Origin of the sequence: Vallicoccus soli (assembly GCF_003594885.1) — a bacterium.
Classification (GTDB): Bacteria; Actinomycetota; Actinomycetes; order Motilibacterales; family Motilibacteraceae; genus Vallicoccus; species Vallicoccus soli.
The window spans coordinates 169,330-283,040 of sequence record NZ_QZEZ01000004.1; the positions used below are offsets into that span (position 1 = coordinate 169,330).

A 113,711-nucleotide genomic window follows, 5' to 3' on the forward strand; every position below is an offset into this window, starting at 1 on the left:
CCGGCGCGCCACCTCGCGCAGCACCGCGTCGCCCGCCGCGTGCCCGTGCAGGTCGTTGACCTGCTTGAAGCCGTCGAGGTCGCAGAAGAGGACCGCGCCGGGGCGGGTCGTCGCCGCGGCCTGGCGCGCCGCGGCCTCGAGCCGGCGCAGCAGCAGCGGGCGGTTCGGCAGCCCGGTGAGCGCGTCGTGGTCGGCGCGGTGCCGCAGCCGGGCCTCGCGCTCGCGCTCGCTCGTCACGTCCTCGGCCGTGATGAGGCCGAAGCGGCGGCCGTCGCCGCCGGGGCTCAGGGCCGAGCAGCGGAAGCGGACCCACGCCGTGCGCCCGTCCGGGTGGACGACCCGCAGGTCCTCGCGCGCGGCCTCGCGCCGCCCGGAGCTGACCGCCTGCAGGGCGGCGAGCGCCCGCGCGTGGTCCTCGGGGTGCAGCACGCGCTCCGCGGTGCGCCCCGGCAGGTCCTGCGGCGGGGCGCCGAGGATGCGGGCGTACTCCGCGTTGACCCGCACCAGCACCCCGAGGGCCGGCGCGTCGAGCCGGACGATGGCCATCCCGTTGGAGGCGCCCTCGAAGGCGAGGCGGAAGGCCGACTCGCTCTCGGCGAGGCGCACCCGCTCCAGCGCCAGCTCGGAGCGCTCGGCGAGCAGCCGCTCGCGCAGCCGGGCCCCCTCCACCGCGAGCCCCGCCTGCACGGCGAACAGCTCGAGCAGCTCGCGCTGGGTCGCGCCGGGGCGGCGCCCGTCGTGCGGCAGGTCGACCGAGAGGATGCCGAGCAGCTCGCCGTCGGCGCCCTGCAGCGGGGCGAAGAGCGCGTCGAGGGGGTGCCACGCGTCGGGCTCGTCGCTCACCTCGAGGTCGGGCACCCAGCCGGTCGCGCCCTCGGGCAGCGCGTCGTGCGGCACGAACCGCAGCAGCCCCCACTCCTCGGCCGCCGCGAACTCCTCCTCGAACGAGCCGGCGGTGCTCACGTGGCCCAGCAGCGTGTCGCGCACGTCGTCCGGGCCGGCGGCGGCGATGACGCGGAAGGAGCCGTCGGCCTGCCGGACGTTGGCCACCGCCACGCCGAACCCGAGCGCGTCGACCACCCCGTCGACCACCGCCTGCATGGTCTCGTCCAGCCCGGCGGGGGAGCGCAGCGCGGCGCCGACGCGGTGGAGCCGGCGCAGGGCCGCCAGCCCGCGCCGCTCGGCCTGCCCGTCGGGCATCGGCTCCTCCTCCTGCCGCGCCGTCCCGTCCCGCCCGGCCGGGGCGCGGGTCCGCCGGGCGCGACCACGGTACGGCCCCGGGGCCGCCGCGCACCCGTACGAGCCGGCAGCGCGACCCGTCCGGACCCGTCACCGCGCCGTCCGGCCCACCCCTTGCGGGCCGCTGCCGACCCGTACGGCTCCCGCGGCCCGGCCCCGTCAGGCGGCCCCGCGGCCCGCGGCCGCGCGGCCCCCGCCGAGCGCCCGCTGCAGCCCGTAGAGCGCGAGGCCGGCGAGCAGGAGCAGGCCGGCGCGCAGCCACACCCCGCCCTCCTGCTGGAAGAGCAGCAGCACGCACGAGGCGACGCCCAGCACCGGCAGCGCAGTGGGGGTGCGGAAGTGGTCGTGGTCCACCGGCTGGCGGCGCAGGACGAGCACCGCGACGTTCGTGCTGATGAAGACGACGAGCAGGAGCAGGACGACCGTCGCGGCGAGCTCGGCGAGGTCGCCGGTCAGCGCCAGGGCCATGGAGACGGCGAGCGTGGCCGCGATGGCGACGCCGGGGGTGCGCCGGCCCGGCAGCACCCGGGCCAGCGGGCGGGGGAGCAGGCCCTCGACGGCCATCCCGTACGCCAGCCGGCTCGCCATGATCGACGTGAGCAGCGCCCCGTTGGCCACGGCGACGAGCGCGACGGCGCTGAACACCTCCGGCGGCAGGCCGGTGCCCGCGGCCTCGACGACCTGCAGCAGCGGGCCGGTCGACCCCGCCAGCTCGTCGGTGGGCACGGCCGCGGACGCCGCGAGCCCGACGAGGACGTAGAGCAGGCCGGCCGTCCCCAGGCCGAGGAAGAGCGCGCGGGGGAACGCGCGCCGCGGGTCCTGCGTCTCCTCCGCGACGTTGGCCGAGGTCTCGAACCCGACGAAGGAGTAGAAGGCCAGCACCGCGCCGGCGAGGACCGCGCCGCCGGCGCTCGTGCCCTCGCGGAACTCCGTGACGCGCCCGACGTCGCCGTCGCCGCCCGCCACGACCATCGCGCCGAGCACCACCACGACGACCAGGCCGGTCACCTCGACGACCGTCATGACGGCGTTCGCGGCGAGGGAGTCCTTGATGCCGCGGGCGTTGAGCAGGCCGACGGCCAGCAGGAACACGAGCGCGACCGGCACCGGCGGCAGGTCGACGAAGGCGCCGAGGTAGTCGCCGCCGAAGGCCAGCGCGAGGCCGGCGACGCTCGTCACGCCGGCCGCCAGCATGCAGAAGCCGACGAGGAAGGAGACGAGCGGGCGGCCGTACGCGCGCTGGGCGAACACCGCCGCGCCGCCGGCGCGGGGGTACTTGGTGACCAGCTCGGCGTACGAGGCCGCGGTCAGCAGCGCGAGCAGCAGCGCGACGAGCAGCGGCACCCAGACCGCGCCGCCCGTCTCGGCCGCGACCTCGCCGGCGAGCGCGTACACGCCCGCGCCGAGCACGTCGCCGAGGATGAAGAGGTAGAGCAGCCGCCCCGAGATGGCGCGCCGCAGCGGCGTGCCGCCCTCGTCGGTGCCCCGCTGCCGCGCGCCCGCGCTCGTCGCTCCCACCGGCGCGGAGTGCCCGCTGGTGCACGACCGGAAACGGATCACGGCCGGGACGGGCGCTCCTCGCGCTCGAGCAGCGGCGGGCCGTCGACCGCGCAGTGCGAGCGCGGGGACGGCACCGGGGCCGACGGCACCGGGGCCGGCTGCTCCGCCGGCGCCGGGCCCGCGGGGGCCGGGAGCGGGGCGCCCGCCGCGCCCCCGCGCACGAAGGCCGCCGAGACCAGCGCGCCGAGGACCATGAGCCCGGCGCTGAGGACCATCGCGACGCGGAAGCCGGCGTCGAAGCGGGCCGGGTCGCCGTACGCGCCCTCGCCGAGCCCGGCCGCGAGCGGCACGACCGCGACGGCGAGCAGCTGCGCCGCCCGCGCCACCGCGTTGTTGACCCCCGAGGCGACGCCGGCGTGCTCGGCCGGCGCCGCGGCGAGGACCGCCGCCGTCAGCGGGGCGACGGTGAGCGTCAGGCCGAGGCCGAGCAGCAGCGCGGCGGGCAGCACGTCGCCCACCCAGCCGGCGCCCGGGCCCACCCTCAGCAGGAGCAGCAGCCCGCCGGCCGCCACCAGCGGGCCGGCGGTCATGGGCAGGCGCGGGCCGGTGCGCTGGGCGAGCGCGCCGGCGCGGGCCGACCCGACGAGCATCACGGCCGTCACCGGCAGCAGCGCGGTGCCCGCGGCGAGCGGGGAGAAGCCGCTCACCACCTGCAGCTGCAGGACGAGGAGGAAGAAGACGGCGCCGAGGGCGGCGTACACGGCCGCGGTGGCGGCGTTCGTCGCCGTGAACTGCCGGGAGGCGAAGAGGCCCGGCGGGACCATCGGCGAGCGGCCGCGCCGCTCGGCGACGACGAACGCCGCCAGGGCGAGGGCGCCCGCCGCCCCCGACGCCGCCACCGCCGGCGACCAGCCCTGCTCGCCGGCGGCGACGAGCGCGTACGTGACCCCGCCGAGGCCCAGCGCGCCGAGGACCGCGCCGGGGACGTCGAGGCGGCCGTCGGCCCCGGGGTCCCGCGTCTCGGGGACGTGCCGCAGCGCCACGGCGACGACCACGGCGACGAGGGGGACGTTGACGAGGAACACCCCGCGCCAGCCCACGGTGCCCACGAGCCAGCCGCCGAGGAACGGCCCGGCGGCGCCGGCGACCCCGCCGAGGCCCGACCAGGCGCCGACCGCGCGGGCGCGGTCGTCGGGGTGGAAGGACGCCGCGATGATCGCCAGGCTCCCCGGCGTGAGCAGCGCCCCGCCGACGCCCTGCAGGGCGCGGGCCACGACGAGCGCCTCGACGGTCGGGGCGAGCGCGCACAGCACCGAGGCGACGCCGAACCACACGGCGCCCGCGACGAGCACCCGGCGCCGGCCCAGCCGGTCGCCCAGCGAGCCGCCGAGCAGGATGAGGCTCGCGAGGGTCAGCGTGTAGCCGTTCACCGTCCACTGCAGGCCGGCCAGCCCGGCGTCCAGGTCCTCCGCGAGGGCGGGCAGCGCGACGTTGACGACGGTGGCGTCGAGCATGGCCACGCCCGAGGCGAGCACCGTCGCGAGCAGCACCCAGCGCCCCGCCGGGGTCCCCAGCCGGAGCCCGGCGCGCTCCTCGACGCCCGCCACGGGCGCCAGCCTGCCGCCGCACGGCCCGCGGCGCCAGGGGGACGGCTCCGCTAGCCTCGGCCCGGTGGCGGAGGCGGAGGGCACGAGCGGTCTGACCGGTCTCAGCGGGTTCGTGCTGGACGTCATCGACGCCGCCGGCGAGGTGGGCGTGGGCCTGCTGACCCTGGTCGAGACGGTCTTCCCGCCGATCCCCAGCGAGGTGGTGCTGCCGCTCGCCGGCTACCTGGCCGAGCGCGGCCGGCTCGAGCTGTGGGCCGTCCTGGTGCTCTCCACGCTGGGGAGCCTGCTGGGCGCGCTGCTGCTGTACGGCCTCGCCGCGCGCCTCGGCCAGGAGCGCTCGACCGCGCTGCTCGCCCGGCTGCCGCTCGTCGACGCCGAGGACGTGGAGCAGGCCACGGCGTGGTTCCACCGGCACGGCAGCGCCGCGGTGCTCCTCGGGCGGCTGGTGCCGGGCGTGCGCTCGCTCGTGTCGCTGCCGGCCGGGGCGACGCGCATGCCGCTCGTGCCGTTCTGCCTGCTCACGCTGCTCGGCAGCGCGGTGTGGAACGGGCTGCTCGTCGGCGGCGGGGTCGCCCTGGGCACGCAGTGGCGCACCGTCGAGCGGTACTCGGGGTGGCTGGACGTCGCCCTCGTCGTCGCCGTCGTCGTGGCCCTGCTGGCCCTCGTCCGGCACCGCCTGCGCAAGCGGCGGCGAGGAGCCGCGCCGAGGGCTTGACCCACCCTTGACCGCACGGGGTGGAACCTGTGGTGATGTGCTGACCGGTCCTTGATCGACGGGGTCTGGCGGGTCGCGCCCCGTCCTGCGTAGGTTGCTCAGCGCTCCCGGACGACCGGGGGCCGCCCGCCGGCACGCCGAGTCCTGCCGGTCGGTGGGCGACGCACCCCCACACGGCAGGAGCGGGGGACCCACCGGGCGCGCACCGCGCGCCCAGGGGTGGAGCCGCGCGACGCGCGGCCGGGCACCTCCTCGCCCGAACCCGACAGCTGACCTCGTAGGCGCCAGGAGGAAGCACACCCATGCGCCTGCGCACCCCCCGGACCGCCCGCCGCCGCGCCGCCGCGGCCGTCCTCGCCGCCCCGCTCGCCGCGGGCGCGCTCGTCGCCGGCGCCCTCGGCGCGGCGCCGGCCTCCGCCGCCTCCGACGCCACCTGGGACCGCCTCGCGATGTGCGAGAGCAGCGGCCGCTGGAACATCAACACCGGCAACGGCTACTACGGCGGCCTGCAGTTCTCCCAGGGCTCGTGGGAGTTCGTCGGCGGGCTGCGCTACGCCAAGCGCGCCGACCTCGCCACGCGCACCCAGCAGGTGGCCGCCGCCGAGCGGCTGCTCGACCTGCAGGGCTGGGGCGCTTGGCCCGCCTGCTCGCGCAAGCTCGGCCTGACCGCCGCGCACGCCGCCGGCACGCCCGCGAGCCTGGCCCGCCCGGCCGCGCCGAAGCCGGCCCCGGCCGGCGCGCGGGCGTACGTCGTCCGCGCCGGCGACACGCTGTCCAAGATCGCCCGGGCCCAGCGGGTCGCCGGCGGCTGGCAGGCGATCTGGGCCAAGAACCGCGCCGCGCTGCCCAACCCGAACGTGCTCAAGGTCGGCCAGCGCCTGCTCCTGCCCTGACGGGGCCGGGCCCCACGCACGAGGGCCCCCGCCACCGCCCCTGCCGGGGCGGTCGCGGGGGCCCTCGCGCGTCCGGCCCGCGCCCGGCCGGGGATGTGCACGGTCGCGGCCGGGGACCTGCACGGTCGCGGCCGGGGACCTGCGTGGTCGCGGCCGCGGTCAGTGCGGGGTGGAGCCGCCCTGCTCCTTCAGGCGGGCGACGGAGCGGTCGATCTCCGCCTCGGCCTCCTCGCGGCCCACCCAGGTCGCGCCCTCGACGGACTTGCCGGGCTCGAGGTCCTTGTAGACCTCGAAGAAGTGCTGGATCTCCAGGCGGTCGAACTCGGGGACGTCCCCGATGTCGCGCAGGTGCTCGCGCCGCGGGTCCGCGGAGGGCACGCACAGCACCTTGTCGTCGCCGCCGGCCTCGTCCGTCATGCGGAACATCCCGATGGCCCGGCAGCGGATGAGGCAGCCGGGGAACGTGGGCTCCTCGAGGATGACGAGCGCGTCGAGCGGGTCGCCGTCGTCGCCGAGCGTGTCCTCGATGAAGCCGTAGTCGTGCGGGTAGCGCGTCGAGGTGAAGAGCATGCGGTCGAGCCGGATGCGGCCCGTCTCGTGGTCGACCTCGTACTTGTTGCGCTGCCCCTTCGGGATCTCGATGAGGACGTCGAACTCCACGGTGCTCCTCCCGCCCGGGCCGCCCCCGCGGGCGCCGCCGGGCTAGTCTCGTCCAGGCTCGCGGTGCCCGGGGTGCGCTGCTGCCCAGGCACGGTACCCGTCCGCGCCGGGCCGCAGGACCCGGGCGCGGGACGGGCGCGGTACGGGCGCTCCCCGGCAGGACGGGCGGGGAGCCGGACGCGGGACGGGGGCCGGTGCGGGACGGGGGGCGGGTGCGCGTACGGCCGACCGCGCGCCGCGGCGCCCTGCCGGCGGCCCTCGCGGCGGTGCTGCTGGCGACCGGGGCGCCCGCCCCAGCGGCCACCACGGACCCCGGCGCCGCCCCTGCCGGCACCCCCCCTGCCGGCACCGCCCCTGCCGGCACCGCCCCTGCGGACGGCGGCCCCGGCACCGCCCCGCCGGTGCTCGGGGCCCTCGACGCCGCGGCGCCCGCCCCGGGGCCCGTCGGGCTCGCCCGGGCCCTCGACCCGCTCCTCGCCGACCCGGACCTGGGCCCCGCGGTCAGCGCGACCGTCGTCGACGCCGCCACCGGCCGCCCGCTGTTCCGCCGCTCCGGGGACGTGCCGCGCATCCCGGCGTCGGTGACCAAGGTCGTCACCGCGGCCGCCGTGCTGCGCGCCCTCGGCCCGGACGCGGTCCTGCGCACGAGCGTCGTCCCCGGTGCGCGGGACGGCTCGCTCGTGCTCGTCGGGGGCGGCGACCCGCTGCTCACGGCCCGCGAGCGCGAGCCCGGCGCGCTGCGGCCCGCCTCGCTCGTCGACCTCGCCGACGCGACCGCCGCGGTGCTGCGGGAGCGGCGGGGCGCGGCCGGTGGCCCGGCGCCCGTCGCGCTCGCCGTCGACGACCGCCTCTTCTCCGGGCCGGGCGCCGCGCCGAGCTGGAAGCCGAGCTACGTGGGCGACGGCGAGGTCGCGCCGGTCGCGGCCCTGGCCGCCGACCACGGCCTGGCCCGCCCCGGCACCGGCGACGACGCACGGGTGGGCGACCCGGCGCTGGCGGCCGGGGAGTCCTTCGCCGCGCTGTTGCGCGAGCGCGGGGTGCCGGTGCGCGGAGCGGTGCGCCGCGCCGCCGCGCCCGCGGGGGCGCAGCCGCTCGCCGAGGTCGCCTCCCCGCCGGTCTCCGCGCTCGTCGAGCGCATGCTGCAGGCGAGCGACAACGACGTGGCCGAGGCGCTCGCCCGGCACGCCGCCGTCGCCGAGGGGGCGGCCGCCGACTTCGCGGGAGCCGGGGCGACGACGACCGGGGCCCTGCGCGAGGAGGTCGCGGACCTCGGGCCCGCCGCGGGGCGCCTGCGCCTGCTCGACGGCAGCGGCCTGTCCCGGGGCAACCGGCTGACGAGCGACGCGGTGGCGCTGCTGCTCGCCGAGGCCGGCGACGCCGGCGACGGCCGCCCGCTCGAGGCGCTGCTGCCGGGCCTGCCGGTCGCCGGGTTCAGCGGCACGCTCGCCACCCGCTACCTCGAGGGACCGGCCCGCTCCGGTGCGGGGCTGGTGCGCGCGAAGACCGGCAGCCTGAGCGGCGTCACGACGCTGGCCGGGCAGGTCGTCGACGCCCGCGGGCGGCTGCTCACCTTCGCCGTCCTCGCCGACGACGTCACCGACGCCTACGGCGCCCGCGCCGCGCTCGACCGCGTCGTCGCCGCCGTCGCCGCCTGCGCCTGCGGCTGACCCCCCGCCCGGCCCGCGCCGGCCCGCACCGGCCGGGCCCGGACCCGTCGCCGCCGTCCCGCAGCGGTCCCGCAGCGGTCCCGCAGCGGTCCCGGGCCCGGCCCGCCTACCGTGGGGCGCATGAGCGACGCGGCGGGCGCCACCGGCCCGAGGACCCCGGGGCCCGGCGGGCCCGACACGGTCGACTGGGACCTCGCGGTCACGACGGCGGAGCGCCTCGTGCGCCCGGGCCCGGCGGTGACCCGCGACGAGGCGCGCGCCGTCGTCGCCGACCTGCACCGGCACGCGGTGGCGGCGCAGCGGCACGTGCGCGACGTGACGGGCCTGCACGCGCCGGCCGGGGGCGCCTCCGGCGTGGCGGTGATCGACCGGCCGGGGTGGGTGCGGGCCAACGCCGCCGGGTTCCGCACGCTGCTCGAGCCGCTCGCCGAGGTGCTCAAGGAGAAGCGCGGCGGACGCACCTCGGCGCTCGCGCAGGCCGTCGGCCCGCGGGTGACCGCCGTGGAGACGGGGGCGCTGCTCGCCTTCCTCTCCGGCAAGGTGCTCGGGCAGTACGAGCTCTTCCCCCCGTGGGGCGGGGACGCGGACCCCGGCGCGGCGCCGGCCGGGCGCCTGCTGCTCGTCGCGCCGAACGTCGTGCAGGCCGAGCGCGACATGGGCGTGGACCCCCGCGACTTCCGGCTGTGGGTCTGCGTGCACGAGGAGACCCACCGGGTGCAGTTCGGCGCGGTGCCGTGGCTGCGCACCCACCTCGTCGGCGAGGTGCGCGCCCTCGTCGAGGCGACGGACGTCGACCCCGCCGTGCTGCTGCGCCGCCTGCGGACGGCCGCGGGAGCGGTCGGCGACGCGCTGCGGGCCGGGCCGGAGGCGGCGCCCGACGGCGGCACCTCGCTGCTCGAGGCCGTGCAGTCCCCGCGCCAGCGCGAGGTCCTCGACCGGATCACTGCGCTCATGTCGCTGCTCGAGGGCCACGCCGACGTCGTCATGGACGCCGTCGGCCCCGCGGTCATCCCGTCGGTGGCGCAGATCCGCGAGCGCTTCCAGCGCCGGCGCGAGGGGTCCGGCCGCCTCGACGTGGCCCTGCGCCGGCTGCTGGGGCTCGACGCCAAGATGCGGCAGTACCGCGACGGGGCGCGCTTCGTCGAGGGGGTCGTGGCGCGGGTCGGGATGGACGGCTTCAACACGGTGTGGACCTCGCCCGAGACCCTGCCGACCCGGGCCGAGCTCGCCGACCCGGCGGCGTGGGTCGCGCGCACCGGCCCGCGCCGGATCGGCGCCTAGCGCCCGTGGCCGGCCCGGCCCCCGCCGTCGCCGACGTGCGCCGCGCCGTCCGGGCCGGCTTGGCCGGGCTCGCCGGGCTGGAGCCCGGCGCCCTCGTCCTCGTCGCCTGCAGCGGCGGGGCCGACTCGCTCGCGCTCGCTGCCGCCACCGCCTCCGTGGCACCGCGGGCCGGGCTGCGCGCCGGGGCGGTCACCGTCGACCACGGGCTGCAGGAGGGCTCCGCGGCGCGGGCGGGCGCCGTCGCCGGGGTGCTGCGGCGGCTCGGGCTCGACCCGGTCGAGGTCGCGGCCGTACGGGTCGGGGGGCGCGGCGGCCCCGAGGCGGCGGCCCGCGACGCCCGGTACGCCGCCCTGCGCTCCGCCGCCGCCGCGCACGGCGCCGCGGCGGTCCTGCTCGGGCACACCCGCGACGACCAGGCCGAGACCGTCCTGCTCGGGCTCGCCCGCGGGTCGGGCGCGCGCTCGCTGGCCGGGATGGCGGCGGTGGGGGTGCTGCCGGGCGGGCCGGCCGGGCCGGGCGGGCCGGGCGGCGCGCAGGGGCCGGCGCTGCTGCGCCCCCTGCTCGGGCTCGACCGCGGCACGACCCGGGCCGCGTGCGCGGCGCTCGGCCTCGCCCCGTGGGACGACCCGCACAACGCCGACCCGGCGTACGCCCGGGCCCGCGCGCGCCACCGGGCCCTGCCCGCGCTCGAGGCGGCGCTGGGGCCGGGGGTCGCCGCGGCGCTGGCCCGCACGGCGGACCTGCTGCGCGACGACGCGGACGCGCTCGACGCCTGGGCCTCGCGCGCCGCGGCCGCCTGCACCGGCCCCGACGGCACGCTCGACGCGGCGGGCCTGGCCGCGGAGCCGGCGGCCGTGCGGCGCCGGGTGCTGCGCCGGGCGGCGCTCGCGGCGGGCTGCCCGGCCGGCGCCCTGACGGCCGGCCACCTGGCCGCGCTCGACGGCCTGCTCACCCGGTGGCGGGGCCAGGGGCCGCTCGACCTGCCCGGCGGTGTCGGCGCCGCGCGGCGCTGTGGCAGGCTCTCCCTGGCCCGCCGGGCGGCGGGCGGCGGCAGTGGTGCCTGAGGAGGCGACGCGGGTGGACCAGCGGGACATGGGCGCCGACCTCGAGTCGGTGCTCGTGAGCGAGGAGCAGATCCGCACCCGCCTCGGCGAGCTCGCCGCGCAGATCGACGCGGACTACGCGGGCCGCGACCTGCTGCTCGTGGGCGTGCTCAAGGGCGCGGTCATGGTCATGGCCGACCTGGCCCGCGCGCTGCACGCGCCCGCCGAGATGGACTGGATGGCCGTGTCGTCGTACGGCTCGGGGACGAAGTCCTCGGGGGTCGTGCGGATCCTCAAGGACCTCGACAAGGACATCGGCGGGCGGCACGTCCTCGTCGTCGAGGACATCATCGACTCCGGGCTCACCCTGTCGTGGCTGCTCGCCAACCTCGGCTCGCGCGGGCCCGCCTCGCTCGAGGTCGCCACCCTGCTGCGCAAGCCGGAGGCGGCGAAGGTGGAGATCGACGTGCGCTACGTCGGGTTCGAGATCCCCAACGAGTTCGTCGTCGGCTACGGCCTGGACTACGCCGAGCGCTACCGCAACCTGCCCTTCGTGGGCACCCTCGCCCCGCACGTCTACTCCTCCTGAGCCGACGCGCGACGCCCCGTCGCGACGCCCCGCGGGAGCGGGGAGGAACACCGGCCGCGCGCGGCGCGTTCTGACCGACGTCGGTGACGCCCGCCCCGCCCCGTTCGCCGAGCGGCGGGCACGGTGCGTGCGTGTACCTTCGACAGACACCATCCGTCGGGCAGGAGGGACGGGGCGCCCCCGCCCCGGTTGATGAACGTGAAGCGCTACTTCCGCGGTCCGGTCTTCTGGATCGTCCTCGCCGTCCTCGCCGTGCTCGCGATGACCTCCGTGTTCGGGGGGTCGGGGAGCTACCAGCAGGTGGACACCTCGCGCGTCGTCACGGCGATCTCCCAGGGCCAGGCCCAGAAGGTGACGATCGTCGACCGCGACCAGCGGATCGAGGTCGACCTGCAGCCGGGCGCGGAGATCGAGGGCGCCGACCAGGTCCAGGCGGACTACGTCGACGGCCTGCAGACCCGCGTCATCGACCTGCTCGAGCAGAACCCGCCGCCGGACGGCTGGACCAACGACGTGCCGCAGCAGAGCTGGTTCGTCAGCCTGCTCGTCACGCTCCTGCCGATCCTGCTCATCCTGGGCATCTTCCTGTTCTTCATGAGCCAGATGCAGGGCGGCGGCGGCCGCGTCATGCAGTTCGGCAAGTCCAAGGCCAAGCTCATCAGCAAGGACACCCCGAAGACGACGTTCGCCGACGTCGCCGGGGCGCAGGAGGCCGTCGAGGAGCTCCACGAGATCAAGGAGTTCCTCCAGGACCCGGGCAAGTTCCAGGCCGTGGGCGCCAAGATCCCCAAGGGCGTGCTGCTCTACGGCCCGCCCGGCACCGGCAAGACGCTGCTCGCCCGGGCCGTCGCCGGCGAGGCCGGGGTGCCGTTCTACTCGATCTCCGGCTCCGACTTCGTCGAGATGTTCGTCGGCGTCGGCGCGAGCCGCGTGCGCGACCTGTTCGAGCAGGCCAAGGCCAACGCGCCGGCCATCGTCTTCGTCGACGAGATCGACGCGGTCGGCCGGCACCGCGGCGCGGGCCTCGGCGGCGGTCACGACGAGCGCGAGCAGACCCTGAACCAGCTCCTCGTCGAGATGGACGGCTTCGACGTGCGCGGCGGGGTCATCCTCATCGCCGCGACGAACCGCCCCGACATCCTCGACCCGGCGCTGCTGCGCCCGGGCCGCTTCGACCGGCAGATCGGCGTCGGCAGCCCCGACCTCGAGGGCCGGTTCAAGATCCTGCAGGTCCACGCCAAGGGCAAGCCGATCGCGCCCGAGGTCGACCTCATGGCGGTGGCCCGGCGCACGCCCGGCATGACCGGCGCCGACCTGGCCAACGTGCTCAACGAGGCCGCGCTGCTCACCGCGCGCTCGGACAAGCAGCTCATCGACGCCGCGATCATGGAAGAGGCGATCGACCGGGTCATGGCCGGCCCGCAGAAGCGCAGCCGGATCATGAACGAGAAGGAGCGCAAGATCACGGCGTACCACGAGGGCGGGCACGCCCTGGTCGCCGCGGCGCTGCAGAACACCGACCCGGTGCACAAGATCACGATCCTGCCGCGCGGGCGCGCCCTCGGCTACACGATGGTCCTGCCCGACGAGGACAAGTACTCCACGACGCGCAACGAGATGCTCGACCAGCTGGCGTACATGCTGGGCGGGCGCGTGGCCGAGGAGATCGTCTTCCGCGACCCGACGACCGGCGCCGCCAACGACATCGAGAAGGCCACCTCGGTCGCCCGCGCGATGGTGATGCAGTACGGCATGAGCGAGCGGATCGGCGCGATCAAGCTCGGCTCCGGCGGCGGCGAGGTCTTCCTCGGCCGCGACATGGGCCACGAGCGCGACTTCTCCGAGGAGGTCGCCTCGATCGTCGACGAGGAGGTCCGCCGCCTCGTGGAGAACGCCCACGACGAGGCCTGGGAGATCCTGCAGCAGAACCGCGACGTGCTCGACGCCCTCGTCGTCGAGCTCCTCGAGAAGGAGACGCTCGACAAGGACCAGGTCGCGGCGGTCTTCACCGCGGTGCGCCGCCGCGGGGAGCGCCCGGTCTGGCTGTCCTCGGCGACCCGCCACCCGTCCGAGCGCGGGCCGGTGCTGTCGAGGAAGGAGCTCGAGGCGGCCGCGGCCGGCACGGGCAACGGGCACCGCAACGGCAGCGGCGACGACCGCAGCATGGGCCTCACCGGCCCGACCGACGTCCCCGACGGCCCGCTGCCGGGCGAGGGCTGAGCCGGTGGTCGACCCGGTCACCCTGCCGCCCGCCGAGGGCACCCCCGCACCCCGCCCGTTCGACGCCGCGCGCGTCGAGCGGGCGGTGCGCGAGATCCTCCTGGGCATCGGGGAGGACCCCGACCGCGACGGCCTGCGCGACACCCCGGCGCGGGTGGCGCGGGCGTACCGCGAGGTCTTCGCCGGCCTGGCGATGGAGCCCGAGTCGGTGCTCGCCACGACGTTCGACCTCGGGCACGACGAGATGGTGCTCGTCAAGGACATCGAGCTCTACAGCACGTGCGAGCACCACCTGGTCCCGTTCCACGGGGTGGCGCACGTGGGCTACGTCCCGAGCGCGGACGGGCGCATCACCGGGCTGTCCAAGCTCGCCCGGCTCGTCGACCTCTACGCCCGCCGCCCGCAGGTGCAGGAGCGGCTCACCACGCAGGTCGCCGACGCCATGGTGCGGGTGCTGCAGCCGCGCGGGGTCATCGTCGTCCTGGAGTGCGAGCACCTGTGCATGTCGATGCGCGGGATCCGCAAGCCGGGCTCGCGCACCGTCACCTCCGCCGTGCGCGGGGGGCTGCGCGACCCCGCCACGCGCGCCGAGGCGATGAGCCTCATCATGGGCCGCTGAGCGGGGGAGCCGGAGCCCGCGGGGTGTGGCGCACCCCTCGTCCACAGCCCGGCACGGGCGCCGCGGCGGCGCCCCTAGGCTGGGCGCGATGACCCAGCCGGCCGCCCCCGTCGCGCCACCGCCCACCACGGGCGGGCGGTGCCTCGTCATGGGCGTGCTCAACGTGACGGCCGACTCGTTCTCCGACGGCGGGCGCTGGCTCGACCACGGCGCCGCGGTGGAGCACGGCCTGGCGCTGGCCGCGCAGGGCGCGGACCTCGTCGACGTCGGCGGCGAGTCCACCCGCCCCGGGGCCGCGCGGGTCCCGGCCGAGGACGAGCGGGCCCGGGTGCTCCCGGTCGTGCGCGCGCTGGCCGCGGCGGGCGTCGCGGTCAGCATCGACACGATGCGCGCCTCCACGGCCGAGGCCGCGCTCGCGGCGGGCGCGGTGCTCGTCAACGACGTCAGCGGCGGGCTCGCCGACCCCGACGTGCCGCGGGTCGTCGCCGCCGCGGGGGTGCCCTACGTGCTCATGCACTGGCGCGGGCACTCCGAGCGCATGCAGGAGCTCGCGGCGTACGGCGACGTGGTCGCCGACGTGCGCGACGAGCTCGCCGCGCGGCTCGTGGCCGTCGTCGCCGCCGGCGTCGAGCCCGCGCGCGTGGTGCTCGACCCCGGCCTCGGCTTCGCCAAGACCGCGGCGCACAACTGGGCGCTGCTGGCCCGCCTCGGCGAGCTCGCCGCGCTGGGCCGGCCGCTGCTCGTCGGCGCCTCCCGCAAGGCGTTCCTCGGGGCGCTGCTCGCCGACCCGGACGGGACCCCGCGCCCGGCCGCCCGCCGCGACGCTGCGACGGCGGCGGTGAGCGCCCTCGCCGCGGCGGCGGGCGCGTGGTGCGTGCGGGTGCACGACGTGCCGGGCACCCTCGACGCGGTGCGCGTCGCGGCCGCGCTGCGCGGCGCCGGGGCGGGGGCGGCGTGAGCGACCCCGACGTCCGCGCGGTCACGGCGGCGCACACCGGGCTCTACCGGGCCGTCGAGACCGGCGACCTCGACCTCATGGGGGCGGTGTGGGTGGACGGCCCCGACGCCGCCACGGCGGTGTGCGTGCACCCCGGCGGCACGCCCGTCACCGGGCGGCCGGGCGTCCTGCGCTCCTGGGCCGCGCTCATGGCGGCGACCCCCTACATCCAGTACGTCCTCACCGACCTCGAGGTGGGCCTGCGCGGGGACACCGCCGTCGTGAGCTGCGTGGAGAACGTCCTCACCGCCGCGGACCCGCCGGCACCGGGGAGCGGCGGGCCCGAGCACGCCTTCGTCGGCGGGCGGGCCGTGGCCACCACCGTCTTCCGGCGCACCGCCGGCGGCTGGCGCGCCTGGGTGCACCACGCCTCGCCCGTCGTCGACGCGCCCGACCCCTTCGCCCGCGGGCGGGGCGAGGGTCGGGCCGGGGAGCAGGACGAGCACGACGACGAGCACGACGAGGGGGGCGCATGAGCACCGGCCGGACGGCGGGGGCGGGGTCCCCGGCGGGCGGCGGCGGGCCGGGCGCCCCGCGCCGCGGCCTCGACCGCATCGCGCTGCGCGGGGTGCGCGCCCGCGGGCGCCACGGCGTCCTGGCCCACGAGCGCGAGGGCGGGCAGTGGTTCGTCGTCGACGTCGTCCTCGAGCTCGACACGGCCCCCGCGGCGGCCACCGACGACCTCGCGCTCACCGCCGACTACGGTGCAGTGGCACGGGCCGTCGTGGGACTCGTCGAGGGCGAGCCCGTGGCGCTCGTCGAGACCCTCGCCGAGCGGGTGGCGGCCCTCTGCCTCGCGCAGGGGCCGGTGCAGGCCGTCGAGGTGACGGTGCACAAGCCGCAGGCCCCCGTGGACGTGCCCTTCGAGGACGTGGCGGTGACGGTGCGCCGCACCCGCGGCTGACCCGTGCCGCCGGCGGCCGTGCGACCTCCGACCGGATGCCCCCGACCGGCCCTCGACCGGCCCCCCCGACGACGACCCGACCCCCCGCACGCCCCCCGAGACCGACGACAGGAGCCAGCATGGCCGACGCGCCCCGCAGCGCGACCCCCTCGGCGCACGACGCCGTCGAGCTCGTCGACACCATCACCGGGTCCCTGCGGCCCATCCGCCGCGCCGCGTTCGGGCTCGGCAGCAACCTCGGCGAGCGCGAGGAGGCCCTGCAGGGCGCCGTCGACGCGCTCCTGGAGTCGCCGGAGATCCACGCCGCGGGCGTCTCGCCGGTCTACGAGACCGCCCCGGTCGGCGGCCCCGACCAGGCGGACTACCTCAACGCCGTGCTCGTCGTCGACACCACCCTGCCGCCGCGGGCGCTGCTCGAGCGGGCGCACGCGGTCGAGGAGGCGTACGGCCGCGACCGGGCCCGCGAGGAGCGCTGGGGCCCGCGCCCGCTCGACATCGACGTGCTCGCCGTCGGCGACCAGGTGGTGACCGGCGGGGGCGACGGCGCCGGCGGGCTCGTGCTGCCGCACCCGCGCGCGGCCGAGCGCGGGTTCGTCCTCGCGCCCTGGGCGGACGTCGACCCGGGGTTCCGGCTGCCGGGCAGCCGTACCGTGCGCGAGCTGCTCGACGAGGTCGCCGGCCGCGGCGGGCTCCAGGGCGTGCGGCGCCGCCCGGACCTGGCGCTCGTCCTGCCGTGACGCCGACCCGGCCGGCGGTCCTCGTCGCGCTGGTCCTCGGCGCGCTCGCGGTCGCCGCGGGCGTGCTCCTGCTGGCCCGACCCAGCCTGCCCGCCGTGCCCTGGACGCTGCCCGTCGCCCTCGGCACGGTCGCGGCCGGGCTGCTCGCGGCGTCCCTGTCGTTCCGCCGCCGGCTGCGCGGGGCGCCGGGGGCGCGCCCGTACGACCCCCTGCAGGCGGCCCGGATGGTCGTGCTCGCCAAGGCGTGCTCGCACGCCGGAGCGGTGCTGGCCGGCGCCTACGGCGGGGTGGCGCTCGCGCTCGTGCTGACCTCGAGCAGCCCGGCCCGCCGGGCCGACGCCGGGCTGTCCGCGCTCGCCGCGCTCGCCGCGCTGGGGGTGCTCGCGGTGGGCCTGCTCCTCGAGCGGTTCTGCCGCGTGCCGCCGAGCGGGCCGGGCGAACCGGGCGCACCGGGCGGCCCGGGTGGGGGCGGCCCGGGCGCTCCCGACGTCCCGGCCCCGCGGGGGCCCGCCGCCCGCTAGCCTGCGCGTCACGACGCGTCGGGGGGCCGTCCCGGCGGCGTCGCGCCGTCCCCGGGGGGTGCCCGCTGGCCGTCGTGCTGCGCCGAGCGCGCGCGTCCTGGCACGTCCTCGCCGCGCCCCTCGTCGCGGTCCTGCTCGCCGCGACCGCCCTGACGACCACCGCCCTGCTGCTCGGGGCCGTCGCGGACGCCGGGCTGCAGCGGGCGCTGGAGCGGGCCGAGCGCGGTCACCGTCACGCAGCCGGTCGACCCCGGCGAGGCGCCGGGGGTCGACGACCGGGTCCGCGGGGCCCTCGCCGACGCGCTCCCCGGCCTGCCGCTGGTCGTCGGGGCCTCGCTCACCGGCGCCAGCCAGGACCTCCCGCCGGCGCTGCGCCCCGAGCGGGGCGCCCTCACGCAGCTCGCGGCGGTGCCCGGCCTCGAGGGCGCGGCCCGGGTGAGCGGGTCGTGGCCCGGGCCCCCGGCCGCGGACGGGGCGGTCCCCGCCGCGCTGCCCGCGGCGGCCGCCCGGGCCCTCGGCGTGCGCCCCGGCGACGCGCTCGCCGTGACCGACCGGCTCACCGGGACCACGCGACGGGTCGTGCTGACCGGGACCTTCGAGGTGGCGCCGCGCGACGCCCGCCGCTGGCCCGACGGGGACCTGCTCGCCGCCGGGCGCCGGGCGGGCGGGGAGACGGTCGCGTACGGCCCCCTGGTCGTCGACCCGGCCGCCCTGGCCGGGGAGCGCGTCGAGGGGCGGTGGCGGGCCGAGCCGGGCACGGCGGGCCTGCGCGCCGGGGACGCCGACGCGGTGGCGGCGGCGCTGCGCGCCCTGCCCGCGGCGCTGCCCGGGGCCCAGGTCGACGCGCCGCTGCTCGACGCCCTCGACGGGGTGCGCCGCCCGCTGCTGGCGGGGCGGGCGAGCACCCTGGTGCCGGCCGTCCAGGTCGCGCTGCTGGCGCTGCTCGCCCTCGCCCACAGCGCCCGGCTCGTCGCCGAGCACCGGGCGGGCGAGGCCGGCCTGCTGCGGGCGCGCGGGCTGTCCCGGGCCGGGTGGCTCGGCCTGGCCGCGCGCGAGGCGCTGCTCGTCGCGGCCCCCGGCGCGCTGCTCGCGCCGCCGCTGGCGGCGCTGCTCCTGCGGGCCCTCGGCCTGCGCGAGGGCGCGGCGCCGCCCGCCGCCTGGGCCGTCTCCCTCGCGGTGGCCGTCGCCGGGGCGCTGGTGCTCGTGCTGCCGAGCGCGGCCCAGGGCGCCGCGGCCGCGCCGGCCCGGGTGCGCCCCCTGCTGCGCCCGGGCGGCGACGCAGCGCTGCTCGCCGTCGTCGCGCTGGCGGGCCTCGCGCTGTGGCAGCTCGAGCGCTACGGCTCCCCGCTCGCGAGCGACGGCGACGGGGTGCGCGTCGACCCGCTGCTCGTCGTGGCGCCCGCGCTGGGGCTGCTCGCCGCCGCCCTGCTCGCGCTGCGGGCGGTGCCGTGGGCGGCGGGGGCGTGGGCGCGCCGGGCCGCGCGCGGTCCCGGGCTGCTCCCCGCGCTCGCCGGGTGGCAGGTCAGCCGTCGGCCCGCCCGCTACACCGGCCCTGCCCTCGTCCTCGTGCTCGCCCTGTCCGTCGGCGCCCTCGCGGTGGTGCTCTCCAGCTCCTGGCGGGCCGCCGAGCGCGACCAGGCGGACTTCGCCGCCGGCGCCGACGTGCGGGCGGTGGCGGGGACGGGGCAGGGCGACCTGCGCGCCACGGCCCGCGGAGCGGGGGCCAGCGCGGTACTGCCGGTCCTGCGCCGGCAGGAGCGCCGGGCCGGCGGGGACCGGACCCTGCTCGCCGTCGACGCCGCGGCCGCGCCGGCCGTGGTGCGCCTGCGCGAGGACCTCGCCGGCGCGCCTCTCGCCGACCTGCTGGCGCCGCTCGTCGCCGGGCGCCCCCAGCCGCCCGCGCTGGCGCTCGGCGGGGGCGGGCGGCTCTCGGCGGAGGTCGCGCTGCGCCGCAGCCGCACGGCAGCGCCCCCGCGCAGCAGCCTCCCCCCGGCGCTCGCCGGGCCCGCTGGCCGCACCGCCGCCGTCGAGGACGCCGCGGTCGTGTCGGCGGTGCTGCGCGACGCCGACGGCCTGCTCGCCCGCCGACCGCTGGGCACCGTGCCGGTCGACGGGCGGGCCCGCACCGTCGCCGCGGAGCTGCCCGGCGGGCACGACCTCCTGGCGCTCGAGGCCTCGTACGCCGTCCCCCAGCTCGTCGACGCCGCCGCGCCCCCCGCCCGCCTGCACCTCGACCTCGCGGGCGCCGCGCTGGGCGGCGCGCCGCTCGACCTCGGCGGCTGGACGGCCCGGGTCGTCCCGGCCCCCGGGCTCTCCGCCGCGCCGGAGGTCCTCGCGGCACGGGCGTCGGGGGCCGCGGCGCGGGTGACCGCGCTGTCGGGCGCCGACGACGGGCGCGGCCGGGCGGTGGTGCTCGGCCTCGCGCCGGGGCCGGTCGCCGCGCCCGCCCCGCTGCCCGCGGTCGTCACCCGTGCCCTCGCCGACGGCGCGGGCGCGGGCCCGGGCGACCTGCTCGACCTCGGCGTGCCGGGCGCGCGCGTGCAGGCACGGGTCGAGCACGTCGTCGAGGCGCTGCCGACGGTCGACCCGGGGGCGTACGGCGGGGTGCTCGTCGACCTCCCGTCGTACGCCGTGGCGGTGCACGCGGCGCTGGCCGAGGTGCCCGGCCCCACCGAGACGTGGGCCTCGGCCCCGGCCGGCGGCGGGGCGGCGCTCGCCGCGGCCCTGCGCGCGGACCCGCAGCTCGCGGGCGGCGAGGTGGTCGAGCGGGCGGCGCTGCGGGCGGCGTACGCCGACGACCCGGTCGCCGTCGGCGTCTCCGGGGCCCTGCTCATCGCCTTCGCCTGCGGCCTGGCCTTCGCGCTCGTCGGGCTCGCCGTCGACGCGGCCGTCGCGGTGCGCGAGCGGCGGGCCGAGCTGGCCGTGCTGCGGGCGCTCGGCACGCCGCCGTCGGCGCTCGCCCGCCTGCTCGCCGGGGAGCAGGTCGCCCTGGTCGTCGTCGGCACCCTGCTCGGGGTGCTGCTCGGGACCGCCGTCGCGGCGCTCGTCGTGCCGGCGGTCACCGTCGCGGCCGGCGGCACCCGGCCCGTGCCCCCGGTGCTCGTCGTCGCGCCCTGGGGCCCGCTCGCGCTGCTCGCGGCCGGCGTCGGCGGCGCGCTCGTGCTGCTCGTCCTGGCCGCCGCCGCGCTGGCGCGGCGCTCCGGCGCGGGCGGGCTGCGGTGAGCGGCGCGCGGCTGGCGCTGCGCCAGGCCCGGGCCGACCGCGGCCCCCTCGCGGTGCTGGCGCTCGTGGTGCTGCTCGCCGCCCTGCTCGGCGCCGCGGTGCCCCGCCACGTCGCCCGGGTGCTCGACGACGGCCTCGCCGCCGCGGTCGCCGCGGCGCCGACCGGGGCGCGGGAGGTGCGCGGCTCCGTCGACCCCGCCGCGCTGCCCGTGGACCGGCTGCAGGAGACCGCCGACGCGGTGCGCGACCTCGCGCCCCCTGCCCTGCGGTCCGCCCTCGGGGCCGCGGTCGGCGGCGCCACCACCGGGCTCGGCGCGACGACCGACCCGGCGACGGGCGGGCCGGCGTACCGGCCCCTCGACGCCTGGTGGCAGGTGCGCCACGAGACCGGGCTCGACGCCCGCCTGCGCTGGGTCGAGGGCGCGGCGCCCGGCGGCCCGGAGCCCGACGGCACGGTGCCGGTCGGGCTGGGGCGGGCCGCGGCCGCGACGATGGCCGCGACGGTGGGGGACCGGGTGGTCCTGCAGCCCGTGCCGGGCCGCTCCCGCAGCACCGGCCCCGTGACCGTGCGCGTCACCGGGCTCTTCGAGCCCCTCGACCCGGGCGACGACGCCTGGTCGCGCACCCCCCGGCTGCTCGCCCCCGGCGAGGAGCGCGCGCCGGACGGGGAGTTCGTCGCCTGGCTCGGCATCGCGGTCGCCACCGAGGAGGGCATGGCCGCGGTGCTCGCGGCGAGCGGGTCCCTCGCCTACGACACGAGCGCCCCGCTGCTGCCGGGGGCGGCGGCAGCGGTGCCCGTGGACGCGCTCGTGGCGGGGCTGCGCGCGACGGCCACCCGCACCGTGCCGGTGCCGGCGGCGATCCAGGGGCTGTCGGCGTCCGTGCGGGTCACGCCCGGCCCGCTGCCGCTCCTCGAGGAGCACCGCGAGCGCGCGGCGACCGCGACGGCGGCGACCGCCTCCGTGGCCGCGGCGCTCGTGCTCGTGGTCCTCGCGGTGCTCGTCCTGGCCGCGCGCCTGCTCGCGGTCCGGCGTGCGGGCGCGCTGGCCCTGGCCGCCGCGCGCGGCGCGTCGCGCGGTCAGGCCCTCGTCGTGCTCGCCGTGCCGGCGGCGCTCGTCGCGGGGCTCGCGGCCGCCGCGGGGGCGCTGCTCGCGGCCGCCCTCGTGCCGGCGGGCGGGGGACCGGTGGCCCGCGGTCTGCCCGCGCTCGCCGCGCTGGCCGCCACGGGCGCCGTGGCCGCGGGGGTCCTCCTGCCGCCGCGCGGGGGGCTGCCCGGCCCGGGCGCGCGCCGGGCGAGGGCCGCGCTCGAGGTGCTGCTCCTCGGGGCCGCGGCCGGGGGGCTCGCGCTGCTCCGGCTCCGGGCGCCGTCCGGCGGCCCCGGCGGCCCCGGCGGCCCCGGCGGCCCCGGCGGCCCCGGCGGCCCCGGCGGCGTCGACCCGTGGCTCGCCGCCGTGCCGGTGCTGCTCGCGGCCGCCGGCGTGGCCGTCGTCGCCCGGCTGCTGCCGCTCGCCGTGCGGCCCCTGGCGCGGCTGGCGGCGCGCGGTCGGGGGTACGTGGCGCTGCTCGGCCTCGCGCAGGCGGCGCGCGCCCCGGCCGGCACCGTGCTGCCGCTCGCCGTGCTCCTGCTCTCGCTGGCCGTCGGGGTGTTCGGCTCGGTGGTGACGGCGACGGTGGCCGCGGGGCAGCGCACCGCGGCGTGGCAGGAGGTCGGCGGCGACCTCCGGGTCGACGCGCCGGTCCTCGGGCCCGCGGCCCTGGAGCGCCTGCGCGGCGTCGCCGGCGTGCGCGAGGTCGTGCCCGCCGTGGTGCGCGACGACCTGGTGCTGCCCGGCGGGCTCGGCGCCGGGCGGGTGCCGCTCACCCTGGTCGTGGTCGACCCGGCCCGCTGGGCGGGCCTGCTCGAGGACGCCGGCGCCCCCGGGGCGGGGGCGGCGGCCCTGCGCGGGCTCGCCGCGGCCGCGCGGTCCACCGGACCCGGCGACCCGCTGCCGGTGCTCGGCCCGCCCGAGCTCGCGCCGGCCCTCGCCGAGGGGCGACGGGTGTCCGGCGGCCCCGTCCCCGAGGCCCTCGCCGAGCTCGTGGCCGTCGGCGACCCGGGTGCGCTGCCGGGGCTGCCCGGCACGCGCCTGCTCGTCGTGCCCGCGGCCCCGCTCGCGGAGCGCACCCCGGTGCCGCCGGCGGCCACCACCGCGTACCTCGCCGGCGCCCCGGACCGCGCGCTCGTCGCCGCCGCGGCGCGCGAGCCGGGGCCCGCGGCGGTCGCGCCCGCGGTGCTCGAGCGCGCCGGCGTCGAGCGGGCGCTCGCCGACGACCCGCTGGTCGAGGGCGTCACCGGCGCCTTCCGGCTCGCCCTGGCCGCCGCGCTCGTCGCGAGCCTGCTCGCCGTCACCCTCGGCACCGCCCTCACCGGGGTCGAGCGCCGCGAGCGGGTGGCGGTGCTGACCGCCCTCGGCGCCCCCGCCGCCGCGGTGCGGGCGCTGCGCGTCGCCGAGCTGCTGCCGGCGGTGCTCGTCGCCCTCGTGGCGGGGACCGCGCTCGGCGTCGCGCTGCCCGCGGCGCTGGGCCCGGCGCTGGACCTCGCGCCCTTCACGGGCGGCGCCGCGCCGCCGCTCGCCGTCGACCCCGTCGCCACGGCGCTCGTCGCCACGGCGCTGCTCGCCGCCGTCCTGCCGGCCGCGCTGGCACCGGCGCCCCGTACGAGAGGAGCCGCCCGCCCATGAGCACCGCGGTCACCGCGCTGGAGGAGATGGAGCGCCGCGCCGCGCGCCCGGGGGAGGCGTACGGCGCCGACGCGCACGTCGTGTGCGACGGGCTGGTGCGGATCTACCGCACCGAGGGCGTCGAGGTGCTCGCCCTGCAGGGCCTGGACCTGCTCGTGCGCCGCGGGGAGGTCGTCGCCGTCGTCGGCGCGTCCGGCAGCGGCAAGTCGACCCTGCTCGGCATCCTCTCCGGGCTCGACCGGCCGACCGCCGGCTCGGCGCGGGTCGGCGGGCAGGACCTCGGGACGATGACGCGCGCGCAGCGCCTGCGCTTCCGCCGGCACGTCGTCGGGTTCGTCTGGCAGCAGACGTCGCGCAACCTCCTGCCGTACCTCACCGCCGCGGAGAACGTCGCCGTCCCCCTCGCGGCGGCGGGCGTGCGGCGGCGCGCGCGCGAGCGGCGCGTGGCGGAGTCGCTGGAGGTGCTGGGGGTGGGCGACTGCCGCGACCGCCGGCCCGGCGAGCTCTCGGGCGGGCAGCAGCAGCGGGTGGCGATCGCCGTCGCGTGCGCCAACCGGCCCGAGGTGCTCCTCGCCGACGAGCCCACCGGCGAGCTCGACGAGGCGACGAGCGCCGAGGTGCTCGGCGCGCTGCGGGGGGTCAACCGCGAGCTCGGCACGACGGTGCTCGTCGTGACGCACGACGAGGCGGTGGCCGGGCAGGTGGAGCGCACCGTCGCCATCCGCGACGGGCGCACCGCCAGCGAGGTCGTGCGTCGGGTCGAGCGGCGCGACGGCCAGGAGCGGCTCGTCGCCACCGAGTACGCCGTCCTCGACCGCGCCGGCCGCCTGCAGCTGCCGCGCGAGTTCACCGAGGCGCTGGGGCTGCGCGAGCGGGTCCGGCTCGAGCTCGGGCCGGACCACATCGTCGTACGGCCCGACGAGCGCGGCGGCGACCGTGGCTGACGCGCCGGCCGTCCTCGTCGAGGACGTCCACCTGACCCACGGCACCGGCCCGCGGGCGGTCCACGCGCTGCGCGGCGCCTCGCTGTCGGTGGCGCCGGGCGAGCTGCTCGCGGTCAAGGGCCGCTCCGGCGCGGGCAAGACGACGCTGCTCGACGTCGTGGCGGGCCTGCGCCGCCCCGACCGCGGCCGGGTCGTCGTCGACGGTCACGAGGTGACCGCGCTCGGGGAGGCCGAGCTCGGGCGGCTGCGCCGCGAGGTCGTGGGCTCGGTGTTCCAGACCTTCGGGCTCGTCCCGGTGCTCACCGCGCGGGAGAACGTCGGGGTGCCCCTGCGCCTCGCCGGGGTCGACCCGGCCGAGCGCGAGGCGCGGGTGGACGTCGTGCTGCGCCTCGTCGGGCTGCAGGACCACGCCGAGCAGCGCCCCGGCGAGCTCTCCGGAGGGCAGCAGCAGCGGGTCGCGGTGGCGCGGGCGCTCGCGGCCCGCCCGCGGGTGCTGCTCGCCGACGAGCCCACCGGCCAGCTCGACTCGCAGACCGGCCGGGCCGTCATGGACCTGCTCGTCGCCGTCGTCCGTTCCACCGGGGTCGCCGCGCTCGTGGCGACGCACGACGCCTCGCTCGTGGAGCGGGCCGACCGCGTCGTCGAGCTGCACGACGGCGTGGTGCGCCCGGCGAGCGCGCCCCCCGGCGCGGCCTGAGGCCGCCGCCTCAGGCGCAGCCGAGGCCCTGCTGCAGGGCGGCGAGGTTGTCGCGCATCGTGGAGAGGTAGTCCCCGCCGCCGTCGGGGCGGCGCTCCACCGGGTCGAGGACGCCGGTGCGCAGCCCCAGGTCGCCCGCGAGGGCGCGGGTCAGGCCCGGCCCGGTCGACACCTCGAAGAAGACGGTGCGCACGTCGCGGCCCTCGACGACCTCGACGACGTCGCGCAGCCGCGACGGCGGCGGCTCCACCTCCGGGTCGAGGCCGGCGATGCCGACCTGGACGAGCCCGTACCGCTCGGCCAGGTAGCCGAACGCCTCGTGGCTGGTGACGAGGGTGCGCCCGCGGCAGGCGGCGAGCCCGTCCTCGTACGCCGCGTCGAGCGCTGCGAGCTCCTCCTCGACGCGGTGGGCGCCCTCGGCGTACGACGCCGCGCCCGCCGGGTCGACCTCGCCGAGGCGGTCGGCGACGGCCCCCGCGACGGCGGCGAGGCGGGTCGGGTCCAGCCAGAAGTGCGGGTCGCGCACGCCGGCACCCCCGTCCCCGTCCTCGCCGCCTGCCTCGCCGTCCCCCGCCCGGCCGGGGGAGGCGAGGAGCTCCGCGCCGTCGGAGACCTCGAGCACGTGGTCGCCGCCGTGGGTGGCCACCGCCTCGTCCGCCGCCGGGCTCAGCGCGTCCTGGTGCACCACGAGGTCGACCTCGGCGAGCCGGCCCACCTGCTGCGGGGTCAGCTCGACGGCGTGGCTGTCCGCGCCGGGGCTGCCGAGCGCCTGCACCGCCACGCGCTCCCCGCCGACCTCGCCGACCAGCCAGCCGAGCACGTAGCTCGACGCCACCACCTCGACGTCCCCGTCCGCGGCCGCGCCCCCGCCGCCCGGGCCGGCGCACCCGGCGACGGCGAGGGCGGCGCAGCAGGCGGCGGCGCAGCAGCGGGCGGTGGTGGCGGCGGTCGGCACGGGTCTCCTCGGCGGTCGACTGGTCGGGCGGGGCGGGGCGGGGCGGCTGAGCGGGGCGGGCGGGTCAGCGGGTCGTGGCCGGCCCGTCCTCGTCGGCGTGCTCGTCGGCGTGCTCGCCCTCCTCGTGGGCGTGGGCGTGCTCCTCCTCGGCGTCGCCGCTCACCGCGGCGAGCTCGTTGGGCACCACACCGACGTCGGCGCTCTTCCAGACCTCGCCGGTCGCGACGTCGACCGCGTGCACCTGCCGGGTGGCCGGCTCCGTGACGTACGCGGTGCCGTCGAGCACGCGCAGCGCAGGGCGCGGCTCCTGCCACTCCACCGGCTCCTCCCACGGCGCGACGACCGGCACGGAGCGCTCGACCCGCCCGCTCGCCGGGTCGATGACGTGCAGCGCTCCGTCGGTCCCGAGCACCAGCGCCTCGCCGTCCTCGCCGCGGCCGAGGGAGCGGAAGGTGTACGACGCGGGCAGGTCGACGAGCCGCAGCGAGGCGTCGCGCGTGTCGATGAGGGAGACGCGGGTGGGCCGCTCGAGCTCGGCGTCCGGGTCGGTCTTGTAGTCGCCCAGCACGATCGGGGAGTCCTCGGTGCCCGCCTGGTTCCCGATGCGCCCGTAGGCGTCGGGGGCCTGCACCTTGCGGATCTCCCGGCCGTCGACGACGAGGGCCCCGTCCTCGCAGCCGATGACGACGACCTCGTCCGCGGCGACGGCCTCGCCGTGCACGCCCGGGCACTGCGCGTTCGCGGCCACCTCCTGCCCGGAGGCGTCGAGCACCCGGACGCCCGTGCGCTCGTCCTCGGTGCCCTCGGACAGCACCAGCGACCCGTCGGACAGCTCGACGGCGACGCCGTGGTGCGCGCTGGGGGTGCGCAGGCTGCGCGCGCCGTCGGCGCCCTCGGCGACCTCGTCGCTGTCGAGCACCGTCACCGCGCCGGTGCCGTCGTCGAACAGGGCGGTGCGCCCCTCGTGGACGACGACGTGCCCGGGCTCCTCGGCCGCGTGCAGCACGTCGGTGAGCTCGGGGGCGGAGGTGTAGTAGTGGTCGTGGTCGCCGTGCGGCTCGGCCCAGGTGCCGGCGTCGAGCACGCGGAAGCCGCCCGCGGTGCTGACGAGCAGGTGGCGCCCGTCGCCGGCGCCGTTGAGCCGGTTGAAGCCCTCGAGGGGCAGGTCGGCGACCGTCTCGAGGGTGGTGGCGTCGAGGACCCGGATGCCGCCGTCGTAGGTCACGGCGAGCCGCGGGGTGGTGGCCGCGGCCTCCTGGACGTCCGAGGGGGGCGTCGGCTCCCCGGCGGGGGTGGACGCCCCGGCCGACGGGGCGCCGGACGCCTCGCCGGAGCCGTCCTGGCCGCCGCACGCGGCGAGCAGGAGGGGCAGGGCGAGGCCGGCGGCGAGCGCGGCGCGGGCGGGTGACGCGGTGGTGCGGAGCATCGGGCGGTGCGGGCGGGGCACGGCGGCGCCCGCCCTCTCCTTCCGTCGGAGCGGCAGTGGGCGGCGCCGACGCTAGCAGCAAGTGACAACCATTGTCAGGTGGGCCGGTACGGAGCGACTCGCCCGGGAGCGCCGTCCGGGCCCTGCCGGTCCTCGGACCGGCAGGGCCTGGTCGGCCCCCGCCATGGGGCGCAGCCTCGGGAGCAGGCGCCGCTCCGGCGCCGGGGCGACGTCGAGCCCGACGCGCCCCACCCATCAGCAGGAGGAGCCTCGTGCCCGCACAGCGCACCGCACTCGTCACCGGAGCCAACCAGGGCATGGGCCACCAGGTCGCCCGCGAGCTCGTCGCCGACGGCGCCACCGTGTACGTCGGCTCGCGCGACCACGCCCGGGGTGCGGCCGCCGCCCGCGCGATCGGCGAGGGGGCCGTCGCGCTGCAGCTCGACGTGACCGACGCGGCGTCCGTCGCCGCGGCCGCGGAGCGCATCGGGCGCGAGGCGGGGTGCCTGGACCTGCTCGTCAACAACGCGGCCGTGGCCACCACCCGGACCGGCGTGCGCGACGTCGCCGAGCTGCGCGCGTCGGCGGCGCCGACCAGGGTCCCGCTCGAGGAGGTGCGGGCGGTGTGGGAGGTCAACGCGTTCGGGCCGTTGGCGGTCACCCAGGCGGTCCTGCCCCTGCTGCGCCGGTCGCCGGACGCGCGGATCGTCAACGTGACGAGCGCCCTGGGGTCCCTGGGCCTCGCCGCTGACCCGTCCTCACCGCAGCGGCCGCTCTTCGACCCGGTCTACGCCGCCTCGAAGGCTGCGCTCGACGCGCTCACGCTGTCGCTCATGGTCGAGCTCGAGGGCAGCGGCATCAAGGTGAACCTCGTCTCGCCGGGCTTCGCGCGCACCGCCCTCGTGGGCTTCCAGGGCACGGAGACCGTCGAGAGCGCTGCCCGCGAGGTGGTGCGCGTGGCCCGGCTCGGACCGGACGGGCCGACGGGGACCTTCACGACGTGGCAGGGCGTGGACGTCCCCTGGTGACCCCGCCGTGCGCCCCCGGGCCTCCTGGCCCGCCCACCGCACGGTCGCGGCGACCTCAGCGGGCGCTGGGGCGCAGCGACCAGGGGCCCAGGTCCTCGCCGGCGGCGTCACGGGCCAGGGTGACGGCCGCCTCGATCAGCCCGAGGTGCGTGAAGGCCTGGGGGTAGTTGCCCAGCGCCGTCCCGTCGGGGTCCATCTGCTCGGCGTAGAGGCCGAGCGGGCCTGCGTGCTCGAGGAGCCAGGCGAAGCGCTCTTCGGCAAGCGCTCTCCTGCCGGTGACCACGAGGGCCGAGACCATCTCGAACGAGGACAGCAGGAAAGCGCCCTCCGGGCCGTCGACCCCGTCGTCGACCACGTCCGTGTCGTAGCGACGGACGAGCGCGGGCCCTTCGCCGAGGCCCTCGGCGATGCGGTCCACCGTCGACACCACGCGCGGGTCGGTCCCCGGCAGGAAGCCGACGAGGGGGATGCGCAGGAGGGAGGCGTCGAGGGCCGGCTCGTCGTAGGCCATCGTGAACGCGCCCTGGTCCTCGTCCCAGCCGCGCTCGAGGACCTCCGCGTGCACCGCGTCGCGCGCCTCGCGCCAGGCGTCGAGGGGCGCGGAGGCGTCGTGCAGCGCCTCGGCCATGCGGATCCCGCGGTCCAGGCAGACCCAGGTCATGACCTTGCTGTTGACGAAGTGCCGCGCGGCGCCGCGCATCTCCCACAGGCCGTGGTCGGGTCGGGACCAGTCCCGGCAGGCGACGTCGACCACCTCGCGCAGCGCCTCCCAGCCACCGGGCTCCAGGCCGCCGGTCAGCCGCAGGTGGGCGTGCGCGGCGTCGAGGACGTGCCCGTAGGTGTCGTGCTGGACCTGGTCGAACGCCTCGTTGCCGCACCTGACCGGCCTCGACCCGGCGTAGCCGGCCAGGTGCTCCAGCTCGTGCTCCTCGCCGGACTGCTCGCCGCGCAGGCCCGCCATCGGGCGCAGCCGCTCGCCGGGCCGCACGCACCGCTCGATGAGGAACCGACCGTAGCGCCGCCCCATCCGCTCGTGGCCGAGCATCCCGAGCGCGAGCACGTGGAGGCTCGCGTCGCGGTGCCAGGTGTAGCGGTAGTCCCAGTTGCGCGGCCCGCCGAGGTGCTCGGGCAGGGACGTCGTGGGGGCCGCGAGCAGGGCCCCGGTCTCGTCGAAGGACAGCGCGCGCAGCACCAGGGCGCTGCGCGCCACGGCCTCGCGGCCCGGGCCGTCGTACGCGACCCCGCCGGCGCCCCACGCGCGCCACGCCCGGCACGTGAGCCCGAGCAGCTCCCGCGCCCGCGCGAGGGACCCGCAGGGGGGCGCGTCGTCGTCGTAGCCCAGGGACCAGGTCGCCCCCTCGCCCTCGCCGAGCTCGACCTCGGCCCGCAGCACGCCGTCCTCGAGCCGGTGCTCGACGTCGCTGTGCAGCCGCACGCCGGACACCCCCTCGACCCAGGCGCCCCCGTCGGCCCGCCAGTCCGGCGCGGACCGCGCGTAGTCCGGCCGGGCGTCGACCTCGGTCACCATGCGCACCCGGCCCTGCACGACGCGGACCAGGCGCAGCAGCAGGTGCTGGGCGTCGAGCTCGTCGGGGGCGTCGTCCTCGCGCAGGCGGCCGCCGTCGTGCGCGCCACCGTCGGCACCGCCGTCGTCACCGGCGTCGACCGGGCTGTCGACGGCGAGCAGGTCGACGACCTCGGCGGCGCCCTCGGGGCCCTCCCACGCGGTGACGAGCACGAGGGTGCCCTCCTCGTAGCGCTGCCCGGTCACGCGCCCGCCCTCGACCCGCAGGCGCCAGGAGCCGCCCCGGTCGCCGTCGAGGACCCGCGCGAAGAGGCTGGGGCCGTCGGCGCAGGGCGTGCAGAACCAGTCCAGGCCGCCGTCGGGGGCGACGAGCGCGGTGGTGTGGGTGTCGGAGAGGAAGCCGTGCCCGTCGATCGGGTGGCGGGTCACGCGCCCGCCAGGGCGGGCAGCAGCCGGGTCGCGGCCAGGTCGAGGAAGGCCTCCTGCTCCTGGCCGACGTGGTGGACGTACACCTCGTCGAAGCCCAGCGACGCGAGGGCGGCGAGCTCGTCGGCGAGGCGGTGGTGGTCGCTCGTGGCGACGACGCCGGACGCCACGTCGTCCGGGCGGACGAAGGAGGCGACCGACTCGAAGTCGCTCGGCAGCGCGAGGTCCCACGCCACCGGGCTCCCGACGACGACCGGCGCCCACTGCTCGTGCGCGAGGCGCAGGGCCTCCTCGTCGGTCGGCGCCCAGGCCACGTGCACCTGCAGGTTCGCCGGCCCGCGCCCGCCGGCCCCGCGGTACGCCTCGATGACCTCGCGCACGACCTCCGGCGGCTGGTTGACCGTGATGAGCCCGTCGGCCCAGGAGGCGGCCCAGGCCGCCGTACGGGGCGTCACGGCCGCCGCGAGCAGCGGCGGCGGCTCGGCGGGCAGCGTCCAGAGCCGGGCGCGGTCCACGCGCACCGGCCCGTCGACGGAGACCTCCTCGCCGGCGAAGAGGGCGCGGAAGACCTCGACGCAGGCGAGCAGGCGCTCCTCGCGCTGCTGCTTGGTCGGCCAGGGGCCGCCGGTGACGTGCTCGTTGAGGTTCTGGCCGCTGCCGAGGGCGGCCCAGAACCGGCCCGGGAACATGGACGCCAGCGTCGCCATCTTCTGCGCGTGCACCGCGGGGTGGTAGCGCTGGCCCGGGGCGGTGACGACCCCGAAGCGCAGGTCGGTCGTGGCCAGCGCGGCGCCGAGCCACGACCAGGCGTACCCGGACTCGCCCTGCACGGAGGACCACGGCGCGAAGTGGTCCGAGCACATCGCCGCGCCGAAGCCGGCGCGCTCGGCGGCCTGCACGGCCTCGAGCAGCCGGCCCGGCGGGATCTGCTCGTGGGAGCTGTGGAAGCCGAAGCGGGTCACGCAGGGCCCTCCGGGGGGCGTCGGGCGGCCTCGTGGGCCGCGAGGTCGTCGCGGACGAGGAGCGGGCGCACGTCGTGCCCGCTCCGGCGGGCCGCGCGCCCGATGGTGTGGGCCCCCACCGGGGACGTGAGCACCTGGAACGCGGCGACGAGCAGCAGCGTCCCCGCGAGGCCGCTGCTGCGAACCTCGAGCGCGGTGCCGGCCAGGACCAGGAGCAGCCCGAGGACCGCCGGCTTGGTCTGCGCGTGCATCCGGGTGAGGACGTCGGGGAAGCGCAGCAGCCCGACCGCGCCGAGCAGGGTCAGCGCCACGCCCCCCAGCAGCAGGACGGCGGCGACGACGTCGAGGACGAGGGTCACGGCTCCTCCCGCCGCTCGAGGAAGCGCGCGACCGCCACGGTCCCGGTGAAGGCCAGCAGGGACACCACGATGAGGATGCCCGCGTTCTCCGGCCCGGCCGACTGCGCCACCACCACCGCGACGCCGCCGACGAGGACGAGCAGCAGCGTGTCGAGGGCGACGATGCGGTCGCTGGTGGTCGGCCCGCGGAGCAGGCGCGCCAGGACGAGCGCCCCGGCCAGCGCGAGCCCGGCCAGCGCGACGGTGTAGACGGTCTCCACGGCTCCTCCTCAGCCCGCAGGGGCCCGGTCGAGGTCGAGGCCCAGCACCCGCGCGCCGTGCTCCTCGCGGCCCTGGACCGTGCGCAGCTCGTCCTCGGCCGCCCCGGGGCGGTCGGGCAGGTGCAGCACGTGGATCCACAGCCGCGCGTGGGCGGGGTCGGCCTCGACGGTCAGCGTGCCCGGGGTGAGGCTCGTGGTGTTGGCCACGAGCGAGACGAGCGCGCGGTCGGTGGTGCGCAGCGGCACCTCGAGGACGGCCGGGCGCAGCTCGGTGCGCGGCTGCAGCACCCGCCGGGCCACGTCGAGGGTGGCGACGACGAGGTCGCGCAGGAACGCGAGCAGGTAGGTCAGCGCCGGCCAGGGCCGCACCCGGTACCGCCGCGCCGTCCCGCCGGGCAGCGGCACGAGGACGAGGACCGCGGCCGCGGCGGCCAGGCCGCCGAGCAGGTTCGCCCACGACAGGTCGCCCCACAGGGCGAACCAGACGAGGAGCAGCCAGGCGACGGTGGGCAGGTGGCGCACGGGTCAGCCCCCCAGGACCGCGGTGACGTACGGCGTCGCGGCCAGCAGGTCGGTCGCGGCGCGCTCGGAGAGGGCGTACAGCGGGCCGCCCAGGACGGGGATCGCGAGGCCCACGAGGACCACCGCGACCGTCGCACCGGTCATGGCCCGCGGCACGGCCCGCACGCCGACCGTGACGGCGTCGGACGGGTCGGCGTCGGCCACCGGGTCCGACGGCACGCCCCAGAAGGCCGAGCCCCAGATGACCGCCATCGCGTAGAGGGTCAGCAGGCTCACGAGCACGGCGATGCCGACGATCCACCACGAGCCCGCGGCGCTGCCGGCCTGCAGCAGCGCCAGCTTGGCGACGAAGCCGCTGAACGGCGGCACGCCGGCCAGCGACAGCGCGGGGAGCGCGAAGAGCACGCCCAGCAGGGCCGAGCGGTGCGCCAGCCCCGAGATGCGGTCGAGCTGGCCGGTGCCGGCCCGGCGCTCGACGAGCCCCTCCACGCAGAACAGCGTGGTCTGGATGACGATGTGGTGCACGACGTAGAGCACCGCCCCCGCCAGGCCCGCCACGGTGAACAGGCCCAGGCCCATCATGATGTAGCCGATGTGGCTCACGATCGTGAACGAGAGCACGCGCTTGACCTCGTTCTGGGCGATCGCGCCGAGGATGCCGACGAGCAGCGTCGCGCCGGCGACGGTGAGCACCACCGGGCCGATGACGTCGACGTCGTCCGGGAAGAGCAGCGTCTGCGTGCGGATGATCGCGTAGGCGCCCACCTTCGTGAGCAGACCGGCGAACACGGCGGTCACCGGCGCCGGGGCCACCGGGTACGAGTCGGGCAGCCAGAAGTAGAGCGGGAACAGCGCCGCCTTGACGCCGAACACCACGAGCAGCAGCAGCGCGAGCGCGAGGCGCACGCCGTCGGGCAGCTCGGCCACGGCGCCGCGCAGGTCGGCCATGTTGACGGTGCCCGTGGCGGCGTACACGAGGCCGACGGCGGTGACGAACAGCGCCGAGGCGAGCAGCGACACCACGATGTACGTCATCGCGCTGCGCACCGCCTCGGGCCCGGCCTGCAGCGTGATGAGGACGTACGACGCCGTGAGCATGACCTCGAAGGCGACGAACAGGTTGAACAGGTCGCCGGTCAGGAAGGCGAAGCAGACGCCCGCGGCGAGCACGAGGTACGTCGGGTGGAAGACGAACCGGACCCGCGCCGACCGCTCGTCGGCGGGGTCGGCGACGCCCTGGCCGACGGCGTAGGCCAGGACGACGAGCAGCACGACGACGGACACCACGACGAGCAGCGCGGCGAGCCGGTCCGCCACGAGCGTGATGCCGAAGGGCGCCGCCCAGCCGCCGGCCTGCACGGCGAGCGGACCGTCGGCGTCGACCCGCAGGAGCAGCAGCAGCGCGTCGGTGCCGACGACCGCGAGGACGCCGGCGGCCAGGGCGCGCTGCACGGGGGCGGCGCGCACGAGCAGCGCGACGGCGGCGCCGAGCAGCGGCAGCAGGACGGGCAGCGCGACGGCGACGCCGGGCGGCACCTGGCGCGCGAGGTCGAGGAGGGCGTCGGTCACCGCGGGACCTCCCGGGCGTCGGCGTCGGCAGGGGCGGCGGCGTCGGCACGGGCGTCGGCGACGGCGAGACGGGCGATGCGCGCGTCCTCCACGTCGTCCTGCACCGCGTCGTCCCGGTTGAGCCGGTAGCTGCGGTAGGCCAGGGCCAGCAGCAGCGCGGTCACCGCGAAGGAGATGACGATGGCGGTGAGCGCCATCGCCTGGGGGAGCGGGTCGGCGACGTCGGCGGGCAGGGAGCCGTCCTCGCGGACGAGGGGCGGTGCGCCGGCGCGCCCGCCCGCGACGAGCAGCAGAAGGTTCGCCCCGTGCGTCAGCAGGGTCAGCCCGATGAGCAGGCGGGTCAGCGCCCGCTGCAGCAGCAGGTACGTCCCCGTGGCGAACAGGACGCCGATGACCACGGCGAGCACGACGCTCGCGCCGGTCGGGGCCAGGTCCACCTCGGGCGGCGGCTCGACCGCAAGGACGGCGGGGTGCAGGGCCACGCCGGCCAGGTCGAACGGGCTCGTGCCGACGGCGCTCACACGGCCTCCCCGGGGTCGTCGTCCTCGGCCAGGGGGGCGAGCGAGGTCCCCTCCTGTGCGCCGAGCGTGGACAGGACGGCGAGCACCATGCCGACGACGACGAGGTACACCCCGGTGTCGAAGGCCAGCGCGGACGCCAGCGGGACCTCGCCCAGGACCGGGACGACCGGGTGGGCGTACCCGCTCTCGAGCAGCTGCCCGCCGCCGAGCAGCGGCGCCGCCGCGGTGACCGCGGCGACGAGCAGCCCGGCGCCGAGCACGAGGCCCGGCCGTGGCGCCCCCGGCACGGGGCGGCCCGGGCGGGCGTCCTCGCCGGCGAGGTAGCGCAGCAGGAACGCCGTGCCGGCCACGAGGCCCGCGATGAAGCCGCCGCCGGGCGCGTTGTGCCCGCGCACGAGGAAGAACAGCGAGGTCAGCAGGACCGCGTGGAAGACCGCCCGGACCGCGGTCTGGACGATGGGGGACCGGTGGTCGAAGGCCCTCACCCGGACACCTCCTCGCGGTCGCTGCGCCCGCGCTGGCGCGAGGCCCCGCGCAGGGTGAGGACGAGGCTGGAGAGCCCGAGGGCGGCGACGAGCACCACCGTCGCCTCACCGAGGGTGTCGAGCCCGCGGAAGTCCACGAGGATGACGTTGACGACGTTGGAGCCGCCGGCCTCCGGCGCCGAGCGCGCCAGGAACTCCTCGGAGACGCTGGGCCGGGACCGGGCGCTCGTCGTCGCGAGCGTCAGCGCGGTCACCGAGGCGCCCACCACGAGGGCCGCGCCGCCGCGCAGCAGCCGGGTCCGCCCGACCGTCGGTCCGAAGCGGCGGGGGAGCAGGCGCAGGACGAGCAGGAAGATCACCAGGCTCAGGGTCTCGACGAGGAACTGGGTCAGGGCGAGGTCGGGGCCGCCGTGCAGCACGTAGAGGATCGCCACGCCGTAGCCGGTCGCCCCGAGGAACAGCACGGCGGACAGGCGCGCCGAGGAGCGCGCGGCGGCCAGCGCGGCGAGCACCACGAGCAGGCCCACCGCCGCCTGGGGCCAGCCGTCGGCCCAGCGCGCCGCCTCCAGGTCCGCGCCGCGCAGCAGCGCCACCCCCGGCGCGACGGCCGCGCAGAGCGACACGACGGCGAGGTAGAACGGCAGCGAGCCGCGCTGGGTGCGGCCCGTGACCTCGTCCGCGCCCTGCTCGAGCGCGCGCACCGACGCGTCGTAGCCCAGGTCGGCGTCGAGGGCCCGCGGCAGGCGGTCGCCGACGGCGCGCAGGGCGCGGGCGTACGACCCCCGGGCCAGGGCGAGGGCGGCGCCGAGCGCCAGGGTGAGCAGCGACAGCAGGAGGTACGGCGTCACGCCGTGCCAGAGCGCGAGGTGCGGCCCCTCGCCCTCGTACGGCGCGGCGACCGCCCCCGCGAGCCCGTCGAGCAGCGACGGCACGAGCCCCAGCGCGAGGCTCACGACCGAGAGCAGCACGACCGGGGCGACGAGGCCGGGGCCCGGCGGGTGCACGTGGGCGGGGTCGACGCGCTGCGCGCCCGCCGGGGTGCCGTCCGGGTCGTGCGGGGGCAGCGGCTCCGCGCGGTCGGCGAAGGCGCCCCAGACGTAGCGCAGCGCGTAGGCGAGGGTGAGGACGCTGCCGAGGACGAGGCCGGCGAGCGCCGCGGCGGCGAGCGGCCCCTCCTCGGCGAGGAGCGCGGCGTACACCTCCTCCTTGGCGATGAAGCCCAGGAAGAGCGGCACGCCGCCCATCGAGAGCGCGCCGACCGCCGCCGCGACCGCGAGGACCGGCATGCGCCGCCCGAGGCCGTGCAGCAGGCGCAGGTCGCGGGTGTGCGCGGCGTGGTCGACCGCGCCGACGCTGAGGAACAGCGCGGCCTTGGCGAAGCCGTGCGCGAGGAGCAGCACGCCCGCCGCGACGGCCGCCTCGTGGGTCCCCCAGGACGCCACGGCGACGAGGAAGCCGAGCTGGCTCACCGTGGAGAAGGCGAGGAGGCGCTTCAGGTCGTGCTGGCGCAGCGCGCGCCAGCCCCCCAGCACCATCGTCGCCACGCCGAGGGTCACGAGCAGCGGGCGCCACCAGGGCAGCTCGGCGAAGCCGGGCGCCAGGCGGGCCACGAGGTAGACGCCGGCCTTCACCATCGCCGCGGCGTGCAGGTACGCGCTCACCGGCGTCGGCGCGGCCATGGCCGCCGGCAGCCACGGGTGGAACGGCACCTGCGCGGACTTCGTCACGGCGCCGAGCAGGACCAGCAGGAGCGCCGCGGTGACGAGCCCGCCGCCGGGCGGGTCCGCGACGATGCCGGAGAGGCTCGTCGTCCCCGCCTGCTGCGCGAGCACGATGAGCCCGACGAGCATGGCCAGGCCGCCGAGCGTCGTGACGAGCAGCGCCTGCGTCGCCGCGCGGCGCGCAGCCGCGTCCTCGTCGCTCAGCCCCACGAGCAGGTACGACGTGACGGTCGTGAGCTCCCAGAAGACGTACAGCAGCACGACGTCGTCGGCGACGACGAGCCCGAGCATCGCCCCGGCGAAGGCGGTCAGCGTCGTGACGAAGCGCACCAGCGCGCCGTCGCGCTCCGCGTACGCGGCGCAGTAGGCGAAGATCACCGTGCCTACGCCGCTGACGAGCACGAGCAGCAGCAGCGACAGCGCGTCCAGGCGCAGGGCGACGGACAGGTCGAGCCCCGGCACCCACGGGACGTCCTGCACCCAGGGCCGCCCGTCGAGGACGTCGGGCGCGGCCGCGGCGGCGAGCACCGCGCCGGACAGGGGCGCCAGCGCCGCCACCCAGAACGCGCGGGGGCCCAGCCGCGGGGCGAGCGCCCCGGCGAGCGCGGCGAGGCCCGCGTGCAGGGCCAGGACGAGCAGCAAGCGGGTCCTCCTCGGTCGGTCGGCGGTGGGCATGCGCCACCGCGTCGCCGACCAGGCTTCCCGGCACTCCGGGTCCGACCCTACCGGCTACTTGTCGATGTCCCCGACCACGAAGAACAGCGAACCGAGGATCGCGACCATGTCGGCGACGAGGTTGCCCGGCAGGACCTCGGCCAACGCCTGGACGTTCCCGAAGCTCGCGGTGCGCATCTTCAGCCGCCACGGCGTCTTCTCGCCGCGCGAGACGAGCCAGTAGCCGTTCACGCCGAGCGGGTTCTCCGTCGGCACGTAGAGGTGGCCCTCGGGGGCCTTGAGGACCTTCGGCAGGCGCAGCTGCACCGGGCCCGGCGCGGCGGCGGCGAGCCGGTCGACCGCCGCCTCGGCGAGGTCGAGCGAGACGTGCACCTGCTCCAGCAGGCACTCGAAGCGGGCGAGGCAGTCGCCCTCGGCGCGGGTGACGACCCGGCCGGGCCCGCCGGGGGCGAAGAGCTCGCCGTAGGAGAGGTACGGCTCGTCGCGGCGCAGGTCGACGTCGACGCCCGACGCCCGCGCGACCGGGCCGCTGACGCCGTACTGGTGGACCTGCTCGGGGGTGATGACGCCGACGCCGCGGGTGCGCGCGCGGAAGATCGCGTTGCCCAGGACGAGGTCGTCGAGCTCGTGCATCCGCGAGCGGACCCCGCGCACCGCCTCGAGCGCGCGCCCGGTCCAGCCGGCCGGCAGGTCGTCGCGGAGCCCGCCGACCCGGTTGAACATGTAGTGGATGCGCCCCCCGGACACCTCCTCCATGACGCCCTGCAGGACCTCGCGCTCGCGGAAGGCGTAGAAGATCGGGGTGATCGCGCCGATCTCCAGCGGGTAGGCGCCGAGGAACATGAGGTGGTTCAGCACCCGGTTGAGCTCGGCGAGCGCCACCCGCGCCCACACCGCCCGCTCGGGGACCTCCATGCCCAGCATCCGCTCGACCGCCAGCACGACGCCGAGCTCGTTCGAGAACGCCGACAGCCAGTCGTGGCGGTTCGCCAGCACGAGGATCTGCCGGTAGTCGCGGACCTCGAAGAGCTTCTCGGCCCCCCGGTGCATGTAGCCGATCACCGGCTCGGCGCTCACGATGCGCTCGCCGTCCAGGACCAGGCGCAGCCGCAGGACCCCGTGGGTGGACGGGTGCTGGGGGCCGATGTTGAGCACCATCTCCGCGGTCTCGAGCGTGCCCGACCCGAGGGCGACCGTCCGCTGCTCGCTCACGCGGGCGATCCTCGCAGAGCGCGCGTGGGCGCGCGCCGCGCCGGGCAGGGAGGAGGGGCAGCAGCCCCCCACGGACGGAGGAGCCCGTGCCCCGCAGCGTCCCCTCGACCGTCGTGCGCCGCACCTGGCGGCCCGCCGGCGACCACCCGCGCGGGCGCACCGTCCGCCGCGGCCTCGCCGCCGGCGCGCTCGGCACCGCCGTCCTCGACCTCGTCACCTGGAGCGACGTCGCGCTGCGCGGCCGCCCGACGAGCGAGGTGCCCGGGCGGACCGTCGAGACGCTGCTCGACGCCGTCGGGGTCTCGCTGGGCTCCACGGGCGCCGAGCGCGACGCGCGGCGCGGCGCGGCCGGTGCCGCGGGCGGCTGGGCCGCCGGGCTCGGCGTCGCGGTCGCGGCGAGCGCCGCGCGCCGGGCCGGGCTCCGGCTGCCGGCGCCGGTCGCGGCGGTGGTGACCGGCGCCGCCGCCATGGCCGCGGCCGACGTCCCGGCCGCCGCGCTCGGGGTGACCGACCCGCGCTCCTGGTCCGCGACCGACTGGGTGGCCGACGCGGTGCCCCACCTCGCGTACGGGGTCGCCGTCACCTCCGCCCTGCGCTCGGCCGAGCGCGAGGACGCCGCCGAGCGCGGTACGACGGACCGGCGCGCCCCGGGGTCGGGCCTCGTCCTGCGCTCGCTGCTCCTCGGCGTGGCGGCGGGCGGGCGCAGCACGCTCGGCGTCGCCGCCCCGCTGCTCCTCACGCCCCGCCGGGTGGGCGGCCGGGGGCACGGCCCGCTCGGCGGCGCCCTCGCGCTGCTCGCGCTGGCCGGCGAGCTCACCGCCGACAAGCTGCCCGGCACCCCGAGCCGGCTCATGGGCCCGGCGCTCGCCGGGCGGGTGGGCGCCGGGGCGCTCGGCGGGGTGCTGCTCGCCCGCCGCGAGGGTGCCGTCGCGGTGCTGCCGGCCCTCGCCGGGGCGGCCGGCGCGCTCGCCGGGTCGTACGCCGGCGCCAGCTGGCGCGAGGCCGCCGCGCGCCGCGTCCCCGACCTGCAGGCGGCGCTGGCCGAGGACGCGGCGGCGCTGGGCCTCGCCGCGCTGGCCGCCGGTCCCGGCCGCCGGGGGCGCTGAGCGCCGCCGGCTGGCCTAGCCTCGGGCGGGTGGACGAGCTGTTCGAGCCCGGCGGGGGCGAGTGGACCGGCGTCTCCGAGCGCCTCGCCGCGCTGGAGCGCCTCGTGGACGCGCTCTGGGTCCTCGGGGTCGGCGCGGTGGTCGGCGTCGTGCTCGTCCTCACCGACCAGCGCGCGTGGCTCCCCGCCGTGGGCGCCGTCGCCGCCGTCCTGCTGGCCTGGGGCTGGTGGTACGCCGGGCGCAGCCGCCGGGCCTGGGGCTACACCGAGCGCGAGCAGGACCTGCTCGTGCGCCGGGGCGTCGCGTGGCGCTCGCTGGTCGTCGTGCCCTACGGGCGCATGCAGTTCGTCGACGTCACCCGCGGACCGCTCGAGCGCGCCTTCGGCATCGCCACGGTGCAGCTGCACACCGCCGCGGCGGCCACCGACGCGCGCATCCCCGGCCTGCTGCCCGAGGAGGCGTCGCGCCTGCGCGACCGGCTCGCGCACCTCGGCGAGACCCGCACGGCCGGCCTGTGACGGACGCGGCGGGGGCAGCGGGGGGAGGGGACGGCGGGGACCCCGGGGCGCCGTACCGCGGGCCGGGCGCCGTCGTGCTCGGCCGGCTCCACCCGCTCACCCCGGTGCTGCGCGGCTGGCGCTTCGTCGTCGCCGCGCTCGCGGTGCTCGTGCCCCAGAACGCCGACCTGCTCGGCGGCGGGCAGCGGGGCCTGCTCCGGCTCGGGACCGGCGTCGCGGTGCTGCTCCTCGTCGGCGGCGTCGCCGGGGTGCTCGCGTGGCGGTTCACCCGGTACGGCATCGACGGCGGCGACCTGCGCGTCGACTCCGGGGTGCTCTTCCGGCGCTCGCGCCGCGTGCGGCTCGACCGGCTGCAGGCGGTCGACGTCGTGCAGCCGCTGCTGGCCAGGCTGCTCGGCATGGCCGAGCTGCGGCTCGAGGTGGCGGGCGGGTCGAGCACCGAGGCGCCCCTCGCGTACCTCTCCCTCGACGACGCCCACCGCCTGCGCAACGAGCTGCTCGCCCGCGCCGCCGGCATCGAGGAGGACGCGCCCGAGGCGCCCGAGCGGCTGCTGCACGAGGTCCCCGGCGGGCGCCTGCTCGCCTCCTCGCTGCTCACCACCCCGGTGGTCGTCGGCGTCGTGCTCGTGCCGGTGGCCCTCGGCGTCGCCGCGGTCGTCGAGGGCGTGGGGTCGCTGCTGTTCCTCGCCCCCGCGCTGCTGTCCATCGCGCAGCCGCTCCTGCAGCAGTTCCTCGCGAACTTCGGCTTCACCCTCGCCGAGTCGCCCGACGGGCTGCGCCTGCGCCGCGGCCTGCTCGAGAAGCGCGCGCAGACCGTGCCCCCCGGGCGCATCCAGGCGGTGCGGGTCGTCGAGCCGTGGCTGTGGCGCCGGTTCACCGACTGGGTGCGGCTCGACGTCGACATCGCGGGGTACGGCGCCGGCCAGCAGGCCTCGTCCGCGCAGCTGCTGCCCGTCGCCCCGCGCCACGAGGTGCTCGCCCTGCTCGAGCGGGTGCTGCCGGGCGCCTCGCTGCCCGCGGTGCGGCTCGAGGGCGTCCCGCGCCGCGCGGCCTGGCTGGCGCCCCTGACCCGCCGGGTGCTCGGGGCGGGGTACGACGACCGCTACTTCGTCGCCCGCCGCGGCCTGCTCGAGCGCGAGACCGACGTCATGCCGCACGAGCGCGCCCAGAGCGTGCGGGTCACGCAGGGCCCGCTGCAGCGCCGCCTCGGCCTCGCCTCGCTCACCCTGGACACCACCCCCGGCCCCGTCACGGTCCGCGCCGAGCACCGCGACGCCCGCGAGGCCGTCGCCCTCGCCCTGCACGAGGCCGAGCTCGCCCGCCGCGCCCGCGCCGCCGCCCCGCCCGAGCGCTGGATGGCCGCCCACCCCGCCGCCCCCGTCGTCCCCCCGGCCCTCCCGGACCCGCCGGGGGACGGGCCGGGCGCGGGGCCGTCGGGTGCGGGGCAGCCGCGCGCCCCGTACCCGCCCCCTGCCTAGCCGCCGCACCCCGGCCGCGATCATGCAGCTCCCTGGCCGCGACCATGCAGCCCGCCGGCCGCGATCATGCAGCCCCAGGCCGGGGTCGTGCAGCGGCCCGGCGCCGACGACGCAGGTCCACGGCGCGCGCTGCGTCAGCCGGCGAGCCAGGTCCGCAGCCGGTCGGCCAGCTCGACGGCGGCCGCGGGCGGGTCTCCGCGCAGCAGCGGCGCGGAGAACGTCCCGCGCCGGGTGCGCAGCCGTACGCGCAGCCGCGGCTCCTCCTCGGGCCCCAGGCCGGGTCCCGGCTCGCCGCCCGGCTCGAGGTCGACCTCCAGCACGTCCACGGGGTCGACGAGTCCGGTGAGCGCGGCGTCGACGACCCGCCAGCGGACCTCCGGCACGGGGTCGGGGTCGGCGTCGGGCACGACCTCGTGCGCCAGGAGCCACGTGGCGCGGGACACCGCTTCCTCGCGCCCCGACGGCAGCTCGGCGCCGAGCTCGGCGAGCGCGCCGGGCAGCCGTCGTCGCAGGCGGGTACGCGCCTCGGCGCGGGTCAGCGCCGCCAGGGCCGCGACCGCCTCGCCGTCCCAGCCGGCGAGCAGCGCCTCCACCGCGGCGTCCACGACCTGCGGCGCGCGACGCTGGTCGAGCACCCACAGCGCCGCGAGCAGCACGACCCGGTCGCGCGCGGCGGCGCGGCGGGTCGGCGACGGCTCGGGCACGCACCCGATCCTGCCGCACCGCCGAGAGCCGCATGATCGCGGCCGGAGGGCTGCATGATCAGCGCCGGGGAGGCGCATGATCGGCGCCGGGGAGGCGCGTGGTCGCGGCCGGGGAGCCGCATGATCGGCGGCGGGGGCGTGGCAGGGTCGCGGCGTGAGCGACCTCGACGCCCTGCGCACGCCCTGCCCGCTGCTCGACGTCGACGTCCTCGACGCCAACCTGCGCCGCGCGGCCGACCTCGCCGCGCGCCTCGGCGTGGTGCTGCGCCCGCACGCCAAGACGCACAAGTGCGTGCAGGTCGCGCGGCGCCAGCTCGCGGCCGGCGCCGTGGGCCTCACGGTCGCGACGACCGCGGAGGCGGAGGCCTTCGCCGCGGGCGGCGCGACGGACCTCTTCGTCGCGTACCCGCTGTGGGTCGACGCGGACCGGGGCCGGCGCCTGCGCGCCCTCGCCGAGCGGACGGCGCTGCGCGTCGGCGTCGACTCGGCCGAGGGCGCCGCGGCGCTGGCGCGCCACGCGGGCGGTGCGGCCGAGGTGCTCGTCGAGGTCGACAGCGGGCACCACCGCACGGGCGTACGGCCCGAGGAGGCCGGCGCCGTCGCCACGGCGGCGGCCCGCGCCGGGCTCCGGGTGCGCGGCGTGTTCACGTTCCCGGGGCACGCGTACGGCCCGGGCCTGGCGTCGCCCGTCGCCGGTCAGGAGGCCGCGGCGCTCGCCGCGGCGGCGGCGGCCGTGCGCGCGGCGGGTCACGAGGTCGACGTGGTGAGCGGCGGCTCGACCCCGACGCTCGGGTCGACGCAGGGGGGACCGGCGACGGAGCTGCGCCCGGGGGTGTACGCGCTCAACGACGCCCAGCAGCTCGAGCTGGGCACCTGCGGGGCCGGCGACCTCGCGCTGACCGTGCTCGCGATGGTGGTGAGCCGGCGCCCGGGCACCGTGGTCCTCGACGCCGGCAGCAAGGTCCTCGGCGCCGACCGGCCGGCCTGGACCACCGGCTGGGGGCGCCTGCCCGCGGTGCCGGGCGCGCGGGTGACCGCCCTGTCCGAGCACCACGCGACCGTCGCCCTGCCGGAGGGCGCCGCGGTGCCCGCCCTCGGCGCGCGGCTGCGGGTGGCGCCGAACCACGTCTGCACCGCGGTGAACCTCGCGGACGAGCTCGTCGCGGTGCGCGGGGACGCGGTCGTGGACCGCTGGCGGGTCGACGCCCGGGGTGCGAACACCTGACCTCCGCCACCCGCGCACGATCGCCGCAGGGGGTGGGGGGTCAGCGGGCCTGCTCGAGCCAGCCGAAGCCGCCGAGGCCGGCGGGGTCGGTGAGCTCGGCCGCCTCGGAGGCGGCGGCGAGGGCGCGGACGTACGCGAGGGGGTCGGTGCGGGCGAGCCCCGGTTCGGGCCGGTCCCCGCGCACGCCGAGCCCCCGCAGCGCCTCGCGCTGGGTCACGCGCCGCAGCGTCCGCGCCCCGGCCGCCTCGCCGGCGGCGGCGACGGCGTCGAGGGCGACGTGCGCGGTGACGTCGCAGCTGCCGTCCGGCACGGGCGGCACCTGGCGCCCGCCGCGCCAGCCGGCGAGGGTGCCGCGGGGGAGCGCGGCGCGCTCCGCCGGCCCGTGGGCGTAGTCGACCGCGACGGCGACCGAGCCGTCGAGCCTGCGGACGAGGTCCGCCCAGGCCTCGTCGCGGGTGCGGCCGACCTCCGCGCGCCCGCCGTCGGGCCCGGGCGGCCACCAGCGCGCGAGCCACGCGGCGTCCGCCCCGCCGACCGGCCCCGCGAGCTCCTCCGTGCCGTCCTCGCCGACGAGCACGAGGTGCCAGCGCCCGCCGCGGGCCTCGACGACCTCGCACGGGACGTCGTCGAGCCACTCGTTGGCGACGACGAGGACCCCGGCGAGCCGCTCGGGCAGCGCGTCCGACCAGGCGCCGGGCACGCCGGCCGGCCGGGGGACGACGTCCACGCCGAGCAGGTGGAGCCCGGGGTCCGCGGCCGCGAGCACGCGCAGCAGCTCCCCGCGGCCGGCTCCGACGTCGACGACGCCGCGCAGGCCGTGCGCGCGGGCGAGCCCGGCGAGGGCCCGCCCGAAGAGCGGGGAGGCGTGCACGGAGGTGCGGAAGTGCGCGGCCGGGCCCTCGGGGGAGCGGTAGAAGCCGCCCGGGCCGTACAGCGCGCGGGCGGTCGCCTCCCGCCAGCCGGTGCGCCGCACCGGGGCGACGCTAGTCCCGCGCGTCAGTCCCGCGCGTCGGTGGCCGTCGGGGACCCGCCCGCCTGGACCTCCGCGTCGACCCGCTCCGGGTCGTCGACGCCGAACGAGGGCGTGCCGGTGTAGTGGTCCGGCCGGTCCGGGTCGCGCGGGCCGTCCTCCTGCTCCGGCTGGTAGCCCGGCGTCGTCGCGCCCACCGGCTGCTGGGCCCGGCGGAGGTCCTCGGGGGTCTGCTCGCTCACGCGCCCCCGCCTACCCCCGCGGCGCGGTCCCCACCCCCGGGCGCGAGGTGCGGGCGGCGGCCCCGCCGCCCCGGTCGTACGCTGACCGCCGGTCGCCCGCCTCCCGCGGGCGCGGTCGCGGAGCTCGGGGGCGGACGGTGGACACGACGCAGCGGCCCGGCCGCCTCGCCGTCGGCGTCGTCGGCGCGGGCCGGGTCGGCACGGCCCTCGGGGCGGCCCTGACCACGGCCGGGCACCGGGTGGTCGCGGCGAGCGGGGTGTCCGACGCCTCGCGCCGGCGGGCCGAGCGGCTGCTGCCGGACGTGCCGCTGCTCCCGGTCGACGAGGTCGTCGCCGCGGCCGAGCTGGTGCTGCTGGCCGTGCCGGAGGAGGCGCTGCCCGGGCTCGTCGCGGGCCTCGCCGCGACCGGGGCGGTGCGCCGCGGCCAGCTCGTCGCGCACACCAGCGGGCGCTACGGCGCCGCCGTCCTCGACCCGGCGACCGCCGCGGGCGCGCTGCCCCTCGCCCTGCACCCCGTCATGGCCTTCACGGGCACGCCGACCGACGTCGCGCGCCTGGCCGGCTGCTCGTTCGGCATCACCGCGCCCGAGCCGCTGCGCCCCGTCGCCGAGGCGCTCGTCGTGGAGATGGGCGGCGAGCCGCAGTGGGTCGAGGAGGAGCAGCGCCCGCTCTACCACGCCGCCCTGTCGCACGGCGCCGACCACCTGGTGGCCCTCGTCGCCGAGAGCATGGACCTGCTGCGCCGCTCCGGCGTCACCGAGCCGGGTCGCATGCTCGGCCCGCTCCTCGGCGCCGCGCTCGACGGCGCGCTGCGCTCGGGCGACGCCGCGCTCGGCGGCCCGGCCGCCCGCGGCGACGCCGGCACGGTGGCCGCGCACGTCGAGCGGCTGGCCCGCGTCTCGCCGCAGAGCGTCGCCTCGTACGCCGCCATGGCGCGCCTCACCGCGGTCCGGGCGCTGGGCGCGGGCCGCCTGCGCCCCGGCGACGCGGAGGCCCTGCTCGACGTGCTCGCCGGCGGGGGCCGGGCGTGAGCGGTGCGCTCCCGGGGCGCCTGCGCGCCCCGGACGCGGGCTGGCGCGCGGCGTACGACGTCGTCGTGGTCGGCTCCGGGATCGCCGGCCTGACGGCGGCGCTGCGGGCCCGCGCGGCGGGGCTGACCGTCGCGCTGGTGACCAAGACCTACCTCGACGCGGGCTCGACGCGGTGGGCGCAGGGCGGGATCGCCGCGGCGCTCGACCCCGAGGACAGCCCCGAGGAGCACCTGCGCGACACGCTCGTGGCCGGCGTCGGGGTCTGCGACGAGGCGGCCGTGCGCGCGCTCGTGACCGAGGGCCCGGGCCGGGTGCGCGACCTCGTGGCGCTGGGGGCCCGCTTCGACCGGGCGCCCGGCGGCGGCATCGCCCTGACCCGCGAGGGCGGGCACCACCGCGACCGCATCGCCCACGCCGGGGGCGACGCCACCGGGCTGGAGATCGAGCGCGCGCTCATCGCGGCCGTGCGGCGCGACCCGGGCGTGGAGGTCATGGAGCACGCGCTCGTGCTCGACCTGCTCCTCGACGCGGCCGGGCGGGTCTGCGGGACGACGCTGCACGTCATCGGCGAGGGCCGCCGCGACGGGGTCGGCGCGATCCTCGCCCGCGCCGTGGTGCTCTCCACCGGGGGCCTCGGCCAGGTGTACGCCTCCACCACCAACCCGTCGGTCTCGACCGGCGACGGGGTCGCCGTCGCCCTGCGCGCCGGCGCCGCCGTCGCCGACCTGGAGTTCGTGCAGTTCCACCCGACGGTCCTGTGGCTGGGCGGGACGTCCCGCGGCCAGCAGCCGCTGGTGTCCGAGGCCGTACGGGGGGAGGGCGCCGTCCTGCTCGACCCCGCCGGCCGCCGGCTCATGGCGGGCGTGCACCCGCTCGAGGACCTCGCGCCGCGCGACGTGGTCGCGAAGGCGATCGTGCGGGCGATGCGCGAGCACGGCACCGACCACGTCTGGCTCGACGGGCGGGCGTTCGGCGAGGACACCTGGCGCAAGCGCTTCCCGACGATCCTCGCGTCCTGCCGCGAGCACGGGGTCGACCCGGTGCACGACCTCGTCCCGGTGTCGCCCGCCTGCCACTACGCGAGCGGCGGGGTGCGCACCGACCTGCGGGGCCGCACCGACGTGCCGGGGCTGTGGGCCTGCGGCGAGGTGGCGTGCACGGGCGTGCACGGGGCGAACCGGCTCGCGTCCAACAGCCTGCTCGAGGGCCTCGTGTTCGCGCACCGCATCGGCGACGACCTCGCCGCCGGCCTGCCGCCGCAGGGCGAGCCGGTCGAGGACCGGCGCCCGTCCGGGCTGGTCCAGCCGGGTGCACGGGCAGCGCTGCAGCAGGCGATGACCGCCGGGGCGGGCGTGCTGCGCTCGGCGGAGGGCCTGGCCCGGGCCCGTACCGCCCTCGACGCCCTCGCGCTCCTGCCGGCCGCCGGGCCCTGCACCGAGGCGTGGGAGGCGACCAACCTCCTCACGGTGTCGACCGCCCTCGTCTCCGCCGCCGCGCAGCGCGAGGAGACCCGTGGCGCGCACTGGCGCGAGGACCACCCCGCCCGCGACGACGAGCGGTGGGCGGGGCACCTCGTGACCCGCCTCGTCGACGGCGAGGCCGTCACCGCCTTCGCACCGGCCCCCGTCACCGACGGGCCCGGCCTCACCGGCTCCACGCACCGCCCCGGGGGACCCGCATGACCGACGCCCGCACGCTCCTCGCGACCGCCGGGCTGGACCCGGACCGGGTCCTCGACCTGGTGCGGCGCGCGGTGGAGGAGGACCTCGACGGTGGTGTCGACGTGACGAGCACCGCGACGGTGCCGGAGGACCTGCGGGCCCACGGGGAGTTCACGGCGCGCGCGGCGGGCGTCGTCGCCGGCGTCCCGGTGGCGGCGGCGGTCCTCGAGCACGTCGCGGGCGGCGCGCTGGCGCTGGAGGTGCGGCGGCCCGACGGCGCGCGGGTCGGCCCGGGCGACGTCGTCCTCGTGGCCGACGGCCCGGCCCGCGCCCTGCTCACCGCCGAGCGCACGGCGCTCAACCTGCTCGGCCGGCTCAGCGGCGTCGCGACCCTGACCCGCGCCTGGGTCGACGCGGTGGAGGGCACTGGCGCCACTGTCCGCGACACCCGCAAGACCACGCCGGGGCTGCGCGCCCTGGAGAAGTACGCCGTGCGCTGCGGCGGCGGCACCAACCACCGGATGTCGCTGTCCGACGCGGCGATGGTCAAGGACAACCACGTCGTGGCCGCCGGCGGCGTCGCGCGCGCCTTCCGCCTCGTGCGCGAGGCCTTCCCCGACGTGCCGGTCGAGGTCGAGGCGGACACCGTGCAGGACGCGGTCGCTGCGGTCGAGGCGGGCGCGGACCTCGTGCTGCTGGACAACATGCCGGTGCCTGAGCTGCGTCGCGCCGTCGCCGCGGTGGCGGGGCGCGCGCGCCTGGAGGCCAGCGGCGGGCTCACCCTCGCGACCGCGCGCGAGGTGGCCGCGACGGGCGTGGACCACCTCGCGGTGGGGGCGCTGACGCACTCGGCGCCGGTTCTCGACATCGGCCTCGACCTGCGCGAGGGTTCCTGACGATGCTGCTGACGATCGACGTGGGCAACACCCACACGGTGCTCGGGCTGTTCGAGGGCGAGGAGGTCGTCGAGCACTGGCGGGTGGCCACCGACGCGCGGCGCACCGCCGACGAGCTCGCGGTCGTGCTGCGCAGCCTCCTCGCGCAGTACCCCGCCCGCGGCGGCGCCGACGTCTCGGGCATCAGCCTGTGCTCCACGGTCCCGGCCGTCCTGCACGAGCTGCGCACGATGTGCCGGCGCTACTACGGCGACGTCCCGGCGGTCGTCGTCGAGCCGGGCCTGCCGGTGGGGGTGCCGGTCCTCACCGACAACCCGTACGAGGTCGGCACCGACCGCGTGGTCAACGCGCTCGCCGCGGTCGAGCTGTACGGCGGCCCGGCCCTCGTCGTCGACTTCGGCACGGCGACGACCTTCGACGCGGTGTCGGCCCGGGGGGAGTACCTCGGCGGGGCGATCGCGCCGGGCATCGAGGTGTCGGTCGAGGCGCTCGGCCTGCGGGGCGCGCAGCTGCGCACGGTCGAGATCGCGCGGCCCCGCTCGGTCATCGGCAAGAACACCGTCGAGGCGCTGCAGTCCGGCATCCTCTACGGCTTCGCCGGGCAGGTCGACGGGGTCGTGTCGCGGATGGTGGCCGAGCTCGCCGCCGACCCGGCCGACGTCACGGTCGTCGCGACGGGCGGGCTCGCGCCGCTGGTCGTCGAGGAGGTCTCGGTCTTCGACGTGCACGACCCGTGGCTCACGCTGCGGGGCCTGCGCCTGGTCTTCGAGCGCAGCGCGGCCGGCGGGGGGTCCGCCGCGCTCCCGTAGCCTGCTCCGCGTGAGCGACGCGCAGCCCCGCCCCGGCACGGACGACCCGCACGACGACCTCCCGGAGCAGGTCCGGGTCCGCCGGGACAAGCTCGAGCGGCTGCGCGCCGAGGGCGTCGACCCCTACCCGCTGGGCTACCCGCGCACGACGACCGTCGCCGACCTGCGCGCCGCGCACCCCGACCTCGCGCCCGACACCGCCACCGGCGGGGTCGCCGGCGTCACGGGGCGCGTCGTGCTCAACCGCATCGGCGGCAAGCTCTGCTTCGCCACCCTGCGCGACGGCACCGGGGACCTGCAGGTGATGCTCAGCCTCGACCGGCTCGGGGAGGAGCGGCTGGCGGCCTGGAAGCGCGACGTCGACCTCGGCGACCAGGTCGGCGTGACCGGCGAGGTCGTCACCTCGCGCCGCGGCGAGCTTTCGGTCATGGCCGACTCCTTCGCCATCACCGCGAAGTGCCTGCGCCCCCTGCCGGAGAAGTCCAAGGGGCTGCGCGACCCGGAGGCGCGCGTGCGCCAGCGCTACGTCGACCTCATCGTCCGGCCCGAGGCGCGCTCGATGCTGCACGCGCGCTCGGCGGCGGTGCGCAGCGTCCGGGAGTCGCTGCAGCGGCGGGGCTTCGTCGAGGTCGAGACGCCGATGCTGCAGGCGGTGCACGGCGGCGCCAACGCGCGCCCGTTCCGGACCCACATCAACGCCTACGACATGGACCTCTACCTGCGCATCGCGCCGGAGCTCTACCTCAAGCGGCTGCTCGTCGGCGGGGTGGAGAAGGTCTTCGAGATCAACCGGAACTTCCGCAACGAGGGCGCGGACTCGACGCACAACCCCGAGTTCACGATGCTCGAGATGTACGAGTCCTACGGCGACTACGACACGATGCGCCGCCTGACCCAGGAGCTCGTGCAGGAGGCGTGCGTCGCGGTGCACGGCGACACGGTGGTGCGCCACACCGCGGAGGACGGGACGACGACCGAGCTCGACATCGGCGGGGACTGGCCCGTCGTCGGGGTCGACGAGGGCCTGTCGCGGGCCCTGGGCGAGGAGGTCGGCCCGGGCACCCCGGTCGAGGAGCTGCGCCGGCACGCCGAGCGACTCGGGATCGGGCTCGACCCGGGCTGGGGGCGCGGGCAGGTCGTGCTCGAGCTCTACGAGCACCTGCTCGAGGACACCACCCGCGAGCCGACGTTCTACCGCGACTTCCCGACCGAGGTGTCGCCGCTCACCCGGCAGCACCGCAGCGAGCCGCGCCTGGCCGAGCGGTGGGACCTCGTCGCCTTCGGCACCGAGATCGGCACGGCGTACTCCGAGCTCACCGACCCGGTCGAGCAGCGCGCCCGGCTCACCGCGCAGTCGCTGCTGGCCGCCGGCGGCGACCCCGAGGCGATGCAGCTCGACGAGGACTTCCTGCGCGCCCTGGAGTACGGCATGCCGCCGGCCGGCGGGCAGGGCATGGGCATCGACCGGCTGCTCATGCTCCTCACCGGCCGGAACATCCGCGACACCGTCCTGTTCCCCCTGGTGCGCCCGGAATGACCGGCGCCATTCGTGACGAGGAGATGACCTGACGTGTGGGAAGCCGTCGAGGCGCTCATTCCGACGGTGGTGCTCACCGCCATCTTCATCGCCATCGCCGTGACCGCCTTCCGGGCCACCGACGGGAACCGCCGGAAGGGCCGGCGCGACGACGAGGACCGTTAGCGCCGCAACCGCCTTCGCGCTTTTCCCGTGAATGCGTTACCTTCCTGCGTGCAACGGGGCACCGCATTTCCACGACGCACAGGGACGGGAAGGTCACCCATGGCGCAGAAGGTGCAGGTCATCCTCGAGGACGACCTGGACGGCGGCGACGCCGACGAGACCGTGAGCTTCGCGCTCGACGGGGTCTCGTACGAGATCGACCTGTCGACCGCCAACGCCGAGAAGCTGCGCGAGGCCCTCTCGCTCTACGTCGGCTCGGCCCGGCGCATCGGCGGGCGCACCGGCGGCGGGGCGCGCCAGCGGCGCTCCTCCTCCGGCGGCGGCGCTCCCTCCTCGGGCGGCGGCGCCGCCCGCTCCGGCGACACCGCGGCCATCCGCGAGTGGGCGCGCGAGAACGGCCACGAGGTCAGCGAGCGCGGGCGCATCCCGAGCGCGGTGCGCGAGGCGTACGAGGCGGCCCACGCGGGCTGAGCCCGCCGCGAGCCCCGGCCGTCCCCACCACCGACGGCCCCGACGGGCCCGTCCCCCTGACGGGGGCGGGTCCGTCGACGTACCGTGACCAGATCGTGACGCGAGCGCCGCCTGCGGGCCGCCGCGCCGGGGACCCGCAGCGCAGGGGCCCGTAGGGGGCCGGCGGCGGCCCCCGGGGGCCGGCGCGGGGCCGGCGGGGGGAGGCCGCGCGCCGTCCCGCCCGGACCGGGTTCGCCCAGGGCGTACGGTCCCGGCCCCGATCTGCCGAGGGACGTGGAACAAGGGGGGAGGAGGATCCGGTTCCACCAGGTGCCACCTCGTGCCAGGTGCCCCGCCGGGGCGCGGGAGGTGGGTCCCAGGAGGCCCGGCCCGTCCGGCCGCCGACGTGAGACGGCCCCGCCAGCGGGGCTAGCATGCGGAAGGACCGGGGGAGACGCCCGTCCCCCCTGCCCGACCGCTCTGTGAGGAGCGAAGCTGATGTTCGAGAGGTTCACCGACCGCGCCCGCCGCGTTGTCGTCCTGGCCCAGGAGGAGGCCAGGATGCTCAACCACAACTACATCGGGACCGAGCACATCCTGCTCGGCCTCATCCACGAGGGCGAGGGCGTCGCCGCGAAGGCGCTCGAGAGCCTCGGCATCTCCCTGGAGGCGGTCCGCTCCCAGGTCGAGGAGATCATCGGCCAGGGCCAGCAGGCGCCCAGCGGCCACATCCCCTTCACCCCGCGCGCCAAGAAGGTCCTCGAGCTCTCCCTGCGCGAGGCCCTGCAGCTCGGGCACAACTACATCGGGACCGAGCACATCCTGCTCGGGCTCATCCGCGAGGGCGAGGGCGTCGCGGCCCAGGTCCTCGTCAAGCTCGGCGCCGACCTCAACCGGGTGCGCCAGCAGGTCATCCAGCTGCTCTCCGGCTACCAGGGCAAGGAGACGGCGACCGCCGGCGGCCCCGCCGAGGGCACGCCGTCGACCTCCCTCGTCCTCGACCAGTTCGGGCGCAACCTCACGCAGGCCGCCCGCGAGGGCAAGCTCGACCCGGTCATCGGGCGCGAGAAGGAGATCGAGCGGGTCATGCAGGTGCTGTCCCGCCGCACCAAGAACAACCCGGTCCTCATCGGCGAGCCCGGCGTCGGCAAGACCGCCGTCGTCGAGGGCCTGTCGCAGGCCATCGTCAAGGGCGAGGTGCCCGAGACCCTCAAGGACAAGCAGCTCTACACGCTCGACCTCGGCGCGCTCGTCGCCGGCAGCCGCTACCGCGGCGACTTCGAGGAGCGGCTGAAGAAGGTCCTCAAGGAGATCCGCACCCGCGGCGACATCATCCTGTTCATCGACGAGCTCCACACGCTCGTCGGCGCGGGCGCCGCCGAGGGCGCGATCGACGCCGCCTCGATCCTCAAGCCGATGCTCGCCCGCGGCGAGCTGCAGACCATCGGCGCGACGACGCTCGACGAGTACCGCAAGCACCTGGAGAAGGACGCCGCGCTCGAGCGCCGCTTCCAGCCGATCCAGGTCCAGGAGCCCTCGCTGGCGCACACCATCGAGATCCTCAAGGGCCTGCGCGACCGCTACGAGGCGCACCACCGCGTCTCGATCACGGACTCCGCGCTGGTGCAGGCGGCCACCCTCGCCGACCGCTACATCAGCGACCGGTTCCTGCCGGACAAGGCGATCGACCTCATCGACGAGGCCGGCTCGCGCATGCGCATCCGCCGCATGACCGCGCCGCCGGACCTGCGCGAGTTCGACGAGCGCATCGCCGGCGTCCGCCGCGAGAAGGAGTCGGCCATCGACTCCCAGGACTTCGAGAAGGCCGCGTCGCTGCGCGACCGCGAGAAGACCCTGCTCGCGGAGAAGGCGCAGCGCGAGAAGGAGTGGAAGGCCGGCGACATGGACGTCGTGGCCGAGGTCGACGACGAGCTCATCGCCGAGGTCCTCGCCACCGCCACCGGCATCCCGGTCTTCAAGCTGACCGAGGAGGAGTCGCAGCGCCTGCTCAAGATGGAGGGCGAGCTCCACAAGCGGGTCATCGGCCAGGAGCAGGCCATCACGGCGCTGTCCCAGGCGATCCGGCGCACCCGCGCCGGGCTGAAGGACCCCAAGCGCCCCGGCGGCTCGTTCATCTTCGCCGGCCCCTCCGGCGTCGGGAAGACCGAGCTGTCCAAGACGCTGGCGGAGTTCCTCTTCGGCGACGAGGACGCGCTCATCGCGCTCGACATGTCGGAGTTCAGCGAGAAGCACACCGTCTCGCGGCTCTTCGGCTCGCCCCCCGGCTACGTCGGCTACGAGGAGGGCGGCCAGCTCACCGAGAAGGTGCGCCGCAAGCCGTTCTCCGTGGTCCTCTTCGACGAGGTCGAGAAGGCCCACCCGGACATCTTCAACTCGCTGCTGCAGATCCTCGAGGACGGTCGCCTGACCGACTCCCAGGGCCGCGTCGTCGACTTCAAGAACACCGTCATCATCATGACGACGAACCTCGGCACCCGGGACATCTCCAAGGGCTTCAACCTCGGCTTCGCCGCGGCGGACGACACGAAGACCGGCTACGAGCGGATGAAGGCCAAGGTCCAGGACGAGCTCAAGCAGCACTTCCGGCCCGAGTTCCTCAACCGCATCGACGACATCGTGGTCTTCCACCAGCTCACGCCGGCGGAGATCATCCGGATCGTCGACCTCATGACCGCGTCGCTGGACAAGCGCCTGCGCGACAAGGACATGGGGATGGAGCTCACGACGGCGGCCAAGGAGCTGCTGGCGAAGAAGGGCTACGACCCCGTGCTGGGCGCCCGGCCGCTGCGCCGGACCATTCAGCGCGAGATCGAGGACACGCTCTCCGAGCGCATCCTCTTCGGCGAGCTGAAGCCGGGCGAGATCGTCCTGGTCGACGCCGAGGGCGAGGGCGACGAGGCGAAGTTCACCTTCACCGGCCAGTTCCGCTCCCAGCTCCCCGACGCCCCCCCGGTGGAGACCGCCGCAGGCGGGCAGGAGTGAGCTAGCACCACCCGCACGACCCGTCAGGGCCCGGCCGCACGCGCGGCCGGGCCCTGCGGCGTCCGTGGGGCGGCCGCGGTCCCGCGTTGACCACCTGGGGCACCCGTACGGGTGCCTCGCGAGGCCTGCACGCCTCGTGGGGCACCCGTACGCCTTGTCCGGCGGCCTGGGGGTGCCCCTCAGCGGGCGCGCCTGGGGGTGCCCCTCGAGCGCGCGCCTCGGGGTGCCCCTCAGGTGGTACGGGCGGTGGCAGGGTGGGCGCGTGACGGGCGACGACGGCGGCGGGGACGCGCACGGGGGCCTGCAGGACGACGGGCGGGGCGACCTGCTGGCGTACCTGCGCGACGGGCGCGCGGCGCTGGTGTGGAAGCTCGAGGGGCTCGCGGAGCTCGACGTGCGCCGGCCGCTGACCCCGACGGGCACGAACCTGCTGGGCCTGGTCAAGCACCTCGCGCACGTCGAGGCGGGGTACCTCGGCGGTGCGCTCGGGCGCCCGTTCCCGGACCTGCCCTGGCCGCCGCGGGCCGACGACGCCGACCTGTGGGCGCGGGCGGACGAGCCGCGCGAGGCGGTGCTCGACCTCTACCGGCGGGCGCAGGAGCACGCGGAGGCGACGGTCGCGGCGCTGCCGCCGGGCGCGGTGGGCGAGGTGCCGTGGTGGCCGCCGGGTCGGCGCCGGGCGACGGTGCACCACCTGCTCGTGCGCGTGCTCACCGACACCCAGCGCCACGCGGGGCAGGCCGACGTGCTCCGCGAGGGGCTCGACGGCGCGGCGGGGCTGCTGCCCGGCACGTCGAGCCTGGCCGAGGAGGACCCGGGGCGGCGGGCGGCGTACCGGGACCGGCTGGAGGCCGTCGCCCGCGACGCCGCGCGCCGAGCGGGCGGGCGGGTCTGAGCGGAGCCCGTCAACCGGTGGCGTGCTCCTCGCGGCGGAGCCGGTAGAGCACGTGCGGGCGCAGCGGGTGCCCCACGGGAAGCCCGGGGTGCTCGAAGTCGTCGCCCGGGTCGCGGTGCATGCCGAGGCGCTCCATCACCGCCCGCGAGCGGGTGTTCGCCGGGACGGTCATCGACACCACCTCCTCGAGGCCCAGCGCGCCGAAGCCGTGGGCGAGCGCGGCCCGGGCGCCCTCGGTCGCGTAGCCGCGGCCCCAGTGCTCGCGGGCCAGGCGCCAGCCGACCTCGACGGCGGGTGCGGGGGGCTCGTCGAAGGGCAGCGGCTTGAGCCCCACGAAGCCGATGCAGCCGGCGACCCCGGGCACCTCGACGGCCCAGAGGCCGTACCCGAGCCGGCGGCGCTGCGCCTCGAGCCGGTCGAGCAGGGCGTCGCTGGCGGCGCGGTCGAGCGCGCCGGGGAGGTGCCGCACGACCTCCGCGTCGGCGTTGAGCGCGGCGAACGGGGCCCGGTCCTCCTCGCGCCAGGGTCGCAGGAGAAGCCGGGCGGTCCGCAGCGCGTCGTCCACGTGCCGTGATGCTGCCAGCGGCGCACCGGGGCGTGCCAGCCGACGGGCCCGGCCGGTGCGACGCAGGTGCCCGTGGGGCAGGCTGGGCCAGGGCGAGCGAGGAGGCGCGGATGGGCGCGACGCGGGACCGGGCCGACCGGGCCGACCGGGCCGACCGGGACGACCGGGACGGCGCTGCCCCGGCCGCGTCGCGCGCTGCGCAGCGCGCCGACGAGGGCGCGGTGGACCCCGACAGTCCCGAGGGGCGCGGCGGCGCGGCCGCCGTCCTGCCCGCCGGGCCCCCCGGCACCGGCCGGCCGGGGCTGGACCAGCGGCGGATCCTCGGCGCCGCCGTGGAGCTCATCGACCAGGGGGGGCTGCGCGAGCTGACGATGCGCAGCCTCGGCGCGCACCTCGGCGTCGAGGCGATGGCGCTCTACCGGTACGTCCCCGGGCGCGAGAGCCTGCTCGACGGCGTCGTCGAGGTGGTCGTCGACGAGCTGTACGGCGACCCGGACGTCTACCTGGAGCCGCGCGACGGCTGGCAGGACTACCTGGCGCGCCTCGCGCACGGGCTGCGCCGCATCGCGCTCGCCCACCCGGAGGTCTTCCCGCTGGTCGCGACCCGCCCCCCGGCGGCGCCGTGGGTGCGCCCGCCCCTGCGCAGCCTGCGGTGGGTCGAGTCGTTCCTGCAGGCGATGACGCGCAGCGGGTTCGACGACGAGGCGGCGGTGGGGGCGTACCGCGCCTTCTCGAGCTTCCTGCTGGGGCACCTGCTCCTGGAGGTCTCCCAGCGCGGCGTGCCGACGGGGCCGCTGGAGGACCAGCAGGGCCCGCCCGCGTCGACCGACCTCTCGGCGTACCCCGAGCTCCGGCGGCTGCGCCCGCAGCTGTCCGAGGACGCCTCGGCGGTGGAGTTCGAGGAGTCCCTGGAGAACCTGCTGGAGCGCCTCGAGCGGCTGCTGCCGCCCGAGCACGGACGGTGACGGGCCCCCGCCCGGTTTACGCCGTAAACCCGGCGGGGACCCGGTGGTCGCCCGATCCGGGCGCCCCGTCCCGTGACCCGCCGCGACCGCGGCACCAGGAGGTCCCCGTGCCCGCCCCGACCCCGGCTCCCCGTCGGTGCCCCGCGTGAGCAGCACCGCGGTCCCCCCTGCACCCGGCAGGGGCCTCTACGGCAGTGACCTTTCCGCGTCCGCCGCCCGCACCGGCACCGCGGAGCTCGTGGGCACGGCCGTGCTCGTCTTCGTCGGCACCGCCACCGCGTGCCACGGGCGCCTCGGCGTCGCCGTGGGCGGCGGGTACGAGGTCCTCACGGTCGCCCTGGCGTTCGGCCTGGTGCTGGTGGCGCTGGTCGCCGCGCTCGGGCACGTCTCCGGCTGCCACCTCAACCCGGCGATCACCCTCGGGCTCGCCGCGACCGGCCGCTTCCCGTGGCGCCAGGTGCCGGTGTACCTCGCGGCCCAGGTCCTCGGCGCCGTGCTCGGTGCCCTGGCCACCTGGGCGACGCTCGGCGGGGCCGCCCGCGAGGAGGCCCAGCTCGCCGTGACCACCGTCGGCGACACCGTCCCCGGCGGGCGCGCGGTCCTCGTCGAGGCGCTCGTCACCTTCGTGCTGGTCCTCGTCGTCGTGTCCGTCGCCACGGACGAGCGCGTGCACAGCGCCGCGGCGCCGGCCGCCGTGGGGTTCGCCCTCGCCGCCGCGATCCTCGTCGCCGCACCGCTGACCGGCGGCGCGGTCAACCCGGCGCGCTCGCTCGGGCCCGCCCTGGTGGCCGGCGAGCTGGCCCACCTGTGGGTGTACGTCCTGGGCCCCGTCGCCGGCGGGGTGCTCGCCGCCCTGCTGTACGACCGCGTGCTCGCCCGCGCCGAGCCGCCGGCCTGAGCCGGGGTTTACGCCGTAAACGACCCGGGGAGGCTGGGGTCAGGCGCGGAGGGGCCCCCGGCACCCGCGCAGCCCACCCCCCACGACACGCAGCGCGCCACCGTGCGCGCCCACCAGGAGGCAGCATGCTCAGCATCGACCAGGTCAAGACCCTCATCGGCGGCCAGGCCCACGGCCAGGACGGCAAGATCGGCAAGGTCGGGCAGGTCTTCCTCGACGACCAGACCGGCCAGCCGGAGTGGGCCACCGTCAACACCGGGCTCTTCGGCACCAAGGAGAGCTTCGTCCCGCTGGCCGAGGCCACCGTCGACGGCGACGCGCTGCGCCTGCCGTACGACAAGGACACCGTCAAGGGCGCCCCGCAGGTCGACGCCGAGGCGGGGCACCTGTCCGAGGCCGAGGAGGCCGAGCTCTACCGCTACTACGGCCTGTCGTACAGCGAGAGCACCAGCGACAGCGGCCTGGCCGCCGGCACGACCACCGGCACGACCACCGGCACGACGACCGGCACGACGGGCACCGTCGGGCACGACACGTCCGGCCCGACGACGGACGACGCGATGACGCGCTCGGAGGAGCGGGTCCACGTCGGCACCGAGCGGGTGCAGACCGGTACGGCGCGCCTGCGCAAGTACATCGTGTCCGAGGACGTCACCCGCACGGTGCCGGTGCGCACCGAGACGGTGCACGTGGAGCGCGAGCCGATCACCGACGCCAACCGCAGCGCGGCGTACTCCGGCCCGGAGCTGTCCGAGGAGGAGCACGAGGTCACGCTCACCAGCGAGCGCCCGGTGGTCGCCAAGGAGACCGTCCCGGTCGAGCGCGTGCGCCTGGACAAGGACGTCGTCACCGAGCAGGAGACGGTCGAGGCGACCGCCCGCAAGGAGCAGGTCGAGCTCGTCGACGAGACGGGCACCACGAGCGACCGCACCGGCCGCTGAGCGGCCGGCCGGTCGTCGACCGGCCCCGCGCGCACCGGCAGGACCTGCGCCGGGCCGCCGCACCGCGGCGGCCCGGCGCCACCCCACAGACCAGCGAAGGACCCACCATGGCCAGCAACGACGGCGCCCACGCGCTCGGGCGCACCGGCGCCCCCGGCACCACCGGCACCGGCGCGGCGCCGGACCGCCTCGAGGTGCACCACGACGACCGCGACGCGCGGCGCAGCGGCGGCGTCGAGCACCGGGAGTCGCACAAGCCGGCCAAGACGAGCGCGGCGGCGGTCTTCGCCCTCGTGTTCGGCCTCGCGGCGCTGCTGTCGGTGCTCACCGTCATCCTCAGTCCGCTCGGCCTCGTGCTCGGCATCATCGGCATCGTGCTCGGCATCGTCGGCATGAAGATGGCCGGGCGGGTCGGCGTCACCGGCAAGGGCGTGGCCATCGGCGGTCTCGTGCTGAGCATCCTCGCGGTGCTCCTGGCCGCCGTGCTCGCCGCCGGCGTCACCACGTTCCTCAACGACGAGGGCGCCGTGGACCGCCTCGAGCAGCGCATCGAGGACCTGCGCGACGACCTGCCGCAGGACGTCGAGGTGCCGGAGTCCGTCACCCCCTGACCGGACCCGCCCCCGAGGGCCCCCACCCGCGCGCCGGGTGGGGGCCCTCGTCCGCGCACGGGGCACCGCCCGCGCGCCGGACGGAACCTGTCGGTGCCGGCGCCTACGGTCCTGACCCATGGCGACGAGGACCTCGAGGACCGGCCCCCGCGCGGCGCCCCCGGGCTACCGCTGCGGCGAGTGCGGGTGGACGACCCAGAAGTGGGTCGGCCGGTGCGGGGAGTGCCAGGCGTGGGGCACGGTCGAGGAGGTCGGCGCCGTGCGGGTGCGCACCACCGCGCCCGCCACGGTCTCCACGCCGGCCCGGCCCATCCCGGAGATCGACGTCGAGGCGGCGCGAGCCCGCCCCACGGGGGTGGGCGAGCTCGACCGCGTCCTCGGCGGCGGGCTCGTCCCCGGCGCCGTCGTGCTCATCGCGGGCGAGCCCGGCGTCGGCAAGTCGACGCTGCTGCTCGACGTCGCGGCGCGCACGGCGGCCCGGGGCGAGGACGTCCTCTACGTGACGGGCGAGGAGTCCGCGTCGCAGGTGCGCCTGCGCGCCGGGCGCATCGGCGCCCTGGAGCAGCGCCTGCTCCTCGCCGCCGAGACCGACCTCGGCGCCGTCCTCGGGCACGTCGCGCAGGTCCGCCCGTCGCTGCTCGTGGCGGACTCGGTGCAGACCCTGGCCTCGGCCGAGGTCGACGGCGCGGCCGGCGGCGTGACGCAGGTCCGCGAGGTGGCCGCCGCGCTCATCCGGGTCGCCAAGGAGTCGGGCACCGCGGTCCTGCTGGTGGGGCACGTGACGAAGGACGGGTCCATCGCCGGGCCGCGCGTGCTCGAGCACCTCGTCGACGTCGTGCTGCACGTCGAGGGCGACCGGCACTCCCGGCTGCGGCTCGTGCGCGGGGTCAAGAACCGGTACGGCCCGAGCGACGAGGTCGGCTGCTTCGACCTGTCCGACGAGGGGATCGTCGAGCTGCCCGACCCCAGCGGGCTGTTCACCTCCCGCCACGCGGACCCCGCGGCGGGCACCTGCGTCACCGTGACGGTCGAGGGCAAGCGGCCCATGCTCGCCGAGGTGCAGGCGCTCGTCTCGCCGGCGCCACCGGGGAGCCCGCGCCGCGCGGTCTCCGGGCTCGACGCGCAGCGGGTCGCGATGGTGCTCGCCGTGCTGCAGAAGCGCGGGCGGGTACCGGTGCTGCAGAGCGACGTGTACGCCGCGACCGTGGGCGGCGTGCGCCTGTCCGAGCCGTCGGTGGACCTCGCGGTGGCGCTCGCCGTGGCCTCCTCGGTGAGCGAGCGCCCGGTGCCCGGCGACCTCGTCGCGATCGGCGAGGTCGGCCTCGCCGGCGAGGTGCGCCGGGTGACGGCCGTCGGGCGCCGGCTGCTCGAGGCGCAGCGGCTGGGCTACGCGCGCGCCCTCGTGCCCCCCGGCAGCGGCGCGCCGCCCGCGGGCATGCAGGTCGTCGAGGTGCCCGACCTCGCCGAGGCCCTGGCCCGGGCGCAGGACCTCGGGCCGAACGTCACGCGGCTGCGCACCGACCGGCGGGCCCGCGGGCCGGCGTGATCGGGCCCCGGGTGCCCCGTCCGGGCCGCCGGGCGGGCGCCGGCGCCCCGGGCGCCGTCTAGGATCGCCGCGAGACGCGACGAGACCGCGCCGAGCACAGCAGGGAGCAGGGCACTGCCGATGTCAGCCGTCGACCGCACGTCCGCGTCGGCCGAGGAGCTGCTGCGCCAGACCCTGGCCCGCGTCGCCCCCGGCACGCCGCTGCGCGACGCGCTCGAGCGCATCCTGCGCGGGCGCACCGGGGCCCTCGTGGTGCTCGGCTCCGACCGCACCGTCGAGTCCCTGTGCACCGGGGGCTTCGTCCTCGACGTCGAGTTCTCGGCGACCCGCCTGCGCGAGCTCGCGAAGATGGACGGCGCGATCGTCTGCGACGCCGAGGTCACCAAGATCCTGCGCGCCGCCGTGCAGATGGTGCCCGACCCCTCGATCCCCACCGACGAGTCCGGCACCCGGCACCGCACCGCCGAGCGGGTCGCCCGACAGACGGGCTACCCGGTGATCTCGGTGAGCCAGTCGATGCAGATCGTCGCGCTCTACGTGGGCGGGCGGCGCTACGTCCTCGAGCAGTCCACCCAGATCCTGTCCCGCGCCAACCAGGCGCTCGCGACGCTCGAGCGCTACAAGCTGCGCCTCGACGAGGTCGCCGGCACGCTCAGCGCGCTGGAGATCGAGGACCTCGTGACGGTGCGCGACGTCGCCGTGGTCGCCCAGCGGCTGGAGATGGTGCGCCGGATCGCCGACGAGATCGAGGGCTACGTCGTCGAGCTCGGCACCGACGGGCGCCTGCTCGCGCTGCAGCTCGACGAGCTCATCGCCGGGGTCGGGCCCGACCGCGAGCTGGTGGCGCGCGACTACCTGCCGAGCGGGGGCCGCCGCCAGCGCGACGTCCCCGAGGTCCTCGGCGAGCTCGACGCCCTCTCCGCGGGCGACCTCATCGACCTGTCGGCGGTGGCCCGGGCCCTGGGCTGGACGACGGCGGGCGACGGCCTGGACGCCGCGGTGAGCCCGCGCGGCTACCGGCTGCTCGCGAAGGTGCCGCGCCTGCCGGCGAGCGTCGTGGACGGCCTCGTCGAGCACTTCGGCAGCCTGCAGAAGCTGCTCGCCGCCGGCATCGACGACCTGCAGGCCGTCGACGGCGTCGGCGAGTCCCGGGCGCGCACGGTGCGCGAGGGCCTGTCCCGCCTCGCGGAGTCCTCGATCCTCGAGCGCTACGTCTGAGCGTGCCCGCCTCGCCGCTGCACGCGCCGGTCCTGGCCTGGTACGACCGCTGCGCCCGCGACCTGCCCTGGCGCGCCCCCGACCGCACCCCCTGGGGCGTGCTCGTCAGCGAGGCGATGCTCCAGCAGACGCCCGTCGCGCGGGTCCTGCCCGTGTGGCGGGAGTGGGCGGCGCGCTGGCCGACGCCCGCGGCCCTCGCGGCCGAGGCGCCCGGCGAGGCGGTGCGCGCCTGGGGTCGGCTGGGCTACCCGCGCCGCGCGCTGCGCCTGCACGCCGCGGCCGTGGCGGTCGTCGAGCGGCACGGCGGGGAGGTCCCGGCGGCGTACGACGACCTGCGGGCCCTGCCGGGCGTCGGCGCGTACACCGCGGCGGCGGTCGCCTCCTTCGCCTTCAGCGGGCGCCACGCGGTCGTCGACACCAACGTGCGCCGGGTCCAGGCCCGGGCCGTCACCGGGGCGGAGCACCCGGCGCCGGCGCAGACCGCCGCCGAGCTGCGCGTCGCCGAGGCGCTGGTGCCCGACGACGCCGGGCAGGCGGCCCGCTGGGCGGTCGCGGTCATGGAGCTGGGCGCGCTGGTCTGCACGGCGCGCGCGCCGCGCTGCGCCGACTGCCCCGTCCGCGCGCTCTGCGCCTGGCAGCTCGCGGGGCGCCCCGCCTACGACGGCCCGCCGCGCCGGGGGCAGGCGTACGCCGGCACCGACCGCCAGGTCCGCGGCCTGCTGCTCGGCGTGCTCCGCGAGGCCGAGGGGCCGGTGCCCCGGGCCGCCCTCGACGCGGTGTGGCCGCGCGACCCGCTGCAGCGCGCCCGGGCCCTCGACGGCCTCGTCGCGGACGGGCTGGTCGAGCCGCTGGAGGGCGGGGCGTACGCCCTGCCCGGCGCGCCGCGACGCTGAGCGCGCCGCTCAGCCGTCGGCCGGGTGCGGCGCCACCGGCACCGGGGCGGCGAGCCGGGCCTCGCAGAGGGCGGCGAGCGCCTCGTACGCGGGGTCGCCCATGAGGGCGCGCAGCTCGGCGGCGTTGGCGACGTAGACCGGCTCGAGCCCGACGTGCGCCTCGGTGTTCGACGAGCAGTACCAGTCGAGGTCGTGCCCGCCCGGTCCCCAGCCGCGGCGGTCGTACTCGCCGATGGTGACCTCGAGGTACGACGTGTCGTCGGGCCGCTCGACGGTCCGGTACGCGCGGCGCAGCGGCAGCTGCCAGCAGACGTCGGGCTTGGTCTCGAGGTAGTGCCGCCCCTGGCGCAGGGCGAGGGCGTGCAGCGCGCAGCCCTCGCCGCCGGCGAACCCCGGCCGGTTGAGGAAGACGCAGGCGCCGTCGACGACCGCCGTCTTGCGCGCGCCGTCGGGCTCGCGGGCGACCCACCGCCTGCGGTGGTGCTGCCACGTCGCGGGGGTCAGGTCGGCGGCGGCGGCGCGCACCCGCGCCTCGTCGTCGGCGTCGGCGAAGTGCGCGCCGAGCGTGCAGCACCCCGCGTCGGGCGCGTCGGCGTAGATCCCGCGGCAGCCGCGGCCGAAGACGCACGTCCAGCGCGAGGTCAGCCAGGTGAGGTCGCAGCGGAAGACCTGGTCGGGGTCCGCCGGGTCGACGAGCTCGACCCAGGCGCGGGGGAAGTCGAGCAGGACCTCGGGCACCGCACCACCCTACGTACCGGCCGTGGCGCTCGCCGCGGTCGCGCCACCTACGCTGGGCACCATGGCGTCGACCGCGGACCCGCGCCCGAGCGTCGCGCTGTCCACGGCGAGCTGCTACCCCGAGTCGTGCACGGCCGCGTTCGAGCTCGCGGCGCGGCTCGGGTACGACGGCGTCGAGGTCATGGTCTGGACGGACCCGGTGAGCCAGGACGTGGACGCGCTGCGCGCCCTGTCCGACCACTACCAGCTCCCGGTGCTGGCCATCCACAGCCCGTGCCTGCTCATCACCCAGCGGGTCTGGACCGCCGACCCCTGGACCAAGCTGCAGCGCTCGCGCGAGGCGGCCGAGGCGCTCGGGGCGCGCACGGTGGTGGTGCACCCGCCGTTCCGCTGGCAGCGCGAGTACGCCCGGGAGTTCATAGCCGGCATCCACCGCATGCGCGACGAGACCGACGTGCTCTTCGCGGTGGAGAACATGTTCCCCTGGCGCGCCGGGCAGCGGGAGGTGCGCGCGTACCTGCCGGGGTGGGACCCCACGGACGACGACTACGCGAGCTTCACCCTCGACCTGTCCCACACGAGCGTCAGCGGCAGCGACGCGCTCGACATGCTCGACCGGATGGGCGACCGGCTCGGGCACGTGCACATGGCCGACGGGTCGGGGTCGAACCGCGACGAGCACCTCGTGCCCGGGCGCGGCACGCAGCCCTGCGCGGAGGTGCTGGAGCAGCTCGCCCTGCGCGGGTTCACCGGTTCGGTGGTCATGGAGGTGTCGACCCGGCGCGCGGCGCGCGAGCAGCGCGAGGTGGACCTGGCCGAGGCGCTGGCGTACGCGCGGCTGCACCTGGCGGCCGCGGGCACCCCGTGACGGGGGTGCGCCGGGGCCGGCGCGCGGGCGGGGTCGACACCCGCGGCGCGATCCTCGCCGCCGCGCGCCAGGAGTTCGCCGCCCACGGCTACGACCGCGCCTCGGTGCGCGGCATCGCCCGCGCGGCCGGGGTGGACCCGTCGCTGGTGCACCACTACTTCGACGGCGGCAAGGAGCAGGTGTTCCTCGCCGCGATGGAGCTGCCCGTCGACCCCGCCACGGCCGTGCCGGCGCTGGTCGCGGGACCGCACGACGGGCTCGGGGAGCGGCTCGTGCGCTTCATGCTCTCCGTCTGGGGCGACCCCCGCTCGCGCACGCCGTTCCTCGCGCTGCTGCGCTCGGCGACGACCTCCGAGGCGGGCGCCCTGCTGCTGCGCCAGTTCGTCACCCGCGCGCTGCTGGCGCGCATCGCGGCCACCCTCGACCTGCCGGACCGCGAGCTGCGCGTCGAGGCGGCGGCGGCCCAGCTCGTCGGGCTCGCCCTCCTGCGGTACGTCGTCCGGGTCGAGCCGCTCGCCTCCGCCTCCGACGACGAGGTGGTCGCGCTCGTCGCGCCGACGGTGCAGCGCTACCTGTCGCCCTGAGCCGGCCCTGACGTCGCCGGCCGGCGCGGCTCGCCCGCGTACGTCCCGAACGACCACAGCCCGCCCTCCGGGTCGCGGACCGCGACCTCACGGCTGCCGTAGTCCTGCTCCACGGGCCCGCGGACCGCCGCGCCGAGCCCGCGGGCGCGCTCGGCGACGGCGTCGGGGTCGGCGGTGACGACGTACACGGCCGCCGACCCGGGCGGCGCGGGCCACGCGTCGTCGGGGTCCTCGCGCACCGAGCCGAGCATCACCCCGCCACCCTCGGGCCAGTCGAGCTGCGCGTGGTCGACGCGCCCGCCCTCGCCGTGGCGCGCGGTCTCCTCGAAGCCGAGGCCGACGAGGAAGCGGATCATGCCGGGGGCGTCCTGGGCGCGCAGGGCGGGCCAGACGCCGGGGGACGGGTGCGCATCGCTCATGCCGTCGAGCCTGGCGCACCGGCACCGGCCGCGTCTTGGACGGACCGGAGCGCGCCGCCGGCGCGCTCGTCGGCGAGCCAGCGGGTGGGCGGGGCGCCGGCGAGCTCGCGGAAGTCGCGGGCGAGGTGGGCCTGGTCGGCGTACCCGCACCGCGCGGCGACCTCCGCCACGCTGCCCGCCCCGGGGCGCTGGAGCAGCCGGCGGGCCCGGTCGAACCGGACGACGCGGCCCGCCTGCTTGGGGGACAGCCCGACCTCGGCGCGGAAGCGCGCGCGCAGGTGCCGCTCGCCCCAGCCGACGTCCGCGCACAGCGCCGCCACGCTCGTGCGGCCGCCGCTGCGGCGCAGCAGCGCCCAGGCGCGGCGCACCTCCGGGGACGGCTCCGCGGGCGGCGCCGCGGCGAGCCACCGCTGGAGCACGGCGAACCGCGCCGGCCAGTCGGGCGCCTCGCCCAGCCGCTCGCGCAGCCGGCGGGCGCGCGGGCCGAGGACGTCCTCGGCGTGCACGTCGCGCCCGGCCAGCGCGCCCGCCGGCAGCCCGAGCACCGCCCGGGCGCCCAGCGGGTCGAGCTCGAGCTGCACGCCGGACTGGCGCCCGTCGTGCACGACCAGCGCGGGCCTCGTGTGCAGGCCGCCGAGGAGCCCCTCGTACGCCCCCGGCGGGTCGCGCGGGTCGGGGTGCTCGGCGAGGTGCAGCGGCTCGTCGAGGGTGAGGATCACCGTGAGGGCGGGGCTCGGCAGCCCGCGGTGGCGCCCGGGCCCGCCGCCCGCCTCCCGCCACCCGCTCGCCGCACCTGCCAGGTGCCGCAGCGGCGCCGGCGGGCGCCAGCGCACCAGCTCGCTCACCGGCTCCACGGGCCCATCGTGCTGCGGCGGCGGCGCGGGCGTAACCCCTCGCCGGGGGTTGACGCCGGGCGGGTGAGGGCGCACATTCACCACATGATGAATTACGAGCGGGGACCGGCCGTCCGGGTGCGCGGCCTGCGGGTGGTGCGCGGCGGGCGGGAGGTGCTGCCCGGGCTCGACCTCGAGGTCCCGCGGGGCAGCGTCACCGGCCTGCTGGGGCCCAGCGGGTGCGGCAAGTCGACGCTGCTGCGGGCGGTCGTGGGGGTGCAGCTCGTCGCCGGCGGGACGGTCCAGGTCCTGGGCCGGCCGGCGGGCGACCCCGACCTGCGCCGGCGCGTCGCGTACGTGACCCAGGCGCCGTCGGTCTACCCGGACCTCACGGTCGGGGAGAACCTGCGCTACGTCGCGGCGCTGCTCGGCGCGCCCGCGGGGGACGTCGAGCGGGTCGCGGGGGAGGTCGGGCTCGACGCGCGCCTGGACGACCGCGTCCAGCGGCTCTCCGGCGGGCAGCGCAGCCGCGTCTCGCTCGCCGCCGCGCTGCTCGGCGCGCCGGAGCTGCTCGTGCTCGACGAGCCGACGGTGGGGCTGGACCCGGTGCTGCGCCGCGAGCTCTGGTCGCTGTTCCACCGCCTGGCCGGGCAGGGCCGCACCCTGCTGGTGTCCAGCCACGTCATGGACGAGGCCGAGCGCTGCGACCGGCTGCTGCTCATGCGCGACGGGCGGTTGCTCGCCGAGGACGCACCCGGCGCGCTGCGCCGTCGCACGGGCACCGCGACCGTGGAGGACGCGTTCCTCGCCCTGCTCGAGCGGGACCTCGCGGGGGCCGGGCGATGAGCGCGACCACCGCGACCGCCGGGCGGGTGCTCACCCAGGTCCGCCACGACCACCGCACGCTCGCGCTGCTGCTCGTCGTGCCGGCCGTCCTCATGGGGCTGCTCGCCTGGGTCTACGCGGACACCCCCGAGGTCTTCGACCGGGTCGGGCCCGGGCTGCTCGGCGTCTTCCCGCTCGTCGTCATGTTCCTCGTGACGTCCGTGGCGACGCTGCGCGAGCGCACCGGCGGCACCCTGGAGCGCCTCATGACCCTGCCGCTCGGCAAGGGCGCCTTCGTCGGCGGGTACGCCCTCGCCTTCGGCCTGCTCGCCGCCGCGCAGGCCCTCGTGGTGAGCGCGCTGGCCCTGACGGTGTACGGCCTCGACGTCGCCGGTCCGGTGTGGGCGGTGGTCGGCGTCGCCGTGCTCGACGCGCTGCTCGGGACGGCGCTCGGCCTGCTCGTCAGCGCGTTCGCCGCCTCGGAGTTCCAGGCCGTGCAGTTCATGCCGGCGGTCGTGCTGCCGCAGCTGCTGCTGAGCGGGCTGCTGCAGCCCGTCGACCGGCTCCCCGGCGCCCTCGAGGCCGTCGCGCACCTGCTGCCCATGACGTACGCCGTCGAGGCGATGGGCGCCATCGCCCGCTCGGGCGTCGACGGGGAGGTCCTGCTCGACGCGGCCGTCGTCGGCGGCGCGGCGCTGCTCGCGCTCGTCGCGGGCGCGGCGACGCTGCGGCGCCGGACCGCCTGAGGGTGCCCCTCAGCCGGCACCGGACCGCCTGGGGGTGCCCCTCAGCCGGCGCCGGACCGCCTGGGGGTGCCCCTCGTGCCGCCCGCCCGGCCCGGCCGGCTCAGCCGCCGGAGCGCCGGACGTCCGCGTCGTGGTCCGCCTCGCCGACCGCCGCGCCGTCCCCGTCCGTCGCGCCGGCGGCGGTGCCGCCGTCCGGGTCCAGCAGCCCGCCGAGGTCGGGGGCGCCGCCGCCGGACGCCCCGCTCGCGCGCGCGTCCTCCTGCGCGTCGGCCGCGCCGACCGGCACGCCTGGGCCCTCGTCGTCCTCGCGCAGGCCCATGACCCGCTGCACGACGTCGTCGCCGCCGTCGCCGCCGTCGCCGCCGTCGCCCCCGTCGCCCCGGTCCGTCGGGTCCGTCACGTCCACCACAGCCCTCACCGCCCTCAGCTCGCCCGTGGGGGAGGCGTACCCGCGGCTCAGGCGGCCGATGCCGCGAAGAGGTCGGCGGTGCGCCCCACGAGCGCGGTCAGCTCGTCCGGCCCCTCGACGGTGAAGGGAGCGCCGACCCCGGCGAGGAGCATGAGCGGCCACTGCAGGTCGTCCACGCCCATGCGCACCCGGCACGACCCGGCGTCGACGTCCTCCACCTGGCCCCAGCGCGACACCGCCCGGCGCACCTCGTCGCCGGGGGCGCGCACGAGCACCCGGACGTCGTACCGGGTGGGCAGGGCGTCGAACGAGGCCCGGACGAACGCGGCCGGGTCGCCCCCGGGCACCTCGCGCGGGCGGAACCGCGCGCCCGTGGGCAGGGGGTCGCGCAGGCGGTCGACGCGGAAGCTGCGCCAGTCGTGCCGCTCCACGTCCCAGGCGAGGAGGTACCACCGCCGGCCGAGGGCGACGAGGCGGTGCGGCTCGACGTGCCGGGCGGCGGCGGGGCGGCCGCGGGGCTCGTACGCGAACCGGACGCGCTCGGCGTCGCGGCACGCCTGGGCGAGGGCGGTCAGCGCGGCGGCGTCGACGGTGGGCCCGGACGGGACGAGCGTCGACGTCGCCGAGCGCAGCGCGTCGGCCCGGCGCCGCAGCCGGGGCGGCATGACCTGCACGACCTTGGCGAGGGCGCGCACGGCGCTCTCCTCGATCCCCGCGACCGACCCGCCGGCCGCCGTGGCGAGGCCCACGGCGATGGCGACCGCCTCCTCGTCGTCGAGCAGGAGCGGGGGCAGCGCCGCGCCGGCCTGCAGCTGGTAGCCGCCGCCGCTGCCCCGCTCGGAGCGCACCGGGTAGCCGAGCCCGCGCAGGCGGTCCACGTCGCGGCGCAGCGTCCGCGGGCTCACCTCGAGCCGGTCGGCCAGCTCGGTGCCCGGCCAGTAGCGGTGGGTCTGCAGCAGGGACAGCAGCTGGAGCATCCGCGCGCTCGTCGACATGGCCCCGAGCCTAGGTCGAGCAGCGGACAGGACCTGACCGCAAGCCGGCCTAGCGTCCACGCCATGGACGACACGATGATCCGCACCGAGGCGCTGGCCCGGACCTTCACCCGCGGCGGGACGACCGTCGAGGCCGTGCGCGGGCTCGACCTGCAGGTGGCGCGCGGCGAGCTCGTCGCGCTCCTCGGCCCCAACGGCGCCGGCAAGTCCACGACGCTGCGCATGCTCACGACGCTCCTCGCCCCGACCTCCGGGCGGGCCAGCGTCGCGGGGCACGACGTCGTCGCCGACCCGCGGGCCGTGCGGCGCCGCACCGGCTACGTCGGGCAGGGCAACGGCGCCGGCCACCACCAGCGCGGGCGCGACGAGCTCGTGGGGCAGGCCCGCGTCCACGGGCTCGGCCGGGCCGAGGCGCGCCGGCGCGCCGACGAGCTCGTCGCCGCGCTCGACCTGGGCGCCGTCGTCGACCGGCGGGTGGGCACGCTCTCCGGCGGCCAGCGGCGCCGGCTCGACGTCGCCCTGGGCCTCGTCGGGGCGCCGGACGTGCTCTTCCTCGACGAGCCGAGCACGGGGCTCGACCCCCACAACCGGGCCGCGCTGCAGGAGCACGTACGGGCCCTGCGCTCGCGCCGCGACACGACCGTCGTCCTCACGACGCACTACCTCGACGAGGCCGACGCCCTCGCCGAGCGGGTGGTCGTCGTGGACCACGGCCGGGTCATCGCCGACGACACCCCCGCCCGGCTCAAGGCCGAGCTGGCCGGCGACCGCCTCGTCCTCCGGCTCGGCGACGCCGACGCCGCCGCGCGCGCGGCGGGGCGCCTGCGGGCCGCGGGGGCCGGGGAGGTCGAGGCGGACGGCGCGCAGGTGCGGGCCCGCCTGGCGGACGCGCCGGCGCTCGTCCCCCGCCTCCTGCACGACCTCGAGGCCGCGGGGGCGCCCGTCGCCTCGGTCGAGGTCTCCCGGCCGACCCTCGACGACGTCTTCCTCCGCCTCACCGGCCGCAGCCTCCGCGAGGGCGGCGCCGGCACCCCCACCAGCCACGAGGAGGCTGCGGCATGACCACCCTCGCCACCCCGCTCCCCGCCGCGACAGCGGCGGCGCACCCCGGCTCCTTCGCGCGGGACACCTGGCTCGTGCTCGTCCGCGAGCTGCGCCCGGTGCTGCGCGACCCCTTCTCGCTCGTCGTCAGCATGGCCCAGCCCCTGGTCTTCCTCGCCCTCTTCGCCCCGCTGCTCGGCGACGTCCCGGGGCTGGGGGACGGCCCGGCGCTGCAGTGGTTCGTCCCCGGGACCATCGCGATGACGTGCCTCTTCGGCGCGTCCATGACCGGCTCGAACCTGCTGCTCGAGATGCAGACCGGCTCGCACGAACGGCTGCTCGTCGCGCCGCTGCGCCGCTCCGCGCTGCTCGTGGGCCGCGCCCTGAAGGAGGTCGTCCCCGCCGTCGCGCAGGGCGTCATCGTCCTCGCCGTCGTCACGCCGACCTCCTTCGACCTGCACGTGACCGGCGCGGTCGTGGCCCTGCTGCTGCTGGCGGCGTTCAGCGTCGGGGTGGGCGCGCTGTCGTACGCCCTCGCGCTGGCCAGCCGCGAGCAGGACTGGATGTTCTGGGCCGTGCAGCAGACGCTCGTCTTCCCCGTGCTGCTGCTCGCCGGGATGCTCCTGCCGGTCGACGACGGGCCGGCCTGGCTGCGCGCGGCGTCGTCGCTGGACCCGCTGACCTACGTCGTCGAGGCCGCCCGCGACCTGCTCTCCGGCGAGCTCGCGACCGCCGCGGTCGGGTACGGCTGGCTCGCCGCGCTCCTCGTCGTCGCCGTCGGGCTGGCCGTCGGCACCCGGGCGGTCCGCCGCGCGGGCTGACGCGGCGGGCGCCCCGTGCCGGCCCTCGCCGGACGGGGCGCCCCGCGGGGGCGGTCAGCCCCGGAAGCGCCCCAGCGCCCCGTCGAGCTCGCCCGCGGTGCGCAGCAGGTCGGCGGCGGCGCCCCGCAGCTCGCCGAGCCCCTCGGCGGTGCGCTCCGAGGCGCGGGCGACGGCCTCGACGCTGGCGGAGACGCCGCGCCCGCCCTCGGCGGTGCTGGCGACCGAGCGGCTCATCTCGCTCGTGGTGGCGGTCTGCTCCTCGACCGCCGAGGCGATGGTGACCTGGTGGGCGTTGATCTGGTCGATGATCCGCCCGATCTCGGCGATGGCGTCGACGGCGCCGCCGGTGTCGCCCTGGATCGCGTCGACCCGCCGCGCGATGTCCTCGGTGGCGCGGGCCGTCTCCTGGGCGAGCTCCTTGACCTCGTTGGCGACGACGGCGAAGCCCTTGCCGGCCTCGCCGGCGCGAGCCGCCTCGATCGTGGCGTTGAGCGCGAGCAGGTTGGTCTGCTCGGCGATGGAGGTGATGGTCCGGATGACCGTGCCGATCTGCGCGGAGGACTCGCCGAGCTGGGCCACGGTGGCGTTCGTGCGCTCGGCGACGGACACCGCCTCGCCGGCGACGCGGGCGGCCTCGTTGGCGCTGTGCGAGATCTCCCGGATGGAGGCGCCCATCTCCTCGGCGCCGGCGGCGACCGTCTCGATGCCCCCGCTGATCGCCCCGGCCGCGCTCGCGGCCTCGGCGGCCTCGGCGCCGGTCTCCCCGGCCGTGCGGGCGATGTCCTCGGTCCCCTGGCTGACCCGCTGGGCGGCGGCGACCAGCTGCCCGGACGCCGCGCGCACCTGCGCCACGACGTCGCCCACGCCCGCGAGGGTGGCGTTGAGCGCGCCCCCGAGCTGGTCGAGCTCGTTGCGCGAGCCCTCCGGCAGGCGCCGCGACAGGTCGCCCGAGCGCAGCACCTCGACGGCCCGGGCCAGCGGAGCGGTGATGCTCCGCGAGACCAGGAGCGAGAGCAGGGCCACGGCGAGCACCAGCGGCAGCGCCTTGAGCGCCAGGGACGCGACCTCGGCGCGCACGGCCGCGTGGACGTCGTCGACGTAGGTGCCCGAGCCGACGACCCAGCCCCACGGCTCGTAGCCGGCGACGTAGGAGACCTTCGGCTGCGGCTGCTCCTCGCCCGGCTTCGGCCACTGGTACTCCACGAAGCCGGCGCCGTCGGCCTGCACCGTGCGCACGAACTCGACGAAGACGGCGACGCCGTCGGGGTCCTCGAGCCCCGAGACGTCGGTCCCGTCGAGCTCGGGCTTGACGGGGTGCATGAGCATCGTCGGGCCGTCGTCGTTGACCCAGAAGTACTCCTCGCCGGCGTAGCGCAGCGTGCGGAGCGTGTCGAGCGCGCCGGCCTGCGCCTGCTCGCGGGTCAGCTCGCCGGCCTGCTCGCGCGCCGCGTAGGACTCCACCACCCCGAGCGCGGTCTCCACGACCGAGCGCGTCGCGGCCTTGCGCCCCTCCATGGTGCTGCCGGACAGCTGGAGCGCGGCCAGGCCGGTGAGGGCGAGCAGGCCGAGGGCGGCGACGACGACGAGCGCGGTCAGCCGGGTCCGGATGCGGACGCTGTGCAGGCGGTTCACGGGGTCACCTCGGGTCGGGGGGGCGTACGGGGACGAGATCGGCACCCCGCGCCCCGGCTTGAGGGCCGCCGCGCGTCGGTAGGGTCGTGCGCCATGGGTGAGCGGATCGCGGTGCTCGGCGCCGGGAAGATGGGCGAGGCGCTGCTGTCCGGCATGCTGCGCGCCGGGCGCCCGGCGACCGACCTCGTCGTGAGCGTGCGGCGGGCCGAGCGCGGCGAGGAGCTGCGCGAGCGGTACGGCGTCGACGTCCTGCCGCTCGCGGACGCCGCTCGCGCCGCCACCACGCTCATCCTCGCGGTGAAGCCGCAGGACATGGGCGCGCTGCTCGACGAGCTCGCCCCGCACGTCGGGGCCGACCGCCTGGTCGTGTCCGCCGCCGCGGGCATCCCCGCCGCCGCCATCGAGCGCCGGCTCGCCCCCGGCGTCGCCGTGGTGCGGGTCATGTCCAACACGCCCGTCCTCGTCGACGAGGCGATGAGCGTGCTCTCGGCCGGCACCTCCGCCACCGCCGAGCACCTCGACCGGGCCGAGGAGCTCTTCGCGCCGGTCGGGCGGACCCTGCGGGTGCCCGAGGCCCAGCAGGACGCGGTGACGGCGCTGTCCGGCAGCGGCCCGGCGTACTTCTTCTACCTCGTCGAGGCCATGACCGACGCGGGCATCCTGCTCGGCCTGCCGCGCGCGGTCGCGCACGACCTCATCGTGCAGACGGCGGTCGGCGCGGCGACGATGCTGCGCGACTCGGGCGAGCACCCCGTGAAGCTGCGCGAGGCCGTCATGTCGCCGGCCGGCACGACGATCAGCGCGATCCGCGCCATGGAGGACCACGGGGTGCGCGCCGCCCTGCTCGCCGCCCTGGAGGCGGCCCGCGACCGCTCCCGCGAGCTCGCCTCAGGCCAGGGCTGAGCGCCCTCAGCCCGCCCCGGCGCCCGTACGGGGCCGCAGTCCCGCCCCGCGGCGGGCCCAGGCCCTGCGCTGCACGAGCAGGGTGAGCAGGCAGGCCAGCACGATCCCGGCCAGGTTGAGCACGAGCTGGACCGCCGAGCCCACGGCCTCGTCCGCGACCCCGTAGGCCACCGCCACCGCCGCGTTCGCCGCCGCCGGCACGGTGGTGACGGAGATGACGACGCCCACGAGCGCCCCGGACTTGGCCGAGGTGAGCGAGAGCGTGCCCGCCACCCCGGCGAGCAGGGCGACGACGAAGGACAGCGCGTCCGGGCGCCAGATGAAGTCGGTGAGGGGGCGGGGCGCCTCGAGGAGCGAGCGGTCGACCAGCCCCCACCAGGTCAGCAGCCAGGTCGAGAGGACCGTGGCGAGGGCGCCGACGGGGAAGCCGACGAGCAGCGCGGTCGCGGAGCGCGCCGCGGGGCGCCAGCGCCGCTGGACGAGGGCGACGCACGTGCCGGCGGTCGGGCCGAACTCCGGGCCGACGACCATCGCGCCGATGACGAGGATCGGCGAGTCCAGCAGCACCCCGATGCCGGCCAGCACGGTGGCGATCGCCATGAGGGCGAGGAAAGTGACCGACAGGGTCGACTCCTCCTGCGTCCCGGCCGCGACCTGCTCCCAGACGATGGCGTCGCTGCCGTGCCCCGGCGCCTCCTCCTCCGCCTCGCGGGCGCCGCGGGAGACCGACAGGTCGACCGCGTCGAGGGTGAGCGCGCCGCGCTCCGCGACCCCGAGCGCCGTGAGGTCCTCGACCAGGCTGTCCGCCGCCTCGCGCGCCACGTCGGCGGTCACCACGTCCCCGGGCGGCTGCACGGCGGCGCCCGGCAGGTGCACCACGTGGGTCACCCCCTCGTGGCGGGCGAGGAGCTCGTGCACCGCGGGGGTGCGGTCCGGCGGGACGATGAGGCGCAGGTGCAGCACCCGGGCACTCTGGCAGGAGCCGCTCGCCGGGCGCGTCCCGCGGTCCGCTCCCTAGGATGAGGCGGTGAGGGGACCCCGTACGACGCGCGTCGTCGCGCCCGCCGTGCTCGCCGCGCTCCTGGCGCTGACCGGCTGCAGCGGCGAGGAGGCCCCCGACGTCGAGGTGGCCGAGGTCGGCCTCGCCACGGTCTCCGAGGTCGTCGAGGCGCCCGGCACCGTCACGGCCCGCGCCACCGGCAGCGTGTCGGCGCCCGCCGCGGGCACCGTGGCGGTCCTGCGCGTCGAGGACGGGCAGCGGGTGCGCGCCGGGGCCGAGCTGCTGCGCATCGACTCGCCCGACGCGGAGGCGGCGCTGCGCGAGGCGCGGGCCGCCGACGAGGACGCGGCCTCCGCCGGGCAGGTCGACCTGCCCGGCACCGACCTCGGCGCCGAGCAGGACGCCGCCGACGCCGCCGCCGAGACCGCGTTCGCGCGGGCGCGCCGCACCGCCGCCCTCGTCCCCGACGGGCCGGCCCGGGCGCAGGCGCTCGCCGCCGTCGACGCCGCCCGCGCCCAGTACGACGCCGCCCGCGCCCAGGCCCGCGACGCCGCGCGCCGCTTCGACGCCGGCCTCGCCTCGCTGGGGGAAGCGCTGTCCTCGCTCGGGCAGGCGCAGCGGGTGCAGACCCGCGCCGCCCTCGCCGCCGCCGAGCGCACCGTCGACGCGCTCGTCGTGCGCGCCCCCGTGGGCGGGGTGGTCAGCCTCGGCGCCCGCGCCGGCGGCGACGCGCCCGCCGGGGACCTCGGGGACGTCGCGGCGGACCTCCCCGCGGACCTGCAGGGCGCGGCGGGCGCCCTCCTGGGCGGCGGGGGCGGCGGCGGCGACGCCGTCGAGGGGCAGGTCGCCGTCGGGTCGCCGGTCACCGCGGGGCAGGAGCTCCTCACCGTCACCGACGTCTCCGCCCTGTCCCTCACCGCGCAGGTCGACGAGACCGACGTCCTGCTCGTGCGCCCGGGCGTGCGGGCGAGCGTCGAGCTCGACGCGGTGCCCGGGGCGTCGTACGGCGCCGTCGTGCAGTCCGTCGACGTGCAGCCCACGACGTCGGCCGTCGGCGGCGTCACGTACGCGGTCCGCCTCGCCCTCGGACCCGGCGAGGACGGCGACGGGGCGCGCGCGCCGCGGCCCCGGCCCGGGATGAGCGCCGTCGTGGGCCTCGAGGTGCGCCGGGCCGAGGACGCCGTCGCGGTGCCGGCGTCCGCCGTGTTCCAGGACGGCGCCGACCGGGCGGTGTGGGTCGCCGACGGCGGGGCGGCCGAGCGGCGCGTGGTCCGGGTCGGCGCCGAGGGCGAGGAGGCCGTGCAGGTCGTCGAGGGCCTGCGGGCGGGGGAGCGCGTCGTGGTCTCGGGGGCCGACCGGGTGCAGGAGGGCCAGGAGCTGCCGTGACCGGTCCGGCCCCCGCCGTCGAGGCCGTCGACGTCACCCGCTCGTACGCCCTCGAGGGCGTCACCGTCGAGGCGCTGCGCGGGGTGTCCCTGCGCGTGGACCAGGGCGAGTACGCCGCCGTGGTCGGCCCCTCCGGCTCCGGCAAGTCCACCCTCATGCACCTGCTCGGCTGCCTGGACCGCCCGACGAGCGGCGTGCTGCGCATCGGCGGGCGCGACGTCGCCGAGCTCGGCGACACCGAGCTGGCGCGGCTGCGCAACGAGACCATCGGGTTCGTGTTCCAGGCGTTCCAGCTGCTCTCGCGCACCAGCGCCCTGGAGAACGTCGGCCTGCCCCTCGTCTACCGCGGGGTCGGGCGGGCCGAGCGGCGCGAGCGGGCGCGCGCGGCGCTCGAGGCCGTGGGCCTGGGGCACCGCACCGGGCACCGGCCGGCGCAGATGTCCGGCGGCGAGCAGCAGCGGGTCGCCATCGCCCGGGCCCTCGTCGGCGAGCCGCAGCTGCTCCTCGCGGACGAGCCCACGGGCAACCTCGACACCCGCAACGGCGCGGAGGTCATGGCGATCCTCGAGCGGCTCAACGCCGAGCGCGGCGTCGCCGTCGTGCTCGTCACGCACGACCTCGAGGTCGCCGCCCGCGCCCGCCGCCAGGTGCGGGTGCGCGACGGCCTCGTCGAGAGCGACAGCGCGGCGGCCGGCGCGTGAGGGTCGCCGAGGGCCTGCGGGTCGCGCTCGACGCGCTGCGCGCCAACCGGCTGCGGAGCCTGCTCACCATGCTCGGCGTCGTCATCGGCGTCTCCGCCGTCGTCGTCCTCGTGGCGATCGGCGCCGGGGCCCAGCGCGAGGTCGAGTCCCAGGTCGAGGGGCTCGGGTCCAACCTCATCGTCGTCCTGCCCGGGCGCATCGACCTCAGCGGCGGCGGCGGCGCCCCCAGCGTCAGCCGGCTCCAGCTCGACGACGTCGAGGCGCTGGAGCGGGTCGTCGGCCGCGAGGACTCGGTGACGACGACCATCGCGTCCGGGGAGAGCGTGCGCGTCGGCGCCCGCGAGGCCTTCGCCTCGGTCAACGGCACGACCGAGTCGACGCCGGAGGTGTTCAACCGCCCGCTCGCCCGCGGCAGCTACTTCCGCGAGGCCGACGTCGACACCCGCCGCCGGGTCGTGGTCCTCGGCTCGGCCATCGCCGAGCGCCTCTTCCCGGGCGCCGACCCGCTCGGCCGGCAGGTCACCATCGCCGGGGTGCGCTTCCGCGTCGTCGGGGTGTTCGCCGAGACCGGCGAGGCGTTCGGCGTCAGCCGCGACACCGAGGTGCACATCCCCGTCACCGCGGCCCAGCGCCTGCTCGGCGTGCAGAACGTCGACGGCCTCGTCGTCAAGGCGCCCACGGCGGACGACGTCGAGCCCCTGCAGCGCGCCCTGCTCGCCGCGCTCGACGACCGCTACCCCGACGAGGAGTTCTCCGCGGTCACGCAGACCCAGATCCTCGGCACCATCGGGCGCATCCTCGGCCTGCTCACCGCCGTCCTGGCGGCCATCGCCGGCATCAGCCTGCTCGTGGGCGGCGTCGGCGTCAGCAACATCATGCTCGTCTCCGTGCGCGAGCGGACCCGCGAGATCGGCCTGCGCAAGGCCCTCGGTGCGCGCCAGCGCGACATCCTCCTGCAGTTCCTCGCCGAGGCCGTCCTGCTCTGCGTCGTCGGCGGCCTGCTCGGCATCGGCCTCGGCGTCGGGGTCTCCCTGCTCGTCGACGCCGTGTCGCCCCTCCCCGCCGTCATCGCCTGGTGGTCTCCGGTCCTGGCCTTCGCGGTGTCGGTGGGCGTCGGCGTCTTCTTCGGCGTCGTCCCCGCCCGCCGCGCCGGCCGCCTCGACCCCGTCGTCGCGCTCCGCGCGGAGTAGCCGCCGCCTGCGCCCGTCCGCGGGCCGGGACCGCCGCGGGTGCGCACCCCGGGGTGTCCGCTTCGCGCACACGACGGGCCTCCCGGGGCGGCGCGCCCTGCGCGCGGCGCCGGGACACGCCGGGCGCCGGGTGCGCGGACGGGGACAGGGCGTGGGCGTCCGCGGCGGTCGGGGTGCGCGCGCTGCGGGGCGGGGCGACCCGGGCCGTCGTACGGCCCCCGCCCGCCGGCCGCGCCCCCGGGCTGTCCGCTCCGCGCACACCACGGGCCTCCCGGGGCGGCGCGTCCTGCGCTCGGCGCCGGGACACGCCGTGCGCTGGGTGCGCGGAGCGGGCAGGGGGTGGGCGTACCCCGCAGCCCCCGCAGCCCCCGCCGCCCCGAGCCCCCGGGGGTAGCGTGCGCGGCATGAGCGTGTCGCTGCACGTGGTCTGGGACGACGCGTTCCTCGCGTACGACTTCGGCCCCTTCCACCCCATGGCGCCGGTGCGGGTGGACCTCACGGTGCGCCTGGCCCGCGAGCTCGGCGTCCTCGCCCGGCCCGGGGTCGAGGTGTCCGACGCGCCGCTCGCGGACGACGCGCTGCTGGAGCGGGTGCACGACCCGGCGTACGTCGCCGCGGTGCGCGCCGCCGGGGCGGACCCGCGGGGGTGCGACGGCTCCTGGGGGCTCGGCACCGACGACAACCCGGCCTTCGCGGGCATGCACGAGGCGAGCGCGCACGTCGCCGGGGCCACCGCGCAGTGCGCCGAGCGGGTGTGGCGCGGCGAGGCCCGGCACGCGGTGAACGTGGCGGGCGGGCTGCACCACGCGGGGCGGGCGGCCGCGTCCGGGTTCTGCGTCTACAACGACCCCGCCGTCGGCATCGCCCGGCTGCTCGAGCTCGGCGCCGAGCGGGTCGCGTACGTCGACGTCGACGTCCACCACGGCGACGGGGTGCAGGACATCTTCTGGGACGACCCGCGGGTGCTCACCGTGTCCGTCCACGAGTCGGGGCGGGCGCTCTTCCCCGGCACCGGGTGGCCGTACGAGACGGGCGGGCCGGGCGCGGAGGGGAGCGCGGCCAACCTCGCGCTGCCGGCCGGGACCGGGGACGGCGCGTGGCTGCGCGCCTTCCACGCGGTGGTGCCGCACCTGCTGCGCGCCTTCGCCCCGCAGGTGCTCGTCACCCAGCACGGCTGCGACAGCCACTTCCTCGACCCGCTCGCGCACCTCGCGCTGAGCGTGGACGCGCAGCGCGCCTCGTACGCCGCCCTGCACGACCTGGCGCACGAGCTGTGCGGCGGGCGCTGGGTCGCCCTGGGGGGCGGCGGGTACGAGGTCGTCGACGTCGTGCCGCGCGCCTGGACGCACCTGCTCGCCGAGGCCGCCGGCCACCCGCTCGACCCGGCGACGCCGGTGCCCGCGGGCTGGCGCGAGCACGTCGTCGCGTCGCTGGGGCGCCAGCCGCCGGCGCGGATGACCGACGGCAACGACGGCGCGTACGTCCCCTGGTCGCGCGGCTACGACCCGGCGGACCCCGTCGACCAGGCGGTGCTCGCGACCCGCTCGGCCGTCTTCCCGCTGCACGGGCTGGACCCCCTGCTCGAGGAGTAGCGGCGGCAGCACCCGTGGGCGCGTACCACAGCGGACCCCCTAGGCTGTGCAGCGACGCGCGGGACGCCCGGCGGTGGGGAAGCCGCCGGGCGCCGCGCGGACAGGGAGCGCGCCATGCCGTCTGCACCGACGCCGTCGCCCCGGGGGAGCACCCCCCGCGGCGACCGTCCGCTGTCCGAGGTCGTCTTCCTCACCGTCGCCGAGGTGGCCGCCGTGATGCGCGTGTCGAAGATGACCGTCTACCGCCTCGTGCACGCGGGCGAGCTGCCGGCGGTCAAGGTGGGGCGCTCCTACCGGGTCCCGGAGCAGGCGGTCCACGACTACCTGCGCGGCGCGTACGTCGAGACCGCCTGAGCCCTCCCGGCCGCGCCGCCCACCGCCCCCTCGGGTGCGGGTAGGCTGGCGCGGATCGTCGGGGTGCGCCGTGCGCGCCCCGCTCCGCCGTCCGTACCACCTCGAGGGGCTCGTCCACGTGGGTTCTGTCATCAAGAAGCGCCGCAAGCGCATGGCGAAGAAGAAGCACCGCAAGCTGCTGAAGCGCACCCGCGTGCAGCGCCGCCAGGGCAAGAAGTAGGCAGCACCGCAGCGGCGCGGCCCCGCCCGCCGGTCCCCGCGACCGGCGGGCGGCTGCGCCCTGCGGTCGGGGAGCGGGTCGAGGGGGTGCGGTGGGCCGGGTCGTGATGGTGACCGGGGTGTCCCGCCAGCTCGGCGGGCGCTTCGCCCGCGCCCTGCAGGACCGCCGGGCGCTGCCCGGCGGCGAGCGGGTGGACCGGGTCATCGGCGTCGACGTCGTCCCGCCGCAGCGCGACCTCGGCGCGACCGAGTTCGTCCGCGCCGACATCCGCAACCCGATCATCGCCCGGGTCATCGCCCGGGCCGAGGTCGACACGGTGGTCCACCTCGGGGTCATCGCCACGCCCCGCAGCGCGGGCGGGCGCTCCTCGATGAAGGAGATCAACGTCATCGGCACGATGCAGCTGCTCGCCGCGTGCCAGGGCGCGCCGTCGGTGCGCCGCCTCGTGGTCAAGAGCTCGGCGAGCGTCTACGGCTCCTCCGCCAAGGACCCCGCGCTCTTCACCGAGGACATGGAGCCGCGCGAGCTGCCGCGCTCGGGGTTCGCGAAGGACTCCACGGAGGTCGAGGGGTACGTCCGCGGCTTCGCCCGCCGCCGCGCCGACGTCGCGGTGAGCGTCCTGCGGCTGGCCAACGTGTGCGGCCCGGGCGTCGACACGGCCCTCACCGACTACCTCTCGATGCCGGTCGTGCCCATGCCGCTCGGCTTCGACGGCCGGCTGCAGCTGCTGCACGAGGACGACGCCCTCGAGGTGCTGCGCCGCTGCGCGCTCGGCCAGCACGCGGGCACCTTCAACGTCGCGGGGGAGGGCGTGCTGCTCATGTCGCAGGCGGTCCGCCGGGCCGGGCGCACCCCCGTGCACGTGCCGGCCGGGCTCGGAGGCAGCGTCGGCCAGCTCGCCCGCCGCGCCGGGTTCGCCGACGTCTCGCACGAGCAGATGGCCTTCCTCAGCCACGGCCGGGTGCTCGACTGCACCCGGGCCCGCGAGGAGCTCGGGTTCGTCCCGGCGCGCTCCACCGCGGCGACCTGGGACGACTTCTGCTCGGCCCGCGGGCTCGGCTCCTCGCCGCTGCTGGCGGCCGCCGGCCGCGCGGGCTCGGCGCTGGCCCGCGCCGCCGGGCTCGAGGGCGTCCTGCCCGGCCCCGCCCGGCAGGGGGGTGCCCGTGCCTGACGCCGAGGTCATCCCGCTCGACGACGGCGAGCGCCGCCGGCGGCGCAGCGCCGCGCGCGCGGCCGACGGCACCGTCCCGCCGCCGCACGCCCCCCAGCAGCCCCAGCAGCCCCAGCAGCCCCAGCAGCCGCAGGGGCTGCAGGAGCCGCTGGCCGACCTCGCAGCGCTCGTCGAGGGCGACCCCGCGGCGCCCGGCTGGGAGCGGCGGGTCGCCGCCGCGCTCGACTTCCTGCGCCGCCGGCTCGAGGGCGCGTACGAGGTCGACGACCTCGGCCACGACCCGGAGCTCACCGACGCGGTGCTGCTGGCCGCCCTGCGCCCGCTCTACGAGACGTGGTTCCGCGTCGACGTCGCGGGGCTCGAGCACGTCCCCGACGAGGGCGCCGCGCTCGTGGTCGCCAACCACAGCGGCACGATCGCGCTCGACGCCCTCATGACGCAGATCGCGCTGCTCGACCACCACCCGGCCCACCGCGCGCTGCGCATGCTCGCGGCCGACCTCGTGTTCACCACGCCGGTGCTCGGCGAGCTCGCCCGGCGCACCGGCGCGACGCTGGCGTGCATGGAGGACGCCGAGCGGCTGCTGCGCGGCGGCGAGCTGGTCGGGGTCTGGCCGGAGGGCTTCAAGGGGATCGGCAAGCCCTTCAGCGAGCGCTACAAGCTGCAGCGGTTCGGCCGCGGCGGCTTCGTGGCGGCGGCGCTGCGCACCCGCGCGCCGATCGTCCCGTGCTCGATCGTCGGGGCCGAGGAGACGTACCCGATCATCGGCAACCTGCGGACCCTCGCCCGACTGGCCGGGCTGCCGTACCTCCCGGTCACCCCGACCTTCCCCTGGCTCGGCCCGCTCGGCCTCGTCCCGCTGCCGTCGAAGTGGAAGATCGAGTTCGGCGCGCCGATCGCGACCGACGGCTACGCCGAGGGCGCCGCAGAGGACCCGATGCTCGTCTTCAACCTCACCGACCAGGTCCGCGAGACCATCCAGCACACCCTCTACACGCTGCTCATGCAGCGGCGCTCGGTGTTCTTCTGACGTGACGCACCCGCTCCTCGCGCTGTGGCGGTACGCCCGGCGCTACCGCCCCCGCATCCTGCTCGCTGCCCTGCTGACGACCCTCAACAAGGCCGCCGACGTCGCGCCGGAGCTGCTCATCGGCGTCGCCGTCGACGTCGTCGTGCGCGGCGGCGACTCGTTCGTGTCGAGCCTGCTCGGCGTCGAGTCGCGCTACGGCCAGCTCGTCGTCGTCGCGGCGGCCAACGCCCTGGCCTGGGTCGTGGAGTCGGTGACCGACTACGGCGCGAGCCTGCTCTGGCGCGGGCTCGCCCAGAGCGTCGAGCACGACGCGCGCCTCGACACGTACCGGCACGTCCAGGGCCTGGAGGTGTCCTGGTTCGAGGACACCTCCAGCGGCAGCGTCGTGTCGGTGCTCAACGACGACGTCAACCAGCTCGAGCGGTTCCTCGACGTCGGCGCCTCGGCGATCCTGCAGGTGTTCTGGAACATCGTGCTCGTGGGCGCGGTGTTCGCCGCGACCTCGCTGCAGCTGACGCTGCTCGCCTTCCTGCCGATCCCCGTCATCGTGCTGGGGTCGCTGGCCTACCAGCGGCGGCTCGAGCCGTACTACGCCCGCGTGCGCGCGGCCGCCGGCGAGCTCGCCGGCACGCTGACCGCCAACCTCGGCGGCATCACGACCATCAAGGCGTTCTCCTCCGAGGAGCGCGAGGCGGCGCGGGTCCACGCCGCCTCGGAGGAGTACCGGCTCGCCAACCGCGACGCCATCCGCTTCTCCTCGGCGTTCGTCCCCCTCATCCGCATGGCGATCCTCGTGGGGTTCACCGCCACGCTGCTGCTCGGCGGGAAGCTCGTGCTCGACGGCGACCTCGAGGTCGGCCTCTACTCCGTGCTCGTCTACATGACCCAGCGCCTGCTGTGGCCGCTCACCGAGCTCGGCGCGACGCTCGACCTCTACCAGCGCGCGATGGCCTCGACGCGGCGCATCTTCGGCCTGCTCGCGGTGGAGCCGGCGATCCGCCCCGGCACCCGCGAGCTGGCGGCCCCGGTCCGCGGGGAGCTGCGGATGCAGGGGGTGCGCTTCGGCTACGGCGACGGGCCCGACGTGCTGCGCGGGCTCGACCTGCACGTGCCGGCCGGGGAGACGCACGCCGTCGTGGGCGCGACCGGCGCGGGCAAGTCGACCCTCGTGCGCCTGCTGCTGCGCTTCCACGACGTGCGCGCCGGCACCGTCTCGGTCGACGGGCAGGACGTGCGCAGCCTGACCTACGGCTCCCTGCGCGGGGCGGTCGGCTACGTCGCGCAGGACGTGTTCCTCTTCCACGGCACGGTGCGGGACAACGTCGCGTACGGCCGCCCCGACGCGAGCGACGCCGAGGTGCGCCGCGCCGCGGAGCTGGCCGAGGCGGCCCCCTTCGTCGAGGCCCTGCCCGAGGGGTACGGCACCGTCGTCGGCGAGCGCGGCGTGAAGCTCTCCGGCGGTCAGCGCCAGCGGCTGTCGATCGCGCGCGCCGTCCTGCGCGACCCGGCGGTCCTCGTGCTCGACGAGGCGACCTCCGCGGTGGACAACGAGACCGAGGCGGCGATCCAGCGCTCGCTCGCGCACGTCGGCGAGGGCCGCACGGTGCTCGTCATCGCGCACCGGCTGTCCACGGTCCGCGACGCGGACCGCATCTGGGTGCTGGAGCACGGGCGGGTGGCCGAGTCCGGCACCCACGACGAGCTCGTGGGCGCCGGCGGGCTCTACGCGGCGCTGTGGCGGGTGCAGACCGGCGAGGCCGCGCACGAGGGCGACACGGCCGGGCGCCCGGCCTGACCCCCGGGCACCGGAGCCCGCCCCCGAACGTCCACGGAGTGGCGGAAGTCCGCCCGCCGCGGGCCCAAGTGCTTGCCCTGGAGGCCCGGGGACCGGGAGACTCCGAGCGGCATGCGACGGCGCGTGCAGGAAGGAGTGCAGCGCGTGCACATCGCTCGCCCGGAGACCCCGCTGCAGGCACGGCTGCTCCGGCTGCTGCGCGACCGCGGCCCCCAGGCCCGCGGCGGCCTCGCCGAGGTCGCCGACCTCTCGCGGACCCGGCTCGGCGCGGAGCTGGACCGCCTCGCCGTCGCGGGCCTGCTCGAGGTGCGCCGCTCCGACGCCGGCCGGCACTCCGCCACGGTCGACCTGCACCCCGACCTGCGCTTCCTCGGCGTGGACGTCGGGGCCACCTCCGTCGACGTCGGGGTCACCGACGGGCGGCTGCGCCTGCTGGGGCGGCGCGGGCGCGAGCTCGACGTGCGCGAGGGCCCCGCGGTGGTGCTCGACGCCGTCGTCGCCCTGTGGCGCGAGCTGCGCGCGGAGGGCCGCGCCGTGGAGCTGCACGGCGCCGGCATCGGGCTGCCCGGCCCGGTCGCGTCGGACGAGGGCGTGCCGGTCGCCCCGCCGCTCATGCCGGGCTGGGACCGCTACCCGGTGCGCGACCACCTCGTCCGCGCCCTGGGCTGCACGGTCGTCGTCGACAACGACGTGAACGTGCTCGCGCTCGGCGAGCACCACGCGGGAGCCGCCCGCGGCGTGGACGACGTGCTGTTCGTCAAGCTCGGCACCGGGGTGGGCGCGGCGGTCTTCCTCGGCGGGCGCCCCTACCGGGGCGCGACCGGCAGCGCGGGCGACGTGGGCCACCTCGGGCTCGACGACTCCGCCGAGCCCTGCCCCTGCGGCGCCCGCGGCTGCGTCGAGGCGGTGGTGAGCGGCGCCGCGCTGGCCCGCACCGCGACCGCGGCGGCCCGCTCAGGGGCGTCGCCGGTGCTGGCCCGCCGCCTCGCCGCGGCGGGCCGGGTCACCGCGCGCGACGTGGCCGCCGCCGCGACGGAGGCCGACCCCGAGGCGGTACGGCTCGTGCGCGAGAGCGGGCGGCGCGTCGGGCGGCTGCTCGCGACGCTGGTGAGCTTCGCGAACCCCGGGCTCGTGGTGCTCTGCGGGGGGATGACGGGGCTGGGGCACACCCTGCTCGCCGAGGTGCGGGCCGAGGTCTACCGCCGCTCGCCCCCGCTCGCGACCGGCGACCTGCCCATCGTGCTCTCCGAGCTGGGGACCGCGGCCGGCCTGGTGGGCGGGGCCCGCCTCGTCAGCGACCACCTCTTCGCCGCCTGAGCGCGGCGGCGCCGCCCGGGCCGACGGGGTGGACCGCCCCCGGCCCGGGTAGGGCGGCGGCGTGAAGATCGTCTGGAACAGCTTCAACGGGCGCTGGTCGGACAGCCCCCGCGCCGTGCACCGCGCCCTGCTGGAGCGCGGCGACCCGTACGAGCACGTGTGGCTGTGCGACGCGGAGCACGCCGGGTCCTTCCCGGCGGGCACGCAGCTGGTGCCGGTCGACGGCGACGCGGCGGTGGCGGCGCTCGAGGAGGCCGACGTGGTCGTCTCCAACAGCCACCTGGAGCTCGACTGGCGCAAGCGCGACGGGGCGACGTACGTGCAGACCTGGCACGGCACGCCCCTCAAGCGCATCCACGCCGACGTGCTCTGGGGCCCGCCGGGCCTGCTCGAGCACCTGTCCCTCGACGTCGACCGCTGGGACGTGCTGCTCTCGCCCAACGGCTTCAGCACCGCCACGTTCCGCCAGGCGTTCCGGTACGGCGGCGAGGTGCTGGAGACGGGCTACCCGCGCAACGACGTGCTCGTGACGGACGACGGCTCGACGCGGGCGCGGGTGCGCCGCGAGCTGGGGATCGAGGACGGGCGCACCGCCGTCCTCTACACCCCCACCTGGCGCGACGACGCCTTCTGGGAGGGCGGGCTCGACGCCGACCCGCTGGCGCTGGACGTGGAGCGGTTCACCCGCGAGCTCGGCGAGGACCACGTGCTGCTGCTGCGGCTGCACTACAAGCTCACCGGCCGGCTCCGGCGCATCGACCACCCGGCGGTGCTCGACGTGTCGTTCCACCCCGACATCGCCGAGCTCTACCTCGCCGCCGACGCCATGGTCACCGACTACTCCTCGACCATGTTCGACTTCGCGGTCACCGGCAAGCCGATGGCGTTCTACACGTACGACATGGACCGCTACCGCGACGAGCTGCGCGGCTTCTACTTCGACCTCGCCGCCGACCCGCCCGGACCGGTCGTGCCCACCACCGGCGAGCTCGTCGCGCGCCTGGCCGACCTGCCGGGGCTGCGCCGGGACCACGCGGCGGCGTACGAGCGCTTCCGGGCCCGGTTCTGCCACCTCGACGACGGGGGCGCCACCGAGCGCTTCGTCGAGAGGTTCTGGCCCCGCGGCGGCGGGGCGTGAGCGCCGCGACGGCGGGCATGGCGCAGGCGCACCGCGCGGCGCCCCGCCGCGCGGCGACCCGTCGTGAGGAGGCCCCGTGAGCAGCAGCACCCCGGTCCAGGTGGTCGTCCTCGCCGCCGGCATGGGCACCCGGCTCGGCCGGCCCCAGCCGAAGCCGCTGACCCGCCTCGACGACGGCCGCTCCATCCTGGGCCGCCAGCTCGACGCGCTGCGCGGCGCGCTCGGGGAGGACGTGCACGTCACGCTCGTCGTGGGCTTCATGGCCGACGACGTCCGGGCCGCGGCGCCCGGCACGTCGAGCGTGCTCAACCCCGCGTACGCCACGACGAACACCGCCCGCAGCCTGCTCCTCGCCCTGCGGGCCGTGCCCGAGGGCGGCGTGCTGTGGCTCAACGGCGACGTCGTCTTCGACCCGGCGCTGCTCGACGCGCTGCTCCCGCTGCTGCGGGCCGACGAGGGCTTCGTGTGCGTGGACACCTCCGCCACCGGCGAGGAGGAGGTGAAGTACACGCTCGACGCGGACGGGTGCGTGCGCGAGCTGTCCAAGCAGGTCGTGGGCGGCCTCGGCGAGGCGGTCGGGATCAACCACGTGGCGTCGCGGGACCGGGCGGCCCTCGTGGAGCACCTCGCCCGCTGCGGCGACCAGGACTACTTCGAGCGCGGCATGGAGACGGCGATCGCCGAGGCGGGCCTGCGCTTCCGCGCCGTGGACATCTCGCGCTGGGCGGCGGTCGAGGTCGACGTGGCGATCGACCTGGACCGGGCCAACCGCGACGTGGTGCGCGCGGCCGCCGGGAGCCGCTGAGGCCGCGGCCGCCCCCGCCGCCACCCCGCCGCCCACCCGCCGCCGGGCCCCCGGCCCGCGGCCCGACTACCCTCGGCGCATGGCCCGCCCGCTGCGCCGCAGCACCAGGCCGTCACGCGCCGTCGTCGCCGGTGCCGCGTCGGCGGCGGCCGCGCGGGTCGAGGACCGGCTGCGGGTGCCGCTCGACCCCGGGGCGGCGGCCTTCTTCGACGTCGACAACACCGTCGTCCGCGGCGCCTCGATCTTCCACCTCGCGCGCGGGCTCTACCGCCGCGACTTCTTCGACGCCCGCGACATCGCCCGCTTCGCGTGGACGCAGGCCAAGTTCCGGGCGCTCGGGCGCGAGGACGCCGAGGACATGGCCCAGGCGCGCGACGCGGCGCTGGGCTTCATCGAGGGCCGCAGCGTCGAGGAGCTCGCGCGCACGGCCCAGGAGGTCTTCGACGAGCTCATGGCGCACAAGGTGTGGCCGGGCACCCTCGCCCTCGCCCGCATGCACCTCGAGGCCGGGCAGCGCGTCTGGCTCGTCACCGCCACCCCGGTCGAGGTCGCCACGGTCATCGCCGACAGGCTCGGCCTCACCGGCGCGCTCGGCACCGTGGCCGAGCACCGCGACGGCGCCTACACCGGCCGGCTCGCCGGGGAGCCGCTGCACGGCCCGGCCAAGGCGGAGGCGGTCCGCGCGCTCGCCACCCGCGAGGGGCTGGACCTCGAGCGCTGCGCGGCGTACAGCGACTCCGCCAACGACATCCCCATGCTCTCGCTCGTCGGGCAGCCCTGCGCGATCAACCCCGACGCGGTGCTGCGGGCGCACGCGCGCTCCCAGGGCTGGCGGGTGCGCGACTACCGCACCGGCCGCCGAGCGGCCCGGATCGGCATCCCGACCGCCGCGGGCGCCGGCGCGGCCTGGGGCGCGGTCCACGCCGCCCTGCGCCGGCGCGCGGCCGGCTGAGGCAGGATCGTCCCGTGCGCTGGCCCAGCAGGCGCGCTCCCGCCGGGGTGCGCCACGACCCCTCGGGGCGCCCCCTGCGCGTCACCCTCGTGGGCAAGCCCGGCTGCCACCTCTGCGACGACGCCCGCGCCGTGGTGCAGCGGGTGGCCGGCGAGCTCGGGGTGGGCTGGGAGGAGCGGTCGGTCCTCGACGACGCCGCGCTGCACGAGGCGTACTGGGACCGCATCCCGGTGACCCTCGTCGACGGCCGGGTGCACGAGGTCTACCGGGTGGACCCGGAGCGGCTGCGCCGCGCGCTGCGGGGCTGACGCGCGCTTGTACCACGACCCCAGTGGGTGCCCGTCGTGAGGGGGGTCACACGCTCCCGCGCCGACTTTGTTCCCGCGTTCACGAGCGCCTAGGCTGGCGCGGCGACGGGCGGACCGAGCCCGTCGTCCCGACCCAGGAGCACCGTGACCGCACGCCGCAGCGAAGCGCCAGGCACCCGTGCCGGGGCGCGGGGGGCCCTGTCCGACGCGGCCGTCGCCCGGCTGCCGCTCTACCTGGCGGCCCTCACGGCGCTCGCGGCCGACGGGCGCACCACCGCCTCGAGCGAGGAGCTCGCGGCGGCGACCGGCGTCGGCGCCGCGGCCCTGCGCAAGGACCTGTCGCAGCTCGGCACGCACGGCACCCGCGGGGTCGGCTACGACGTGGAGCGCCTCGCCGCGCAGATCGCCGAGGAGCTCGGCACGAGCCGCGCGCGCTCGGTGGTCATCGTCGGCGTCGGGCGCCTCGGCCAGGCGCTGGCGGACTACGACGGCTTCGCCTCGCGCGGCTTCCGGGTCCGGGCGCTGCTCGACGCCGACCCCGCCCTCGCCGGGCACGAGGTGGCCGGGCTCGCCGTGCGCCCGGTCGACGAGCTCGAGGCCGCCGTCGCCGGGTGCACGCCGTGCATCGGGGTCATCGCCACGCCCGCCGCCGCGGCCCAGGGGGTCTGCGACCGGCTCGTCGCCGCCGGCGTGCGCAGCATCCTCACGTTCGCCCCGGTCGTGCTGGCCGTCCCCGAGGAGGTCGACGTGCGCCGGGTGGACCTGTCCCTGGAGCTGCAGGTGCTCGCGTTCCACGCCCAGCGCCGCCCCGGCGGCCTGCCCTCCCCGGCGCAGGCCCCGGCGCAGGCCCCGGCGCCCGCTGCCGCGGGGGTGACCGCGTGAGCGTGCTCGCCGTCGGGCTCTCGCACCGCACCGCGCCCGTCAGCGCCCTCGAGCGCGCCGCGCTCGACCCGGCCGCGGCCACCGCGCTCGCCGCCGCCCTCGTCGGCAGCGAGTTCGTCGGCGAGGCGTTCGTCCTGTCGACCTGCAACCGCATCGAGGTCTACGCCGACGTCGAGAAGTTCCACGGCGGCGTCGGCGCGGTCAGCGAGCGGCTGGCCGCCGCGACCGGGCTCGAGCTCGACGCCCTCATGCCGCACCTCTACGTGCACTACGAGGACCGCGCCGTCGAGCACCTGTTCCGCGTCGCCTGCGGCCTCGACTCGATGGTCGTCGGCGAGGGCCAGGTGCTCGGCCAGATCAAGCAGTCGCTGCGCCGCGCCCAGGACGCGGGGGCCGTCGGCCGCGTCCTCAACGAGCTCGTCCAGCACGCGCTGCGCGTCGGCAAGCGCGCGCACGCCGAGACCGCCATCGACCGCGCGGGCCAGTCGCTGGTCACCGTCGGCCTCGAGCTCGCCGAGCAGGCCCTCGGCGACCTGGCCGGGCGCCGGGCGCTCGTCGTCGGCGCCGGCTCGATGGCCGCGCTGTCCGCGGTGACCATGCACCGGCGCGGCTTCGGCGAGGTCGTCGTCCTCAACCGCACCCCGGAGAACGCCGAGCGGCTCGCCGCGACGGTCGAGGGCCGCTCCGGCGGGCTCGACGCCCTGCCGGCCGAGCTCGCGGCCGCCGACGTCGTCGTGTCGTGCACCGGCGCCATCGGCGCCGTCGTCGGCGCCGCGCAGGTGCGCGAGGCCCAGCGGGCGCGGGGCGGCGCGCCGCTCGTGCTGCTCGACCTCGCCCTGCCGCGCGACGTCGACGCCGCCGCGCGCGAGGTCGAGGGCGTGCGCCTCGTCGACCTCGAGCACCTCGCCGACGTGCTGCGGGGCACCAGCACCGCCGACGACCTCGACGCGGTGCGCGGCATCGTCGCCGACGAGGTCACGGCCTTCTGCGGCTGGCAGCGCGCGGCCAGCGTGGCCCCGACCGTGGTCGCGCTGCGCAGCATGGCCTCCGAGGTCGTCGACGCCGAGCTCAGCCGCCTCGCCGGGCGGGTGCCCGCGCTCGACGAGCGGGCCCGCGCCGAGGTCGCCCAGACGGTGCGCCGCGTGGTCGACAAGCTGCTGCACGCGCCGACGGTGCGGGTCAAGGAGCTGGCCGGCGAGCCGGGCGGGCACGCGTACGCCGACGCCCTGCGCCAGCTGTTCGACCTCGACCCTCGCACGGTCGAGGCCGTCCCGGGCACCGCCATCGCCGGCGACCTGCCCGACCCCGCGCGGGCCGGCGCATGAGCGCCCCCGCGCTGCGGCTCGGCACCCGGCGCAGCACCCTCGCGCTCACCCAGTCCCGGCACGTCGCCGACGCCCTCACCGCCGCCACCGGGCGCGCGGTCGAGCTCGTCGAGGTGACGACGCAGGGCGACGTGTCGCGCGCGCCCCTGGCGCAGATCGGCGGCACCGGCGTCTTCGTCAGCGCGCTGCGCGAGGCGCTGCTCGAGGAGCGGGTCGACCTCGCCGTCCACTCGCTCAAGGACCTGCCCACGGGGCCGGCCGACGGGCTGGCGCTGGCCGCCGTACCGCCCCGGGAGGACCCCCGTGACGTGCTCTGCGCGCGCGACGGGCTCACCCTCGGCGAGCTGCCCGCGGGCGCGCGCGTGGGCACCGGCTCGCCGCGGCGGGCCGCGCAGCTGCGGGGCCTCGGGCTCGGCCTCGAGGTCGTCGACGTGCGCGGCAACGTCGACACCCGCCTGCGGCTCGTGCACGACGGCGAGGTCGACGCCGTCGTCCTGGCCCGGGCCGGGCTCGCGCGCCTCGGCCGCCTCGACGAGGTCACCGAGGTGCTCGACCCGCTGCAGGTGCTGCCCGCGCCCGGGCAGGGCGCGCTGGCCGTCGAGTGCCGCGCCGACGACCGCACCACCCACGACCTGCTCGCCGTGCTCGACGACCCCGCCACCCGGGCCGCCGTCACCGCCGAGCGCACCCTCCTCGCCGCCCTCGAGGCCGGCTGCTCGGCGCCGGTCGGCGCCCACGCGGTCGTCGCCGAGGGCGACGAGGGTCCCGAGCTCTACCTCCGCGCCGTCGTCGCCAGCGTCGACGGCAGCGCGAGCGCGAGGTTGTCCGCCTACGGACGCCTCGACGACCCGGCCGGCCTGGGCTCCCGCCTCGCTGCCGACCTGCTCGCCGAGGGCGTCGCCGACCTGATGGGGGAGCGAGTCCCGTGACCCGCCCGACGAAGAAGACCACCACCCGCGAGTCGAAGGCGCCCGGGACCGTCGCGTTCGTGGGCGCCGGCCCCGGCGACCCCTCGCTGCTCACGCTGCGCGCCGCCGAGCTGCTCGGGCGCGCCGACGTCGTCGTCCTCGACGGCCGGCCCGCCGAGGCCCTGCTGGCGCACTGCCGCGAGGGCGTCGAGGTGGTCGACCCGGCGACCGGCGACGAGGGCGCGCCCCTCGCCGCGGCCGCGCGCACCAAGCTCGCCGCGCAGTCGGCCAAGGGCGGGCGCCGCGTCGTACGGCTGCTCGAGGGCGACCCCGCGCTCTTCGGCACCCTCGCCGAGGAGGCGGCGGCCTGCGCCCGCGCCGGGGTGCCCTTCGAGGTCGTGCCGGGCGTGAGCGCGGCCAGCGCGGTCCCGGCCTACGCCGGCATCCCCCTGTGCGACGGCAAGACGCGCGGCGTGCACGTCGCCGCGACCGCGCACGGCCCGGTCGACTGGGCCGCGCTCGCGGACAGCGCCTCCACCGCCGTCGTGCTGGCCGCGGCCGACGAGGTCGCCGACGTCGCCGCCGGGCTCATCGGTGCGGGCCGCTCGCCGCGCACCCCGGCCGCCGCCACGCGCGCCGGCACGACGGTCGCGCAGCAGACCGTCGTGTCCACGCTCGACTGCCTCGCCGACGACGTGAAGGTCGCCGGCCTCGACGAGCGCCTCGTCGTCGTCGTCGGGCCCGTGGTCGGCCTGCGCGAGAAGCTGTCGTGGTTCGAGACCAAGCCGCTCTTCGGCTGGCGGGTGCTCGTCCCGCGCACGAAGGAGCAGGCCGGCGCCCTCTCCGAGCAGCTCGTCGCCCACGGCGCGGTGCCCTCGGAGGTGCCGACCATCGCCGTCGAGCCGCCGCGCACCCCGCAGCAGATGGAGCGCGCGATCAAGGGGCTCGTGACGGGGCGCTACGAGTGGACCGCCTTCACCTCGCGCAACGCGGTCAAGGCCGTGCGGGAGAAGTTCGAGGAGTTCGGCCTCGACGCGCGCGCGTTCGCCGGGATCAAGGTGGCGGCCGTCGGCGAGCAGACCGCCGCCGACCTGCTCGCCTGGGGCATCAAGCCCGACCTCGTGCCCTCGGGGGAGCAGTCCGCGCGCGGGCTGCTCGAGGACTGGCCGGCGTACGACTCCGTCTTCGACCCCATCGACCGCGTCTTCCTGCCGCGCGCTGACATCGCCACCGAGACCCTCGTCGCCGGGCTCGTCGAGCTCGGCTGGGAGGTCGACGACGTCACGGCCTACCGCACCGTCCGCGCGGCCCCGCCGCCCGCCGACGTGCGCGAGGCCATCAAGGGCGGGGGCTTCGACGCGGTGCTCTTCACCTCGAGCAGCACCGTGCGCAACCTCGTCGGCATCGCCGGCAAGCCCCACCCGTCCACGGTCATCGCCTGCATCGGCCCCCAGACCGCCGCGACGGCGGAGGAGCACGGCCTGCGGGTCGACGTGCTCGCGGCCGAGCCGTCGGTGGCCGCGCTGGCGGCCGGCCTCGCCGAGTTCGGGCTCGCCGCCCGGGCCGCCGCGCTCGAGGCCGGCGAGCCGGTGCTGCGCCCGTCGCAGCGGCGCCCGGCCGCCCGGCGCAAGGCCACCTGATGGCGGGCTTCCCCGCGGTGCGCCCGCGCCGGCTGCGGCGCACGCCCGCGCTGCGCCGGCTCGTCGCCGAGACCCGGCTGCACCCGGCCGACCTCGTGCTGCCGGTGTTCGTGCGCGAGGGCGTGCGCGAGCCGGTGCCGGTCTCCTCGATGCCCGGCGTCGTGCAGCACACCCTCGACTCGCTGCGCGCGGCGGCGGTGGAGGCGGCCGAGGCGGGGGTCGGCGGGATCATGCTCTTCGGCGTCCCCGAGGAGAAGGACGCCCGCGGCTCGGCGGGCACCGACCCCGACGGGATCCTGCAGCAGGGCATCCGGGCCGTCGTCGAGGAGGTCGGCGACGCGACCGTCGTCATGAGCGACCTGTGCCTCGACGAGTTCACCGACCACGGGCACTGCGGCCTGCTGGCGCCCGACGGGTCCGTGGACAACGACGCCACCCTCGAGGTGTACGCCGAGATGGCCCGCGCGCAGGCCGACGCCGGCGTCCACGTGGTGGGGCCCAGCGGCATGATGGACGGCCAGGTCGGCGTCGTGCGCCGTGCGCTGGACGGCGCGGGGCACCAGGACGTGGCCGTCCTCGCCTACGCGGCGAAGTACGCGTCCGGCTTCTACGGCCCCTTCCGCGAGGCCGTGCAGTCCTCGCTGCAGGGCGACCGCAAGACCTACCAGCAGGACGCGGCCAACCTCACCGAGTCGCTGCGCGAGGTCGCGCTCGACGTCGCCGAGGGCGCCGACATGGTCATGGTCAAGCCCGCGTCGGCGTTCCTCGACGTGCTCCGGCGGGTCGCCGACAGCGTCGACGTGCCCGTCGCGGCGTACCAGGTGTCGGGGGAGTACTCCATGGTCGAGGCCGCCGCGGCCCACGGCTGGATCGACCGCGACCGCGTCGTGCACGAGACCCTCACCTCGATCCGCCGGGCGGGGGCGCAGGTCGTGCTCACGTACTGGGCGAGCGAGGTCGCCCGGGACCTGCGCCGGGCCTGACGGCTCAAGGCCGGCGCTCCGGGCGCCGACGCCCAGCGGGTGACCCCTCCCGCCGGACCCGCCCTGCGCCGCGCACTGGGCTCGTGGCGCCTGCTGGCCGCCCTGCTCGTCGTGGCGGCCGTCGCCCTCGGGCTCCTCGCGCACGCCCTCGGCCGGTCCGAGCGCGAGCGGACCGAGGCGCACCTGGTCGAGACCGCCGCGCTCGTCGAGGACATCGCGCTCTCGGGGCACCTGCACGGCGGCGCGCTCGCGCCGGGCGCGGCCGCGCAGGTGCGCGCCGACGCCGAGCGGCTCGTGCGCCAGGGGACCCTCGTCGGCCTGCAGCTGTGGACCGCCGACGGGACTGCCGTCCTGTCCGACGCGAGGGACCCCGACCCGCCGAGCGCCGAGGAGCTCGCCCACTTCGCGGCCGTGCTGGCGGGGCAGCCGCGCGTGGAGTTCGAGCACGACGAGGGGCGGGAGCGGGCCAGCGCGACCGTGCTGCTGCAGCCCCACGACCGCGCGGGGCGCCCCAGCGGGCTCGTCGCCGAGGTCCTGCTGCCGCAGGACGACGTGGTGGAGCGCATGGCCGCCCTCACCACGCGCCTCTACGTCGCCGCGGTCGGCGTCGTGCTCGGGCTCCTGGTCCTGCTCGTGGCCGCCCGCCGGCGGGTGGCGCGCCGGGAGCACGAGGCCCTGCACGACGCCCTGACCGGCCTCGGCAACCGGGTCATGCTGCACCAGCACGGGGGCGCGCTGCTCGAGCGCCGGCGGGCCCAGCCCGCCCGCGGCGCGCTGGCCCTGCTCCTGCTCGACCTCGACGGCTTCAAGGACGTCAACGACACGCTCGGGCACGCGGTCGGCGACCAGCTGCTCGTCGAGGTGGGCGCGACGCTGGTCGCCAGCGTGCGCCCCGACGACCTCGTGGTCCGCCTCGGCGGCGACGAGTTCGCGGTGCTGGTCGCCGGGCTGCGCGGCGACGACCCGGCCGCGGCGGCGCTGCGCGTGGGCCGGGGGGTGGCCGACGCGCTCGCGCGGCCGTACTCGGTCGGCGGGGTGAGCCTCGAGGTGGGGGCCAGCGTGGGGGTGGTGGTGGCGCCGCTGCACGGCGACGACCTCGACCTGCTGCTGCGCCGCGCGGACGTGGCGATGTACCAGGTCAAGCGGGACGGCGGCGGGGCCCGGCTCTACGACGAGGCCAGCGACCCGCACGACGAGGCCCAGCTCGGGCTGCTGGCGCAGCTGCGCGTCGGCATCGAGCAGGGCCAGCTGCTGCTGGACTACCAGCCCAAGGTGGAGCTGCGGACCGGGGTGACGGTCGGCTTCGAGGCGCTGGTGCGCTGGGAGCACCCCACCCGCGGCCGGCTCGGCCCGGACGTGTTCATCCCGCTCGCGGAGCGGACCGCGCTCATGCGCCCGCTCACCGCGTGGGTGCTGCGCGAGGCCGCGCGCGAGTGCGCCCGCTGGCGCAGCGAGGGCCGCGACCTCTCCGTGGCGGTCAACATCACCCCGCGCACGCTGCTCGAGCCCGACCTCGCCGGGCAGGTCGCGCGGCTGCTGGCCGACGCCGGCCTGCCGGGCGAGGCGCTCGAGCTGGAGATCACCGAGACCGCGGTCATGGTGGACCCGGTGCGCGCGGCGCAGACGCTGCGCGAGCTGCGCGCGATCGGCGTCGGCGTCGCGATCGACGACTTCGGCGCCGGCTACACCTCGCTGTCGTACCTGAAGTCGCTGCCGGTCCGCAGCCTGAAGATCGACCGCGGCTTCGTCACCCACCTCGTGGACAACCGGGAGGACGAGGCGGTGGCCCGCTCCGTCGTCGCCCTGGGCCACGACCTCGGGCTGACCGTGGTGGCGGAGGGCGTGGAGACGGAGGAGGCGCAGGCGCGGCTGCGCGAGCTGGGGTGCGACGAGGTGCAGGGGTACCTGCTCGCCCGCCCCCTCCCGTCCGCGGAGGTGGACGCCTGGCTGCAGCGCACCGGCCCCGGGGCGACGACGGGCGCGCGGCCGGCCTGAGCGCCGCCGCTCAGCGCTGCCAGCGGCCGCGGCGCACGCCGCCGTTGCCCACCACCGCGGCGACCGGCGGCAGCACCGCGGCGACGGCGCAGGCCGCGACCCGCAGCGCGGTCGGGGCGGGCACGAAGAAGCCGAAGGCGACGAGCAGCAGGCACGGCACCATGACCGCGAAGTAGCGGCGCCGGCGGACCTCCAGGTCGCGCCGGCGGGCCTCCTCGTCGGTGGGCGTGACGATGTCGTGCGCCTCGTCGTCGTCGTGCACCCCGCCAGTCTGCGCCGCGGTGCGGGTGCGGGTGCGGGTGCGGGGCCGGCGGCGTGCCGGGGTGCGGCAGGGCCGGTGCGACGCCCGCGTGTGCGAGGGTGCTGGGCATGATCCGCGGACCGGTCGCCTGACGTGGGCGTCGTCGACTACGTGGTCGACAACGCCGACCGCATGCTCGAGCTCGGGCGGGAGCACCTCCTGCTCGTCCTCACCGCGCTCGCCGTCGGCACGGTCCTCGGCGTCGCGCTGGGGCTGCTGACCTACCGCCGGCCCGCGCTGAGCGCGGCGGTCGTGCGGGTCGAGGGCCTCCTGCTCGTCGTCCCCTCGCTGGCCATGTACGCGCTCCTGGTGCCGGTCCTCGGCATCGGCGAGCGCTCCGTCGTCGTCGCGCTGACCCTCTACAGCCTCCTGGCGATCACCCGGAACACGGTCGTCGGGCTGCGCGGGGTGGACCCCGCGGTCGTCGAGTCCGCGCGGGGCACCGGCATGGGCCGGGCCCGGACGCTGCTGCGCGTCGAGCTGCCGCTCGCCTGGCCGGTCCTGCTCACCGGCGTGCGGGTGTCCGCCGTCCTGCTCGTGAGCATCGCCGCGCTGGCGAGCATCGTCGGCGGCGGCGGCTACGGGGAGCTGATCTTCGCCGCGCTGCGGGTCATCACCGGCCCGAACGCCCTGGACCTCGTGCTCGCGGGGACCCTGGGCACGGTCGCCGTCGGGCTGCTGCTCGACGCCGCCTTCCTGCTCCTGACCCGCCTGACGACCCCGAGGGGGCTGCGATGACCGAGCCGATGATCCGGCTCGAGGGCCTGACCAAGCGCTACCCCGGCCAGGAGCACCCCGCCGTGGAGGCGCTCGACCTCGACGTGCCCGCGGGGGAGATCGTGATCCTCGTCGGGCCCTCCGGCTGCGGGAAGACGACGACGATGAAGATGGTCAACCGGATCATCGAGCCGACGGCGGGGCGCATCCTGCTCGAGGGCGAGGACGTCACCCGCGTCGACCCGGACCGGCTGCGCCGGCGGATCGGCTACGTCATCCAGCAGGTCGGGCTGTTCCCGCACATGACGATCGCGCAGAACGTCGCCACGGTCCCGCGCCTGCTCGGGTGGCCGAGGCAGCGGGTGGCCGCGCGCACCGACGAGCTGCTCGAGCTGGTGGGCCTGGACCCGGCGGCGTACCGCGACCGCTACCCGAAGGCGCTCTCCGGCGGGCAGCGCCAGCGGGTCGGCGTCGCGCGCGCGCTGGCCGCGGACCCGCCCGTCATGCTCATGGACGAGCCGTTCGGCGCGCTCGACCCGATCAGCCGCGAGCGCCTGCAGAACGAGTTCCTGCGGCTGCAGGAGGAGATCCGCAAGACCATCGTCTTCGTCACGCACGACATCGACGAGGCGATCAAGATGGGCGACCGGATCGCGATCCTGCGCGAGCGCTCGGTCGTGGCGCAGTACGACACCCCCGAGAACGTCCTCTCCGCGCCCGCCGACGACTTCGTGCGCGAGTTCATCGGCAGCGGCGCGAGCCTCAAGCGCCTGGGCCTGGCCCGGGTCCGCGACTTCGCCCTCGCCGACCGGCCGGTCGCGCTGATGGCCGAGGGCCCGGCGGCGGCGCTCGCCGTCCTGCAGCGCTCGGGCGCCGACGCGGTCCTGCTGCTCGACGACGAGCGCCGGCCGCGGCGCTGGGCCGGGGCGCGCGACCTCGCCCGCGCGGCCGACGACCCGGCGGGCGGCGCCCGGGCGCTGGAGCGCGTGGGGATGGAGGTCCGCGCCGTGGTGGAGCCGCAGGCCACCCTCGCCGGCGCCCTCGACGCGATGCTCACCAGCCGGGTCGGCGGCGTCGTCGTGGTCGACCCGCGCGGCGCCTACCTCGGCGCGGTGGACATGAGCGTGATCATGGCCGCCGCCGAGACGATGCGCGCCGCCGCGCGCCAGGCGGCAGGCGGCGACGGCGCCGGGGACGGGCCCGGCGCCCGTACCGCCGAGGGGGCCCGGTGACCGCCCAGGCCGTCGAGCCGCTGCCGGGCGGGGCCGCGCCGGGGCGCCCCGACGGCGCGGGCGGCCCGCAGGGGCGCGCCCGCCGCGCGCTGCGCTACGCCGGGCTGCCCGTCGTGCTGCTGCTCGTCCTCGCGGCGGTCTGGGTGTGGATCGCGACCGCCGACCTCGACAGCATCGAGGAGCGGCTGCTCGAGCCGGCGGTGCTGCGCGAGCAGCTGGCGCGCCACCTCGAGCTCGTCGGGGTCTCGACGGTGCTCGTGGTCGCGGTGGCGCTGCCCCTGGGGGTCCTCGCGACGCGGCCCGCCGCGCGGCGGGTCGCCCCGCTCGTCGTGGGCTTCGCCAACGCGGCGCAGACCGTGCCCTCGTTCGGCGTCCTCGTGCTCATCGCGGTCGCCCTCGGGCAGATCGGCTTCTGGCCCTCGATCGCGGCGCTCGTGCTCTACGCGTTCCTGCCCGTGCTGCGCAACACGATGGTCGGCCTCACCCAGGTCGACCCCGCGGTCGTGGAGTCCGCCCGCGGCATGGGGATGTCGCCGCTCACGGTGCTGCGCCGCATCGAGCTGCCGCTCGCGGTGCCCGTGATCATCGCCGGGATCCGCACGGCGGCCGTCATCAACGTGGGCACGGCCACCATCGCCGCGCTCGTGAACGCGGGCGGCCTGGGCCAGACGATCTACCAGGGCCTGACGCTCGGACGCGCCTCCGCCCAGGTGGTCGGCGCGGTCCTGGCCGGCGTGCTGGCCCTGCTCGTCGACCACGTCCTCGACGTCACGGAGGAGCTCGTACGGCCCCGCGGCCTCTGACCGGCCCCCGCGTCCCGCTCCCGCCCCGCTCCCGCCCGCCAGCCGCCGACCCTCCAGGAGGCACCCATGACCGCTCCCGCACCCGTCCGACGACGGGCCCTGGCCCTCGCCGCGTCCGCCGCCACCGCGCTCGCCCTGTCCGCCTGCGGCGGGGACTCCGGCGGGGGCGGCGGCGAGGCCTCCGAGGACAGCGTCGCCGCCGGCGTCGACCTCGAGGGCGTGAGCATCGCCGTCGGGTCCAAGGAGTTCACCGAGCAGCTCGTGCTCGGGCAGATCGCCGTGCAGGCGCTGCAGGCCGCCGGCGCGGACGTCGAGGACCGCACCAACCTCACCGGCACCTCCACCGTGCGCTCCGCGCTCACCGGGGGCGACATCGACGCGTACTACGAGTACACCGGGACCGGCTGGATCACGATCCTCGGCAACGACGCCCCGGTCGCCGGCTCCGACGAGCAGTTCCAGGCCGTCAAGGAGGCCGACGCCGCCAACGGCATCACGTGGTTCGCGCAGGCCGAGGCCAACAACACCTTCGCCATCGCGGCCAACCAGGAGGCGGTCGACGCGACCGGCGTGGCGACCCTCAGCGACTACGCCAGGGTCGCCCAGGAGGACCCCGCCGCGGCGACCCTCTGCTCGAGCCCGGAGTTCATCACCCGCGACGACGGCCTGCCCGGCGTCGAGCGGGCGTACGGCTTCGACCTGCCCGCCGACCGGGTCGTGCAGCTCGAGCCGTCGCTGGTGTACCAGCAGGTCGGCCAGGGCGAGCAGTGCGACTTCGCCGTCGTCTTCGCCACCGACGGCCAGGTCGCGGGCCAGGACCTGACCGTGCTGGAGGACGACGAGGGCTTCTTCCCGCCGTACAACATCGCGATGACGATGCGCGAGGAGGCGTACCAGGCCCACGCCGACGCGTACGAGGAGCTGTTCGGCGCGGTCTCCGAGCAGCTCACCGACGAGCGCCTCACCGAGCTCAACGCCCGGGTCGACGTGGAGGGCGAGGCCCCGGAGGACGTCGCCGAGGAGTTCCTCACCGACGCGGGCATCGTCTGACGGGCCCTACGGTGGCGGGCGTGAGCGCACCGACCACCGCCGCCGCCGTGGTCGACACCGCCGTCGCCCACGGCGTCGAGGTCGTGCTCGGGGTGCCGGGGACGCACAACCTCGAGCTCTACCGGCACGTGCAGCGCCACGTCGCGGCCGGCCGGCTGCGGCACGTCGTCCCCCGGCACGAGCAGGGGGCGGGCTACGCGGCGGACGGCTGGGCCCGCGCCACCGGCCGCCCGGCGATGGTGCTCACGACGAGCGGGCCGGGCCTGCTCAACGCGCTGACCGCCGCCGCGACCTCGTACGCCGACTCGGTGCCGGCCCTCTACGTCTCGCCGGGGGTGCCGCGGGGCGAGGAGGGGCGCGACCTGGGCACGCTCCACGAGACCCGGGACGCCTCGGGCGCGGTGGGGCGCCTGCTCGCCGCCAGCACCCGCGCCGACGGCCCCGCGACCGCGGCCGCGGCGGTGGCGCGCGCCCTGGCGCCGGGCGGGCGGCGCCGCCCGCGGCACGTCGAGGTCCCGCTCGACGTGATGGAGCTCCCCTGGGACGGCGCGGTGCCCGCCCGGGTCCCGTACGAGCCGCCCGTCCCGGCGCCGGACGCGCTCGCCCGGGCCGCCGCGCTGCTGCGCGGGGACGTCGTCGTCCTCGCCGGCGGCGGCGCGCTCGACGCGGGCGGGCCGCTGCGGGCCGTGGCCGAGGCCCTCGACGCGCCGGTGCTCACCACGACGGCGGCCAAGGGGCTGCTCGACGAGGACCACCCCTTGGCGGTGGGGGCCCACGTGCGGCTGCGCGCGGCGCAGGAGGCGCTGGCCGCGGCGGACGCGGTGCTCGTCGTCGGCAGCGAGCTCGGCGACAGCGACCTCTGGGGCGGAGCGGTCGTCCCGCGCGCCGCGGTGCGGGTCGACGTCGAGGAGGGGCAGCTCGACAAGAACCTCGCCGCGGGGGAGCTCGCGGCCCTGCACGGCGACGCCGGCGCGACCCTCGCGGCGCTGCTGCCGCTGCTCGCGCCGCGGCGCCGGGGCGGCGCGGACCGGGCGGCGGCGCTGCGGGCGCGCTGCCGGGCGGAGGCTTTGCGCGACGCCGGGCCGGGCGCCGAGCTCGCCGAGGCCGTCGGGCGCGTGCTGCCGGGCGACGCGGTGCTGGCGGGGGACAGCTCGCAGGTCGCCTACTACGGCGCCGTGCACTTCACCCGGCGCGACCGCCCGCGCAGGTTCTGCTACTGCCCGGGCTTCGCCACGCTCGGGTACGCGCTCCCGGCCGCCGTCGGCGCCGCCCTCGCGCTCCCGGGCGCGCCGGCCGTGGCGCTGGTGGGCGACGGGGCGCTCATGTTCAGCGTGCAGGAGCTCATGACCGCGGTCGAGCAGCGCCTGCCCGTGGTCACCGTCGTGGTGGACAACGGCGGGTTCCGCGAGATCCGCGACGGCATGCTCGCGCGCGGCATCCCGCCGCTGGCCGTCGACCTCGAGCGGCCCGACCTCGTCGCCCTCGCGCGCGCCTTCGGCGCCGACGCCGAGCCGGTGCCGGCGGGCGGGCTCGAGGACGCGCTCGCCCGCGCCCTGCAGCGCTCCCTGGAGCGGCGCCGCCCCGGCGTCCTCGTCGTCGACCTCACTTGAGAGCGGAGGGTCCCGTGGACATCGCCGTCATCGTCGTCTACCTGCTCGCCATGGTCGCCGTCGGCTGGCTCGGCAAGCGCCGCGCCACCGACCAGGACGGCTACCTCGTGGCGGGTCGGCGCCTGGGCCCCGGCATGTACGCCGGCACCCTCGCCGCCCTCGTCCTCGGCGGCGCCTCGACGATCGGCGGGGTCGGCCTCGGCTACCAGTACGGCGTCTCCGGCATGTGGCTGGTCGTCGCGATCGGCTGCGGCGTCCTCGTGCTGAGCCTCGCCTTCGCCGGGCGCATCCAGCGGCTGCGGGTCTACACCGTGTCGCAGGTCCTGGAGCTGCGGTACGGCCCCGGCGCCACCCTGCTCTCCGCGGTCGTCATGGCGGCGTACACGTTCATGCTCACCGTCACCTCGACGATCGCCTACGCCACGGTCTTCGGCGTCCTGCTCGACCTGGGGACGGTGCCGTCGGTGCTGCTCGGCGGCGGCATCGTCGTCGCGTACTCCGCGCTCGGCGGCATGTGGTCGGTGACGCTCACCGACGTGGTGCAGTTCGCCGTGCAGACGGTCGGCGTCCTGCTCGTCCTGCTGCCGGTGGTCCTCGTGCGGGCCGACGGCACCGCCGGCATCCGCGACGCGCTGGGCGACGACGGGCTCGACCTCACCGCGATCGGCGGCGGCACGATCGTCACGTACTTCGTCGTCTACTTCTTCGGCATCCTCATCGGCCAGGACATCTGGCAGCGGGTCTTCACGGCCCGCAGCGCGGGGGTGGCCCGCGGCGCCGGCGCCGCGGCCGGCGCCTACTGCATCGCGTACGGCGTCGCGGGCGCCCTCATCGGCGCGGGCGCGGCGGCCCTCGTGCCCGGCCTCGCCGACCCCGACGACGCCTTCGTGGAGGTGGCGCAGGAGGCGCTGCCGGTGGGGCTGACCGGCCTGGTGCTCGCCGCGGCCCTCGCCGCGATCATGTCGACGGCGAGCGGCGCGCTGATGGCCACCGCGACGGTCGTGCGGCAGGACCTCGTGGGCGGGCTGCGCGGCCGCCGGGCGGCGCGCGCCGAGGGGGACGAGGTGCAGGAGAACCGCCTCTACGTCATCGGGTTCGGCCTGCTCGTCGTCGCCGTCGCCTGCGTGCTCGACGACGTCGTCGCCGCCCTCACCGTCGCGTACGACATCCTCGTCGGCGGCCTGCTCGTCCCCATCCTCGGTGGCCTGCTCTGGCGGCGGGGCACGGTCTCCGGCGCGCTGGCCGCCATGGGCGCGGGCACCGGCGTGACGCTGGCGACGATGGCGGTCCTCGGCGACGTCTACGCCAACGAGCCGGTCTACTACGGGCTCGGCGCCGGCCTCGTGGCGTTCGTCGCGGTCAGCCTCGCCACCCGGCCCACCGACCCGGCGGTGGCCCGGGCCTGGGCGGAGCGGACCGCCGCGCGCGCGGGGTGAGGGGGTCCACAGCCCGCGGGGGAGCAGCACCCCCGGACGGCTGCGAGACTGGGAGCATGCCGTACCCCTACGACGCGCCGGCCTCCGCGGAGCTGTTCGCCCGTGCCCAGGGGGTGACGCCGGGCGGGGTGAACTCCCCGGTGCGCGCCTTCCGCGCGGTCGGCGGCACGCCGCGCTTCATGCGCGAGGGCCGCGGCCCGTGGCTGACCGACGCCGACGGGCGCTCGTACGTCGACCTGGTCTGCTCCTGGGGCCCGATGATCCTGGGGCACGCGCACCCGGCGGTCGTGGCGGCGGTGCAGGAGGCGGTCTCGCGCGGCACGTCGTTCGGCACGCCGACGGAGGACGAGGTGCTCCTCGCCGAGGAGATCGTCGCGCGCGTCGAGCCGGTCGAGCAGGTGCGGCTGGTCAGCTCGGGCACCGAGGCGACCATGTCGGCCGTGCGGCTCGCGCGCGGGTTCACGCAGCGGCCCAAGGTCGTGAAGTTCGCCGGGCACTACCACGGCCACGTCGACGCGCTGCTGGCCAGCGCGGGCTCCGGCGCCCTCACCTTCTCGCTGCCCGACACCCCCGGCGTGACCGGCGCCAGCGCCGCCGACACGGTCGTGCTGCCGTACAACGACGTCGAGGCGCTCGAGGCGGCGTTCCGCGAGAACCCCGACAGCATCGCCTGCGTCATCACCGAGGCGGCCGCGGCCAACATGGGCGTCGTGCCCCCGCTGCCCGGCTTCACCGAGGCGCTGCGGCGCACCACCGCCGAGCACGGCGCGCTGCTGGTCAGCGACGAGGTCATGACCGGCTTCCGGGTGTCCCGCTCCGGCTGGTACGGGCTCGAGGGCGTGCGGCCCGACCTCATGACGTTCGGCAAGGTCATGGGCGGCGGCTTCCCCGCCGCGGCGTTCGGCGGGCGCGCGGACGTCATGGCGATGCTCGCGCCGGCCGGGCCGGTCTACCAGGCGGGCACCCTGGCCGGGAACCCGGTCGCGACCGCCGCCGGGTACGCCCAGCTGCGGCACTGCACCGACGACGTCTACGCGCACGTCGACACGACGGCGGCGCAGGTCGCCGACCTGGCCTCGGCGGCGCTGTCCGCCGAGGGCGTGGCGCACCGGGTGCAGCGCGCGGGCAGCCTGTTCTCGGTGTTCTTCGCCGACGCCGAGGTCCGCGACTACGACGCCGCCCGCGCCCAGGAGGCGTACCGCTACCAGGCGTTCTTCCACTCCATGCTCGCCGACGGCGTCTACCTCCCGCCGTCCGCCTTCGAGGCGTGGTTCGTCTCCTCGACGCACGACGACGAGGCGCTGTCCCGCGTCGCGGACGCGCTGCCCCGCGCGGCGCGCGCCGCCGCGGCGGCGACCCCCGACACCGCCGGCGCGCACCCCGAGCAGCCCACGGAGACCTGATGGCGCTCACGACCGTCCACCTCGTCCGCCACGGCGAGGTCCACAACCCCGGCGGGGTCCTGTACGGGCGCCTGCCCGGCTTCCGGCTCTCCGCGCTCGGCGAGCGCATGGCCGAGCGGGTCGGGGAGGAGATGACCGGGCGCGACGTCACCGTCGTCACGGCCAGCCCCCTCGAGCGGGCGCAGGCGACGGCCGCGCCGACCGCCCGCGCGGTCGGGGTCGGCATCGGCACCGACGGCCGGCTCATCGAGGCGGGCAACCTCTTCGAGGGCCTCACCTTCGGCGTGGGCGACGGCTCGCTCAAGCGGCCGGCGCACTGGTGGACGCTGCGCAACCCGTTCCGCCCGTCGTGGGGCGAGCCCTACGTCGCCATCGCCACCCGGATGCTGGCCGCCGTCGCCACCGCGCGCGACCTCGCCCGCGGGCACGAGGCGGTGCTCGTCAGCCACCAGCTGCCGATCTGGACCGCGCGCTGCGCCGCCGAGGGCCGCCGGCTCTGGCACGACCCGCGCAGCCGCGAGTGCACGCTCGCCTCGGTCACCTCGCTGACCTACGCGGACGACGAGCTCGTCGACGTGGCGTACTCCGAGCCGGCCCGGGACCTGCTCCCGGTCCAGCCGCAGGTGGCGGGCGCCTGATGCGCCGGCCCGCCCGCGCCCGCGCGGCCGCCGCGGCGGCGGCCGCGGCGCTGCTCGCCGGGTGCGGCGGCGGCGGCCCCGACACCGGCGACGCCGACACCGGCTTCGTCAGCGGCGACAGCAGCCTCGTGACCTTCACCCCCGCCGAGGAGGAGCCGGTCGAGCTCGCGGGGGAGACCCTCGACGGGGAGGACCTCGACCTGGCCGCGCTGCGCGGCAAGGTCGTCGTGCTCAACGTCTGGGGCTCCTGGTGCCCCCCGTGCCGGGCCGAGGCGCCGGCCCTGGAGCGGGTGTCGGCCGACCTGCGCGACGACGGGGTGGCGTTCGTCGGCATCAACACCAAGGACGAGCGGGTCAGCGCCCAGGGGTTCGAGGAGCGCTTCCTCAGCTACCCCAGCCTCTGGGACCCCGCCGGGCGCGGCCTGCTGGCGCTGGCCGACGCCGTCCCGCCGAACGCCATCCCCAGCACGCTCGTGCTCGACCGGGAGGGCCGCCCGGTGTCGGCCGTCCTCGGCGAGGTCGACGAGCCGCGGCTGCGCGAGCTGCTGGCGCCCCTCGTCCCCGCGGCCGCCGGGCCCGCGTGAGCGCCGGGTCGGGCCACCGGTGAGCGTCGCCGACACCTTCTCCTCGACCGTCTGGTCAGGGTCGCTGCTGCTCGCGCTGCCGGTGGCCGCCGCGGCCGGGCTGGTGTCGTTCCTCTCGCCCTGCGTGCTGCCCCTCGTGCCGGGCTACCTCTCGTACGTCACCGGCCTGTCCGGCGCCGACCTGGCCTCCGCGGAGCGCCGCCGCCGGGGGCAGGTCGCGCTGGGCACGCTGCTCTTCGTCCTCGGCTTCTCCGCGGTCTTCGTGTCCGCGGGGGTCCTCGCCGGCAGCGTGGGCGGGTTCCTGCTCCAGGAGGCCCGCACGCTGCAGGTGGTCCTCGGCCTGCTCACCGTCGTGCTCGGGCTCGCCTTCATGGGCCTGGTGCCCGGCCTGCAGCGCGAGTGGCGCCTGCACCGCGCGCCGGCGCTCGGCCTCGCCGGCGCGCCGCTGCTCGGGGTGCTCTTCGGCCTGGGCTGGACCCCCTGCATCGGCCCGACCCTCGCCGCGGTCCTCGCGCTCGGCGCCACCGACGGGGGAGCGGCCCGCGGCGGGGTGCTCGCGCTCGCGTACTGCCTGGGCCTCGGGCTGCCCTTCCTCGTCGCCGGGCTCGCGTACCGGCGCGCCCTCGGCGCCTTCGGCCGGGTCCGGCGCCACTCCGCGGCCGTCATGCGCGTCGGCGGCGCGATGCTCGTGACCCTCGGCGTGCTGCTCGTCACCGGCGTCTGGCAGGAGCTGTCCGTGCGGCTGCAGGTCCTCGTCTCCGGCTTCACCCCGGCGGTGTGATGAGCGTCGACGAGCGGCTCTCCACCACCCCCGAGGCCCCCGGGGCCGGCCCGGACGGCCCGGCCGGGCTGGGCGCGCGCGGCTGGCTGCGCTGGGGCTGGCGCCTGCTGACCTCGATGCGCACCGCCCTGGTGCTGCTCTTCCTGCTGGCGCTCGCCGCGGTCCCCGGCTCGCTGCTGCCGCAGCGCTCCAGCGACCCGGCCGGGGTGCGGCAGTGGCAGGAGGACCACCCCGGCGCCTTCGGCCTCGTCGACCGGCTCTCCGGCTTCGACGTGTACGGCTCCCCGTGGTTCAGCGCCGTCTACCTCCTGCTCTTCGTGTCCCTCGTCGGCTGCGTGCTGCCGCGCAGCCGCCAGCACTGGCGCGCGATGCGCGCCCGCCCGCCGGCGGCGCCCCGGCGGCTGGAGCGACTGCCCGCCCACGCCGAGGTCGTCGTCGACGCGCCGCCGGAGCAGGCGCTCGCCGCGGCCCGCCGCGTGCTGCGCTCGCGCCGCTACCGGGTCGCCGAGGGCGACGGGTGGGTGTCCGCCGAGCGCGGCTACCTGCGCGAGAGCGGCAACCTCGTCTTCCACCTCTCGCTCGTCGTCGTGCTCGTCGCGGTGGCGGTCGGGCACCTCTACGGGTTCCGGGCCAACGTCGTCGTCGTCGAGGGCCGCGGCTTCTCGAACGTCGTCGCGCAGTACGACAGCGTCGAGCAGGGCCCGTGGTTCGACGACGCCTCGCTCGAGCCGTTCACCGTCAGCCTCGACGCGTTCCGGGTGCGCTACCAGGAGGGCGGGGAGCAGGCCGGCGCCCCGCGCGACTTCCGCGCGGAGGTGACCTGGACCGAGGAGCCGGGCGAGGAGCCCCGTACGGCCACCATCGCCTCGAACCACCCCCTCGTCACCGGGCGCAGCAAGGTCTTCCTCACCGGCAACGGGTACGCCCCGCGGTTCACCGTGCGCGACGGCGCCGGCGAGGTCGTCTGGCAGGGCGCGTCGCCGTTCCTGCCGCGCGACGCGAACAACACGTCCGAGGGCGTCGTCAAGGTGCCCGAGGCCCAGCCGGAGCAGCTCGGCTTCACCGGGCTGTTCCTGCCCACCGCCGCGATCATCGGCTCGCCGGTGTCGATCTTCCCCGACGCCCGCGACCCGCGGGTGTTCCTCACCGCGTTCCGCGGCGACCTCGGCCTCGACGACGGCGTGCCGCAGTCGGTCTACCGGCTCGACACCGCGGCGATGGAGCAGTTCCAGGACCCCGAGCTCGAGGGGCAGCCCCTCGCGCGCGCCCTCGCCGTGGGGGAGACCATGGAGCTGCCGGACGGCGCCGGGAGCATCACCTTCGACGGGGTCTCCCGGTTCGTGAACCTGCAGGTCGCGCGCGACCCCGGCACCACCCCCGCCCTCGTCGGGGCGGTGCTCGCGATGACCGGCCTGCTGCTCTCGCTCTTCGTCCGGCGCCGCCGCGCCTTCGTGCGGGCCGTGGCGCAGGACGACGGGAGCGGCGCCGGACGTACGGTGGTGCGGGTCGGCGGGCTCAGCCGCAGCGAGGACGAGGGCCTCGCCGACGAGGTCAGGGCGGTCGCCGACCGCATCGCCGGGCGCGGGTCCCGGTAGGAGGAGGAGCAGTGGACGCGCAGTCCCTCGCGCAGGTGAGCAACTACCTCGTCGACTCGGCGCTGGTGGTCTACACGCTCGCGCTCGTCGCGTACGCCGCCGAGGTCGCCTTCGGCCGCCGCGCGCCCGGCCGCGCCGCCGCGGCGCACGCCCCGGCGGCCGCGCGCTCCGGCGGCACCGCCACCCTCGCCCCGCCGGCGCCCCCGGCCGCCCCGGCCCGGCTCGACCGCTCCGAGCGGATGAACCGCATCGCGGTCTCGCTCACGACGCTCGCGTTCGTCCTGCACGCGGCCGGTGTCGTCACCCGCGCGGTCTCGGCCGGGCGGGTGCCGTGGGGCAACATGTACGAGTTCTCGATCACCGGCGCCCTCGCCGTCACCGCGGCCTACCTGCTGCTCCTGCGCCGGTACGACGTGCGCTACCTCGGCGTCGTCGTCGTCCCGCTCGTGCTGCTCACGCTGGGCCTCGCGGTCACCGTGCTCTACACCGACTCCGCGGAGCTCGTCCCGGCCCTGGACTCGGTGTGGCTGGTCATCCACGTCTCGGCCGTCGTCGTCGCCGCGGGCGTCTTCACCGCCGGCGCCGGGCTCACCGTGCTGCACCTGCTGCGCGCCCGCGCGGAGCGCCGCGCCGCCCTCGGCGGCTGGCTCGGCCGGCTGCCCTCGGCGGAGCGGCTCGACCGCCTCGCGTACCGGATGCACGCCTTCGCGTTCCCGCTCTACACGTTCGCCGTCGTCGCCGGCGCCATCTGGGCCGAGAACGCCTGGGGCCGCTACTGGGGCTGGGACCCCAAGGAGACCTGGGCCTTCATCACCTGGGTCGTCTACGCGGCCTACCTGCACGCGCGCGCCACCGCCGGCTGGGGCGGGCGCCGCGCCGCGGTCATCGCCCTCGTCGGCTGCGCCGCCCTCTGGTTCAACTACTACGGCGTGAACCTCTGGTTCAGCGGCCTGCACTCCTACGCCGGCGTCTGACGCCCACCACCCCGGGCGCGATCATGCGCCACTCCGGCGCCGATCATGCGCCTCCCCGGCCGTGATCATGCAGCTCCCCGGCGCCGATCATGCAGCGTGCCGGCGCGGACCATGCGCCCCCCGTCCCCTGAGGGGCACCCCCAGGCGCAGAGCTGCCGTGAGGGGCACCCTCAGCAGACTCGACTCTGCTCGGGGTGCCCCTCAGGGACGCCGTGCGCCTGGGGGTGCCCCTCATGGACCGCGCCCGCGTGAGGGTGCCCCTCATGGGCCGTGCGGGCATGGGGTGCCCCTCAGGAACGCCGTACGCCTGGGGGTGCCCCTCATGGCGCGCGCAGCGGCGCCGGCGCCGGGCCCGAGGGCGCCGGCCGCTCAGCGGGCCTCGTCGTCCTCGCCCGCGGCGGCCTCGTCGAGCCGGGCGCGGATGCGGTCGCCGCGCCGGACGACGACCTCGGACACCGCGTCGCGGCGGCGGCTGAGCAGCGGCAGGGACAGCGCGCCGGAGAGCAGCACGGCGAGCACGAGGAGCAGGACGCCGCGGGCGCCCACGACGTACAGGACGCCGAGGCACGCGGCGAAGAGCGCCGCCCGCAGCGCCGTGTAGACCAGGACCGCCCTCACAGGGACCGCACCATGTAGACCTCGTCCCGGTCGTCGCCCGCCGCGACGCGCAGCGCGCGGGGCACCCGGCCCACCTCGACGTAGCCGTGGCGGGCGTAGAACGCCTCGGTCCCCGTGCCCCCGCGCACCGTGAGGTGCAGCGCCTCGAGGCCGAGGGTGCGCGCCGCGTCCTCCGCGGCGCGCAGCAGGAGCCCGCCGACGCCGGTGCCCTGGCGCGAGGGGTGCACCTGCACCCGCTTGAGCGTGCGCCAGTGCCCGGTGAGGCGGTGCTCGCGGTCCTCGAGGACGAGCCAGCCGGCGACCGCGCCGGCGCCGTCGCGGGCGACGAGCAGGTGGTCCGGACCGCCGCGGGCCGACAGCCGGCCGAGCACCTTCGCGGCCGTCGGCCGCACGTCGTCCGCGGTCACCGGGGGGACGAAGCCCACCGCGCCGCCCGCGTTGCTCACGTCGACCCAGCAGGCCAGCAGCGCGTCCTCGAGCGCGGCGTCCAGCGGCGGGTCGAGCGCGACGTCCAGGGGCGCGGCGGCGGGGGCGGGGGCGGGGGTGGTGGCGGCGCTCATCTCGTCTCGAGGGTACGACCGCCCGGCCCCCGGTGCGGCGCGCCTCCGCGCCGTGCGCGACATACGCTGGTCGGGACAGGCGGTACGCGCGACGGAGGGGTCACATGCCGAGGCTGCTGGCGGCCGGACTGGGGCTCGCGCTGGTGGTCTACGCCCTCATCGACTGCGCGCAGGCCCCGCGGCGCGAGGTGCGCTCGCTGCCGAAGCCGGCCTGGTTCGCCGTCATCCTGCTGGTGCCGCTCGTGGGGGCGGTCGCGTGGCTGCTCGCCGGGCGCCCGCGCAGCGGTCCCGCCCCCGAGCCGGCCCGCCCCGTGGCGCCGGACGACGACCCGGAGTTCCTGGGCCGGCTCCGCACCCTCGACGAGGAGCACGAGGAGCTCGTCCGGCGCTGGGAGCGCGAGGAGCGCCGCCGGGCGGCCCGCGGCGGCGGCGCGACCCCGCCGCCGGTCCCCGGCCCGGCCGAGCGCGGGGAGCAGGAGCCCCCCGGCCCCGCCGCCCCCCGCGACGCGCGGGCGGAGGGCCGCGGCCCGCGGGACCCGCACGAGCCGGATGCGGCGCCGCGCCCGTCCGACGGCACGCCGGTCGACGACCCCCGCGAGCCCGGCGCCTGACGTCGGGTGCGGGTGACGGCCGTCACCCGCCGTTTGGTGGACCGTTCCGGTCCATGACGGACTAGCCTGGTCCGGTGCCCCGCCCCACCCGTGAGCAGATCGACGACGAGATCGTCGACGCCGCCGCCGGGCTCTTCGCCCGGCTGGGCCTGCGCCAGACCTCGCTGCAGGCGGTGGCCGACGCAGTGGGCTACTCCAAGACCGGGCTGCTGCACCGCTTCGGCAGCAAGGACGGCCTGCGCGCGGCCGTCGGCGAGCGGCTGCGCCGCGAGGTCGACGAGCTCGTGGCCTCGGCCGACGGCCTGCCCGCGGGGCCCGGGCGCGACCGCGCGCTCGTCGAGGCCGTCGTCGACCTGGCGCTGCGGCGCCCGGGCGCCTGCGCCCTCGTGCTCGGCCTCGCCGTGCGTCCGCAGCTCGAGGAGGGGCAGGAGGACGCCACCGTGACCGCGGTGGCCGACGCCCTGCTGGCGGCCTTCGGGCTCGTGCCCGGCGACCCGACCCCCGACCTGCCCCGCGCGGTGCGCGTCGTCGGCGCCCTCGGCGCCGTCGCCACGACCGTCGTGGGCCTGCCCGACCAGGACCCGGCCGTGGTCCGTCCCCACCTCGTCCAGACCGCCTACGACGCCCTGGGCCACGCCGGCCCGGGCAGCAGGAGCTGAGCAGCATGGCCCTCCGCCTCTTCCGCCTCGGCGCGGCGTCGGTGCGCCGCCGCGTCGCGGTCCTCCTCGCCTGGGTCGTCGTGCTCGTCGCCGCGGGCATCGGCGCGGTGGCGCTGTCCGGACCGACGTCCGACGCGTTCGAGATCCCGGGGCAGGAGTCGACGACGGCGCTGGACCTCATCGGCGAGCGCTTCGGCGACGAGGGCGGCGGCGCGAGCGCGCAGGTCGTGCTCGAGGCGCCGGACGGCGCCGTCACCGACCCCGCGGTCGCGCAGCGCGTCGCGGCCGTCGTGCAGCGGCTCGGGCAGCTGCCGGGCGTGGCGAGCGCGAGCGACCCGCTCGACCCGCAGGCGCCGTCGGTCTCGCCGGACCAGCGCGCGGCGTACAGCACCGTCACCTACGCGGTGCCCGCGCCCGAGATCACCGAGGACGAGCGCGAGGCGCTGCTGGCCGCGGTCGAGGACGCGCGCGGGGCGGGCCTCACGGCCGAGGTCACCGGCGAGGCCGTCCTCGAGCCGGTCCACGTCGGCGGGCCCGCGGAGGTCGTCGGCGTCGTCGTCGCGCTGGTCGTCCTCGCCCTCACGTACGGCACGCTGGTCGCCGCCGGCATGAACCTGCTGACCGCCGTGGTCGGCGTGGGCATCGGCGCGGCGGGCGTCACCGCCCTCACCGGCTTCGTCGAGCTGCAGTCGACGACCCCGATCCTCGCGGTGATGCTCGGCCTCGCCGTCGGCATCGACTACGCCCTGTTCATCGTCACCCGGCACCGCGCCGAGCTGCGGGCGGGGCGCCCGGTGCAGGAGGCCGCGGCGCTGGCCGTCGGCACCGCGGGCTCGGCCGTCCTGGCGGCCGGCCTCACCGTCGTCATCGCGCTCGCGGGCCTGGCCGTCGTCGGCATCCCGTTCCTCACCGAGATGGGCCTGGCGGCCGCGGCCACCGTCGTCATCGCCGTGCTCGTGGCCCTGACCCTCGTGCCGGCGGCCCTGGGGCTGCTGGGGCACCGGGTCCTGCCGCGGCGCGAGCGCGCCGGCGGCGGGGAGCGCCGCGAGCGGGGCTCCTTCGCCGGCTGGGCCCGGACGGTCACGACCCGCCGCTCGGTGAGCCTGCTCGCGGCGGTGGCCGCGCTCGCCGTCGTGGCCCTGCCCGTGGCCGACATGCGCACCTCGCTCGAGCAGCGCCCCGCCCAGGGGTCGACGCAGGAGCGGGCCGAGGCCGTCCTCGACGAGCGCTTCGGCCCGGGCGTCAGCGGTCCGCTGCTCGTGCTCGTCGACGGCGAGGGCGCCGTGGAGCGCGCGGCGCAGGTGGCCCAGGAGGTGCAGGGCCTCGACGACGTCGCGCTGGTGACCCCGCCGCGGCCGTCCGCCGACGGCAGCGCCGCTCTGCTCACCGTGGTCCCGGCGTCGGGGCCGGCGAGCGAGGAGACGGTCCAGCTCGTCGAGGACCTGCGCGACCAGCTCGCCGGCAGCAGCCCGCGGGCGTACGTCACCGGTGAGACCGCCGTCAGCGTCGACGTCTCGCAGACGCTCGACGAGGCGCTGCCGGTCTACCTGGTGCTCGTCGTCGGGCTCGCGGTCGTGCTGCTCGTGCTCGTCTTCCGCTCGCTGCTCGTGCCGCTGGCCGGCGTGCTCGGCTTCCTGCTCACCGTCGGCGCCTCGCTGGGCGCGACGACGGCGGTGTTCCAGTGGGGCTGGCTGGCCGACCTCGTGCGGGTCGAGAGCACGGGCCCGCTGCTGAGCCTCACGCCGATCCTCGTCATCGGCATCCTCTTCGGCCTGGCGATGGACTACCAGGTCTTCCTCGTGTCCCGGATGCACGAGGCGCACGCGCACGGCACGCCCCCGCGCGAGGCGGTCGTCACCGGCTTCCGGCAGGCCGCGCCGGTCGT

General features: G+C 77.7%; 110 protein-coding genes (2 of these 110 only partly in view). 80 read left to right on the forward strand and 30 right to left on the reverse strand.

What is annotated here, in order from left to right; translation table 11 throughout:
* The 3 genes from D5H78_RS10675 to D5H78_RS10685 form a co-directional block, all read right to left on the reverse strand.
* A protein-coding gene (locus D5H78_RS10675) for a diguanylate cyclase domain-containing protein (protein WP_218566486.1) crosses the window boundary here: on the reverse strand, window positions 1-1,200 show its 5' portion. Its footprint begins 282 nt before the window's first position; only the first 1,200 of its 1,482 coding nucleotides appear in the window; the start codon lies at window positions 1,198-1,200; its stop codon lies beyond the left edge, outside the window.
* A gap of 198 nt (window positions 1,201-1,398) precedes the next feature.
* Window positions 1,399-2,757, reverse strand: coding sequence for an APC family permease (locus tag D5H78_RS10680; RefSeq protein WP_119950446.1), 1,359 nt, complete (start codon window positions 2,755-2,757; stop codon window positions 1,399-1,401).
* 38 nt (window positions 2,758-2,795) lie between these two features.
* Window positions 2,796-4,346, reverse strand: coding sequence for an MFS transporter (locus D5H78_RS10685; RefSeq protein ID WP_245941643.1), 1,551 nt, complete (start codon window positions 4,344-4,346; stop codon window positions 2,796-2,798).
* Window positions 4,347-4,410: 64 nt separating this feature from the next.
* Here D5H78_RS10685 and D5H78_RS10690 point away from each other — a divergent pair, with 64 nt between their 5' ends.
* Window positions 4,411-5,061: a DedA family protein gene (locus D5H78_RS10690; protein ID WP_119950448.1), complete on the forward strand. Its 651-nt coding sequence runs from the start codon at window positions 4,411-4,413 to the stop codon at window positions 5,059-5,061.
* A gap of 302 nt (window positions 5,062-5,363) precedes the next feature.
* A complete protein-coding gene (locus tag D5H78_RS20290) occupies window positions 5,364-5,954 on the forward strand; it encodes a transglycosylase family protein (protein WP_119950449.1) in 591 nt (196 codons plus the stop codon).
* 159 nt (window positions 5,955-6,113) lie between these two features.
* Here the strand turns inward: D5H78_RS20290 and D5H78_RS10700 are convergent, their stop codons facing one another.
* Window positions 6,114-6,614, reverse strand: coding sequence for an inorganic diphosphatase (locus D5H78_RS10700; protein ID WP_119950450.1), 501 nt, complete (start codon window positions 6,612-6,614; stop codon window positions 6,114-6,116).
* A gap of 212 nt (window positions 6,615-6,826) precedes the next feature.
* Here D5H78_RS10700 and dacB point away from each other — a divergent pair, with 212 nt between their 5' ends.
* The 15 genes from dacB (at window position 6,827) to D5H78_RS10775 (ending at window position 24,775) form a co-directional block, all read left to right on the forward strand.
* Window positions 6,827-8,281: a D-alanyl-D-alanine carboxypeptidase/D-alanyl-D-alanine endopeptidase gene (dacB, locus tag D5H78_RS10705; RefSeq protein ID WP_218566488.1), complete on the forward strand. Its 1,455-nt coding sequence runs from the start codon at window positions 6,827-6,829 to the stop codon at window positions 8,279-8,281.
* A gap of 120 nt (window positions 8,282-8,401) precedes the next feature.
* The gene (locus tag D5H78_RS10710; protein ID WP_119950451.1) at window positions 8,402-9,562 is read left to right on the forward strand and encodes a zinc-dependent metalloprotease; all 1,161 of its coding nucleotides are present in this window, start codon (window positions 8,402-8,404) and stop codon (window positions 9,560-9,562) included.
* A 5-nt stretch (window positions 9,563-9,567) separates the two neighbouring features.
* Window positions 9,568-10,626, forward strand: coding sequence for a tRNA lysidine(34) synthetase TilS (gene tilS, locus D5H78_RS10715; protein WP_119950452.1), 1,059 nt, complete (start codon window positions 9,568-9,570; stop codon window positions 10,624-10,626).
* A 13-nt stretch (window positions 10,627-10,639) separates the two neighbouring features.
* On the forward strand, window positions 10,640-11,194 hold the full coding sequence (gene hpt, locus D5H78_RS10720; protein WP_119950453.1) for a hypoxanthine phosphoribosyltransferase: 555 nt from the start codon (window positions 10,640-10,642) through the stop codon (window positions 11,192-11,194).
* Between the two features lie 192 nt (window positions 11,195-11,386).
* Complete coding sequence (gene ftsH / locus D5H78_RS10725) at window positions 11,387-13,414, forward strand: ATP-dependent zinc metalloprotease FtsH (protein WP_119950454.1); 2,028 nt, start codon at window positions 11,387-11,389, stop codon at window positions 13,412-13,414.
* Window positions 13,415-13,418: 4 nt separating this feature from the next.
* A complete protein-coding gene (gene folE, locus D5H78_RS10730; RefSeq protein WP_119950455.1) occupies window positions 13,419-14,033 on the forward strand; it encodes a GTP cyclohydrolase I FolE in 615 nt (204 codons plus the stop codon).
* Window positions 14,034-14,121: 88 nt separating this feature from the next.
* On the forward strand, window positions 14,122-14,991 hold the full coding sequence (folP, locus tag D5H78_RS10735) for a dihydropteroate synthase (RefSeq protein ID WP_218566489.1): 870 nt from the start codon (window positions 14,122-14,124) through the stop codon (window positions 14,989-14,991).
* Window positions 14,988-15,506 (forward strand): nuclear transport factor 2 family protein, encoded by a 519-nt coding sequence (locus D5H78_RS10740; RefSeq protein ID WP_119950456.1) that lies wholly within the window; start codon window positions 14,988-14,990, stop codon window positions 15,504-15,506. The genes folP and D5H78_RS10740 overlap by 4 nt, the downstream gene beginning before the upstream one ends.
* Window positions 15,503-15,934: a dihydroneopterin aldolase gene (gene folB, locus D5H78_RS10745; protein ID WP_119950457.1), complete on the forward strand. Its 432-nt coding sequence runs from the start codon at window positions 15,503-15,505 to the stop codon at window positions 15,932-15,934. Before D5H78_RS10740 ends, folB begins: the two co-directional genes overlap by 4 nt.
* A 119-nt stretch (window positions 15,935-16,053) precedes the next feature.
* Complete coding sequence (gene folK, locus D5H78_RS10750) at window positions 16,054-16,671, forward strand: 2-amino-4-hydroxy-6-hydroxymethyldihydropteridine diphosphokinase (RefSeq protein WP_119950458.1); 618 nt, start codon at window positions 16,054-16,056, stop codon at window positions 16,669-16,671.
* A complete protein-coding gene (locus tag D5H78_RS10755; protein WP_119950459.1) occupies window positions 16,668-17,192 on the forward strand; it encodes a DUF3180 domain-containing protein in 525 nt (174 codons plus the stop codon). Before folK ends, D5H78_RS10755 begins: the two co-directional genes overlap by 4 nt.
* A gap of 408 nt (window positions 17,193-17,600) precedes the next feature.
* Window positions 17,601-20,414 carry an FtsX-like permease family protein gene (locus D5H78_RS10760; protein WP_133412045.1) on the forward strand — a complete coding sequence of 938 codons (2,814 nt, stop codon included), beginning with the start codon at window positions 17,601-17,603 and terminating at the stop codon, window positions 20,412-20,414.
* On the forward strand, window positions 20,411-23,134 hold the full coding sequence (locus tag D5H78_RS10765) for an FtsX-like permease family protein (protein ID WP_119950461.1): 2,724 nt from the start codon (window positions 20,411-20,413) through the stop codon (window positions 23,132-23,134). The genes D5H78_RS10760 and D5H78_RS10765 overlap by 4 nt, the downstream gene beginning before the upstream one ends.
* Window positions 23,131-24,078 carry an ABC transporter ATP-binding protein gene (locus tag D5H78_RS10770; RefSeq protein ID WP_119950462.1) on the forward strand — a complete coding sequence of 316 codons (948 nt, stop codon included), beginning with the start codon at window positions 23,131-23,133 and terminating at the stop codon, window positions 24,076-24,078. Before D5H78_RS10765 ends, D5H78_RS10770 begins: the two co-directional genes overlap by 4 nt.
* Window positions 24,071-24,775, forward strand: coding sequence for an ABC transporter ATP-binding protein (locus tag D5H78_RS10775; RefSeq protein ID WP_119950463.1), 705 nt, complete (start codon window positions 24,071-24,073; stop codon window positions 24,773-24,775). Before D5H78_RS10770 ends, D5H78_RS10775 begins: the two co-directional genes overlap by 8 nt.
* 10 nt (window positions 24,776-24,785) lie before the next feature.
* On the opposite strand, the gene D5H78_RS10780 is transcribed toward D5H78_RS10775, so the two are convergent.
* Together D5H78_RS10780 and aztD are read right to left on the reverse strand one after the other, a co-directional pair.
* A complete protein-coding gene (locus D5H78_RS10780) occupies window positions 24,786-25,730 on the reverse strand; it encodes a metal ABC transporter substrate-binding protein (protein WP_119950464.1) in 945 nt (314 codons plus the stop codon).
* 64 nt (window positions 25,731-25,794) lie between these two features.
* On the reverse strand, window positions 25,795-27,156 hold the full coding sequence (gene aztD, locus D5H78_RS10785; RefSeq protein WP_119950579.1) for a zinc metallochaperone AztD: 1,362 nt from the start codon (window positions 27,154-27,156) through the stop codon (window positions 25,795-25,797).
* Between the two features lie 317 nt (window positions 27,157-27,473).
* Here aztD and D5H78_RS10790 point away from each other — a divergent pair, with 317 nt between their 5' ends.
* Window positions 27,474-28,184, forward strand: a complete 711-nt coding sequence (locus D5H78_RS10790) for an SDR family NAD(P)-dependent oxidoreductase (protein ID WP_425472945.1) — start codon at window positions 27,474-27,476, stop codon at window positions 28,182-28,184.
* A gap of 55 nt (window positions 28,185-28,239) precedes the next feature.
* Here the strand turns inward: D5H78_RS10790 and D5H78_RS10795 are convergent, their stop codons facing one another.
* From D5H78_RS10795 to D5H78_RS10835, 10 genes are all read right to left on the reverse strand, one after another.
* Window positions 28,240-30,138 carry a glycoside hydrolase family 15 protein gene (locus D5H78_RS10795; RefSeq protein WP_119950466.1) on the reverse strand — a complete coding sequence of 633 codons (1,899 nt, stop codon included), beginning with the start codon at window positions 30,136-30,138 and terminating at the stop codon, window positions 28,240-28,242.
* On the reverse strand, window positions 30,135-31,097 hold the full coding sequence (locus D5H78_RS10800) for a TIGR03885 family FMN-dependent LLM class oxidoreductase (RefSeq protein ID WP_119950467.1): 963 nt from the start codon (window positions 31,095-31,097) through the stop codon (window positions 30,135-30,137). The genes D5H78_RS10795 and D5H78_RS10800 overlap by 4 nt, the downstream gene beginning before the upstream one ends.
* A complete protein-coding gene (gene mnhG / locus D5H78_RS10805; protein ID WP_119950468.1) occupies window positions 31,094-31,456 on the reverse strand; it encodes a monovalent cation/H(+) antiporter subunit G in 363 nt (120 codons plus the stop codon). Before mnhG ends, D5H78_RS10800 begins: the two co-directional genes overlap by 4 nt.
* Entirely contained in the window at window positions 31,453-31,716 is a 264-nt protein-coding gene (locus D5H78_RS10810; protein ID WP_119950469.1) for an MrpF/PhaF family protein, read from the reverse strand. Before D5H78_RS10810 ends, mnhG begins: the two co-directional genes overlap by 4 nt.
* Before the next feature lie 9 nt (window positions 31,717-31,725).
* Entirely contained in the window at window positions 31,726-32,238 is a 513-nt protein-coding gene (locus D5H78_RS10815) for a Na+/H+ antiporter subunit E (RefSeq protein ID WP_119950470.1), read from the reverse strand.
* A gap of 3 nt (window positions 32,239-32,241) precedes the next feature.
* A complete protein-coding gene (locus D5H78_RS10820) occupies window positions 32,242-33,807 on the reverse strand; it encodes a Na+/H+ antiporter subunit D (protein WP_218566490.1) in 1,566 nt (521 codons plus the stop codon).
* Complete coding sequence (locus D5H78_RS10825) at window positions 33,804-34,328, reverse strand: Na(+)/H(+) antiporter subunit C (protein WP_218566491.1); 525 nt, start codon at window positions 34,326-34,328, stop codon at window positions 33,804-33,806. The genes D5H78_RS10820 and D5H78_RS10825 overlap by 4 nt, the downstream gene beginning before the upstream one ends.
* A complete protein-coding gene (locus tag D5H78_RS19770; protein WP_218566492.1) occupies window positions 34,325-34,813 on the reverse strand; it encodes an MnhB domain-containing protein in 489 nt (162 codons plus the stop codon). The genes D5H78_RS10825 and D5H78_RS19770 overlap by 4 nt, the downstream gene beginning before the upstream one ends.
* Complete coding sequence (mbhE, locus tag D5H78_RS10830) at window positions 34,810-37,176, reverse strand: hydrogen gas-evolving membrane-bound hydrogenase subunit E (RefSeq protein WP_218566493.1); 2,367 nt, start codon at window positions 37,174-37,176, stop codon at window positions 34,810-34,812. The genes D5H78_RS19770 and mbhE overlap by 4 nt, the downstream gene beginning before the upstream one ends.
* A gap of 87 nt (window positions 37,177-37,263) precedes the next feature.
* Entirely contained in the window at window positions 37,264-38,367 is a 1,104-nt protein-coding gene (locus D5H78_RS10835; protein WP_342782453.1) for an NADH-quinone oxidoreductase subunit D, read from the reverse strand.
* A gap of 140 nt (window positions 38,368-38,507) precedes the next feature.
* Here D5H78_RS10835 and D5H78_RS20050 point away from each other — a divergent pair, with 140 nt between their 5' ends.
* The 3 genes from D5H78_RS20050 to D5H78_RS10850 are packed head-to-tail and all read left to right on the forward strand — an operon-like array spanning window position 38,508 to window position 41,523.
* Complete coding sequence (locus D5H78_RS20050) at window positions 38,508-39,527, forward strand: hypothetical protein (protein ID WP_245941644.1); 1,020 nt, start codon at window positions 38,508-38,510, stop codon at window positions 39,525-39,527.
* A gap of 29 nt (window positions 39,528-39,556) precedes the next feature.
* On the forward strand, window positions 39,557-40,045 hold the full coding sequence (locus tag D5H78_RS20055) for a PH domain-containing protein (RefSeq protein ID WP_119950472.1): 489 nt from the start codon (window positions 39,557-39,559) through the stop codon (window positions 40,043-40,045).
* Window positions 40,042-41,523, forward strand: a complete 1,482-nt coding sequence (locus tag D5H78_RS10850; protein WP_218566495.1) for a PH domain-containing protein — start codon at window positions 40,042-40,044, stop codon at window positions 41,521-41,523. Before D5H78_RS20055 ends, D5H78_RS10850 begins: the two co-directional genes overlap by 4 nt.
* Before the next feature lie 134 nt (window positions 41,524-41,657).
* Here the strand turns inward: D5H78_RS10850 and D5H78_RS10855 are convergent, their stop codons facing one another.
* Window positions 41,658-42,227, reverse strand: a complete 570-nt coding sequence (locus D5H78_RS10855; protein WP_119950473.1) for a hypothetical protein — start codon at window positions 42,225-42,227, stop codon at window positions 41,658-41,660.
* A 154-nt stretch (window positions 42,228-42,381) separates the two neighbouring features.
* On the opposite strand from D5H78_RS10855, the gene D5H78_RS10860 reads away from it, so the two are divergent.
* Window positions 42,382-43,452 (forward strand): alanine racemase, encoded by a 1,071-nt coding sequence (locus tag D5H78_RS10860; RefSeq protein ID WP_119950474.1) that lies wholly within the window; start codon window positions 42,382-42,384, stop codon window positions 43,450-43,452.
* Window positions 43,453-43,492: 40 nt separating this feature from the next.
* Here the strand turns inward: D5H78_RS10860 and D5H78_RS10865 are convergent, their stop codons facing one another.
* Together D5H78_RS10865 and D5H78_RS10870 are read right to left on the reverse strand one after the other, a co-directional pair.
* Window positions 43,493-44,425, reverse strand: a complete 933-nt coding sequence (locus D5H78_RS10865) for an SAM-dependent methyltransferase (protein WP_218566496.1) — start codon at window positions 44,423-44,425, stop codon at window positions 43,493-43,495.
* Window positions 44,426-44,448: 23 nt separating this feature from the next.
* On the reverse strand, window positions 44,449-44,664 hold the full coding sequence (locus D5H78_RS10870; protein WP_119950476.1) for a hypothetical protein: 216 nt from the start codon (window positions 44,662-44,664) through the stop codon (window positions 44,449-44,451).
* Between the two features lie 137 nt (window positions 44,665-44,801).
* On the opposite strand from D5H78_RS10870, the gene D5H78_RS10875 reads away from it, so the two are divergent.
* The 9 genes from D5H78_RS10875 (at window position 44,802) to D5H78_RS10905 (ending at window position 55,111) form a co-directional block, all read left to right on the forward strand.
* Window positions 44,802-45,695 carry a Rossmann-like and DUF2520 domain-containing protein gene (locus tag D5H78_RS10875; RefSeq protein WP_119950477.1) on the forward strand — a complete coding sequence of 298 codons (894 nt, stop codon included), beginning with the start codon at window positions 44,802-44,804 and terminating at the stop codon, window positions 45,693-45,695.
* Window positions 45,692-47,377: an L-aspartate oxidase gene (locus D5H78_RS10880; RefSeq protein WP_165865703.1), complete on the forward strand. Its 1,686-nt coding sequence runs from the start codon at window positions 45,692-45,694 to the stop codon at window positions 47,375-47,377. Before D5H78_RS10875 ends, D5H78_RS10880 begins: the two co-directional genes overlap by 4 nt.
* Window positions 47,374-48,252, forward strand: a complete 879-nt coding sequence (nadC, locus tag D5H78_RS19330; protein WP_165865704.1) for a carboxylating nicotinate-nucleotide diphosphorylase — start codon at window positions 47,374-47,376, stop codon at window positions 48,250-48,252. Before D5H78_RS10880 ends, nadC begins: the two co-directional genes overlap by 4 nt.
* A 2-nt stretch (window positions 48,253-48,254) precedes the next feature.
* Window positions 48,255-49,061, forward strand: a complete 807-nt coding sequence (locus tag D5H78_RS10885; protein WP_119950478.1) for a type III pantothenate kinase — start codon at window positions 48,255-48,257, stop codon at window positions 49,059-49,061.
* A gap of 10 nt (window positions 49,062-49,071) precedes the next feature.
* Window positions 49,072-50,598 carry a bifunctional lysylphosphatidylglycerol synthetase/lysine--tRNA ligase LysX gene (lysX, locus tag D5H78_RS10890; protein WP_119950479.1) on the forward strand — a complete coding sequence of 509 codons (1,527 nt, stop codon included), beginning with the start codon at window positions 49,072-49,074 and terminating at the stop codon, window positions 50,596-50,598.
* Window positions 50,599-50,631: 33 nt separating this feature from the next.
* Complete coding sequence (locus D5H78_RS20295; protein ID WP_281268687.1) at window positions 50,632-50,763, forward strand: hypothetical protein; 132 nt, start codon at window positions 50,632-50,634, stop codon at window positions 50,761-50,763.
* Between the two features lie 99 nt (window positions 50,764-50,862).
* Window positions 50,863-51,234 carry a histone-like nucleoid-structuring protein Lsr2 gene (locus D5H78_RS10895; protein ID WP_119950480.1) on the forward strand — a complete coding sequence of 124 codons (372 nt, stop codon included), beginning with the start codon at window positions 50,863-50,865 and terminating at the stop codon, window positions 51,232-51,234.
* A 477-nt stretch (window positions 51,235-51,711) separates the two neighbouring features.
* Window positions 51,712-54,216 carry an ATP-dependent Clp protease ATP-binding subunit gene (locus D5H78_RS10900; protein ID WP_119950481.1) on the forward strand — a complete coding sequence of 835 codons (2,505 nt, stop codon included), beginning with the start codon at window positions 51,712-51,714 and terminating at the stop codon, window positions 54,214-54,216.
* Window positions 54,217-54,478: 262 nt separating this feature from the next.
* Entirely contained in the window at window positions 54,479-55,111 is a 633-nt protein-coding gene (locus D5H78_RS10905) for a DinB family protein (protein WP_218566497.1), read from the forward strand.
* Window positions 55,112-55,121: 10 nt separating this feature from the next.
* Here the strand turns inward: D5H78_RS10905 and D5H78_RS10910 are convergent, their stop codons facing one another.
* The gene (locus tag D5H78_RS10910) at window positions 55,122-55,676 is read right to left on the reverse strand and encodes a GNAT family N-acetyltransferase (protein ID WP_218566498.1); all 555 of its coding nucleotides are present in this window, start codon (window positions 55,674-55,676) and stop codon (window positions 55,122-55,124) included.
* A 110-nt stretch (window positions 55,677-55,786) separates the two neighbouring features.
* On the opposite strand from D5H78_RS10910, the gene D5H78_RS10915 reads away from it, so the two are divergent.
* The 7 genes from D5H78_RS10915 (at window position 55,787) to D5H78_RS10945 (ending at window position 62,748) form a co-directional block, all read left to right on the forward strand.
* Window positions 55,787-56,641 carry a TetR/AcrR family transcriptional regulator gene (locus D5H78_RS10915; protein ID WP_119950482.1) on the forward strand — a complete coding sequence of 285 codons (855 nt, stop codon included), beginning with the start codon at window positions 55,787-55,789 and terminating at the stop codon, window positions 56,639-56,641.
* A gap of 145 nt (window positions 56,642-56,786) precedes the next feature.
* Window positions 56,787-57,539 (forward strand): MIP/aquaporin family protein, encoded by a 753-nt coding sequence (locus D5H78_RS10920; protein ID WP_119950483.1) that lies wholly within the window; start codon window positions 56,787-56,789, stop codon window positions 57,537-57,539.
* A gap of 125 nt (window positions 57,540-57,664) precedes the next feature.
* A complete protein-coding gene (locus D5H78_RS10925) occupies window positions 57,665-58,480 on the forward strand; it encodes a YsnF/AvaK domain-containing protein (RefSeq protein WP_119950484.1) in 816 nt (271 codons plus the stop codon).
* 107 nt (window positions 58,481-58,587) lie between these two features.
* Complete coding sequence (locus D5H78_RS10930; RefSeq protein WP_177891215.1) at window positions 58,588-59,091, forward strand: DUF4190 domain-containing protein; 504 nt, start codon at window positions 58,588-58,590, stop codon at window positions 59,089-59,091.
* Between the two features lie 118 nt (window positions 59,092-59,209).
* A complete protein-coding gene (gene radA / locus D5H78_RS10935; protein WP_119950485.1) occupies window positions 59,210-60,637 on the forward strand; it encodes a DNA repair protein RadA in 1,428 nt (475 codons plus the stop codon).
* A gap of 120 nt (window positions 60,638-60,757) precedes the next feature.
* Complete coding sequence (gene disA / locus D5H78_RS10940; RefSeq protein WP_119950486.1) at window positions 60,758-61,855, forward strand: DNA integrity scanning diadenylate cyclase DisA; 1,098 nt, start codon at window positions 60,758-60,760, stop codon at window positions 61,853-61,855.
* Window positions 61,856-61,857: 2 nt separating this feature from the next.
* The gene (locus tag D5H78_RS10945) at window positions 61,858-62,748 is read left to right on the forward strand and encodes an A/G-specific adenine glycosylase (RefSeq protein ID WP_177891217.1); all 891 of its coding nucleotides are present in this window, start codon (window positions 61,858-61,860) and stop codon (window positions 62,746-62,748) included.
* 9 nt (window positions 62,749-62,757) lie between these two features.
* Here the strand turns inward: D5H78_RS10945 and D5H78_RS10950 are convergent, their stop codons facing one another.
* Window positions 62,758-63,486, reverse strand: coding sequence for a DUF3109 family protein (locus D5H78_RS10950; RefSeq protein WP_119950487.1), 729 nt, complete (start codon window positions 63,484-63,486; stop codon window positions 62,758-62,760).
* Window positions 63,487-63,547: 61 nt separating this feature from the next.
* Here D5H78_RS10950 and D5H78_RS10955 point away from each other — a divergent pair, with 61 nt between their 5' ends.
* Together D5H78_RS10955 and D5H78_RS10960 are read left to right on the forward strand one after the other, a co-directional pair.
* The gene (locus D5H78_RS10955; protein WP_119950488.1) at window positions 63,548-64,354 is read left to right on the forward strand and encodes a sugar phosphate isomerase/epimerase family protein; all 807 of its coding nucleotides are present in this window, start codon (window positions 63,548-63,550) and stop codon (window positions 64,352-64,354) included.
* Window positions 64,351-64,938 (forward strand): TetR/AcrR family transcriptional regulator, encoded by a 588-nt coding sequence (locus D5H78_RS10960; protein WP_119950489.1) that lies wholly within the window; start codon window positions 64,351-64,353, stop codon window positions 64,936-64,938. Before D5H78_RS10955 ends, D5H78_RS10960 begins: the two co-directional genes overlap by 4 nt.
* Here D5H78_RS10960 and D5H78_RS10965 read toward each other — a convergent pair.
* A complete protein-coding gene (locus D5H78_RS10965; RefSeq protein WP_119950490.1) occupies window positions 64,923-65,357 on the reverse strand; it encodes a VOC family protein in 435 nt (144 codons plus the stop codon). The two genes, D5H78_RS10960 and D5H78_RS10965, sit on opposite strands and share 16 nt — an antisense overlap.
* The gene (locus D5H78_RS10970; RefSeq protein ID WP_218566499.1) at window positions 65,354-66,211 is read right to left on the reverse strand and encodes a helix-turn-helix domain-containing protein; all 858 of its coding nucleotides are present in this window, start codon (window positions 66,209-66,211) and stop codon (window positions 65,354-65,356) included. Before D5H78_RS10970 ends, D5H78_RS10965 begins: the two co-directional genes overlap by 4 nt.
* Window positions 66,212-66,295: 84 nt before the next feature.
* Between D5H78_RS10970 and D5H78_RS10975 the strand changes: the two genes are divergently transcribed.
* Complete coding sequence (locus D5H78_RS10975) at window positions 66,296-67,036, forward strand: ABC transporter ATP-binding protein (RefSeq protein ID WP_119950491.1); 741 nt, start codon at window positions 66,296-66,298, stop codon at window positions 67,034-67,036.
* Complete coding sequence (locus D5H78_RS10980; protein ID WP_119950492.1) at window positions 67,033-67,761, forward strand: ABC transporter permease; 729 nt, start codon at window positions 67,033-67,035, stop codon at window positions 67,759-67,761. The genes D5H78_RS10975 and D5H78_RS10980 overlap by 4 nt, the downstream gene beginning before the upstream one ends.
* Before the next feature lie 100 nt (window positions 67,762-67,861).
* Here the strand turns inward: D5H78_RS10980 and D5H78_RS10985 are convergent, their stop codons facing one another.
* Window positions 67,862-68,161, reverse strand: coding sequence for a hypothetical protein (locus D5H78_RS10985; RefSeq protein ID WP_133412046.1), 300 nt, complete (start codon window positions 68,159-68,161; stop codon window positions 67,862-67,864).
* A 56-nt stretch (window positions 68,162-68,217) separates the two neighbouring features.
* Window positions 68,218-69,165 carry a helix-turn-helix transcriptional regulator gene (locus D5H78_RS10990; RefSeq protein WP_218566500.1) on the reverse strand — a complete coding sequence of 316 codons (948 nt, stop codon included), beginning with the start codon at window positions 69,163-69,165 and terminating at the stop codon, window positions 68,218-68,220.
* Window positions 69,166-69,240: 75 nt separating this feature from the next.
* On the opposite strand from D5H78_RS10990, the gene D5H78_RS10995 reads away from it, so the two are divergent.
* Window positions 69,241-70,227, forward strand: coding sequence for an ATP-binding cassette domain-containing protein (locus D5H78_RS10995; RefSeq protein WP_119950589.1), 987 nt, complete (start codon window positions 69,241-69,243; stop codon window positions 70,225-70,227).
* Complete coding sequence (locus D5H78_RS11000; RefSeq protein ID WP_119950494.1) at window positions 70,224-71,027, forward strand: ABC transporter permease; 804 nt, start codon at window positions 70,224-70,226, stop codon at window positions 71,025-71,027. Before D5H78_RS10995 ends, D5H78_RS11000 begins: the two co-directional genes overlap by 4 nt.
* Before the next feature lie 54 nt (window positions 71,028-71,081).
* Here the strand turns inward: D5H78_RS11000 and D5H78_RS11005 are convergent, their stop codons facing one another.
* Window positions 71,082-72,659, reverse strand: a complete 1,578-nt coding sequence (locus D5H78_RS11005; RefSeq protein WP_119950495.1) for a methyl-accepting chemotaxis protein — start codon at window positions 72,657-72,659, stop codon at window positions 71,082-71,084.
* Window positions 72,660-72,752: 93 nt separating this feature from the next.
* On the opposite strand from D5H78_RS11005, the gene proC reads away from it, so the two are divergent.
* Window positions 72,753-73,562 carry a pyrroline-5-carboxylate reductase gene (proC, locus tag D5H78_RS11010; protein ID WP_119950496.1) on the forward strand — a complete coding sequence of 270 codons (810 nt, stop codon included), beginning with the start codon at window positions 72,753-72,755 and terminating at the stop codon, window positions 73,560-73,562.
* Between the two features lie 6 nt (window positions 73,563-73,568).
* Here the strand turns inward: proC and D5H78_RS11015 are convergent, their stop codons facing one another.
* Window positions 73,569-74,525, reverse strand: a complete 957-nt coding sequence (locus tag D5H78_RS11015) for a DUF389 domain-containing protein (protein ID WP_119950497.1) — start codon at window positions 74,523-74,525, stop codon at window positions 73,569-73,571.
* Window positions 74,526-74,589: 64 nt separating this feature from the next.
* Here D5H78_RS11015 and D5H78_RS11020 point away from each other — a divergent pair, with 64 nt between their 5' ends.
* From D5H78_RS11020 to D5H78_RS11115, 20 genes are all read left to right on the forward strand, one after another.
* The gene (locus tag D5H78_RS11020; protein WP_119950498.1) at window positions 74,590-75,948 is read left to right on the forward strand and encodes an efflux RND transporter periplasmic adaptor subunit; all 1,359 of its coding nucleotides are present in this window, start codon (window positions 74,590-74,592) and stop codon (window positions 75,946-75,948) included.
* On the forward strand, window positions 75,945-76,649 hold the full coding sequence (locus D5H78_RS11025; protein ID WP_119950499.1) for an ABC transporter ATP-binding protein: 705 nt from the start codon (window positions 75,945-75,947) through the stop codon (window positions 76,647-76,649). The genes D5H78_RS11020 and D5H78_RS11025 overlap by 4 nt, the downstream gene beginning before the upstream one ends.
* Window positions 76,646-77,839, forward strand: a complete 1,194-nt coding sequence (locus D5H78_RS11030; RefSeq protein ID WP_119950500.1) for an ABC transporter permease — start codon at window positions 76,646-76,648, stop codon at window positions 77,837-77,839. The genes D5H78_RS11025 and D5H78_RS11030 overlap by 4 nt, the downstream gene beginning before the upstream one ends.
* A 404-nt stretch (window positions 77,840-78,243) precedes the next feature.
* Complete coding sequence (locus D5H78_RS11035; protein WP_119950501.1) at window positions 78,244-79,431, forward strand: acetoin utilization protein AcuC; 1,188 nt, start codon at window positions 78,244-78,246, stop codon at window positions 79,429-79,431.
* A gap of 114 nt (window positions 79,432-79,545) precedes the next feature.
* On the forward strand, window positions 79,546-79,785 hold the full coding sequence (locus tag D5H78_RS11040) for a helix-turn-helix domain-containing protein (RefSeq protein ID WP_119950502.1): 240 nt from the start codon (window positions 79,546-79,548) through the stop codon (window positions 79,783-79,785).
* A gap of 118 nt (window positions 79,786-79,903) precedes the next feature.
* Window positions 79,904-80,005, forward strand: coding sequence for a 30S ribosomal protein bS22 (locus tag D5H78_RS11045; protein WP_119950590.1), 102 nt, complete (start codon window positions 79,904-79,906; stop codon window positions 80,003-80,005).
* 91 nt (window positions 80,006-80,096) lie between these two features.
* A complete protein-coding gene (locus D5H78_RS11050; RefSeq protein ID WP_119950503.1) occupies window positions 80,097-81,176 on the forward strand; it encodes an NAD-dependent epimerase/dehydratase family protein in 1,080 nt (359 codons plus the stop codon).
* Window positions 81,169-82,206 carry a lysophospholipid acyltransferase family protein gene (locus D5H78_RS11055; protein WP_119950591.1) on the forward strand — a complete coding sequence of 346 codons (1,038 nt, stop codon included), beginning with the start codon at window positions 81,169-81,171 and terminating at the stop codon, window positions 82,204-82,206. Before D5H78_RS11050 ends, D5H78_RS11055 begins: the two co-directional genes overlap by 8 nt.
* Before the next feature lies 1 nt (window position 82,207).
* Window positions 82,208-84,001: an ABC transporter ATP-binding protein gene (locus tag D5H78_RS11060; protein ID WP_119950504.1), complete on the forward strand. Its 1,794-nt coding sequence runs from the start codon at window positions 82,208-82,210 to the stop codon at window positions 83,999-84,001.
* 111 nt (window positions 84,002-84,112) lie between these two features.
* The gene (locus D5H78_RS11065; protein ID WP_119950505.1) at window positions 84,113-85,318 is read left to right on the forward strand and encodes an ROK family protein; all 1,206 of its coding nucleotides are present in this window, start codon (window positions 84,113-84,115) and stop codon (window positions 85,316-85,318) included.
* A gap of 61 nt (window positions 85,319-85,379) precedes the next feature.
* Complete coding sequence (locus D5H78_RS11070; RefSeq protein ID WP_119950506.1) at window positions 85,380-86,456, forward strand: CDP-glycerol glycerophosphotransferase family protein; 1,077 nt, start codon at window positions 85,380-85,382, stop codon at window positions 86,454-86,456.
* 76 nt (window positions 86,457-86,532) lie between these two features.
* Complete coding sequence (locus tag D5H78_RS11075) at window positions 86,533-87,261, forward strand: phosphocholine cytidylyltransferase family protein (RefSeq protein ID WP_218566503.1); 729 nt, start codon at window positions 86,533-86,535, stop codon at window positions 87,259-87,261.
* Between the two features lie 79 nt (window positions 87,262-87,340).
* Window positions 87,341-88,213, forward strand: a complete 873-nt coding sequence (locus tag D5H78_RS11080) for an HAD family hydrolase (protein WP_119950507.1) — start codon at window positions 87,341-87,343, stop codon at window positions 88,211-88,213.
* A gap of 47 nt (window positions 88,214-88,260) precedes the next feature.
* The gene (locus D5H78_RS11085; RefSeq protein ID WP_119950593.1) at window positions 88,261-88,521 is read left to right on the forward strand and encodes a glutaredoxin family protein; all 261 of its coding nucleotides are present in this window, start codon (window positions 88,261-88,263) and stop codon (window positions 88,519-88,521) included.
* 144 nt (window positions 88,522-88,665) lie between these two features.
* Window positions 88,666-89,403, forward strand: a complete 738-nt coding sequence (locus D5H78_RS11090; RefSeq protein WP_119950508.1) for a redox-sensing transcriptional repressor Rex — start codon at window positions 88,666-88,668, stop codon at window positions 89,401-89,403.
* The gene (locus D5H78_RS11095; protein WP_119950509.1) at window positions 89,400-90,728 is read left to right on the forward strand and encodes a glutamyl-tRNA reductase; all 1,329 of its coding nucleotides are present in this window, start codon (window positions 89,400-89,402) and stop codon (window positions 90,726-90,728) included. Before D5H78_RS11090 ends, D5H78_RS11095 begins: the two co-directional genes overlap by 4 nt.
* Window positions 90,725-91,657 (forward strand): hydroxymethylbilane synthase, encoded by a 933-nt coding sequence (gene hemC, locus D5H78_RS11100; protein ID WP_119950510.1) that lies wholly within the window; start codon window positions 90,725-90,727, stop codon window positions 91,655-91,657. Before D5H78_RS11095 ends, hemC begins: the two co-directional genes overlap by 4 nt.
* Entirely contained in the window at window positions 91,654-93,276 is a 1,623-nt protein-coding gene (locus D5H78_RS11105) for a bifunctional uroporphyrinogen-III C-methyltransferase/uroporphyrinogen-III synthase (protein WP_218566505.1), read from the forward strand. The genes hemC and D5H78_RS11105 overlap by 4 nt, the downstream gene beginning before the upstream one ends.
* Complete coding sequence (gene hemB, locus D5H78_RS11110; RefSeq protein ID WP_119950511.1) at window positions 93,276-94,259, forward strand: porphobilinogen synthase; 984 nt, start codon at window positions 93,276-93,278, stop codon at window positions 94,257-94,259. The genes D5H78_RS11105 and hemB overlap by 1 nt, the downstream gene beginning before the upstream one ends.
* Before the next feature lie 39 nt (window positions 94,260-94,298).
* Window positions 94,299-96,254 carry a putative bifunctional diguanylate cyclase/phosphodiesterase gene (locus D5H78_RS11115; protein WP_119950512.1) on the forward strand — a complete coding sequence of 652 codons (1,956 nt, stop codon included), beginning with the start codon at window positions 94,299-94,301 and terminating at the stop codon, window positions 96,252-96,254.
* Window positions 96,255-96,264: 10 nt separating this feature from the next.
* On the opposite strand, the gene D5H78_RS11120 is transcribed toward D5H78_RS11115, so the two are convergent.
* Window positions 96,265-96,516, reverse strand: coding sequence for a DUF3099 domain-containing protein (locus D5H78_RS11120; protein WP_218566506.1), 252 nt, complete (start codon window positions 96,514-96,516; stop codon window positions 96,265-96,267).
* Window positions 96,517-96,648: 132 nt separating this feature from the next.
* On the opposite strand from D5H78_RS11120, the gene D5H78_RS11125 reads away from it, so the two are divergent.
* From D5H78_RS11125 to ccsB, 12 genes are all read left to right on the forward strand, one after another.
* Window positions 96,649-97,293 (forward strand): ABC transporter permease, encoded by a 645-nt coding sequence (locus D5H78_RS11125; protein WP_119950513.1) that lies wholly within the window; start codon window positions 96,649-96,651, stop codon window positions 97,291-97,293.
* Window positions 97,290-98,504: a betaine/proline/choline family ABC transporter ATP-binding protein gene (locus D5H78_RS11130; protein ID WP_119950514.1), complete on the forward strand. Its 1,215-nt coding sequence runs from the start codon at window positions 97,290-97,292 to the stop codon at window positions 98,502-98,504. Before D5H78_RS11125 ends, D5H78_RS11130 begins: the two co-directional genes overlap by 4 nt.
* Complete coding sequence (locus tag D5H78_RS11135) at window positions 98,501-99,307, forward strand: ABC transporter permease (RefSeq protein WP_119950515.1); 807 nt, start codon at window positions 98,501-98,503, stop codon at window positions 99,305-99,307. The genes D5H78_RS11130 and D5H78_RS11135 overlap by 4 nt, the downstream gene beginning before the upstream one ends.
* A 66-nt stretch (window positions 99,308-99,373) precedes the next feature.
* The gene (locus D5H78_RS11140; protein WP_119950516.1) at window positions 99,374-100,357 is read left to right on the forward strand and encodes a glycine betaine ABC transporter substrate-binding protein; all 984 of its coding nucleotides are present in this window, start codon (window positions 99,374-99,376) and stop codon (window positions 100,355-100,357) included.
* 20 nt (window positions 100,358-100,377) lie between these two features.
* On the forward strand, window positions 100,378-101,967 hold the full coding sequence (locus tag D5H78_RS11145; RefSeq protein ID WP_165865705.1) for a thiamine pyrophosphate-binding protein: 1,590 nt from the start codon (window positions 100,378-100,380) through the stop codon (window positions 101,965-101,967).
* 14 nt (window positions 101,968-101,981) lie between these two features.
* Window positions 101,982-103,403: a sodium:solute symporter family protein gene (locus tag D5H78_RS11150; protein WP_119950518.1), complete on the forward strand. Its 1,422-nt coding sequence runs from the start codon at window positions 101,982-101,984 to the stop codon at window positions 103,401-103,403.
* 56 nt (window positions 103,404-103,459) lie between these two features.
* Complete coding sequence (gene hemL / locus D5H78_RS11155) at window positions 103,460-104,806, forward strand: glutamate-1-semialdehyde 2,1-aminomutase (protein ID WP_119950519.1); 1,347 nt, start codon at window positions 103,460-103,462, stop codon at window positions 104,804-104,806.
* Window positions 104,806-105,444, forward strand: coding sequence for a histidine phosphatase family protein (locus D5H78_RS11160; protein ID WP_119950520.1), 639 nt, complete (start codon window positions 104,806-104,808; stop codon window positions 105,442-105,444). Before hemL ends, D5H78_RS11160 begins: the two co-directional genes overlap by 1 nt.
* A complete protein-coding gene (locus D5H78_RS11165; protein ID WP_165865706.1) occupies window positions 105,444-106,028 on the forward strand; it encodes a TlpA family protein disulfide reductase in 585 nt (194 codons plus the stop codon). Before D5H78_RS11160 ends, D5H78_RS11165 begins: the two co-directional genes overlap by 1 nt.
* Before the next feature lie 19 nt (window positions 106,029-106,047).
* Window positions 106,048-106,809 carry a cytochrome c biogenesis CcdA family protein gene (locus D5H78_RS11170; protein WP_119950521.1) on the forward strand — a complete coding sequence of 254 codons (762 nt, stop codon included), beginning with the start codon at window positions 106,048-106,050 and terminating at the stop codon, window positions 106,807-106,809.
* Window positions 106,809-108,404 carry a cytochrome c biogenesis protein ResB gene (gene resB / locus D5H78_RS11175; protein WP_119950597.1) on the forward strand — a complete coding sequence of 532 codons (1,596 nt, stop codon included), beginning with the start codon at window positions 106,809-106,811 and terminating at the stop codon, window positions 108,402-108,404. The genes D5H78_RS11170 and resB overlap by 1 nt, the downstream gene beginning before the upstream one ends.
* A gap of 11 nt (window positions 108,405-108,415) precedes the next feature.
* Entirely contained in the window at window positions 108,416-109,378 is a 963-nt protein-coding gene (gene ccsB, locus D5H78_RS11180) for a c-type cytochrome biogenesis protein CcsB (protein ID WP_119950522.1), read from the forward strand.
* Window positions 109,379-109,747: 369 nt separating this feature from the next.
* Here ccsB and D5H78_RS11185 read toward each other — a convergent pair whose 3' ends face one another.
* Window positions 109,748-109,996 carry a DUF4229 domain-containing protein gene (locus D5H78_RS11185; RefSeq protein WP_119950523.1) on the reverse strand — a complete coding sequence of 83 codons (249 nt, stop codon included), beginning with the start codon at window positions 109,994-109,996 and terminating at the stop codon, window positions 109,748-109,750.
* The gene (locus tag D5H78_RS11190) at window positions 109,993-110,556 is read right to left on the reverse strand and encodes a GNAT family N-acetyltransferase (protein WP_119950524.1); all 564 of its coding nucleotides are present in this window, start codon (window positions 110,554-110,556) and stop codon (window positions 109,993-109,995) included. Before D5H78_RS11190 ends, D5H78_RS11185 begins: the two co-directional genes overlap by 4 nt.
* A 104-nt stretch (window positions 110,557-110,660) precedes the next feature.
* On the opposite strand from D5H78_RS11190, the gene D5H78_RS11195 reads away from it, so the two are divergent.
* The 3 genes from D5H78_RS11195 to D5H78_RS11205 all read left to right on the forward strand — a co-directional run.
* Entirely contained in the window at window positions 110,661-111,167 is a 507-nt protein-coding gene (locus tag D5H78_RS11195; protein WP_119950525.1) for a PLD nuclease N-terminal domain-containing protein, read from the forward strand.
* Window positions 111,168-111,241: 74 nt separating this feature from the next.
* Window positions 111,242-111,826, forward strand: a complete 585-nt coding sequence (locus tag D5H78_RS11200) for a TetR/AcrR family transcriptional regulator (protein ID WP_119950526.1) — start codon at window positions 111,242-111,244, stop codon at window positions 111,824-111,826.
* Between the two features lie 5 nt (window positions 111,827-111,831).
* Window positions 111,832-113,711, forward strand: the 5' portion of a protein-coding gene (locus tag D5H78_RS11205) for an MMPL family transporter (RefSeq protein ID WP_119950527.1). 271 nt of this gene lie beyond the right edge of the window; 1,880 of the gene's 2,151 nt are visible here — the first part of the coding sequence; its start codon is at window positions 111,832-111,834; its stop codon lies off the right edge, out of view.

Bases quoted from the DNA above. Each gene is read 5' to 3' on its own strand.
- D5H78_RS20290 (WP_119950449.1), top strand. From the start codon at position 5,364: ATGCGCCTGCGCACCCCCCGGACCGCCCGCCGCCGCGCCGCCGCGGCC.
- D5H78_RS10710 (WP_119950451.1), top strand. From the start codon at position 8,402: ATGAGCGACGCGGCGGGCGCCACCGGCCCGAGGACCCCGGGGCCCGGC.
- ftsH (WP_119950454.1), top strand. From the start codon at position 11,387: ATGAACGTGAAGCGCTACTTCCGCGGTCCGGTCTTCTGGATCGTCCTC.
- folP (WP_218566489.1), top strand. From the start codon at position 14,122: ATGACCCAGCCGGCCGCCCCCGTCGCGCCACCGCCCACCACGGGCGGG.
- folB (WP_119950457.1), top strand. From the start codon at position 15,503: ATGAGCACCGGCCGGACGGCGGGGGCGGGGTCCCCGGCGGGCGGCGGC.
- folK (WP_119950458.1), top strand. From the start codon at position 16,054: ATGGCCGACGCGCCCCGCAGCGCGACCCCCTCGGCGCACGACGCCGTC.
- D5H78_RS10770 (WP_119950462.1), top strand. From the start codon at position 23,131: ATGAGCACCGCGGTCACCGCGCTGGAGGAGATGGAGCGCCGCGCCGCG.
- aztD (WP_119950579.1), bottom strand. From the start codon at position 27,156: ATGCTCCGCACCACCGCGTCACCCGCCCGCGCCGCGCTCGCCGCCGGC.
- D5H78_RS10790 (WP_425472945.1), top strand. From the start codon at position 27,474: ATGGGCCACCAGGTCGCCCGCGAGCTCGTCGCCGACGGCGCCACCGTG.
- D5H78_RS10835 (WP_342782453.1), bottom strand. From the start codon at position 38,367: ATGGTGCTCAACATCGGCCCCCAGCACCCGTCCACCCACGGGGTCCTG.
- nadC (WP_165865704.1), top strand. From the start codon at position 47,374: ATGACCGACGCCCGCACGCTCCTCGCGACCGCCGGGCTGGACCCGGAC.
- D5H78_RS10885 (WP_119950478.1), top strand. From the start codon at position 48,255: ATGCTGCTGACGATCGACGTGGGCAACACCCACACGGTGCTCGGGCTG.
- D5H78_RS10895 (WP_119950480.1), top strand. From the start codon at position 50,863: ATGGCGCAGAAGGTGCAGGTCATCCTCGAGGACGACCTGGACGGCGGC.
- D5H78_RS10900 (WP_119950481.1), top strand. From the start codon at position 51,712: ATGTTCGAGAGGTTCACCGACCGCGCCCGCCGCGTTGTCGTCCTGGCC.
- D5H78_RS10915 (WP_119950482.1), top strand. From the start codon at position 55,787: ATGGGCGCGACGCGGGACCGGGCCGACCGGGCCGACCGGGCCGACCGG.
- D5H78_RS10925 (WP_119950484.1), top strand. From the start codon at position 57,665: ATGCTCAGCATCGACCAGGTCAAGACCCTCATCGGCGGCCAGGCCCAC.
- D5H78_RS10930 (WP_177891215.1), top strand. From the start codon at position 58,588: ATGGCCAGCAACGACGGCGCCCACGCGCTCGGGCGCACCGGCGCCCCC.
- radA (WP_119950485.1), top strand. From the start codon at position 59,210: ATGGCGACGAGGACCTCGAGGACCGGCCCCCGCGCGGCGCCCCCGGGC.
- disA (WP_119950486.1), top strand. From the start codon at position 60,758: ATGTCAGCCGTCGACCGCACGTCCGCGTCGGCCGAGGAGCTGCTGCGC.
- D5H78_RS10955 (WP_119950488.1), top strand. From the start codon at position 63,548: ATGGCGTCGACCGCGGACCCGCGCCCGAGCGTCGCGCTGTCCACGGCG.
- D5H78_RS10965 (WP_119950490.1), bottom strand. From the start codon at position 65,357: ATGAGCGATGCGCACCCGTCCCCCGGCGTCTGGCCCGCCCTGCGCGCC.
- D5H78_RS10975 (WP_119950491.1), top strand. From the start codon at position 66,296: ATGATGAATTACGAGCGGGGACCGGCCGTCCGGGTGCGCGGCCTGCGG.
- D5H78_RS10980 (WP_119950492.1), top strand. From the start codon at position 67,033: ATGAGCGCGACCACCGCGACCGCCGGGCGGGTGCTCACCCAGGTCCGC.
- D5H78_RS10990 (WP_218566500.1), bottom strand. From the start codon at position 69,165: ATGTCGACGAGCGCGCGGATGCTCCAGCTGCTGTCCCTGCTGCAGACC.
- D5H78_RS10995 (WP_119950589.1), top strand. From the start codon at position 69,241: ATGATCCGCACCGAGGCGCTGGCCCGGACCTTCACCCGCGGCGGGACG.
- D5H78_RS11000 (WP_119950494.1), top strand. From the start codon at position 70,224: ATGACCACCCTCGCCACCCCGCTCCCCGCCGCGACAGCGGCGGCGCAC.
- proC (WP_119950496.1), top strand. From the start codon at position 72,753: ATGGGTGAGCGGATCGCGGTGCTCGGCGCCGGGAAGATGGGCGAGGCG.
- D5H78_RS11035 (WP_119950501.1), top strand. From the start codon at position 78,244: ATGAGCGTGTCGCTGCACGTGGTCTGGGACGACGCGTTCCTCGCGTAC.
- D5H78_RS11040 (WP_119950502.1), top strand. From the start codon at position 79,546: ATGCCGTCTGCACCGACGCCGTCGCCCCGGGGGAGCACCCCCCGCGGC.
- D5H78_RS11065 (WP_119950505.1), top strand. From the start codon at position 84,113: ATGCGACGGCGCGTGCAGGAAGGAGTGCAGCGCGTGCACATCGCTCGC.
- D5H78_RS11080 (WP_119950507.1), top strand. From the start codon at position 87,341: ATGGCCCGCCCGCTGCGCCGCAGCACCAGGCCGTCACGCGCCGTCGTC.
- hemC (WP_119950510.1), top strand. From the start codon at position 90,725: ATGAGCGCCCCCGCGCTGCGGCTCGGCACCCGGCGCAGCACCCTCGCG.
- hemB (WP_119950511.1), top strand. From the start codon at position 93,276: ATGGCGGGCTTCCCCGCGGTGCGCCCGCGCCGGCTGCGGCGCACGCCC.
- D5H78_RS11130 (WP_119950514.1), top strand. From the start codon at position 97,290: ATGACCGAGCCGATGATCCGGCTCGAGGGCCTGACCAAGCGCTACCCC.
- D5H78_RS11140 (WP_119950516.1), top strand. From the start codon at position 99,374: ATGACCGCTCCCGCACCCGTCCGACGACGGGCCCTGGCCCTCGCCGCG.
- hemL (WP_119950519.1), top strand. From the start codon at position 103,460: ATGCCGTACCCCTACGACGCGCCGGCCTCCGCGGAGCTGTTCGCCCGT.
- D5H78_RS11160 (WP_119950520.1), top strand. From the start codon at position 104,806: ATGGCGCTCACGACCGTCCACCTCGTCCGCCACGGCGAGGTCCACAAC.
- D5H78_RS11165 (WP_165865706.1), top strand. From the start codon at position 105,444: ATGCGCCGGCCCGCCCGCGCCCGCGCGGCCGCCGCGGCGGCGGCCGCG.
- resB (WP_119950597.1), top strand. From the start codon at position 106,809: ATGAGCGTCGACGAGCGGCTCTCCACCACCCCCGAGGCCCCCGGGGCC.
- D5H78_RS11190 (WP_119950524.1), bottom strand. From the start codon at position 110,556: ATGAGCGCCGCCACCACCCCCGCCCCCGCCCCCGCCGCCGCGCCCCTG.
- D5H78_RS11195 (WP_119950525.1), top strand. From the start codon at position 110,661: ATGCCGAGGCTGCTGGCGGCCGGACTGGGGCTCGCGCTGGTGGTCTAC.